We start from the raw sequence: 115343 nt of genomic DNA, 5'->3' as shown, positions 1-115343 counted from the left end.
CTAGCCCCTCGAGGTCAAAAGGTAAACGGTCATGAAGGCAAAATGCGCCTTCTTAGCCCATTCCCCTTTTGCTTGTCCGGGCTGAACGAGCCGCTTCCGCTTTTCAATAGTCTAGCTTTAGCGGCTAGCCCCCCGATGTCAAAAGTTATAGAGCCTTTTAGATAGATCTTTGGACTAATATTAATCCCTTCTCTTCCATTCGGGATAAGATAAAGACCATTAAAAGTCCTGCAAACGTTAGGACACCGAAAAACAAGTACGTGTAGAAGATGGAGTACTTATCAAAGATAGCTCCACCTACAAACGTACAAAACCATGAGCCAAGACCATTTCCGACAGCTGTGTACAAGGAGACTGCCGTTGCTCTCACTTCACTTGGTGTATATATTCTTACATATTCCATTGCTGCAGGGATAAATAACCCTACTGAGAACCCTTGTACAATGGTTGTTGCAAGTACAATGGAAAAAGATGGTTCAAAAAAGTAAAATGTCCAACGCACAGCAGAAACTGTCGCTGCAAACATCATAATCGGCATCATGCCCCATTTTTTTATGGTAATACCGGCAAACTTCATGAACGGAGCCTCACTCCCGGCTGCCAGTAAAAAAGCTAAGCCCACACCCGCTAAAGTGCCTCCCGTCTCCTGGATATAAAACCCAAAGTAAAAATTATTAGCAAAGATAGGACCAAACACTAAAAAAGTCGCTGCTAGAAATACCATAAAGGATGGCATTTTTATCAGTTTGTCAACGCCTTTCCTTAAATCCGTTTTTAAGGATTGATTCTCTTTCGGCATATTAAAAACAAATAATACACAGAGAATTAAAACAGCTGAAAACATATAAAATATCACTTGAATGCCATAGATCTCAGCAAGTCTTCCAGCAATATAAACTGCAATTGCAAAGCCGATAGCTCCAAAAAGTCTATAGTTGCCATACTGTTTATTTTCTTTTTGCACATAATTGAGAAGTATGCTGTCAGATACCGGAATCATTGCACTTTGCATAAAAGAAAATAAAATCAACAAAAACAATAGCCATATATATGAATTAAGAAGCAAAATACTGTATCCTAAAACGGCCGTTACTAATAAAGAAAGGCCTAACACCGACCTTGGTCTCCTAGTGAAATCTGTAATCAAGCCCCATAAAGGCTGAGCAAAAATCATGACAACTGGACTTATCGACATGAGAGTACCAATTTCGGTGCCACTTAAGCCCACTTCTTCTTTAAAATAAACACCTAGCAAAGGAAATAAACTTCCCAGACCGAAAAAACAAAGCAAATAAAAACCTTTTAAACTAAATGAGGTTTGATCGAAAGTTTTGTTCATGATGTTTCCCTCTTCTCTATTTGCCTATTTGGCAAGTTCGTAAATCGCTTGAGCATAAATAGCTGCAGCTTGTAGCAAGTCATCTACATGCATGTATTCATCCTTTTGATGAGCCACGTCTTCGCGTCCCGGGAACAATGCACCAAATGCCACACCCGTGGTCAGTGATCTTGCATATGTACCACCGCCGATGGCAATCAGCTCACCCTCTTCACCTGTTTGCTCCTTGTATACTTTTTGCAATGTCTTGATCATAGGATGGTTTTCATCCACGAAGTTTGGTGGATTGTTTTCGATAATCTTTATTTTCCATGTATCTGATTCTGCTTTTTTTGTAAGAACCGCCTCAATTTGTTCACTGTTATGAGTAACAGGATAACGAATATTCATCCCAACCTTGCCGCCTCCTTGACAGCTGTAGTTCATAACACCTACATTCACAGTTAAGCTACCGCTTTCCTTATCTTCAGCAGCAATGCCTAGCTTCTTGCCAGAAAACTCTCCGCTAGCCTGATCTAGCAATGTTAAAAATTTCTTTTCTTGACCTGTGAAAGAAAATCCTTTTAAAAACTCAGCAAGCATTAATCCAGCATTAATGCCAATCTCAGGAGTACTGCCGTGCGCAGACTTTCCTTCCGCTTGAATCGTAAGAACTTCCTCTTCAAGAATGGTACGGCAATCCATGTTTTTCGTCTTTGCAAAAAGCTTAAATTCCTTTTCTAATTCTGCTAAGGATCTGCCGCTTATTTTGGCAATTGCTCGATCAGGTACCATATTTAAGCGTTGACCAGATTGAAATGACACTAACTGGATTTCCCCAATGTCATGATTATTTGAATCAAGTGTAAATTGAACATCAAATATGCCTTTTTCTGCATTAATGATTGGGAAATCTGCATCTGGTGCAAATCCGTAGTCAGGCATTTCTTCTTTATTGAAATAGTGTCTTACACATTGCCAGTTGCTTTCTTCGTCACAACCGATTATCATGCGAACTCGCTTTGATAAAGGAAGTTTCAACTCCTGAATGATCTTCATCGCATAAAAAGCAGCCATCGTTGGCCCTTTATCATCGATCGCTCCTCTGGCGTAAATCTTTCCATCTTTTATCTCAGCTCCAAATGGGTCAAATGACCAGCCCTCACCTGGAGGAACAACATCCACATGACACAGGATGCCGATGAGCTCTTCACCGCTTCCCATTTCTAAGTGCCCAGCATATCCATCTACATTCTTTATGGTCATCCCACTCTTTTCACCAAGGGTGAGCATATAGGACAAGGCTTTTTCAATTTCCGGACCAAATGGCGCGCCTTCTTTTCCGTTTGACTCATCAAGTAAACTTGGAATGGTCAAAAGACCCTTTGTATCTTCTAAAAGCTGCTCTTTTCTTTTCTCTATTTCCTCTTTCCAATGAATAATTGTCAATGGTTACACCCTTTCAGTATTAAAAATCTTATCTTAGCGCTTCATACTCTTCTTTACCGCAAATGATATATAATCTTGCATTCTCTGGTATGGGTTCGTTTAATTTTTTATTAATGCTAAGGTCACTGCCATCAGATATTAAAGTGGCTCCTTCTTGTAATAGAGCTTCGAAAGCATCTTTGTACGTTTTCCAATCCTTTTTCTTTCTGATTTCAAACAGATTTTCTCCTGTTTTATGTGACAGAAGCTGTGTATAAATATCTGTTATTCCTTTTGAGAAAGCTGAACGGACTGCCATGCGTGAAACCGTCTCATGACTCAATACAAACTCATCTACTTTAGCATGCCTAAAATTTTTAATATGCTCTTCTTTTTTTATCTCAACCGTACTATGTATATGTGGATTTAATCTTTCGACAGAAGTTACAATCAACAACGTTTTTCCATCAGTAAGGGCTGCATCTTGTATTGTATCATCTGAAAAGACCAGAACAGAACGCGCCTCTTTTATGTTTCCCTGCAATAGCACAGTCTCACTTGAAGGATCTCCTTGAATGTAATGTACATTTTTATGGGAGATGGGTGTTACTGGTAACAGATCGATTAAAACGATGTTTAGTTCTGGGTGTGTTTCGATAATTTCTGATATCGCATACCTTACTTTTTCAGACCAGCCAATAATAATAAAATGATTTTTCCCTTTAAATTCCAACCTGCCTTCCTCCTTACGTTTTCGTTGAGCACCTAGAGCTTCTACTAGCTTACCGATGGCCAAACCTGCAATGCCAATCCCAATTAAAAAAATAAAAATTGCATACATTCTTCCTGCCAAACTTACTGGATAAAAATCTCCATAACCAACTGTCGTAACGGTAGTCATCACATACCATAATGCATCAAACCAGCCAGGAAAAGTCTGAGGTTCTAAAAAACGCATAACAATTGATGAGAAGATGACGATAAATAAAGTAACAGAGAAAATACCAAGCTTGTCCAAGACGAATATTGAATTGAATAGTTTCCGAAGTATATACACCAAACCACCCCTAATTCTTAACGAATTCTTTTCCGTTATCATTGTACCTTATCTTAAACGTTTTTGTTAACGTCGTTTACTAATGATTGGGAAATGTTAGGTGTTGACATTTTTTAACTTTCGTGTATAATGATGCGTAAATAGGAGGTGTGGTGTGTTTACCTGTACTGACAATATTCCTTATGTGAGGATTATATGTTCGTTACCTAGGTTTTGCTGCATAGCCGCACAGACATCTTTTTGAATGAGGTACAACAACAATGGCTTACGCAGCGAAGAGAACCGATTTGGTTTCTTCGCTTTTTTGTATCCAATGGACAAATTGAAAAAATATTTAAAATATTGCAATTGAACATTCATACTTCATTAACTTTTGATTGGTATCATATAGTATGTTAACAACTAATCTAAACAAGGAGTGGTTTTTTGAGTCCTTCAACTGACAGAATGTTGAATCGTGTAAAAGCACTGTATTTGTTTATTCGCAAGAAAGGTACTGTAACAACACGAGAATTAGTTGAAGAATTTGGAACTACACAGCGGACCATCCAGAGAGATTTGAATGTACTTTCTTATAACAACTTAGTCACAAGTCCTGCCCGCGGAATGTGGGAAACGACTGGAAAAAAAGTAAAAGTTTCTTGATCTAACATATAACGAACAACGGATAAGCTTACACTCAAAAAAATCCCGCCAGTATTTTTGGCGGGGTCTTTTTTTAGGCTTTTTTCGTTAACTATTAAACCAAAAGGATGACAGGGTCTCAGATACTTTGCTTTTAAGCTGTCTATCTGGTCCCCCCAGCCATATTAAACCTTTCACCCAATCAACTTCTTAATCAACGTGGTATCTTCTTTATAATTCTTCTGGGTTATTTCTTAAAAGTAACTCTGGTGTTTGCTGGATTCTCCACTCTCTAGAATTCCAGTTGGGTTCACCAGTTACGGGCATGAATTTTTCATCATGTCCTAACAAGCTTTTCCAAAAACCTTCTGAAAGAACAAAACCAACAACTTGCTGTCGGTTAGCATCCATAACAAGGTCTTTGATCTTACCAATTTTTTCACCGTTTTGATCGATTACATTCCAATCCTTTACAGCCATAAAAGAATAACATTCTGTCGGTTCTTCTTTTTGTCTTTCATTACCAGTAAAAACCAGCTTCTCTTCATCCACGTTCACAACTTGATGCCATGGAATGAAGTACGTTTCTTTTGTCGCGTTTTGATTTCTTTCAGAATAAGCTTTACCAGTCATAGGTGCGTGCTGCGTCCCTATTCCAGATGTTGCAGCGACAACGGTTTCCATATGTTTATCTTCAGGCATATCTTGACCTTTTGCACCATGGTCCTCAACAGAGAAAGTAAAATAGCATAAACGGTGATCATACTTATTAAAAAGAATATCGTTTACTTTATGATCATTAAGAGGAGCAGCATCATGTTCGGCTTTAGCACCAATTAACTTCTCAGCATATAACATCATTTTTTTTCCTCCTTTTTCTTGGAGGATACCCCTTATGTTTTATTCAAAAACATCCTCTGATACAGACAACAGAGAAAGCTCCTCTTCCGTTAATTCACGATATGAACCTAGTGGTAAAGACTCATCAAGTTTTAATCTTCCCATTTGTACTCTTTGAAGATATTCCACTTTCCGACCTACTGCTTCAAACATTCTCTTTACCTGATGAAATTTCCCTTCTGTTATGGTTAAAAGAATTTCGGATTTTTCCCTTTCATCTTTAATAACCTGTAGTTTTGCAGGCTGTGTTTTATATCCATCCTCTAAAATGATACCTTCTTTAAATTTTTCAAACGTGAGCTCTGGAACAGACCCATTTATTTTTGCGAAATAAGTTTTTGGCACATGTTTTTTTGGCGATAATAAGGAATGGGACAGCTGTCCATCGTTCGTTATAATGAGTAATCCTTCTGTATCTTTGTCTAATCTTCCTACAGGAAAGGGTTCAAATACTTGTTCTTCTAAATGTAATAGATCGATAACCGTTTCATGCCGAGAATCTTCTGTCGCTGAAATAACGCCTTGGGGTTTATTCATCATTAAATATACAAATTCCCTATATACAGCTTGTTCACCATGAACCAATACCATGTCTTTATCAGGATCAGCTTTTGTTTTGGGATCTTTTATTACATCTCCATTTACCGTTACCGCTCCAGATTTCAATAATTGTTTTACTTCTTTTCTGCTTCCAAACCCAGTATTTGAAAGCCATTTATCAATTCTCATATAAACTCCACCTTCATGATCTATTTTGCCTATATTATTGTAAAAAATTGATTGATTTTAGTTAAAACGGGGTAATTTAGTACTATGGGAGGAATTGGCATGAAAAGGAAAATAGGTCTTCTAGCTACTGCAAGAAAAAAAGGATCAACCCCATCTGCAGCGATAGATTTATACATAAGTCCATTATTCGTTAAGTCCGTTCAATATGCACAGGAAAATTATGATGATTTCTATTTTTATAGTGCAAAAGAAGGACTTTTAACGAAAGATCAATACATTGAACCGTATAATATTTCCATCAAGAATTTATCTACCTTAGCAAAACGGGAATGGGCAATAAAGGTTGTTTCTGAACTAGAGAAACATGTAAGACCCTCTCAATGTAAGATCTACATCCACGGTGGCTGGGTATATCGTGAATACCTTCAGCCAGCATTAGAACGGGCTGGATATCAATTTGACGTTCCACTTGAGGGCTTTAGTATCGGAAAACAGCTTAAATGGTATGATGAACAGCAAAAAATAAAAAATAAGTAGTCCATCATTGGAAAAGAAGGCTTATTACAGCCTTCTTTTTTCATGCGCATTTAATTCTTTCCTCTTAAAAAAGGGATTCTGTCTCCTAATATGATCTTTAATAATCCAGAACGGTAACTTAAATAAGCGTAAACCGCTCCACCCGTTACAATACCGATAGCTAATTTCATGATAGAGCCCATCCTAGTTTCGGTATCACCCAACAGCATCGTTACTACTGCTACAGCTATTCCCATTATTGCGATAAATACCGTCATTAGCACTGTTCTTCTATATACCCACTTAAATGAAAACCCGCTGTATTTTTTTATGATATACAGGTTAAACAGAATAGAGAGGGTATAACCGATATTTGTTGCAATAACAGACCCTGTTCCACCAAACCCTAATAAGAGGGGTTTATTTAGCAGAAATTTTGCAAGAAAACCAAGACCTAAACTGATAAATGCAAAACGCTGCTGGTTTAAGCCTTGTAATATAGCTGCTGTTACGGTAAACATCGCAAACCATAACCCTGTAGGTGCATACCATTGCAAGTAATAGCCCCCCGTTTTCATATTGTCTATTCCAAATAGTGCACCATAAGCTGGATAAGCCAATACCGTTAAGCCAATCGCTGCTGGAGCTGTTAAGAATAAAACAATCTGAAACGTTTGTGTGATTTGTTTATGCAATAACTCTCCATTATTCTGAGTAAAAGATTTCGTAATAACCGGAATTAATGTTAAAGCTAAAGCAGTTGCTAACGATACAGGAATCATAACAATCTTATGAGCAATCTGAGTAATGATTGCATAAACAGATTCAGCTTCTTTTTGAGTATATTCAATAGTCTTTAGTGTTTTTACAATGGTAAATTGATCGATTAGTTGGTAGAGCGGAATCGCTAAACCAACTGCAACAAAAGGAATGGCATATTTTATTGTTTCTTTATAAATTTCCATTAAGGAAATATCTGATGCAGGCTTACTATTATCGTAAAGTTTTTGCAAGTGCGGTTTCCGTTTTCGCCAATACCATAGAAGGACAATAAAGCCGGCAACAGCACCTAACGTGGCTGCAAAAGTAGCGAGTCCGACAGCAGTTGTAATACTGCCATTTAAAATTTCAACAATAATATAACTGCCTACTAGAATAAATACAATACGGACAATTTGCTCAATAACCTGTGAGACTGCTGTAGGCCCCATGGATTGGTATCCTTGAAAATAACCACGAATTAAGCTCATGGATGGCACGATAATGAGAGCAGTACTCACCATTCTGATTACAAAGGTTATATCTGATATACTATTTCCTTTTCCGCCATACTTTCCAATAATAGAATGAGCGAGAATAGGGGCAAGGTTATATAACAGCAGAAACGCCAAGAAGCCAGTTATGGTCATGATTAAAAGACCTGACCGTAACAACCTTCTGCCTGTAGCATAATCTCCTAGAGCATTATATTTTGATACGAACTTTGAAACGGCAAGTGGTACACCCATTGTGGAAATACTAAGCAATATGGTATACGGTATGTAGGCATATCCATATAGAGCCATGCCTTCTTCATCAACTAGATTTGTAAATGGAATTACATAGATCAGACCGATAAATTTAGAGAAAAATGTTGCGGCCGTTAAGATCAATGTTCCACGAAGTAATCGGGACAAACTTTTCAGCTCCTAGTAATCATCCTAAAACATTATTAGTATTGTATCACATAAAAAGTCCATGTAACCTCATTTAACTTTTTTGCAAATAAGTAAGGAATATGAAAATACATAGCCTTTTTTAGAAAGCTATGCTATTGTATGAAAAGATTTTTAACTGATCGTTAAGAAAGTTGGGATGTTATGAATTATGATTGCGTCGTTATTGGAGGAGGTCCATCAGGATTAATGGCTAGTGTTGGTGCTGCATCAAACGGAGCCAGAGTTCTATTAATTGATAAAGGTGAGAAGCTAGGACGGAAGCTTGCCATTTCAGGCGGAGGCCGCTGCAATGTAACCAATCGATTACCTGTTGAGGAAATTATTAAACACATTCCAGGTAATGGACGTTTTTTATACAGTGCTTTTTCTGTATTCAACAACGAGGACATTATTTCATTTTTTGAGAATCTAGGAATAGAGCTAAAAGAAGAAGATCATGGCCGAATGTTTCCTGTCTCGAATAAAGCAGCTGATGTCGTGACCGCTCTTTTGCAAAAAATTAAACAACTGGGTGTTGAAATTCGAACCAATACTCCTGTGAAAACGATACATTATCACGAAGATGGTCATGAGGTTGTTCTGCAAAACGGACAAATGATTAAAACGAAATCAATCGTTATCGCTGTAGGAGGAAAGTCTGTTCCACATACAGGATCAACTGGTGATGGTTATGCCTGGGCTAAAAAAGCAGGACATACGATAACAGAGTTGTACCCGACAGAAGTTCCCATCACGTCAAACGAACGATTTATTAATCAAAAAACTCTGCAAGGTATCTCTTTGCGTAATGTTGCGCTTTCTGTATGGAATCCTAAAGGCAAACAGATTAAGGCTCATCAAATGGATATGATTTTTACTCATTTTGGTGTTTCGGGGCCAGCGGCATTGCGGTGCAGTCAATATGTTGTAAAAGCGTTAAAACAATTCAATGTCCCAACCATCGAGATGAGGATCGATTCCTTTCCAGATAAAAGTGAAGAAGCCTTACTCTCATCGATTCAAAAAATGATTGAGGGAGAACCGAAAAAGGCGATTAAAAACGTGTTAAAAGGAATGCTGCCAGAAAAGTTTCTGCTGTTTTTAATGGAAAAAGCCGAAGTAGATGGTGATATTTCCGCGGATCAGCTTCAAAAATTAGCACTACGGCAGCTGATTCATCAGATGAAAAACTTTTCTTTCCACGTGAACGGTACTTTATCAATAGAAAAAGCATTTGTAACAGGTGGCGGTGTTTCTGTGAAAGAAATTGCCCCTCAAACGATGGCTTCAAAAAAACAAGAAGGACTTTTCTTTTGTGGTGAAATTTTAGATTTGCATGGCTACACAGGAGGCTACAACATTACCGTTGCTTTCGTTACTGGAAATATTGCAGGAACGAATGCTGCCTATCATGCATTAGGCTAATCATTTTTTATAAATGACCAGGGCTGAAAAAGAAAACATCGTTTCGTTCTCTTCATGAACGTTTTCACAAACGGCGATTTGATACTTTATATCCACAATTCGTTCTTGAGGAATCCCGCTTAAAAATTCATTTAAAGATTCTTCAAGGTCATCTTCGTGATCTTCATCAAATACTTTAACTTGTATCATAATAAACATCCCCTCCTGTTATTTTTCATTTCATCAGGAGAGGGTGTTTTTCCTTTGTAGGACTTTGACTAGTTTTGTCTTACAAATCTTCCAGTGCTGATTTAATCGGTATTTCACCTTCAATCAATTCAAACACTTCATGATATACCTTTTCGTTTCCAAGACATGCAGCAATCGTTCTTGCTACATCTGTTCTCGGGATAGAACCCCGTTCGTTTAATTTCCTCTTTGCCATAATCATACCCATTCCGTCTTCATCGGTTAAAGCACCCGGTCGTAAAATCGTGTAATTTAGTGAACTATCCATTAAGATTTTATCTGCTTTTCCTTTCACTTCAAGATAATGCTGCAAACTTTCAGGTCCTTTTTCAGGGGTATCAGCACCAAGGGAACTCACCATGATAAACTGCTCTATCTCATTTTTTTCGGAAAGCTTAATCGATTTAACAGCTCCTTCATAATCAACAGCCTCTGTCTGCTCAGGCCCAGTATGCCCACCAGACCCTGCTGTAAAAATGACAGCTTCTATCCCTTTAAATGCATGTTGAAAATCTTTTTCAAGATCGCCTAGAACCGCTTCGACGTTTTCATGTTGGAAGTGTTCTTGCTGCTCCTCTTTTCTTACCATCGCTTTTACTGAATGACCTTGCTCTGCCAGAATAGCGCACGTTAATTTTCCAATATTGCCATTTGCCCCGATTACGAGTACATTCACTTTTATCCACTCCTTAATTTGTCTACCTATGTAGTGTTTCACGAATGAGCTTTTATGAAACATACGTGTCTTTTTATTGATCATACACATCACTATTGGATGAGAAGAATGACATAGTCACATAAAAAAACTGACTAAAAAAATCGTTTGTAAACGACTTTTCCAGTCAGCCTGCTAATTGATTACCATATTCTCTTGAAGGATATTCTCTAATTCTTCTGGTTTAAGTGGCTTATAGAAATGATAGCCCTGGCCGAACAAGCATCCTTGTTCCAGTAAGAAATCAATTTGCTCGGAGCTTTCAATCCCCTCTGCAATAACATGAAAATTAAGGTTATGTCCCATATCGATAATCGTTTTAACGATCGCTCCGGCTTTTGTATCTGTAAGGATATCATCAATAAACATCTTATCAATTTTTAATGTATCTACTGGAAGCTTTCTCAAATAAGTTAAAGACGAATACCCTGTGCCAAAATCGTCAATAGAGATTCGTATTCCATTTAATCGTAATCGATGAAGTACTGGTAAAGTCTCATCCATACTTTGCATCGTAGTGCTCTCTGTAATTTCTAATTCTAGAGCTGATGGAGGGAAATGGGTTTCTGCTAATATACTTTCAACTTTCTCAACAAACGATTCTTCTAATAATTGTCTAACAGATATGTTAACAGAAATTAAAAGGTCACTGTATCCTTTTTTATACCATTCTACTCCTTGCAGGCATGCATTTTTTAGCACCCATTCTCCAATCGGTAAAATCATTCCGGTTTCCTCAGCGATTGGAATAAATTCAGCTGGGGAAATCATGCCTTCTTCTTCTTTGTCCCATCGAAGCAATGCTTCCACACCTAATATTTTTTTCGTATGGAATTGAACTTGAGGCTGAAACACAAGAAACAATTCATCATTCTTTAATGCTTTTCGAAGTCCGTGTTCCAGGTTTAACCTTCGTTCCATCTTACCGTCACGCTGCTCTGTAAAAAATTGATACGTGTTTCTTCCTCGTTCCTTAGCTAAATAAAGCGCTGAATCAGCTCTCTTTAATAACGTATCACTATCAGAGCCGTTGCCAGGATATAGACTTATCCCGATACTAGGCGTAGTGAAGACCTCTTGACCACTTAAAAGGAATGGCTTCGTAAACGAAAAGATTATGTCTTCAGCAATCGATTCAACTTCGCTTTCATCGAGAAAATCCAGTAATATGATAAACTCATCACCACTTCTTCGAAAGACTTTCCCTTTATCGCCAATTGTTAATTTTAATAAATTGGCTACTTTTTGTAATAACAAATCTCCAAAACTGTGACCAAGCGTATCATTCAGTACATTAAAACGATCTAAGTCTAAGTATAATAGAGCAATATTTCCTTGCTTAAGGTCCGCTTCTTTCATTTGTTGTTCAATCGTTTCCATAAAACCATTCCGATTTGGCAATCCTGTTAACTCATCGAAATAAGCCATATGTTCAATCGTCATTTCTGCTCGTTTACGTTCTGTGATGTCGATAAGAATGGAATTGAAATCGATCAATTCTTTCTTTTCGTTTAAAAATGGAATCCCACGGTCATGAATCCATCTAATTTCTCCATCCGGGCGCAAGATTCTGTATTCACTTGTTGCCACTACACCATTTTCGATTTCCAGTGCCCTCTTTTCGATAATGTTTAAGTCATCAGGATGAATGACTTTCTTCCAAAGATCCACATCGTCATAAAAAGCTTCCAGCGGATAACCGTAAAGTTTCTCGATTCCTGAAGTGATGAGTAGTTTGTTAGTCTGAAGATTATGAGACCAAATGGCAACATCAATGCTATCAAATACATTTTGGAGCTTTATTTTACTTGCTTCCAACTCTTCGAAAGTTTCCTTATGTTTTCTGATTTCTTGCTCAAGATTAACAGCATGACTATCTGTTTCTTTCAGCATTTTAAAAACAAATACTCCGAAAACGACAGCAACACTAATATTCATGATATATATCATCATATTTTGCACATATAGTAACCCTACAGCGCTCGCTATATGTATGGTAAACAATGTAGAAATTATGATGACCCATTTCTTCATTTTCGAATGTTTTGCTTCCATGAGAGCCTCCAGGGTATTAGATATACCCTTTTTATCGGTTAAATGTTAGCATTTTTCACACCATCTATGAAAATTTAAAATGAACCCTTTTTTTGATGACCTTTACCATAAAAAAACCCTATACTCGTAAGTGAGCATAGGGAAAGTTAATTAATCTTGATTGTACTCAAGCATTCCGCCAGTCATATTCTTTACCTTATATCCTTGATCTTGTAAAAAGAACGCTACATTCTCGCTGCGTCTGCCAGAACGGCAGATAATAATGTGCTCTTCGTTTTTATCAATCTCATTCAAACGGTCAGGAATCTCGCCCATCTTGATATGGGCAGCTTCAGGAATCTTTCCTTCTGCTATCTCCTCATCTTCACGAACATCTATTAAAGATACTTTCTTCCCCTCTTTTAAAAGTTGTTTTACTTCAGATGGGGAAATCTCTTTTAATTCAAATTCCATAAAATGACGGCCTCCTTTAATTAGCTACAATATTTACAAGTTTACCTGGTACAGTAATAACTTTTCGAATGGTTTTACCTTCGATGCTTTGTTGAACGGACTCTTCTTTTAATGCCACTTGTTCCATGTCTGGACCACTACTGTTTGCAGGAATTGTCATCTTCGCTTTTAGTTTGCCATTTACTTGAACAACAATTTCAACTTCATTTTCAACAAGTTGGGCTTCATCCCAAACCGGCCATGATGCATATGCGATGCTGCCTTCTCCACCTAGCATTTCCCAAAGCTCTTCACAAATATGCGGAGCGATTGGGGAAAGCATTTTAACGAATCCTTCCAGTAGATCTTTAGAAAGGACTTCTTGCTTATTTGCTTCATTAATAAACACCATAAGTTGTGAAATGGCTGTGTTAAAGCGCAGCCCTTCATAATCTTCTGTCACTTTTTTAACAGTCAGATGGTATAAACGGTTGAAGGATTCTGATGCCTTTACATCTTTAATCGCAGGGTTTACGCGCTGACCGTCTTCTGAAACAAGCAATCTCCAAACACGGTCCAGGAAGCGTCGAGCACCATCAAGCCCTGTCGTACTCCATGCGATTGAAGCGTCAAGTGGTCCCATAAACATCTCGTATAAACGAAGTGTATCAGCGCCATGACTTAGAACAATCTCATCTGGATTTACGACATTTCCTTTTGACTTACTCATTTTTTCATTGTTTTCACCAAGAATCATCCCTTGGTTGAAAAGTTTTTGGAAAGGCTCTTTTGTTGGAACAATTCCAAGGTCGTACAAGACTTTATGCCAGAAACGAGCGTATAGTAGATGCAACACAGCATGTTCAGCTCCACCAATATACATATCAACTGGAAGCCAGTGCTGTAATTTTTCTGGAGATGCCAATTGCTCGTTGTTTTTAGGGTCGATATATCTTAAGTAATACCAGCAGCTTCCTGCCCATTGAGGCATCGTATTTGTTTCACGACGGCCTTTCTTGCCTGTAACAGGATCAACTACATTTACCCACTCATCTACGTTTGCCAGCGGTGATTCTCCTGTACCTGAAGGTTTAATCTCTTTGACAACCGGCAGTAATAGAGGTAATTCGCCTTCTGAAACAGTTGTCATCGTTCCGTCTTCCCAATGAATGATCGGGATAGGTTCACCCCAATACCTCTGGCGAGAGAACAGCCAATCACGAAGGCGGTAAGTCGTCTTCTTCTCGCCTTTATCGTTTTCAGCTAACCATTCATTCATCTTTGCAATGGCTTCCGTTTTGTGCATGCCGTTTAAGAAGTCAGAGTTCACATGCACACCCTCGCCTGTATAAGCAGCTTCTGAAACATTTCCGCCCTCAACCACTTCAGCAATCGGAAGCTCGAATTTAACTGCAAACTCATGATCTCGTTCATCATGAGCTGGAACTGCCATAATAGCTCCAGTTCCATAGCTTGCTAGAACATAATCTGCGATCCAGATAGGAAGTTTTGCACCTGTTACAGGATGAATAGCGTAACTCCCCGTAAATACACCAGATTTTTCTTTGTTCAGCTCTGTACGCTCTAAGTCTGATTTTGTTTCGACTTGTTTTTGGTAGGAAGTTACTGCCTCAAATTGCTCATTCGTAACGATTTCTTTAACTAGCTTATTTTCAGGAGCAAGAACAAGGTAAGTTGCACCAAACAATGTATCCGGTCTTGTCGTGAAAACAGTAATTTTAGATGAGTGACCTTCTACGTCAAAATGAACCTCTGCACCCTCTGAACGCCCTATCCAGTTTCTCTGCATATCCTTCAAGCTTTCAGGCCAATCCAATTCGTTAAGATCTTCAAGAAGCCTATCTGCATATGCCGTAATTTTAAGCATCCATTGTTTCATAGGTTTGCGAACAACAGGGTGTCCTCCGCGTTCGCTCTTTCCATCGATTACTTCTTCGTTTGCCAGTACTGTTCCAAGTGCTTCACACCAGTTAACTGGTACTTCGTCTACGTATGCAAGACCTTTATTATACAGCTGGATAAAAATCCATTGTGTCCATTTGTAATACTCTGGATCTGTTGTATTTACTTCGCGATCCCAGTCATATGAGAAGCCCAGATCTTTTATTTGTCTTCGGAACGTATTAATGTTTTGTTCTGTAAACAAAGCAGGATCATTGCCCGTATCAAGTGCATATTGTTCGGCCGGAAGACCAAATGCATCCCATCCCATTGGATGAAGAACATTATATCCTTGCATGCGCTTCATCCGAGATAGAATATCTGTTGCTGTATATCCTTCCGGGTGACCAACATGAAGCCCTGCTCCTGATGGATAAGGAAACATATCTAGAGCATAAAACTTCTTTTTGTCATACTCTTCTTTTGTTTGGAACGTTTTGTTTTCCTCCCAAAAATGCTGCCACTTTTTCTCGATTGTTTTGTGGTTATAATACATAACCATTCCTCCTTCATAGACCCTTCTTTTCAAAAACATAAAAAAACCTTCCACCCCTAAAATTACATTAGGGACGAAAGGTTAGATCACATTATCATATGAACCTGCCGCGGTACCACCCTGATTAACGCAAATATCGCGTTCACTCAAAACTTACCATAACGCGGCGGGACGGCAAGTACTACTAGATTCACACTTGCAACTTAAGGGTGAGTTCAAAAAAGTCCGGGTTGACTTGCACCAGCCGTCAACTCTCTATAAACCATTCTTTTTTTACTACTCCCTCTCATCGTTGTTAACAAATAGAGATGTTAATTTGTATTTTATGAATTCTTTTTAAAAATGTCAAGGTTGTTTGAACGAATATAACCTATTTTTTCCTTCTCTAAACAGCCATCTCCTAATCTGTTATTTCACAACTTGACAAACCGTACGTGTCTGATTAAATTTATGTTAACCACAAAAATAAATATGTTAACAATTAAAGAAGGGGTGTATGGCATCGTGTATGCAACCAATGAAAAGTTAAAAATGTCTCTCTATGCCGCTTTAATGGCCGGAATCACTGCGATTCTAGCCCAGATGACGATTCCTTTGCCACTAGTCCCAATCACTGGGCAAACTCTAGCAATCGGATTATGTGCGACTATTTTAGGGAGTCGGTATGGTACTTTAGCCGTAGCCTTATATGTCGCAATGGGCGCAGTGGGACTTCCGGTATTCTCAGAAGCTAAAGGAGGCTTTTCTGTACTCGTTGGGCCTACTGGGGGATATATTTTTGGTTTTATTCTCACAGCTTATATTACAGGACTTATTTTAGAAAAGACACGCTTCACACTTGTCCCAGCAATTATAGCTAATATTATTGGAATGATCCTTACTTTAACACTCGGAGCTGTCCAACTAAAATTTGCAGCTGGACTGACATGGGAGCAAACTTTAGCAGCTGGTGTGACACCTTTTATTCTTGTTGGTGTTATTAAAGCGTTTTTAGCTTCTGTTCTAGGAATCACAATTCGGAAAAGATTATTGGCAGCAAGACTGCTTCCAAAAAACGAATCAAAGGCAGCATAATTTAAAAAAGGGCTGATACAACAGGCACTAAAATGTGCTCGGTGTGTATCAGCCTTTTTTAGTTACATCAAAACGTAAATTACAAAGCTGCTGGCTGCGGAGTTTCTTTTTTAATAGAATGTTTGTTTCGACTGTAAACAATAGTCAACATAAATGAGATAACAATCAACCCAATAATGGTTTGAAACAGCACATTAATATTGAAAAGATCAGCAATCATTCCTCCAAATAAAGGACCGAGCATCCTTCCTCCTGTTGCTGTACTGTTTACAATTCCTTGATAGAACCCAGCTCTTCCTTGCGGAGCCAGCTCAGCTGCAATGGAAGGAACGCCCGGCCATACGAGCATTTCACCAATTGTTAAAACGATCATTGCAATCATAAATCCGCTAAATTCTTTTGCATTTCCAACCACTACAAATGAAATGATAAAAATAACATACCCGACAAGGATTTGAGAGGTTGTAGAGTGCAGCCATTTTTTTAAGAAAAGGTTGACTAATGGCTGTCCGAGCACGATAAACAAACCGTTGACAGTCTATAATAAGCTGTACATCTTTAAGCTGACACCTAAATTTTGAGTGTAAGCTGCAATCGTGGATTGCCACTGAACATAGCCGATCCAAGCCAATAAATAGCCTCCGCACAAAATGAGTAAACCGACAAATGCCTGTTTATTTTGGATACGCTTTTTTTGAGAAAACACAGTCGGAACCGTTCCATCTTGTTTTTCATCTATCCCTTTAAACCCAAACATGACAATCATAAAAAAGATAAACGACAGTGAAGAACAACTAATGAATGAAATAGTAAAAGAATAAGACGCAGCTAACCCGCCTAACGCTGCACCTAATGCAACTCCTACATTTTGTGCGATATAAATTCTGTTGAACGCTTTTCTGCCGCCTTCTTTCCACATCGTTCCGGCAAGTGCATACATAGAAGGGAATACGATACCCATACCGAAGCCCATAAAGACGAGTAAGATGCTGTAAGACCAAAAATCATGAAACCAAATCAATAATAAAGAAGTAGTGAATGAAATAGACACACCTAGCAGGATGGTTACATATCCGCCGAGTCTGTCAAATAATATTCCACCCGTTAAATTTCCTACAATACCTGCACCAGAGTTTAGAAGCAAAACAATTCCGGCTACAGTTAAAGATTTACCTAAATGCTCGTGCATGAAAATTGTATTAATCGGCCAAAGAAAGCTCGAACCTGTTACATTTAACGCCATCCCAATTATAAGAAGCCAAACCTTCGCTGGCATGATGATTCCCCCGCTTACTGATGTTATCTTTCCATTTTCCCTAATGTATTTTAGTCTTTTTTCGAGCTATTTACAATGTACAAGAACTCTAATCCTTTTTTGGCGCTAAAGGCTTGAACATGCTACAATGCTTTATGGTGCTCATCACCGTATAGAAGGGAGTGAAAAGGATGACACACCTTTTAAATAAACCCGATTACTTTGGAGACAAACGATTTTTCTCTTGGAATCAGCATTTAAAATCCCACTTCGGTGAAAAAATAATAAAAATTCCACTCGACGGAGGTTTCGATTGTCCAAATCGGGATGGAAAAGCAGCTCATGGCGGCTGTACATTCTGTTCTCAGAGTGGTTCAGGAGATTTTGCAGGTAACCGTCGAGATGATATTATCACCCAATTTCATGCCGTGAAGAATCGGATGCACACAAAATGGAAAAAAGGGAAGTATATCGGATACTTCCAAGCTTTTACGAATACGTATGCGCCCGTGGAAAAATTAAAAGAACTGTATGAAACGGTCCTAGAACAAGAAGATGTCGTTGGACTGTCTATCGCAACTCGTCCTGATTGCCTTCCTGATGATGTAATTGAATATCTGGCTGACTTAAACAAACGCACCTATCTTTGGATCGAACTTGGTCTTCAGACCGTTCACGAACGAACTGCACTGTTAATTAATCGTGCACACGATTATCCGACTTATATAGAAGGTGTTAAAAAACTTCGTAAGCACAACATTCGAGTTTGTACACATATCATTAACGGGCTGCCGCTTGAAACTCCCGAGATGATGATGGAAACGGTACGTGAAGTCGCAAAACTCGACGTTCAGGGAATGAAGATTCATCTTTTGCACCTGTTGAAGAAAACCCCAATGGTAAAGCAATACGAACAGGGAATGCTAGAATTTCTAGATTTTGATACTTACGTGAAACTTGTATGTGATCAATTAGAAATCATACCACCTGATATGATGATTCACCGTTTAACAGGCGATGGACCTCCTGATTTATTAGTAGGACCTATGTGGAGTTTAAATAAGTGGAAAGTGCTAAACGCCATTGAAAGCGAACTTAAACAAAGAAACAGCTTTCAAGGGAAATTCTATCAGCCTAAGGAGGTACAATCTCTATGAAAATAGAAGGTGTTCTTCCTTTTGCCAGGACGTTGCTGCGTTCTTTTTGTGAGCCAGGTGATATTGTCATTGATGCAACGTGCGGTAACGGTAATGACACGTTGTTCTTATCAAAAATAGTAGGAGCAAATGGGCACGTGTATGCCTTTGATATTCAGAAACAAGCGATTGAGAGATCCAAACAGCGATTGACTGATCACCAATCGTATCCTAATGTAACCTTCATTCACGCTTCTCATGATAAGATGCTGGAACTGATTCCTGACTTTTCTGAAGGAAAAGTAGCAGCTGCCATTTTCAATCTAGGCTATCTGCCGGGCAGCGATAAATCCATCACAACGACAGGCACATCAACCGTCAATGCTATCGAACAGCTATTTCAGTTATTAAAAGTCGAAGGTATCATCGTCCTCGTCATTTACCACGGGCATGAGGAAGGCAAGCGGGAAAAAGAGATCGTCATGAACTATGTAAGTAATCTCGATCAGAAGCGCGCACATGTCTTAAAATATGATTTCATTAATCAAAAAAATGATCCCCCATTCATCGTGGCAATCGAAAAAAGAGGCTGATTCCAACATGTTTAACGTTAAATCAGCCTTTTCTTATGATAGAGACGGTTTCAGTTTTTGATAAACTTTTCGGTTCACATAAAAAAAGTAACTCGTAGCTCCCCCTACTTTAACAAGCTTAGAAGCCATCTTCTTAATAACCGGACAATCTGAGACTTTGCGATCTGCAAGATATATCCCGAGAAGTCCTCTTTGGATGAGCCGATGAAACTTTGAGTTCGGCAATTTTGCACAGCTTTTATCAGCTTTCTTTGCAAAATAGACCATTCGTTCAAGCATATGCTGTTCATTTTTGTAGTACGTACAGAAGTTTAGATCTCCTTCACGTTTATCTTCATTTTGATCAATAAAATAATCGAGCAAAATATGTAAGCCCTGCAACCAAGGAAAATAACCTTTTTTTATATTTATTGCAGATTCTTTTGTAAATTCACTTTCAAAAGCATAGCTCACTAAACAAAAGATTCCTAATGTAGATCCTGCACATGCTGAAAACTCATACCATGTGATATCAGGTAGGACAGATTGATATTCACCAAACCACTGAATAAGTCGAGGTTCCCTTTCCTGGATCACAACATGCTTGTGAACTTGTAGATCACAATAAATTTGGGCTAGTCCAATGAGTTCACTTGCGATATTTGGATAAGCGTTCATCTCTGATAAAACGTTCTGACAGGTCAGGACAAGACTCGCAAGATATCCTCCGTCATCATTTTCACTTCTGTATCTGTAATAATCGGTAGGCTTTGCTCCAGGACTTAAAGCATGAAACATACTTTCATGAAGAGCACGAAAATCCTTTTCATCTAAAGAAGTGCTGCGATCACAAAGGTTATCTAAATAATCACTTATCGTTTGATAAGCCACTACAAATTCCATTGCTTTAGTTTGATGTTTCCCGGCTAGCAATGTTAAGATCGCTCCACCTTCACAGTGAAACATCTTGTCAGAAATGCTGTTTAAAGCTTGTAACCTTAATTCAGGATTCGGTATTTTTTCAGCTTTATCTTTCCATTTTTTAAGCAGCTGGCTAACAGTAGGAAACACATTCGTGTAAACCGAGTACATTAATCCCCATGGGTGAACCGGAACTTTATTCATGTAAAGGCTCCTTTTGATTCAGTCTCTCTTTACCTTTTTCCTATATTGGATTCACTATGCAAAATTAAAAATCTTTTTACATATTCAAATACATTTTCCCGTTCAGGTTCGTTTAAAACTTCATGATAAAGGGAGGGAAATTCCTTATACCATTTTTCATCAAGGTTAACGCCGTTGAACCATTGCTTTACGGCCTCTTTATCTACGATCAAATCATCACCGGCTTGCAATAGCAATAAGGGGAGGTTCGGAAATTTTTTATATTGATCAAAAACATGTTTCATCGAAGCAGCCAATTCTCGATACCATCTAATAGATACTTTCTTTACAATCAATTTATCTTCTTTATCACGAATCCGAATCTCTTCGTTTCTCGTCGCACTGCCTTCTGGTAAGTTAGTTGCCAGCCTGATACCGGGTGCGATTTTATTTAACAAAAACGACATCGCATTTTTCCCTCGTGACGGATAATGAGCCAACCCAAGACAAGGTGAAGATAAAACGACTGCTTGAATGGCTAGCCGCTTTTCCATCAAAGTCCTGATTACAGCCAATCCACCCATACTATGACCTAAGATGTAAACGGGCAGCCTTAATTTTTGCGCCTCAGTGAACCAACTTTCTATCGAGAAAATATACTCATCAAAAGTATCAATGTGTCCTCTTCTTCTTGTTGTCGTACCTTGCCCGGGCAGATCTCCAGATACGCAATGAAAGCCTGAGTTATTAAGTTGTTTGATGACCCAATCATACCTTCCATGATGCTCGTTAGCTCCGTGTACGACTACAACTGTTCCAATGGCTTCTTTATCCGTTTTCCAAGTCCACATTCTAATCACCCTTTTCATATTTAAAAACTTGTTTTTTAACTCAATTACTACCTGAGTCTTCCTCATCTATTCATAAACGATGCGTTTTGCTAAACTATACGTAATGAAAATAAAAACAGGATGTGTATACCATGATTTATCCTTATTACGACAAAAAGCCAGCAATTTCAGAAACTGCATTTATTGCAGATTATGTTACGATCACAGGGGACGTTCAAATCGGTGAATACTCTTCTATTTGGTTCAACACTTCTATACGCGGTGATGTTTCCCCAACTATAATCGGAAATTATGTGAACGTTCAAGATAACTCCGTTTTGCATCAAAGTCCAAATCGTCCACTCCATATAAAAGATGGGGTAACAGTTGGTCATAGTGTTATTCTGCATAGCTGTATGATTGAAGAGAACGCTTTGATTGGCATGGGTTCACTTGTTCTCGATGGTGCACAAATTGGAAAGGGTGCATTCATAGGTGCAGGAAGCCTAGTACCTCCCGGGAAGATAATCCCCCCAAACACTCTTGCTTTTGGAAGACCTGCAAAGGTAATCAGAGAATTAACAGCAGAAGACATTCAAGATATGGATCGAATACGCCGTGAATACTATGAAAAGGGGCAATATTATAAATCACTGCAATCTAAGCGTTAAACTCAATCAGATTACCATCAGGATCACTTATAAAGACTTGGTGCCAATCTGTTTTATTTACTGGTTTATTTACGTATGTAATTCCATGATGGTCTAGTGTTTTTAACAACTCTTTCATATCCTCAACACGGACAGCAAAATGGCCGTCTCTACTATCGATATCAGTCGTGTTCCTTCTAGCCTTCCCTTTTGGATGAACAATTAAATGCAGTTGAGTGTTTCCAATATCATACCAGACGCCCGGAAAATCAAACTGGGGGCGTTTTTTATTTTGTTTAAAACCTAAAATTCCTTCATAAAAATCACTCGATTTCTCTAGATCAGTCACAAGAAGCGAGACATGATGTATGCCTTTATACATAAATTGTTCACCTCACCACAAAATTAGATTTGCACACTATTTTAACATAACTGCTGCCAAATTGATTAATTCGTGCTTAAACGTTTCTTATCTTACATTTCTTTAATAGTAACCATCAACTCCGATCTTTATCAGAAAGAAAATTCATGTACTCTTGGATATTTGTAGAGTTGCAGAAATCTACAAAGAGAAACCAGAACAAAACATTTCTGTTGTTGTAACTTGTCCACTAAAAATAGGTGGTTTGTTTCTTTATAAAAAATTTATATTTACTTCATTTCCCCCTAACAATTGGGATTTATTATTAACTTAACAAAAACAACATTTAGGGAAAAGGTGGTTATGATGACAAAAGTTATAGGCTGGCTATACGAAAAAGAGTGTTCTTATTTCCGTGTTATTAACGGCAGAATGCATCGCAGTTCTATGGACCGTTTTTTTCATGTGTGGACACACCTAGGAGGTGCAACTGCAACCATCACTACTGCAGTGCTTCTTTTACTACTTCTTCCTATGCATCTAAAATCTTGGGGCATCGTTTGTATGCTGTCGCTTATTGTTAGTCATATCCCTGTTGCCATTTCTAAAAAAATGTATCCTCGGCAACGGCCTTACGTAAGTTTGCCTGATACAAACATTGGAGAAAATCCATTAAAAGATCACTCATTTCCATCTGGGCATACAACTGCAATCTTCTCTATCGTAACGCCTTTAATTCTTTTGAACCCTTTTTTGGGTATGTTTTTAATCATTGTTGCACTTCTCGTAGCCATATCTCGTATGTATTTAGGTCTTCACTATCCTTCTGATGTTCTAGCGGGGATGATTTTAGGTATAAGTTCTAGCTTCTTTTCTTTATTTTTAGTGAATGCGTTTATCATGCCATTTTTCTTTTAAAAAAGGAGATGAAGAAGATGAAACTTGCCTTATTTACAGATACATTCGATCCACAGATCAATGGTGTTGCGCGAACTCTCAAAAGGTTAACTATGTATTTAGAAAACCATTCTGTTCCGTATAAAGTGATCATGCCTCATTTTGATGAGATATCTCCTGATTTAAACAACTACTATGCTATGAAGAGCCTGCCCCTTTTCCTTTATCCTGAGTGCAGGCTCGCTATACCTAAATGGCGTGCCCTTGATCAAGAACTAAATTCTTTTAAACCTGATTTACTCCACATAGCTACTCCTTTCAATATTGGTCTATGCGGCTTGCGATATGGCAAAAAAGAAAACATACCTATGGTTGCTTCTTATCACACACACTTTGACAGGTACCTGTCCTACTATCATCTTGATTTTCTTTCTCCCCTACTTTGGCGCTATATGACATGGTTTCATACCCCCTTTCAAAAAATATTTGTTCCTGCTGAGGAAACGAGGCAGACACTTATGAGACATAGTTTCACTAATGTTTCGATCTGGTCGAGAGGGGTGGACTGTGACCAATTCTCCCCACAAAAACGGAATCATCTCCTGCGTGAAAAATACAAAATCAAAGAGAAATATATACTATTATTCGTTGGAAGGTTAGCTCCTGAAAAAGACTTGGATGTACTTCATGAGATGATGCAGAAACTTCCCTCATTGCTTAAAGAGCATATACATCTACTGATCGTGGGAGATGGTCCGAGTCGACCTATAGTAAAGAAGTGGGAGGAAGAATCTCCGAATATAACCTCTGCAGGTTATTTATCTGGAGATGAACTTGCGGGTGTCTATGCTTCATGTGATTTATTTGTCTTTCCTTCTTCAACTGAAACGTTTGGAAATGTTGTATTAGAAGCTCATGCGTCCGGTTTGCCAGCCATCGTCTCAAATAAAGGAGGTGTAACAGAAATTGTGAGAGATGGTGAAACTGGAATGATTGCTGAAGCAGGAAATGCAGATTCATTTATCAAAAAGCTTACTTCTGTCATAGATGACCCTATCCTATTACAAAAAATGAAGCTTCAAGCTAGAAATTATGCCCTTTCTCAATCATGGTCTACCATCTTCGGAAATCTGTTGTTACAATACGAAGAGGAAGCATTTAAAAAAGATAAAAAGAAAACCATTATTGCTTAAAAGGGGGGGAATAGATGAAACTTGGTATTTTTGGCGTCGGTTATGTAGGATTGGTTACTGCAGTCTGTTTTGCAGACAAAGGACATGATGTATACATTCATGATACCGCAAAAGAAAAAATTGCTACTCTTCAATCTGGTGGTTTGCCTATTTTCGAAGAAGGATTAGAACCTTTACTTCAGCAAAATGAATCAAAATTGCATTACACACATAATGCTACAGCGGTCATACATGATTGTGATGTCATTTTCATCTGTGTAGGCACTCCCCAAGATACAGAAGGTAATGCGGATCTCTCACAAGTAGAGAGTGTTGTCGAAATAATTGGCAAAGAAAGCCGGAGAGATAAAGTAATCATCATTAAAAGTACTGTTCCCCCAGGTTCAACTGAAAATATGGAGAAGCTGGCACAGAAACAAAACAAATTCGGAAATCGTTTTACGCTCGTTCACAATCCCGAATTCTTGAGACAAGGAAAAGCGGTTTATGATTTTATGAATCCTTCAAAAATAGTAATAGGTACTTCGGATAGTGAGGCACAAAAACTACTCTGCAGCTTGTATAAAAAATGGAATGCACCCATACTTGTTACAGATACAAAAAGCGCTGAGCTGCTAAAATATGCGGCAAATTCCTTTTTGGCGATGAAAATATCGTACATTAATATGTTTTCACAGTTGAGCGATAAGCTTGGAACGAATATAGACGATGTCGCTTATGGTATGGGATTAGATCCTAGGATAGGCAGTGATTTTCTAAATACGGGGATTGGATTTGGAGGTTCCTGTTTTCCAAAAGACTTAAAAGCACTTGAAAATGTTGCTGCAGGCTTGAATATCGAACTTCCTTTCATCTCCCAGACAACCACGATTAATGAAAAACAAGGTGATCTTTTTTATAAAAAGATAAAGAATTTCTGCAAAAGTCTGCAGAATAGAAAAGTTACATTGTTAGGCCTTTCATTTAAGCCCTTTACCGAAGATACGCGTTCTGCTCCTTCACTTCTGTTATCACAAAAGTTGGTCCAAGAAGGAGCTATCGTAACGGCATATGATCCTTTAGTAAGAGATTTTCCAGTTGAAGGTGTTCACATCGTTTCTTCATTAGAAGCTGCAATAAAAGATTCAGAAATGGTTTGTTTAGTAACGGAATGGCCAGAGTTCAAAAAGCTTTTGCATGGCGATGTCTTGAAGCTAATGAATGAGCCTGTGATCTTCGACGGAAGAAATATGTTTACACTTGAAGAAATAAATCGAGCTAGCTGGTATACACCTCTTCATTATGAATCGATCGGACGGCCGACAGTTACAAGTTACACTGATAATAATCAAGCTGCTAATTTGTTAGTAAAGGAAAAAGACTGATCGTTACATTCAGTCTTTTTTTCTTTGTGCATATGAGTTTTTTCTCATTGATTGAGTTTTTGGTTATAATGAATTTACTTAGATTTTTTAGTCATTTTATTTCCTTTTCATTATTTCCCTCTTTATTGTGTATTCTAAGACATTATTGCAGTCAAATTATTTGAACATAGAAAACATTTAGTGCTAAATAGAAAAGTAAGTAAATGAAAATATTAGGTTAGATTCGTATGAAAATAGATAAAGCAAAGAAGAGGTTTTTTTCAATGGATGAAAAGGTAGATAAACGTAAAAAAAACACATCAGATGCGAAAAAATCTGGAACGGCCATTCTTGCACAAACCGTTAAGACAGGAATAATAAAATCAAATTTAGTTCCGATGTTTGCAGGATTGACATTGGCTTTATATACCTATCAGTTTAGTCTCTTCGAAAAACTTCCGGAAATGGTATATGCTTTAATCGGTTCAATTTTAGTAATGGGAGCTGCAGGTGCATTTAATAATCTGTATGACCGGGATATAGATTCTGTTATGGAGAGAACAAAGAACAGACCTACAGTAACAGGAGAAATAAAACCTAAAACTGTATTATGGCTAGCTATCGTTATGTCGATCAGCGGAATATTAATTCTTTCTTTAGCTACTCCTTTAGCTGCATTCTTAGGTTTTTTAGGTTTATTCTTTTATGTGGTCCCGTATACGATGTGGAGTAAAAGAAGAACTATCTATAATACTGAGATTGGAAGTATTTCCGGAGCTACGCCTCCACTTATTGGGTGGGCTGCTATTTATCCAGATATTACGCACCCTGCAATCCTAGGGCTTTTCGTAATCACAGTTATTTGGCAGATGCCGCATTTCTATGCGATCGCCATTCGTAAGCACGACGAATATAAAGCGGCCAAAGTACCTATGCTGCCTGTCGTTAAAGGAATTAGAAGAACGTATATCCAAACAAATATTTATTTAATTGTATTAATCATGATAAGCTTTCTGTTTATCTCTTTAAGTCTAGGTTTAGTATTAGTCGCACTCCTACTAAGTGTTGCATGGCTCTCTTTAAGTATCATTGGTTACAACAAAATGGACGATTCTGAGAAATGGGCAAAATCCATGTTTATATTCTCCCTATTTCACATGACCATCCTTTTTTCAACGGTGATTCTCTATTCCCTTGTAGGTATCATTTTTGATCTATAAAAGGAAAAGCGAATAAAAAAGCCTAGTGCTAAAACGGTTTGTGCCGTTAGCGCTAGGCTTTTTACTATATTAGATATTTGCTTGTTTTTTTAAGTCTTCTGCTTTATCCGTTTGCTCCCATGGCAGCTGAATATCAGTACGACCAAAGTGACCGTATGCAGCAGTTTGCTTATAAATAGGACGGCGAAGATCAAGCATCTTGATGATTCCAGCAGGTCGAAGATCGAAGTTTTCGCGAACAAGCTCTACAAGAACTTCTTCTGATACTTTTCCAGTTTCGAACGTATTTACTGCAATGGAAACAGGCTGTGCCACACCAATCGCATACGCAAGCTGAACTTCAACTTTATCTGCAAGACCAGATGCTACGATATTTTTTGCAACATAACGTGCAGCATATGCAGCGGAACGGTCAACTTTTGTAGCATCCTTACCAGAGAATGCTCCGCCACCGTGACGAGCATATCCACCGTAAGTATCAACGATAATCTTACGTCCAGTAAGACCTGCATCACCTTGAGGTCCACCGATAACAAAACGGCCTGTTGGATTGATAAAATATTTTGTATTCTCATCGATTAATTCAGCAGGTACAACTGGCTTAATCACTTTTTCTTTGACGTCTTTTTGAATTTCTTCAAGCGTGTTTTCCGGATGATGCTGAGTAGAAATGACAATTGTATCAATACGTACTGGCTTGTCGTTCTCGTCATACTCAACAGTTACTTGAGTTTTTCCATCTGGACGCAAGTAAGGGATTTCTTCACTCTTACGAACTTCAGTTAGACGGCGAGATAATTTATGAGCTAATGAGATCGGAAGAGGCATAAGCTCTTCTGTTTCATTACAAGCAAAACCGAACATTAAACCTTGGTCGCCTGCACCGATCGCTTCAATCTCAGCATCTGTCATAGAACCTTCTCTAGCTTCAAGCGCTTGGTCTACACCCATTGCAATATCAGCAGATTGCTCATCGATAGAAGTTAAGACTGCACAAGTTTCAGAATCGAAACCATATTTAGCACGGTCATAACCGATTTCTTTAATCGTTTCACGTACAACTTTAGGAATATCTACGTAAGTTGACGTTGTAATCTCACCTGCAACAAGAACAAGACCTGTTGTAACAGATGTTTCACAAGCGACACGTGCATTTGGATCATGTGTTAAGATCTCATCTAAGATGGCGTCAGAGATCTGGTCACAAATTTTATCTGGATGCCCTTCTGTAACAGACTCAGAAGTAAATAAACGACGACTAACTTTTTTGGACAAATTAATATCCTCCCTTTAACTACTTTCAGTAAGATACGGTACTTTATTCTTATCTCTATTCGCATAGTTTATGTTCTTAACCTGAAAAAGGCATAAAAAAAGCCCTTCCCTGTTAGCAATGAATCGAGGGAAAAGGTTTTGAAATAAAAATGCCTTCACCTCTTATTGTCCAAGGTCATTCACCTTGCAGGTTAGCACCTTTTCATCTAAGTAGATAATGAATATCCACTTTCATGTCGGTTGCTGGGTTTCATAGGGCCTGTCCCTCCACCTACTCAGAATAAGAGTAGCCGTTCTCGAAATATGATAGCGCAATGAACCAGTGATGTCAACAGAAAACATCGCAAACGTAAATATAAAGAAAGGAATCTATAACCTTTCATTAAAACGCTTTCAATGTGTTGTTGAATTACTCTCAAATATAGCCTATTTTTTTAGAATAAGAACTTTTTTGATACACCTTCATAAAATAGTATACATTATTTAATTTAATGTGTTATACTAATTTTCGAATATATCACTCTAGGATAAAGGATGGTACTGTCTGATATGAATACATTGGAATTTACGACAACCTTACATGAACTTGTAACCCGTGAAACGACTCACCTGAACTTGCCTGTTCCGGTTTTAGTGGAAAAATCATTAACACGTAAAGAAGGCATCCTTACATCTACAGGAGCATTAAGAGCCACTACGGGGAAATACACAGGTCGTTCCCCTGAGGATAAATTTATCGTTGAAGACACCTCCGTAAAAAAAGCAATCGACTGGGGAAAAGTGAACAAACCTTTTTCACCTGAAAATTTTGATAAATTATACAAAAAAGTACTTCAATACTTAGGAAACAAAGAAGAATTGTTCTTATTTAAAGGGTTTGCTGGAGCAGACCGAGAATATCGCCTTCCTATTCAAGTGATTAACGAGTACGCTTGGCATAACTTATTTGCTCATCAAATGTTTGTACGTCCAAATCAAGATGAAATAGCAGCACACCAGTCCCAATTTACAGTTGTTTCTGCACCTGGATTTCAAGCAAACCCAGCTGAGGATGGCACAAACTCAGAAACATTCATCATCATCTCGTTTGAAAAACGAATTGTATTAATCGGTGGAACAGAGTATGCAGGAGAGATAAAAAAATCAGTATTCTCTGTAATGAATTACTTGCTTCCTGAAAAAGGAATTCTCTCCATGCATTGTTCAGCGAACGTTGGCCATGAAGGTGATGTTGCTCTATTCTTCGGACTGTCTGGAACTGGCAAGACAACACTCTCCGCTGATCCGAACCGCCGTCTAATCGGAGACGACGAGCATGGCTGGGCAAACACAGGGGTCTTCAATATTGAAGGCGGTTGCTATGCAAAAACAATCGATCTATCACAGGAAAAAGAGCCTCAGATTTGGAATGCGATTCGTTTTGGCAGTGTTTTAGAAAACGTCATGATTGATGAAGATACGAGGGTGGCAGATTACAAAGATTCCACTCTAACAGAAAACACACGTGCTGCTTACTCTGTTGATGCCATTCCTAATGTTATTCAACCTAGTGTCGCTGGTCATCCTAATACAATTATTTTCTTAACAGCAGATGCATTTGGCGTGTTGCCTCCTATCAGTAGATTAACAAAAGAACAAGCGATGTACCATTTCTTATCAGGATATACGAGTAAGCTTGCTGGAACAGAAAGAGGAGTTACTTCACCGCAAGCAACTTTCTCCACATGCTTTGGAGCTCCGTTCCTGCCATTACCAGCAACCGTATATGCTGAAATGCTAGGTAAAAAGATCGACCAGCATAATGTTCAAGTTTTCCTAGTAAACACTGGCTGGTCAGGCGGTGAGTACGGTATAGGAAGCCGCATGAATTTAAGTTTCACACGTGCTATGGTGCAAGCTGCACTAGAGGGTGAGCTTAATTCTGTAGAAACTGTTGTTGATCCTATTTTCGGTCTTCACATTCCAACTCATTGTCCTGGTGTACCCGATAGCGTGCTTCAACCAAAGAAAACGTGGGAAAATCCAGAACAATACGATATGAAAGCAAAAGAACTGGCATCAAAATTCAAAATAAACTTTGAAAAATTCAAATCAGTTTCACCTGAAATCATGCAGGCTGGACCACTTTCATAAAAAGCTTTAAGGATGACTCATTAATAGAGTTGTCCTTTTTCTTTGTATTTGAATGAAGTTGTTTTCCGTTCTGGGTGAATCTTTTAAACTCAAAAAAGAAGCTGCTGTCAATCAGCTCCTTATCCACGTTCTTTCATCCACTCACATAGTGCATATGTAATCTTTCTGTTTTCTTTTGGCGGAAAATAATGCGTGTATTCGGGATAGACCCATGTTTCACAAGGCTTCTCTAACTCCTGTAATCTTTTCTCGATTTTCAATGTATGCCCTACACTCACATTTTCATCTTTCATTCCGTGTATACATAAAAGCGGAACATTTAACTCACTGCAATAAAATAAAGGGGATCTCCATTCATATTCTTCTGGATATTTATCTGGTGTGCCACCGATAACTCTCTTCATCATTCTCCGCAAATCTTCTCTTTCCTCATACGTAACAGCCATATTCGTTACACCACCCCACGTAACGACCGACCGAATCTCAGGGTATTGGATCGCAGTAAATAATGCCATCGGACCTCCTCGAGAGAAACCGAATACATGAATCTCGTCTTTATTCACTTTCGGAAACTGTTTTAATACCTCAAAAGCGGCAAAGGCATCTGTTCGGTCCTTTCCAGCAAAATCTTCGTTACCCTCTCCTCCTTGGTTTCCTCTGTAATAGGGAGCAAACACAGCAAATCCTTGAGAGGCAAATTGAATAATTCGTGCGATTCTTACCATTCCTACAGACTTTATACCGCCCCTAAGGTAAAGGAACCCTGGGAATGGACCTTCCCCCTCTGGGAGAGCCGCTAGTCCTTTTATTCTCAATCCATCATTTAAATAAGTAACAACATACAACCTTATTGTAGGATGAGGTGATGGAAATCGCTGCCACTCTATCATTTTTGCTCTTATCACTGCCGTCCCTCCTCATCATTTAATAGGCAAACACACATTTACATCAATCACATACATTATTACATAAAAGTCATGACTTCATCCCTATTTTGCAGGAGGATTAAAATGAACCATTTAAAAAGAAAATTAACAGTGCTGTTTGCTTGTCTCCTTGCTTTTTCAACGTTGCTCATCGCGTGTAACAGCTCTAGTTCCAAACAAGAAACCATTCGTATTGCAGAGGTTACTCGCTCCATCTTTTATGCGCCCCAATATGTAGCTATTGAAAAAGGATTTTTTGAAGAAGAAGGCCTGAAGGTAGAATTAACGACCACATGGGGCGGCGACAAAACAATGACTGCACTCCTTTCAGACGGTGCTGATGTCGCTCTTGTAGGTTCTGAGACGACGATCTACGTTCATGCTCAAGAAACGACAGACCCTGTAATTAACTTTGCTCAACTTACCCAGACAGATGGAACGTTTTTAGTGGCGCGGAAAAAACCCGATTTCTTTTCATGGGAACAATTAAAAGGAAGTACTTTCCTTGGTCAGCGTAAAGGGGGGATGCCTCAGATGGCTGGTGAATTTGGCCTAAAAAAACATGGCATCGATCCTAAGAATGATCTAACGATGATTCAAAATATTGATTTTGCAAATATCGCCAACGCCTTTGCATCCGGAACTGGTGATTATGTTCAGTTGTTTGAACCGCAAGCAAGTCTCTTTGAACAAGAAGGAATCGGTCATATTGTTGCTTCATTTGGAGCTGAATCAGGTAAAATTCCTTACACTACGTTTATGTCAAAAGAAAGCTATATAAAAGAAAATAAGGATACATTAGAAAAATTCACAAAGGGCTTATATAAAGCTCAGCTATGGGTAGAAAACCACTCAGCAGCTGAAACTGCAAAAGTGATTGCACCTTATTTTGAGGATACCCCTGTTGAGTTGATTGAAACAGTTGTAGAGCGGTATAAAAGCCAACATAGTTATGCATTGAATCCTATTTTAGATGAAGAAGAGTGGAACAATTTACAAACGATTATGGATGAGGCTGGAGAATTGCCGAAAAAAGTGGATTATAAAGTGCTCGTCGATACAACGTTAGCAAAGCAAGCGATAAAGTAGCATAAGGAGGGATCGTCGTGGCCTTATTACAACTTAAATCAGTCGGTCAAACGTACTTTTCAAAAACATCAGCCACAACGGCCTTGGAAGATATTACGCTTTCCGTAAATGAAGGGGAGTTTGTTTCCATTCTAGGACCGAGCGGATGTGGTAAATCAACTCTTTTATCTATCATTGCGGGTCTTTTGATTCCAACTTCGGGAACGGTGATGGTTAACAATCAACAGGTCAATCATCCTCACCCAAAGATCGGTTATATGCTGCAGCAAGACTATTTGTTTCCTTGGAAAACGATTCATGACAATATCACGCTTGGTCTAAAACTTAGAAATCAACTTTCTCATCAACATGTTCAAACGGCATTCCAGCTTTTAAAAGAAATAGGACTTGAGCATACAATAGGAAAGTATCCGTCTGAGCTATCTGGCGGGATGAGGCAAAGAGTGGCACTTGTTCGTACATTAGCCACACAGCCTAAGATGCTTTTACTTGATGAACCCTTTTCTGCACTCGATTATCAAACCAAATTAAAACTGGAAGATTTGGTATCTTCTACGTTGAAGGAACATGGCAAAACGGCTATTCTTGTTACCCATGATATCGGTGAAGCCATTGCGATGAGTGATCATGTCATTTTGTTATCGAGTAATCCTGGCCGCATTTTTCGAACGTTTAAAATTCCAGAAAGCATAAGAAATCTTCTCCCCTTTGAAGCCAGACAGCATCCTGATTTTTCTTCCACCTTTCAGAAAATATGGGAGGAGTTGGAGCACATTGAACAAAATGATCACGAATAAGAAGCATCTAGAATTTCTTTTAGCGATTAAAAAAGAAAAACGAAACATCCGGATTGTCCAGTTGCTCATTTTTCTAAGTTTCTTCTTATTATGGGAAATTTCTTCACAGTATGGCTGGATCAATCCGTTACTCTTTAGTTCACCTTCTAAAATTTCGCAGCTTTTTCTAGAAAAAATAAGTGATGGTTCTCTTTATATTCATGTTGTTATTACTCTCGGAGAAACCATTCTTGGATTTATTCTTGGAACACTTTTTGGCACCTTATTAGCTGCATTGCTATGGTGGTCTCCTTTTTTATCAAAAGTATTGGATCCTTACCTCGTCGTACTTAATGCAATGCCTAAAGTTGCCCTTGGCCCAATCTTAATTGTTGCGATAGGACCTAATTTCGGTTCTATAATTGCAATGGGTATCCTCATCTCGATTATTATTACAACGCTTGTCGTATACACAGCATTTCAAAATGTTGATGACAACTATATAAAGGTAGTCCGTTCATTTGGAGGAAGTAAAAAACAGTGCTTCAAAGAGGTGATCCTCCCAGCCTGTTTCCCCAGCATCATCTCTTCGTTAAAAGTTAATGTGGGACTGTCGTGGGTAGGTGTCATTGTAGGCGAGTTTTTGGTTTCTAAACAAGGGCTTGGCTATATGATTATTTATGGATTCCAAGTATTCAATTTTACACTTGTATTAATGAGCCTCTTAATTATTGCTGTTATGGCCACCATTATGTATCAAGGAGTAGAATACTTAGAGAGTAAACTGATTAAACACCATATGTAACCCTCTATTAGACCAGAGAGTGCTGGATGGCATATTTCATGCTTTCCCGCAAGACCTGGTCTTTCATCATGAAACTAAACGTCTTGTTCGTTGACACGTCTTCTGGAAGTTCAGTCATCAAAACAGGACCATTCGTTTCAAAGTAGCGATGCTTTAATAATATTTTATCAACAATCACTACATAAATATTTTTTATGATTTTTCCGCCTTTACCATCCACATAATACTGACCAATATATTTAAGGTCAGATACATTCCCGCCAGTTTCCTCAAACACCTCACGAACTGCTGCTTCATCGGCAGTCTCTCCTGGCTCTACTTTTCCTCCAGGAAATTCTATCCCCCGTCTAGGGTGTTCCGTTAGAAGCCACTGATCTTTAAATTTACAAATACACCACACATGTTTGGGGGATTCCGAAAATGGGTGGTCAGCAAACGACAATTGTACGGTGTTGTTATAAAAATCTTTAAATGTAATAATATCCATCGCACTACTCCATCTCGACTATTTCCTCTATTGTAAAGTTCACAAGATTTAAAGTCCAATTTGTTTAATCGTGAAAAAACATGGGTGTCCCCATGTTTAGTCCACAGAAGCAAATGTAATGATCCATTCCTCTTCGATATATTCATAACCTAATGTAATTTCATACGTTCCATATAGATCAGACGTGTTCTTTTGATACACTCTATAAGAAGTATCTGAGAGTTGTTTTACATCAACAGGTTGTTCCTCTTCTAACCAAGGAGGAAGTTCAGTTGGAATAATATAAAGTGAACTTTCCCTCTCCTCAAATAGTCCATCTGTGTAATACACGGCAATATCTTCTGAAACATAGTTTTTTAAATGAGAAATCAATTCCTCTTTTGTGGAATATTTAATCACCTTATAGTTAGCATCTATTTCTTGCTTAAGCGCGTCCATGAAAAGCTTTGCCTTTTCTTTAGCGATGTTTTCATTGAACTGCGGAATCTTTTGTTTTGTATTTTGGCGTTCTTCAGCAGTAACAGGTTGATTTACCATGTTATCCGTCGTTGCTGACGTCTCTTGAATTTTTTCTGAAAGATTTGGAACTAATAAAAATGATAGCATTACAGTAAAACAAAGTGCTACAAACGCTTTCACGTGATTCACCACCTGACATTTGTTTTCTTACTATAATCTATTCACTCAAATCCAAATTCTAAACCCCTTCTTCATAAAACATCAAAGGATTAATGATATTCTTGGAAAAGAATTAACACGCTCTTTTTGATTTTTTACCTTTTTTACCGATTTCATACAGCCCAGTTGCCGCTAAGCCTGCTATGCCTCCAGACCATAACCTCAATTCAGCATTCATCTCCGTAAACGGAGAAGCAATAAAACCAATCAATAATCCAACAAAAAAACTGCTTATTGGGATATATTTCTTTGAAATCGGGAATGTACGTTTTAAAAGCTCCATAATCGCTGTAACTAAAGGAGCCAGAAGTGATGAAAACATGAGTACCTGCTCCACAGGACCACCTCCACTTTCATAGCACGTTCTTCCTTTTATGTATGTTAAAGATTCAAGCTGCATAACTTAAATCCTGCCTATCTAAAAAATTACTTTTTGTCCTAAACAGAATACCACTTCTTGCATAAACTAACTTGCCATGATTTTTTCGGTTATTTTATTTAAATCGGTCCATACTATTGGTAATGAAGGGCAAGACAGGAGTGAGCTTTATGGTAAAAGGTGACGATCTTTTTCTTATACGTCTAGAAGCAAATGAAATCTCATGGTGGGAATATGCTAGGAATGTTTCCCCTGTTTCAAGACCATCTCAATATTTAACCTATTGGTCTTTTTTAAAAAATAGAGGGAAACTGCCTAAAAGATTAGTAAAAGAAGCAGAATGGCGAATGGAAGCCAGAAGAAAAGGTTTGTTAGATACTTAAATAAACAAAAAGCAAAAGACCCCCAATTCCGGGCCTTTTGCTTTATTTTTTAACTATGTAATTTTTTTAATAATACGTTCAATTTTCTCATTTTTGACTCATAACCTGGTTTTAACTCGTATTCTAGATCCGATAATTCTGAATCTACAACCTCGTATGCATATCCCTGACTTAAAAGTGCCTCGATAAGCAATTCTTTTTCTTCGTCAGAGAGGTTATTTATTTTCATTTGAAAGCCCCCTCTCATGTATGTCTACATTATACCGTGGGCTTTCTAGTAGATTCCTTATTAAAAATTTGGAAATTTAAAATTCACTCGCTAACTCGTAATAACAACCCAAGCTATAGCACCAATAATAATAAGGACATTTGCAAAATAATCTATGAAACGATTATCTTTCCCCATCATCACCGTTGCATAATATAGAAAGAGGCCAAAACAAATAATGATTACTAAATAAGAACGAATGACTGACCAGGATAAAAACAATACGTAATTTTCCATATATACCCTCCTCGTTTGTTTCATAAATCGAAGGATAATGATTCGTAAGGTAGCTGGCTGGCATATTGCATGAATGAAGCCCCTATAGCTTTGCGTCCTCACTTTTCAGAGAGTTTGCCTTTATCAAACGATTTATGGCGTATCTTTAGTTATTTTGTCGGAAAAATGAAACTAACTCCCTACCCATAGGGATATTATACCAAACTAGACGACGAGTTGTAATTAATTTTTAAATATTTGCACATTCATTAACTAATATGATCTTCATGTTTGATCATTTGCGCATTCTTCCATTCACTTTCTAATTCCGATAATGTAAACTCAGTCAAGTGTCTATGATCCTCATAACCATATAATCCATTATGGATAAGATGCTGAATTAAACGTTGTTTTCTTCCTTCAACAGCTCTGCGTAACTGTCCTTTATTATGATTCATCTTGGTCTTTTTCTCCTTTTTGTTACCATTTTAACCATATGAAAGAAGATTCAAGCATAAAAAGTAAAAATAAAAAGCTCCTTCCAAAGGAAAGGAACTCATTATATGCACTCGTTTAATGTAAGACAGATTTACTCCATTGTTCATAAACAGCATTAGGCGCATTCCAGCAAAGCCAGGAAACCATCGTTTTAATACCATGTTGGCTTACTTCCCAGTACTCCCAGCGTCGTTTGGAGAGATTCTCGTAAATCCCAGTTTCATTAACCCAACCATCCACATTAAACGCCTCCTATTTATTTTCTTCTTAAAAACTTCTTGTTAACTTTCTTATTTCCTTTATTTTACGTTTGTGAAACTCCGACAAAAGGTAACATAAAACTACAAACCTGTATTATTATTTTCTAGAAACCACTAATGTCATACATGTTAGGAGAAAATAATGGAGCTTTGGAATTTGCCAACATTAATACTTGCTAGAACACTATTAGGCAAGGAACTTATTCATGAGAGTAAAGACGGTACCACCTCAGGATACATCGTTGAAACTGAGGCCTATTTAGGTCCTGAAGACAGGGCTGCACATTCTTTTGGTAATCGAAGAACAGCAAGAACGGAGGTTATGTTTCAAGAAGCTGGAACGATCTATACATATTTTATTTATGGAATGCACACTTGTTTTAACATCGTATCAGGCCCTATCAATAAACCTGAAGCTATTTTAATTAGGGCCATTGAACCTGTACAAGGAATAGAGCGAATGAAAGAAAGAAGAGGCGCGTTGAAAAAAGAGATCATGTTAACAAATGGTCCCGGCAAACTTTCTAAAAGTATGGGATTTTCGCTTAAGCATAGTGGTCAAAAGATGAACAGCAGTTCGATATTGTTACAGGATGGAATCGTTATTTCGGATGATGAGATTTCTGTAGGACCTCGTATAAACATTAATTATGCAGAAGAGGCTGTGCACTATCCTTATCGTTTTTGGATAAAAAACAACCCTTACGTATCTCGTTAATACGAAGGGTTGCTTTCATTCTCCAAGGATACTGTAGCATTTTCATGTATGAGATCCATCGGTAGAGTTCTGTTTGTTTCCTGCATCCAGACAAGATGGTAAAATGTCTGCTTTTTAATAGCCATGTACTTAGTTTGCATGATCAAAAGCCAAACGACTAAAAACAGTGTAGTTTTCACAGTACTTTCTGCTGTAAAGCTTACTTCATTTAACGGTAATACACCTGAAAATATGCTGGAAATCAAACCAACAAAAAGAGCTCCTAGTAAAAATAAAGACTGATTGTTTCGTAAAAATTTTAAGCGATGCTGCAAATAATTTTGAATGAAAAGACGTTCCTGTGAATTAAACTGTAAATAACGGCTTTTAGCTGATTTTGCATTCGCTATTAACCCCTTTGAACGTTCAGATTGCCAAAGAGTTTGCAAAAAAAGAGTAAATTCTATATCTCGAGAAGGCTCTATACTCATTTTGCGATGAATGAAGTTATGTGCCTGATAAAAAGCAATCCCCTTATTTAAAGCACCGAGCAATAGATATCCGCTAAACACAGTTAATGCAAAAACAAACCAAAACGAATTCATTCCTCTTTCAAACAATTCAAGTACCGGTAAAACGACCGTCTGAATTTGAACCCAGATTATTTTACCTGCAAGCAGTAATATTTCTAGCCATTTTTCCAAAGAAATCACTCCGAGACATCATTATGTATCTTCTTATTTTAACACGAAGTTTTAACTCTGCTTACATTTATTTACTCATTTTTTGTAAAACTGAGAATATAAACATACAAAAAGCCGCAGAACATTTCTGCGGCTTCTTTGATTTATCTCTTATGCACTAGCTTCTTGCTCTCTAGTACCAATATGTTTATCTTCACCTTTATCAACGATTACTGCACAAGCAGCATCTCCAGTAATGTTAACAGCCGTTCTTAACATATCAAGAATACGGTCAACACCTAGGATTAAGGCAATACCTTCTACAGGTAATCCAACAGAGTTTAATACCATGGCTAACATGATCAGTCCAACTCCAGGAACACCCGCTGTACCAATACTTGCTAATACCGCTGTTAAGATAACAGTGATCATAGCGCCAATACTTAAGTTAATATCATACACTTGAGCAATGAAAATCGTCGCAACCCCTTGCATAATAGCTGTTCCATCCATGTTGATGGTAGCACCAAGCGGCTGAACAAATCCACTTACCGATTTACGCACGCCAAGGTTTTCTTGAGCCGTTTTCATTGAAATTGGAAGTGTTGCGTTAGAACTAGAAGTACTGAATGCTACCGACATTGCTGGTGAGAAGCCTTTAAAGAACCAAATAGGGTTCTTTTTAGCTAGTAACGCAACGGAACCACCATATGTCACTACAGAGTGAATAGCTAGTGCTAGTATGACGATTGACATATAAAGCCCCATCGCTTTAATGGCTTCAGTTCCTTGACTCCCAATAGCTGAAGCAATCAATGCGAATGCACCATATGGAGCAAACTTCATAACAAGATTTACAAGGTACATCATAATTTCATTACCTTGTTCAATTAAGCTCAACATTCCTTTTGTCTTGCTTCCTAACATCGTTAAGGCGAATCCAACAAAGACTGAAAATGCAATGATTTGAAGCATGTTTCCATCTGCCATTGCTGAAACAGGATTTGTAGGAATAATTCCTAATAATGTATCGGTTACAGCAGGAGCCTCTGTTGCTTCAAATTTAGCTCCTTCGGTTTCAAAGTCACCCACGCCTGGTTTAAAAATAAGTGCTAAAGACATAGCAATAACAATGGCGATAGTAGTAGTGGCTAAGAAGAAACCGATTGTTTTCGCACCAATACGTCCTAATTTTTTAGGATCACCCAGTCCGGCTGTACCAAGTACGATCGAGAAGAACACAATTGGCACTACAAGCATTTTAATTAAGTTTAAGAACAATGTCCCCACTGGTTTTAACACATACTTATCCAGTGTTGTAAATGCATCTGGCATAGCTAAATTTAATATAAGTCCTGCAACTACCCCTAGTGCCAGAGCAATCAAAATTTTCGTTGACAATTTCATAAAACGCATCCCCCTTTTTTAGAAAATTCTTACTATTGTTACTATAGTATGAGGAGTGTGTCCTAATACATGCCTAAATTTTTTGTTTGCATATAAAAACCCACGAAAAAAGAGAGAATTTTTCCGTGAGTGTAATAGCGCAACACATAGACATAGACTTAGACCATGTATAAAGCTCTCTCTCCAAGAACGCTTACGAGGTTAGCTGTCGGATTAGGGAATTGAGAGTTATCCCTTTTGCTTTCACAAATTCATCCCGAGGCTTAATGCCAAAGTTGTGGTTCCCCCGCTTCTGTTATTCAGAATAGAACAATAGAATTCAGCGAATCATATTAATATACTCTAATCTTATCAATATACATAAAAAATTGTCAAGATTTCTGACGTGTATATTTATTCCATTATCGAGATTCTTTATGTATGTTTTGCCATATTCACGCACTTACCCCACAAGCATGAAGAAAACAGCGAATTATTTAGAAGGTTCTATACTTCAGGGAGGTATTAATAATGAAAATTGTATTTTATGAAAAGGGAGAATTAAGCATCATTGTCGGTGCTTCGAAACTAAAAGGGGAATTAACGATCGAACAAATAAAGAACGAGAGTGAAAAAAAAGCTAAAGAACTTGGTGAATTATTAGGCAGAGAAATTGGATTCTTAATTGATATGAACGGTAAACTAGATACTCAATTCAAAAAATAAGTAAAGAGGGTGTCAATACAACTTTTGACACCCCCTTTTTATGGCTTCCATTGACTATATACCCAGTTTCCCATCTTGTAATATCCTCTTCTGTTAGGATGCAGAGTATCTGCAAAGTACATATCTTTTTCTATATTTTCGTACAGCTCAAAGGTAGAAACATATTTAGTTAATGTGCTTTCTTTACTTACTTCTAAAATCACATCATTCCAAGTACGAATGCTTTCTGATGCTGCTGGATCGTACTCTTTCCCAAAATATGGATTATACAAACCTAATACATATAGTTCGGCAAAGGAGTTATTTTCCCTGACTATGTTTAATGTCTTGGTTAGATTGTTCCTTAACTTTTCTTTTCCTAGCATAAGCGGCTGCTGTGGAAGCTGACGGAAGTTCCATCCTGCAGCATGTCTAAAATCGTTCGTACCGATAAAGACAAATACATAATCAGCTTGTTTCAGTGATTTGATAACAACTCCGTTATCCAATTGCCGTAAAAGCTGGTCCGATCTTTGACCACTAATACCAAAATTATTTAGAATGACATTTCTTCCCGTTTGTTGTTGAATATTTTTTCGTACTACTCCAATATATCCAGTTTTTGACGGATCTCCTACACCATACGTTAATGAATCGCCAAGAGCAACAATTCTTATAGGCTGAGTTTCTTTTGTATCTTCTGTTTTCCCAAAAAACTGAAATACTGTGAATAGAAGAAGAGCAAGTCCTATTCCTCCTATTAACCATTTTTTTGAAACATTCCGCACATTATGCCCTCGATTCTAGTTATTGTTTTATTACTTTTTACCATAACGAGGGAAAATATCAAGTAGTGAATGTGCTATTTAATATGATAATCTTCCGACCTGTAAGGGTAATCCTCCCATAAATGCTCTTTGTCGTATTGATACGTATCCTTTTTCACAAAAGAATGTATGAGTAAAGCCACGCCGCCGCATAAAAGGCCTGCCGGTAATAGGGTAACAATAAATCCAATCATAATAAATCCCCTCCTGTACAAAACTATATGAGGAAGAGAAAATTTTTATGAAGCGTGAAAAAGTTAAAGATTTATTTTAATGGGTATAGAAAAGATAGAAAAATAAGTCGGAGGTGCCTTTGTGGGTTTTGTGTTTACCATGCTCTACTTTGCTATTATTGCTGTCGTAATCGAAATTAACGTATTGCTTTTTACATATACAGGACTAAAAAAGGAAATTGCCCGTTTTCAAGTGATTTCAATGTTCACAGCTACAGGCTTTACAACTGGAGAGTCTGAACTAATTCTAGGACATCCTATTAGACGAAGACTCAGTACATTTCTGATCCTATTTGGTGTTTTCTCATTAGCAGTCGTGATTTCTGCAATAAGCAATATTTTGTCTGATGAGTTTCGATCTATTGAACTCGGTGTAACTATTTTGTTTCTAATCGGAACCTATGTCATTTTGAGTACTTCAAGGTTTAAGAGTTATCTGCAGGAATCATTTGAAATGCATCTTCATAAAAAATACAATCTATGTGATTTGCCACTAAGGGATGTCATGTATTTTCATGAAGATGATATTGTAGTAGAACTTCCTATACATGAAAATTCTAAAGTGGTTGGTAAAACGTTACAGGAAGTAATAAAAGCCGAAGACGACTTATTAGTCTTATTTATTAAGCGGGGAGACGTCACATTAAGAAAAGATAGTTATACAACAGAAATCCAAGAAGGAGATATGCTTTTCCTTTATGGAAACAAAGACTCCCTCACTACCGTTTTTAAGGAAGAAATGAAGGAATTAAAGGAAAATAAAGAAGTCAGTGACTAAATAAAAAAGGAGCATGATCGCTCCTTTTTCGTTAAACAGACGTAATTCGTTTCTGAAATTCTTCCATTTGACTAAACAATAATGTTTCCAATTTTTCGGATTCCAATGGCCGACATGTGAAGAATCCTTGGATTTCGTCACATTTATTATGTACTAAATAATTGTATTGTTCTTCCGTCTCGACCCCTTCTGCGACTACATTCATTTTTAAAGCATGAGCTAATGTAATAATGGCTGTTGCTATCGCAGAATCATCTGTTTCAGTCCCAATCCCTCGTATAAACGATTGGTCGATCTTTAATGTATCAATATGGAATTTATTTAAATACCCCATCGAGGAATAACCTGTTCCAAAGTCATCAAGTGCAAATTGAACACCCATTCCCTTCAATTGTTCTATGGAAAATAAAATCGTGTCCTCATACTTCATCAACATACTTTCAGTTATCTCGAGTTCTAACAATTCTGGCGGTAATCCCGTTTTTCTTAATATCCCTTGAATCGAGGAAACAAGATCTCTCTTTAAAAATTGCCGGGCTGACAAGTTCACTGCTATCTTAATTGGAAAAAAACCTTTATTCATCCACTCTCTCATTTGTGTACATGCTGTTTCAATGACCCATGCACCAATTTTAGTGATGAGACCCGTTTCCTCTGCCAACGGAATAAATTCACCGGGAGATACCATCCCCCAGCGAGGATGATTCCAGCGAATCAGTGCTTCTACGGCTAAAATCGTGCTCTGATCAATTGAAAATCTTGGTTGATAGTGAAGTACAAACTCTTTATTTTTGATCGCGTCATGCAGTTCATTTTCCATTAATAGCCGTTCATAGCTGTTGTTTTCAAAAGCACTCTGATAAAAATGATACGTATTTTTGCCATCTTCTTTGGCCCTATACATAGCAAGGTCGGCATTCTTTAATAGAATCTTCGGGTCGTGCCCATCTGATGGGAAAAGAGAAACTCCAATACTCGCTGTAATTCTAATCATTTCATCTTCAATATAGATGGGTTGTTCAAAAAGATCTAACAGCTTGGACATTTTTTGTTTCAGTTTGTTAGCCGTTATATTTTCAAGGATGATTGTAAACTCATCACCACTCATTCTATAAACCCTGCCGTAGCCTGTCGTGAATTGTTTTAACCTCATCGAGACTTCCTTCAGGACAAGATCTCCAAACGTATGGCCTAGGGAGTCGTTAATAAATTTAAAACGATCCATATCCAAAAACAAAACACCAAGCTGTTGATTCTTATTTTCAGCATTTCTTAAATGGCCATCAAATTCTTCTGTAAATGAGCGTCTATTAGGCAGACCGGTTAATTGGTCATGATAGGCCATTTTTTTTACAAGTTCCTCATGTTTGTTACGCTCTGTAATATCTCTTGCTACTACTACTATATTTTCAATCTCGCCAGACTCTTTTAACACAGGCATAGCCCTTGCTTCGATGGTGATATAGTGTCCGTCAGCATGCAGATATCGGAATTGAACTTCATGAGGCTTTTTGTCTTTCAAAAGGTTCATAAATTTTTGAGAAACGACCGTAATGTCATCTGGATGGGTATACGTTAGAAACGAGTTTCCAAGGTTTGCTTTAGCCCCAAAAATAAGCTGGTAAGAAGGTGAAGTATATTTAACCTTTCCAGTTTTATCTAATGTAACGATTAAATCTGTTATGTTTTCAGTCATTGCTCTGAATTTAGCCTCACTTTTTCGGATGGCTTCTTCTTTTTGTTTTTGTTCAATCGCTAAACCTGCTAGATGCGTAAACGCTTCCATTGTTCCCCATTCTTTTTCATCAGGCGCTGAGGGATGGTTAAAGTATACCGCTAATATACCAAGAAGTTGATTGGATGAAGAAAGGATCGGATGACTCCAGCAAGCCCTTACTCCATGGCTAAGAGCTATCTTTTTCTTTTTATTGTTTTTCAAATCCCTCGCTATATCAGAGAGAATAACCGGTCTATAAGTATATGCCGCCCTGCCGCAGCTCTCTTCTTCAGAACTGATCTCTATTTTATGGATGTCCTGGATAAAGGACTGTGGTAATTTGCTTGAAAAAGCATACTCAAGCTTTCTGTCTTTTTCATTAGCCAGATGGATGCACACTTGGGATTGTGATATAGCTGCCTCGAAATTAATAGAAATCGCCTGGAACACATCTCTTAAATTACTGCCTTTTGCAATCATCTCTAGAATTAATTTTTGACCGATAAGGAGTGATTCTGCAATTTTTTGTTCTGCATAAAGAATCTGATATTCTTCTTCAGATTTTTCCAATTTTGCTGCAATTGTTTTTGCCTCGGTAATATCTTTTACAGAAGCTAGTAGATGAGTACACTTCCCATTTTTATTATGTATAGGAGTTACTGTTGTTTGGCTAACTTGTAGCTCTCCATTATTCATCGTTTCAGTATGAAATTGAATAGGCTTTTGCAAAGAAACAGTCTTTTCATAATCCGCCTGCAGTTTTGCTGCTAGTTCTTTAGACAGGACTTCATCCATATGCTTGCCCATTACGTCTCGAGTAAGATTGGCGTAATTTAGGGCAGAGTCATTTGCGGCTACGTATTGAAATTTATTTCCTTCTTTTACTTTCATTAAAAACATCATATCGAGAAATCCATTAAATAGTGTATTCATTTCTATTTGATCTTCTATACGAAACATATCTTAGTCTCCTCGATTTAAAAACTATCAAAAAATTCACACATCTATCTCAAGTATAGTAAACAATCACATTTTTTTCCATAATAAAATCTAAACCCCCATATACACACCCATGTTAACGAAAGCTAAAAAGGATATAAAAAAAGAACCTCTTCTAATAGAGGTCCAATCTGTGGTTACCGTCTTAAGCTTACCCAACTTCCTTAACAGTCATAGGAACGAAAGATAATAATAAAGAGATAATATTATTGATCTGTTCCGGGGTAATATGTATGCCATCATTAGCTAACAATTCTTCTTTAAGACGAATAATCGTATCAACTTCATCAATTTTTGAGTCCATTAAGCAATAATCAATCGTGTTCAACAACTCCAGCAACTGATTATTTTTATTGGTAATGTAATATGTAGTGTTCACCAATAAACACCCCCTACTAACATTATTATCGAAACTGAGGTCATTTTCCTACAAAAACAATTCGTCAAATGACGACATATCTTACTTTTTATGGATTTTAACCCATTATACCTAACGACTTATGTCGAACCTGGTCGATTTAACAGGAACAAAGTCCTATTATGGGTATTTGTGTTATAAGTTATTTTTAACAAACTTAAAAATTTTTATAACAATACTTTAGTTAAATAACTTTGATAAAGAAGCAAATGGGGAAACGTCTTCCTCTGTCTTTGTTTTATAGACTAATTTTTCAGGCTCAAAAAGCTTTGACTCCAAGTACGAGACAGGATTCTTAGTCAGTTCTATCTGATTAAATATTTTTGTTAAAATTCGGGCTGTATTTATCGCATCATCCAATGCACGATGTTTAGAGCCCTCATACGTAAGATCTACAGCTTCTAGAGCACGTGATAATCCATATCTGAATCCTTTTTCACTATCATGAAGGATGCTAAAATGAAATTGTAAATCGTTATGATTAATGATCCACTCAATATCGGTTTGATGATAAGTGGAGTCAGTAATGAGCGCCCATTTATCTTCTGGTCCCCATGAACATAAGCAATACTCTTCCAAACCAATCCAGGACCGAAAGTTTTCAATGGCTTCTGTGTAAGTAGGAGCGGAGATTAAGTCCCTTTTGGTTATACCCGTCAAGTTGGTGATTCGTGTATTTAATTTATCCATTTTTGGTTGTACAAAGGATTGAAATGTATCCAATAGCTTGATTTCTCCATTTACTGCACTCAACCGAATAGCACCAATCTCAATAATTTCAGACAACCTGTTTGTCATTTCTAAATCGTAGACAATATATTGCATCCTCATCACACCTGCCTTTCATCCTTTATGTCTCAATGATGAATGAATGTCTATCCCTTATTGTAGGGTATATGTTAATAAATTGAAATATTTCCATGCGTTTTACCTTTCTAGACCTGTTATACTAGCCTTAAGTCGGTTTAAATGATGCTATGACCATTTTATGTTTATGATCTACTGAGATTCCTTAAATTCAATAACCTAGTTGTTTTTTAATCTGTTAAACTTTGCATTTTCTATTTGTTGTTCATTTGCTAGTATTGTTGTTATCTGTTTTAAAAAATGATTTACATAAAGAGGGATATTACTATGAAAAAACACTTAATTATCATCTTTTCTGCTGCTTCGCTTATCTTATCAGCATGTTCGAAAGAAGACATACAAGAGGAACAAGCCACAGCTCAAGCCGAAGTTAACTCAAGCGACCAAACTACTGAACCCGCAGATGATTCGAAAAAGGATACGCAAGAAACAGCTACGCCCTCAGAAGAGAACACTACTTCTGAACCCCAAACAAATAGCGAAGACCCTCCAGAAGGAGAAGATAAAGAATACATAACAAGTAATCACCAGTTTGTTGCAAGTGAAGTGACAAATCTTAGTGAAAAAGAAGTAAGTACTTTCTGGGGAGAACCCCAGAGATCAGAAGAGATCAAATTTCGTTATTCTGGAACTACTAAATTTGTCCCTGCCGTTGTTCATTATTATATGGATGAGAAATATGCCGTCACGTTTGTAGAGGGTAAAGCGGCTCGCCTCGTTTATTCAGTGATTGATGAAGAAATTTTATTTGATGAAGAGAAAATTCGAGCATTAGAACTTGCTGGACTTCCAATTGATGTCGAAGAAACTACGGATACTGACACTGCTTTTGTATGGACTGAGCTAGGTGACGTTCATCAAGTTACCATGTTTTCAAAAGGTGAATTCGTAGACTATCTGTATATCATTCTTGATGAAGCTTATAAATAAAAACTGGTTTTTTTACAGGACATGTGTCTCTATAATTCCGCGTTCATCACCGTTTCTATGCTTATCCTACTTGCATAAACTGTTTTTGAGGAGAGATATCGGCTTCTCATATGCAAGAAGAGGAGTGAAACCATGTCGTCAGGAAAGTACTGTTCTGATAGCTTCACGCTAATAGTTGTACTATTCGTGCTGCTCATTATTGTCGGAGCCGTTTCCTTTGGCGGAAATTGCTGTGTTTATCCAAACCCATACCCTTATCCGTGCGGTTATGCAGCAAACGTACCAGTTAGTGGTTATTGGAACGCTTAATATAGACAAAAACACCATTCCTATCGGAACGGTGTTTTTTCTACTATTTAAAGCTTTTCTCTCATACTCTCAGCAATCGGTTCAACCTCTGACCCTACGACTACTTGGATATTTTGATTATTAAGTTTAATAAGCCCTTTTGAACCGGCTTTTCTAAGAGCTTCTTCATCTACTAAACCGATATCCTTAATCTGCAGTCTTAATCGGGTGATACAGTTTTCAAGCAAAACAATATTTTCTTTTCCGCCTAACGCTGCCAAGTATGCATTTGCTGCTGTCTCATACTTTTCATTCGTAACTGAACCTGTCGCCGCAGCTTCAGCGATCATCATATCTTCATCTTCTCGACCAGGAGTTTTCAAATCTAATTTAACGATTAGATAGCGGAAGATTACATAATACAAGGCAAAGTAAACGGCGCCAATCGGTAGTAACAGCCAACCGTTCTGAGCAATCCCAATGTTAAGGAAATAATCGATGGCACCTGCTGAGAATGTAAAGCCGTGATGGATATCAAACAAAACGGCAACTGACATAGAAACGGCTGTCAAAAGTGCATGCACAACATAAAGCAGTGGAGATAAGAACATAAAAGCAAACTCGATTGGTTCTGTGATTCCAGTTACGAGCGAAGTGAGTGCCATACCACCCATCATTCCGGCTACTGCTTTTTTACGGTGTTTTTTTGCGGTATGAATCATTGCAAAACATGCTGCTGGCAATCCAAACATCATCACTGGGAAGAATCCAGCCATATAAAATCCTGCTTTTGGATCATTAGCAAAAAACCTTGCTAAATCTCCTGTAACCACTTTACCATTTTCACCAGTAAACTCACCAAAAACGAACCAAAGGAAACTGTTTAACACGTGATGAAGACCTAGTGGTATTAATAAACGGTTAAAGAAACCAAAGATCCCTGCACCAATTGCTCCAGCGCTCGTAATCCATGTTCCTACATTTTCTAACCCCATCTGTATCGTCGGCCAAATCAGTCCAAAAAGCAAACCAAGAACAACCATAGCACCTGCTGTTACAATTGGAACAAACCGCTTTCCGCCAAAGAAAGATAACCACTCTGGAAGTTTAACATCATGATATCGATTATATAAGAGTCCTGCTACTACACCCGCTAATATCCCTCCCAGAACAGACATATCAAACTTACCTTCAAACTCTAAGGCACTTTCTGCAAATGATTTTGCACCTTCAGTTAATACAAAATAACCGATAGCCCCAGCAAGACCTGCTGCACCGCTTCCATCTTTCGCTAACCCAACGGCTACCCCTATTGCAAAAATCAACGCTAGATGGCCAAAAATGGCACCACCTGCTGCGGCTAAAAAAGGAATTCCTAATAAGTCATCCTGACCAAAACGCAGAATTAATCCTGCGGCTGGAAGAACTGCGATAGGCAGCATGAGCGCACGGCCGATTCGTTGTAAAAATCCTAACATACCAATCTACCCCTCTCCATTTAGAGTAAACTTTTTAATGGCTTCTTTTAATCTTCCATTTTGCAGTTCTAGATGCATTTTTGCTTCGTTCACAGAAACACCTGTTACTAGTTGAAAGATGGCTGCTTTCGTGTTTCCATTCTGCTCCTGTAACGCTTGGGCAGCTTCCTTTTCACTTACTCCAGCCGCCTCCATGATAATATTCTTTGCACGCTGTTTCAGCTTGGCGTTTGTTGGTTGAACATCCACCATAAGGTTGCTGTATATTTTCCCCCATTTGATCATACTCGCTGTACTGATCATGTTCAGAACCAGCTTCTGTGCTGTTCCGGCTTTCATTCGCGTTGATCCGGTAACAACTTCAGGACCTGTGACAACGGTTATTCCTAAATCTGAAGCTTTTTCCATGGGAGAATGTTGTGAACATACAAGAGCAGCTGTGAATGCGCCTTGCTTTCTTGCATGCTCCATTGCACCTAAACAATAAGGTGTACGGCCGGATGCGGCAATTGCTAAAACAACATCCTTTTCGGATACATTCACGTTTTCCAGATCGGTCTTTCCAAGGTCAAAATCATCTTCTGCACCTTCGATTGCGTGTTGAAGCGCATATTCCCCGCCTGCGATTAGACCAACAACCAAATTAGGATTCGTTCCATATGTCGGAGGACACTCTGAAGCATCCAGCACCCCTAGCCTGCCACTTGTCCCTGCTCCGATATAGATCAAACGGCCGCCGTTTTCAAATGCACCTACCACTTTTTCTACTACCGTGCTTATTTCCGATAAAACAGGTGTAATACAGCTGGCTACTCTAAGATCCGCTTCGTGAATTTTTTTGACCACTTGTAACGTTGAGAGTTCATCGATGTTTATCGTGTCTGGATTTCTTTTTTCCGTAGCCCATTTTGTTAAGTCCATGGCGTTCCCCTTCCTATGTTTTTCGGATTCCGTTGTTTCGCTCTAAAAATCAAATTCTTTTCTCAAAAATACAAATTTTTGACCGCCTCCAATAAATTTCAGAAGTGGTTTGCTTTCTTCCTGAATAAAACCTGCCACATTTACTTTTTCATTAGCAGGCAAATCATGCAGGCAGATTTGAAGTTCACCTGCATATCTTCCATAAAGCTTATTGTCAACCGTAATCGTACCCATATGATAGCTTGCTTCACTATAACGTACCTGTTCAAGTGGAAAATCTGTTCCTCTCGATTCAACTGACCGTATCACATACTGTGCGGCATCCATTCTATTCGTATGGACCGTATTGTAATAATTTGAATACTCATTTCCAAACTGTGCATAAAGAGGAATTTCCTGTTGTATAAGAGATTTAATCTCTTTAAGGGATTGATCTGATAATCGGATATCACCTACACAAATTTTATCTGTTCCCAATTGTTTTAATTCAAGAGCTGAAAAAAGAGGAGATTTGTTACGATGATCCTCAATTGTTGGAAGTCGTTCCATCAGCGGTCCTCTTAAAACGGCATCACCTGGTATAAAAGCCATCGTTTTTATACCGTACCGATGAAACAGCGCATTTCGTTCTTCTAGTTGTACACTTGAAATTCCGGTAAAAGGTTTTGGGTAAAAATTATGCCAGGCTTCTGCTTGATTTGGTACGAGACCTTCGTTTAATAATTCTTGAAGCTGCTCTTCATTCACTGTACTGGCATTCAGTCCAATTTTTAAAAAAGAGGACAGCCAAGCAATCTGCTTAGCTGTAAACCCATAATCCATCCTTACTCCAGAGATCCCCCATTCTTTTAACTGAGGCAATTCTTTGTAATGAAGTCCTAACCGTTCAAGAGAAGCTGGTGAAATGTCAGCCATCACGTCCATATGTGAAAGTTGAGCGATTTCACCAAGCATCTTTACTTTTTTGAAAAACGAAATACCTTTTTCTTCAGGAATGTGAAGAGAGGTAAAAATATATTGAAATCCATTTTCTGCAGCTTTCTCAATCCAACTTTTAATGAAAGAATCTGACTCACTTAAATAAATGGAAATACCATAACACAAAAGTCTTTCACTCCTAGTTAAATATCTTTTGCCATGCTTTCTTTAAATCCAAACGTCCATGTGAACAAGAAGCCGAAGATGTAAGCGATCACTAATCCTAGTAAGTATAGAACCATCTGATTAGCGTGAACTAAGAAGACGAGTGGAATTCCAGACACACCTATTGCAATCGTCGCGATTTTAAAGAACGCTTGGAATGCACCACCCACTGCTGCACCTAAACAAGCCGTTAAGAATGGGCGTCCAAGTGGCAAGGTAACTCCGAAGATTAAAGGTTCTCCAATCCCTAGCATCCCTACTGGCAGTCCGCCTTTAATAACTTTACGTAAACGTTCGTTACGCGTTTTGAAGTAGATGGCGAATGCAGCACCAACCTGACCTGCTCCACCCATTGCGAGGATAGGCAATAACGGATCATCACCTATCGAATTTATTAGTTCCATGTGAACGGGTGTTAGTCCTTGATGTAGTCCTGTTACAACAAGTGGCAAGAATGTACCTGCTAAAATAAGTCCAGAGAAAATACCGCCAATATCAATTAAGTTCAATAATCCTTTTGTAATAACGTCGGACAAAAATCCGCCAACTGGCTGAAGTATATACAACGTCGCAAATCCTGTTATTAATAATGCAAGAGTAGGTGTAACGATAATGTCAATTGCAGCCGGAACAAACTTTCTAATACGTTTTTCAAGCCATGCGATTAAAACAGCTGCCAGCATAACACCGATAAGTCCACCACGGCCTACAACTAGCGGATCACCAAAAACCGTTATATTAGCTAAGCCTGGGTTAATAATTAAGATCCCTGCCGCTCCACCTAAAGCGGGCGTTCCCCCAAATTCTTTTGCGGTGTTAATCCCTACAAACACAGCAAGATAGCCAAAAACACCCCACCCTATTAAACTCAGCATCTGCATGAATGATGTTTCGGGATCTGCACCCATTCGAATCGCAACGTTTGTAATCCCTGCGATTAAACCTGATGCTACGATTGCTGGAATTAAAGGGATGAAAATACTAGCAATCTTGCGTAAAAACTGTTTAAAAGGAGTAGCGTTCTTTTTGTTAATGGCATCCTTATTCATACGCGCCATCTGTTCAAGATCCATATGATCTGTTTCGTCCACAGAATGAATATTCATCCCCGTTTCTTCACTGATCGCTAAGGTGACACGGTTAACAATTCCTGGTCCAACGATAATTTGCAGTGTATCATCTTCAACAACACCTAACACACCATCCACATCTTTTAAGCCTTTTAGATCCGCTTTTGAAGGGTCGTGCAGATCTACTCGAATTCTCGTCATACAATGCATCAACGTTTGAATGTTGGATGCACCACCAAGCTTCTCAATAATACTGTGAGCCATTTGCTGCTCTTTGCCCATTTTCATTCCCCCTTTTAGTAAACGCTTTCATTTTTATATAAAACGCTTATCGGTTAGCGTTTCATATCAATCATAAATTTATATCTGTCTCCTCTATAGACGGAGTGAACAATCTCGAGGGGTTTACCTGTTGTTAAATACGTTTGTCTTTGAATCAGCAAGACTGGTGCACCTTTAGCGATCTCCAAAATCTCGCTTTCAGCTTCTCTTGCAATGGAAGCTTCTAAACTTTGTGTTGCATAATCGATGTAAAATCCAGCATTCTCTACGTGTGAATATAAAGAACCTTTTTTTAAATGAATCTCTTGTAAATCCAGAAGTTGGACAGGAACAAACGTCGTTTCGATCGCCATCGGTACATCATCGGCTAAGCGCACTCGCTTAATCTCATAAACTTCTTCGCTTGGTTGTATTTCTAGGCTCTTAGCTAATTTATGATTGGCTTGTATTTTTTGGAAGGATACTAACTTTGAAGCAGGTTCCAAACCTCTGGATTTCATATCTTCCGTAAAACTCGTTAAACCCAACAGTTTTTGCTCTATTTTCTTACTAGAAACAAAAGTGCCTTTTCCTTTACTTCTTGTTAAATAGCCATCATTCACAAGGTTGTTGATTGCTTGACGAACTGTCATTCGGCTTACTTCATAGTTTTCAGCAAATTCTCTTTCAGAAGAGATCATGCTGCCAGGTTCCCAATCGCCTTTTTCGATTTTTTGCTTAATTGCCTCTTCTATTTGATAATAAAGTGGCAGAGGTGATGTTTTATCAATCATAAAAATGGGTCAACTCTCCTTATCTAAAAGCGATCTTGCACCCTTGTCAGCAAGTACTGTGACATTCGGGTGAACTTTAAGCGCTGTAGCTGGAATATCTTTATTTATTGATCCTTTAAAAAGCTCTTTAACAGCATTGGCTTTCCTTTCACCAACAGCGAGCAGAAGGATTTCTTTACTCTCTAAAATGGTTCCAATTCCCATTGTTATTGCCTTTTTGGGCTGATTCGTGTCAATAAAATATTTTGCATTAGCCGAAAGAGTGGATTCTGTAAGCTGTACAACATGTGTCCTTGAGTCGAAATTTGTCCCTGGTTCGTTAAAACCGATGTGACCATTCTCCCCGATCCCTAATACTTGCAGATCAATACCACCAAGATTTGAAATGATATCTTCATAGCTCTTGCACTCTACAGTCAAGCTATCGGCTTCACCGTTTGGAAGATGTGTTTGTTCACTAGGTATATCCACATACTGAAAAAAGTGCTCTTTCATATAGGTGTGGTAAGCTTGTGATCCAACATATTCGTCTAAGTTAACAGTGTGTACGTGATCATAAGATTGTTTACTTTCTATACTATATTTCGAAAGATAACGGTACATGCCAAGCGGCGTTTTACCGGTTGCAAGGCCAAGAACCAATCTGTCAGAAGTTTTTATTTTGGAAATTAAAATCTCAGCTGCTATTCTGCTAAGTTCTTCTTCATCTGAAACAGCTATAAGTTTCAAATTTAACCCTCCTTCCGATGATACGCTAATGTCCCTCGGCAAAAAGTCATGAAGACATCGAAGTCTCTTGTGAATACGGTGATATCCGCATCTTTTCCTTTTGAAAGACTTCCTTTTCTATCAAAAATATTAAGTTCTTTTGCTGCGTTAATACTCGTCATTTTTACGATATCTGTTATTGAGCAGTTCGTGTAGTTCATCATGTTTTTCACAGAATCACTCATAGTAAGAATACTACCCGCAAGCGTCCCGTCTTCAAGTTCGGCTTTGTATTGTTTCACTGTTACTTGCTGGCCGCCTAGCGCATACGTACCATCACCTAATCCTTTTGCACGCATTGAATCTGTAATGAGTACAGTTCTGTCAGGTCCTGTAGAATGATAGGCAAGCTGAATCATTTCAGGACATGCATGGACACCATCTACAATCATCTCAACCATCAGTTCATTTTGTATGAGTGCAGCACCTGCCACACCGGGATCTCTATGGTGCATTCCCCTCATTCCATTAAATAAATGGGTGACATGGGAAATGCCTGCTTCAATCCCTTCTTTCACCTCCTTGAACGTGCAGTCACTATGACCAATCGATGCGATAACATTATTTTCTGCTAAATACCGTACAAGTTCATGTCCATCTACCATCTCAGGCGCAAGTGTTACGAGCTTGATATGGTGCTTAGCTTTTTCTTGCCACATTTTAAAAAGTTCAACATTTGGTGTCTGAATAAATTCTCTAGGCTGAGCTCCAGCCCGCTTTGGAGAAATAAAAGGTCCTTCTAAGTGAATTCCAAGCATTTCAGCTGACCCAGGTTTTTGCTTATCTATAAAAGAAGCAGCTTGTGAAAGAGCACTCTCTATCTGCTCCTTACTCTGAGTCATAGTTGTTGCTAAAAATGACGTTGTTCCTTCACCAGGAATTGCTCTTGCTATTTTAAATAGAGCCTCTATATTTTCATCCATCACATCCGCACCAACGCTCCCATGAATATGGACATCAATCATGCCAGGAATCATTATGGAACCACGGGGCATGCCATATGTCTCAATTTCTTCTCCGTTAGTTAGCGGATTTTCTAAACCTGCGTATGCTATTTTTTCATTTCTAATTAAAAGATAGCCGTTTTCTAAAAGAAATCCATTTTCGTCAATAAAATCCCCATGCAAGAGTACACCCGGCTTCATGTCCACTCCCCTTTATCATTTTATGCCAAGCGTATCATGGTTATGACTAGTTGTCTATACCAGTCAGAAAATTCACACAAAAAAGCTAAGGCATGTGATTAGCCTTAGCTTTCTCACCTTAATAAAGCAAATAATTTTTTCTTAATTTTTTAAATTCACTTAATTTCTCATCATACCTGGACACGATCTCTTCTACCGAACTACCAGATTCAATAGCATCCCTTACCCATCCATTTCCAATCAATAGATCAAAAAATGATCGGCCTGCACTATCTTCTGCTCTAAATGCAAAATCTGCTGGATACATATCATGGATCATTTTCACCAGTGTAATACCTGATAGAACAGGTTGAAATAATTTCTTGTCAGTTACGTGAATCTCAACACCATGTGATAGTTTCCCAGCATGCTTTGAAAAGGTAGGTGTAAAGGAAGCAGGACGGAACTTAACTCCCGGAAGTCCTTGTTCATTTAATGCTTTTGCCAAATCATCTCCATTGATGAACGGTGCCCCGATTAATTCAAATGGTTTTGTAGTTCCTCTTCCTTCAGAAACATTCGTTCCTTCAATTAAAGCAGCTCCCGGATACGTGATCGCAGTATCTACTGTTGGCATATTTGGAGAAGGTAGAACCCATTCTAGACGATTGTCTTCATACGTCCACGATCTTTTCCAGCCTTTCATTTTCACCACTTCTAAATCCGCATCAATGTCAAATTCTTGATTGAATAATTGGGCTAATTCACCAACTGTCATACCGTGTCTTAACGGAATTGGATATAGGCCCACAAAAGATGAGTAGGCGGGATCTAATACTGGACCTTCCACTTGCTCCCCTCCAAGAGGATTTGGTCGATCAAGCACAACAAAAGGTATATTATTCTCTTTAGCAGCTTCCATTGCGTATGCCATTGTATAAATGTACGTATAGAAACGTGTTCCAACATCCTGTATGTCAAACACTAATACATCAATACCTTCTAACATTGCAGCTGTAGGTTTTTTCGTTGGACCATACAAGCTATAGACAGGCAGTCCTGTTTTTGGATCGGTATAAGACTCAATATATTGCCCAGCCTGTGCACTTCCTCGTACACCATGTTCAGGTCCATAAAGTGCTTTTAATCCAATATCCGGATGGTTGTACAACACATCTACAATACTGATAAGATTCCGGTCAATCCCTGTAGGATTAGTGATTAACCCTACATTTTTCCCTTTAAGAAGCGAGATTTGATCATGCATAAGCATCTCAAGTCCTGTCTTGAATTTTTGCCTGTGATGATCTTCATCCTTCGAAGCATTTAACATTTGTGCACCTGGAAGTATACTTGTTAACATGAAAAATACCGCTATAAACAATCCCCATTTCTTCATCTTGTTTCTTCCTCCTCTTTATTAGTAGCTCAAACCGTGTCCGAATAGATAAAGAACCGTTTCTGCGTCTTTATATATGGTTACAGGCAGCTTTCCTGATGGGTTATTCGTCCCGAAAATGGTATCAGCAGCTGCTTTAAAACTAGCATCCCTGAAACCGTATTGTGCAAGGTAAGCAGACACCTCAGGAAAAGCCATGATATCGTAAGGATTACGAATTCCGACGGCAACAGTTTTAGCAGGTGCTGTTTCAATCACTTGATTCACCATCTGCATTTGCGAACTTGAAGGAGAACGGCCAGATACATTAAACGTGTATGTCCCTAAAACCACTAAATCTGCCTGTTTAACTTTTAATAACTGTTCTTCATTTAAAGGTTTAGTCGTTTGAATCAACTCAACTGACGAATGGTGTGCTGATAGGGCGTTTTGGAGGGATCCACTAAATGAACTGCCAATTACAACAACGGAATTTACATTATTCTTATCTACCGGTAATAGCCCATTATTTTTTACTAATGTGATGGATTTTTGTGCGACCTCTTTTTCCACTTCTTTATGCGCATTATTTCCGACGACCTTCTCTGCATATGCAATTTTTTCTGCAACTGGTGTTTCTGTTGCTTGTTTATAAATGCCACGCTTCGCTTTTAATGTTAGGAGGCGTTCTACTGATTCGTTTAATCTTTGTTCTTTGATCTCTCCATTTTCAACCGCGGTATATAGACCGTTAGCAACTTCTTCTAATCCTACAGGCATTAATACAATATCAGTGCCAGCATTAACAGCTCTAATAACGGCATCAACCGCTCCAAAATGATCTGCTATAGCTTTCATGTTTAACGCATCTGTTGATATAACACCTTCAAAGCCCATTTCATTTCTCATCAAGTTTGTCAAAACCTCGTGAGATAATGTAGCAGGCAATGCAATCTCTGTTCCGTCCTTTTTAGATATGACTGTAGTCGGATCAATTTTAGGGAAAGTAACATGTGCAGTCATGATTGCATCAATGCCTTGATTCATCGCTTGTTGGAAGGGATAAAGTTCTACTTCCAGTAACCGTTCTTTTTCATGAGGAACGGAAGGTAATCCTAAGTGAGAATCTACTGCCGTATCTCCATGTCCAGGAAAATGTTTCGCTGTAGCTGCCATTCCTGCATTCTGCAACCCTTTTGTATACGCTGTTCCTAATTCGGCAACAAGTTTAGGGTCTTCCCCGAATGACCTTACTCCGATAACAGGATTGTCTGGGTTGTTATTCACATCTAAAACAGGAGCTAAATTCATGTTAATTCCTAACGATTCTAGCTCTGATCCGATTGCATGTCCGACAGATTCCGCCAGTTCTGCTGACCTTGTTGCACCAAGCGCCATATTTCCTGGGAAATCGGTACCACTCTGCAAACGTGTCACAATTCCACCTTCTTGGTCGATTGAAAGAAGCAAACCGTAGTCTTCATTCGCTTTTTTATATTCATCTACCAGTCTTACGGTCTGTTCAGTCGTTACTACATTTTCTCTAAACAAAATGACACCACCAAGGTGGTATTTTTTCACTAATTCTCTTATTTCGTCATTCATTTCTGTCACTGGCTGTCCGTTCCAGTTCCGGAAGTCCGGCATTAACATCTGTCCGATTTTTTCTTTTACTGACATGGATTGAATGGCATTGGATATCAAGTCATATTTTTTCTCTTTTTGCTTTTCAAATGAAGCCTTTCCGTTCTTTACATGAATCGCAATTCTGTCGAAAGAAGTTCCATTTGTGACAAAAATCATTGTTCTTCCATTTTGCCCGCTTAATGTAACGATTCCTTCATCTGACACAGAAGCCACGTTCTTATTTGCCGATTTCCATTTCAGATTTTCTGTTACTTCAACATATTTGCCGTTTTCTATCGGCAATAAAGCTGAAAGTGAAAACGTCTTCCCTTTAATCTCTTCGCTTAGTTGGGGCATGTTTTGAGCAATAATTAAGCTGTTGTTGTCATTTCGGTCTGCATGGACAGCCTTTAGTTGTCCCATTCCTGCAAACATAGGGATGATCAACAAAGCAACTAATGTAAAGGATCGAATCCATTTAAAAACTTTCAATTGATAAACCTCCTCTTTTTTTGTAGCGCTTTCTTTCTTTGACACTTTTCGGTAAAAAGAAGAGGCTTCCTGTCGGATGATGATAAAACAGAACTTAAGTCCTTCATGTGACTAGGACTAGTTGTCTATACCAGATTAAATCGTTTATCAATCTCAGTAAGAAAGCCTTATTTATGTAAAAAAGCTTCATCCTTTTTTGGACAAAGCTTTTATGATTATTGCTGCTGTTCTTCATCTTTTTGCTCTTCTTCCATTTCATTCTCTTTATCGTCTTTGTTAGGTTCGTCATTTTCTTCAGACGGTTCTTCTGTTGGATCTGGCTCTTGCTCGTCTTGTGGTGTTCCACAACCAAACAATAAACCAAGGGAAAGAAACGCAGAAAGTGAACCAAGTACAACTTTTTTGAATTTCAAAGGATTTTCCTCCTTTCTAATATTGCATGAATAACTTTATTTTTCGGAGAAGAGCATTGGATTATACAGAATAAGTAAAAAAAGCTTGCGGCAAGTTCTGTAAACCGATATAATTCTTTTTGTCAGTAACGTAATTGGGGGCTTAGCTCAGCTGGGAGAGCGTTTGGCTGGCAGCCAAAAGGTCAGCGGTTCGATCCCGCTAGTCTCCACCATACATAACAGTTGAAAACCCTTGAGGAATCAAGGGTTTTGTTTTTTTTATAAATCACATTATTTTTAATTAATATTGGACTTTATTTATTTAGTTCACATACGGTTTACCTATTTTCCACTTCACTTCTTAACATCTTGCATAATTAGTCCCCATATATAAATAATATTAGTGGATATTTTTGTTTTCCCAATGGTGAACTTGAGTGCGGAACATATACTACGTGTTTTAAAAAAAGAAAAAAGCCTTAAAAATCAATACTTTTAAAAAACAATAAAACATACTAAAGTTTATTCTTTCGTGGGTAAAATGTGGGTGGTTTTTAGGTGGAATTTTTCCTGAATCACCTGTCTTACTTATTCCACAATCGCACCCGATTCGTAATATAAGGTTAGCCCTTTTGTTCCTTCCCTTCACTATCCTATTTACTCTCTAAATGATAATCCATCTTTACACCACGGTAGGATGATAACGTATATTGTGTTTGATAGATAAAACGGTCTGTATCCGTACTATGCGTGAGAGGATGATAACTTAATGTCCATTTTTTCCGCTTTACATTCCACAACGAAAAGTGGTTTCTTTTCATTTTTCTCATTTTCATAGTTTACAATAATATCTGCACGGTCACTCGTTTTATTACTATATCTACTTAGAGGCACTTCTATTTCGATTATAGAAATAGGGACTTTCATTACTTCAATTAGAAACATTATCATTCTTTGACGGATTTCTTCTTCAGGTTGCTGCATAATAAACTTATTACGAATATAATCCAGAAAATAAGGTGTTTCGTCTAATACAAAGATATCCGATAAAGAATATAAACTATGATCAACTTTCATTTACTACTCCTTAGCTGCAAAATTGCAATAACCTTAAATTTTTATTTATTATTACGTGAAAATCATACCTAGTAATTGAGTGTTAATTCCTGCTTTGGAATATCAATAACATCCCATGTTGTAATAATCCCTAATAAATTTTCGGTTGGCTTTCCATTATGTGTTATAAGTAAGGCATCCAATCTAATTCCTTTTTTGAAGGATTCTTTAAATTTTTCTTCTGCTATATATATTGACTCATTCCTACCAATAAATTGATAATTACCTTCTTCACCTATATGGGGCAAGATCTCACTTAATTTGGTTTGCGAAAATTAAATTAAATCTTCTTCAACATTTTTAGCCATCCAACTAGTGATTCCATTTTCAGTAATTAAGCCTAAATAATTAGCACCATCATATATGGGAAACTGTGAGTTATCTGTTAATAAATTTGAATATGCTAAAGCTATTCTGTCCTTATGACCCCAACTTGCAATTCGCTCAAATTTTTCCGGAATTAACAAGTGAAGTAGTATATGTTGCATTTGTACCCTTTTACCTATATGTTTCCTAATATTTTCTGCCACCCTTTTTAATTCTGTCGATTGATTTAACGTGTTTATACGTTTTTCTAAAGGCTGATTTTTAACACTCTCCGCTACTAAAAACAAGAAAGAAACTTCAAAATATTTACTAGTATTATAAAAAGTACCTGTAGCTCCTAACCCTTGCTTCAATCCCTCAAAAATAGGTAATGTAGAATTAAAATTAATTCCCTTCCATGAAGCAATTGTTTCTAACTTTTTCATTTTAGTATTAAAGCTGATGGAACCTTTATAAGGGAAGAGATAATATATAAACATTAATTCGATAGCTAATTTATATACACCTTCCGCTTCATTTTCTAGCTGTTTTTTTAATTTGTTATCAAAGTTATCACCAACTGCATCATCCGGGCTTTCCACAAAAATTGATCTAAATCTATTAATATTGGTTTGAGTCCATACAGACTCTCCTTCCCAAATCAATGATTTATCATTTAATAAACATTCATTTTTCCATTTTTCCGCGGCATCATAAATTGTTACTCTGTCATATTTTTCTTTTTCATAATAAATAGCCATTTCGCTTCACCCACTTATTAAATCATTAGTTAATAAATTTGTGTTTTGTAAAGAATTTCGACAAAAATTGTTAATTACCTCCAAACTACTCCTTGGCTATGTTTTTTAAGAATATTTAGAAATCCATAATAAAATAAATTGGTATCCAACTAATAAGTCTATTTACATTTTGAAATATTAATTGCATTTGCTCCTGAAAGACAAGAAAACATTTGTTTTTCAGCTAATAATTTTTCGATTAGTAAATTATTAAACAAGTTTAAATCATTACTTTTTAATGTTTGTGATCTTTTTTAATGACAATAGCTTCATTTGTTAAAAGCATAAATTTTCTCCTTAGTAACGGGGTATAGTCTGGTGTATCTGAAAGCACCAATTATCAAGGGTTTAAGTGGTTAATCTGAGATTAACTACTTAAGATTAGCTGGAAAAAATTTTACTATCCACTCATATAAAGGGTCTCTTTCCGTAAAAAAGAAAAATACCCAAACTAACGGCTTATATAAAGGCGTAGCTCGGGTCTTTCCCATCAGATCCATATTTCTTACATTTAACATATATAATAAATGGATTACCCATAACTTCATGTTTGACAATTATATCTCTACTACCATCTCTTGTTGCAGGTGTTAGTTTAACATCATATCCTTTTGCTTTAAAAAATTCAGCTACAACTTCTTCAAATTCTCTTGGTAATATTTGATAGACATAAAGAGGATTCTTTTTTTATTCAAATAATATTTGAATAACTTTCGGTAACTCCTCTTCAACTATTTCATAATCGAAATAGTATTCAAAGTCAACAGAAACAGAAGGTTTTTGGAGATATGTACCTCCTGAAATTTCAAAATCGCTATAATTTAATGCACCGATTGGATATTCCCAGCTATTAATTTTTAAATCAATTTCATTAAAGCATTCTGGACATTTAATGGTTGCATAAAATAAATAACTAATCTCAGATCCCATATTTCTTTCATAAGAATCAGTTTCACAATCAAAATTATCATTAGCTATTTTTAAATTTATTTTTACAATTTTCACAACAGTATGAAAATCATAATTTTAAAAAAGCAAAAGCGTTGGAGGTACCAGTGGAACAGTTATTAAGCTAACTAATCTGATAGAAAGGTAGAGAGTATTACAATATCCAAAAAAGAGAAGCGTTTTATTCTTGTGTAAAGAAGAATGAGACAAAAGTAGGGTTTTACTTTCATAACATGACTTTCGGCTTGTTTATACCAATAATTAGATATTTTAATGGCATATTTTGTATTTATGTGTAACAATTGTAAATAGAAGGAGGTGATATATATGAAGAAAATGAAATCTGTAGTGGCGGCGTGTGTTCTTGCAATGTCGTTTGGTACATCAGCACATGCAACAACTGAATCAACGAACTCATCTACATTAGGAAAAAGTTTCAGTTCTGCATGGTCTAAAACGGTTACCAATACATCAACAAAGACTTTTAAAGTTGGCTATAATACATCTTGGATTAATGAGGATTATACACATACGTACCATAAGAACAACTCTCATACAGCTTATGTTAAAAATACCGGTTCTGCACAGACTCTAAAAGGTAGTTCTGGTAGTTATGCAAAAGCTGAAATTCAGCATCACTCTGGTACAGTTTACTATAGCTTTACGTACTAAGTTTTATTAGACGTAGAGTGGTTACATACCAAGTGTTATCTAACCCGCATCTAAATTCCGGGGTAGAAATTAAGTCAAAAAAACCAAGTTCTAATCGAACTTGGTTTTTTTAGTTTAATAGTTTACTATAACTTTAATCCTTGAAATAACTTTTGGAGCTGTTATATAGTTGCAGCTATGTATATCTACACTAACTCCGCTTATAATTCCGTATTCCATTCTTTTTTTACAACAGATTTTAGTACATCAATAGCATCTTGATTCTGTTTAAGAATTTCTTGATACTCTTTATCAGCTGTTTCAAAATTACCATCTACTTCAATTTCATACGATCTTTCAGCTTCATCATCTGTTACTATTATTCCAGATTTTATATTTCCCCCATAGAGAGGTACCCAAATAATTAAGTCTACCTTATCTTTCGTGTTAGTGACAGAAAGATTGGTGTATGATTGGAATAATGGAGCCTCATATACACACAGAATCATATTAGTATCATTTTTGCAATAATCACCCAATGCATTCTTTTCAAAACCCTCAGCATAATTTTTCTTTATTTTGCCATTGGCATACGTATGAATAGTAAAATAAGAACCAAATACAACTACAAATACAGCGATTATGCCAAGAATAACTCTTTTATAATTCAATCTTATTTCCTCCCAGCTTTTTTAGCTTTTCATCATGTGTGACCATTAATATGGTCTTTCCTGATTCATTTAACTCTTTGATATGCTTCATAATAATGCTAGCGTTATAGCTGTCTAAACTTCCTGTTGGTTCATCCGCCAAAATTATGCTGCATTTTTTCATTAAAAGTCTCGCGATGGCAATTCTCTGTTGTTCACCACCGGACAAGGTGAATACCTTTCTTTTCTCGTAACCGCTTAAACCAACTTTGTCCAAAACCGATGCAACCGTTACATCATTACGATATTTTTTATCGATCATAAGTATATTTTCTTCAACAGTCTTGTATTCTACTAAAGCGAAGTTTTGAAAAAGAAACCCCATTTTTTCTCTGTATAATTTAATAATGTCATTATTAACAGATAAATCTAGGTTATCTACCATTATTTTTCCAGAGTCAACCGGTTCTATTCCACCTATCATATTTAATAGTGTTGTTTTACCACTTCCACTCTTACCGCTAAATACTACAAAATCACCCTGCTTTATAGAACAGGAGAAATTGTTGAATATGGCATGCTCATCAAAACTTTTAGAAATATTATCAATTTGTATCAATTTAAATACCGCCTTTTAATACACGTGGTATACTAATTTTTTCGTATCTGTTTATGAACAATAATAGAATGACACAGATATTGATAAACACAATTAGACTAGCAATAGCTACATATAATAAAGAAAAATTATAAAATAATAATTTTCCTGCCAGAGCAGTAGAAACACCTATAATAAAAGCACTAATTAACAATCTAAATAACCCTTTGTATCTTCTTAACAGAGTTTTCCCGAATATCTTATCAATCGCTATCTCAACTGCTCTTGAATTAAAGTCCATCTTTAAAATTGCAGACAAGGAAATATTAAACAATATCATGATGGTTACACTTAAAATAATATTGATTATTAGTACTAAGATTTTTTCAGCTTGTTTTTCCTTGTACAGATTTTTAATATTATTTTTATAAAACACTTCGTTCTGATATCCGATACTTTCTATAAAGTTATTAAAGTCACTTTCTTTATTAAATTTAACTAATGAATTAAATACATAACCGCTTAATTTTTCACTGGGCAACACACTATGAGTATCCAAGATAATGATCGGGTTTTTCTTGTAATTATCCGCTAAATTTGCCATATTGATATCATGTACCAATAATGTATAAGACTCTTGAATTGTAATTGTTTCAAACATTTCATTGTCTTTATTTAGGAGGAAATCCACTTCATCACTACTTGTTTCATCGTAAATACCATTCTTTTTCAATTCATCCTTTGAATATCTAGAAATTATATAAAATGTGTCCTTTTTGAGATTATCAACCTTAACACCTAATTCATCAAGATCCTTTTTTGCATGTTTATTTAAATACACGATTGATTCTTCGGTGTTCACCATACTTGATGCGATCCCACCATTGTTAGAAAAATCAAAAGATAGGTAAATATGAAATCTATTGAGATTCTCATTGTAAAATTTAACTGCATACTCTTCATCTGTATCCATATTTGTTTCTTTAGTATGTTCTTTAAAAAAGAATAAAACATTATCGTAATTATAAAACTTTTCCCAACTATCTTTTTGATTAATAGTTAGTATTGAATCGTGCATGGTTTTAAAATTGAATGTCAAAATCAGGATTGACATTATGGAAATAATCAATAATACAAAAAAAGCGAATAATTTGTAGCCTGCGGTGTAATAGCTTCTAACGAATGTTTTTTTTACATCTAATTTGAAAAGTAGAAGATAAAGGCTATTTGAGCAAAGTATGATTAATAGGATTGTTAAAACCGAAATGTTTATGAATTTATAGGATTCTGTTATTGTCATTCCAACTATTAATCCTATAATTGCTGCCCATAAAATGGTAATTGAATTTATAACTATTAATGGCATAACTACATTTTTTTTATCAGTGCCATTTAGGTATCTAATTAAAGCTTCTTTTTTATAGTTACTAACTTCAAAAAATGTAAAAATTAATATGATTAAAAAAATGAATATCCAAGCTGCAGCAATCATAAATGGAGCGTCGTTTGAATAGCCATTGTCGAAAGGTTTGCTCATTCCATATTTGTCATTGGTGACAGACCGTAATTTTTCTACATTTGCATTGGTACCAAAGACATAATAGCTTTTTTCGTTTATATCAATAATTTCTTGAAGGGGCTTAAATACAATTTTCCTTTTACCACTTACTAATGAACTGAATTTGGAGTTATCTTTTTTCGTTAGTATTCTGTTTTTAAAAAAATCTTTGTTATTGGGTGAAGCATAGACGGTATATGTAGCAGAGTTCTTTGAAGTAACATCAGAAGAAATAACATAAATTTTCAAATCAAAATCCTTACTGTATTTCTCCAAGTCACGAACATACTCTTGTTTTAATTTCTTATTCTTTACATCTGTTTGATATTTAAAATCACTTTCAAAAACCTTTCCATCTATATAATAAATATATGCGTCCCCAATAATTGTGAAAACAATTAAAAAAAGGAAAGAAAAAAAGGTAAGCTTCTTTTTGTTAATCATATTTACTCCTTGAACTCGAATAGTAATCTGTTACGGAAAAAGCGGTAAAATAGTATATAACTTGTTATTAAAAATGATTTTCATATTATCAACAGTTACTTTATTTTTTTATTGCCCATAGGTTCCTTTTCTTAATAACAGATCACATAATGGGAAACCAATGGAAAGAATATTTTTATTTCTAAGTAACAAATACTTAAACTGACAATGACACCTTATGAAAGATTACGGATATAAGAGAACCCTGGAATTGATATTTTAATCATGCACCCCTTTTCCACTTCCACATTTTCCATTATATTACTTTCACCTATTCCTTGATATGCTTTTTTACAAAAAACAACAAAATTTGAGCAAATAGACCTTCTCAAAAACCCATGCTAGGCATAAGTAACTACAGATTCTTCATCCATCCCTCTTCGATAGAATAATTTTTCTTCAAACTTATACCATCCATTATATTTTTTCCTTCTGTAAAACGAACTTTATATCTTTTCTTAACCCCACAATTCTGAGACCAGCTTCTCTTAGATGCTCAGGTATTGTTATGGTACAAAAAATGTCCATTGTTTCTCACTTGTACAATAATTATCCCCTGAATTCGCAACTCTCTTTGATACTCATTTCTATCATAATTTCTTTCATGTTAATCCATACTATCTTGTAGATTTACAATTTTGTTATACAAATTTACAAAATCTAAATTTCTTATTTATTTTGCTTTTACGTTTGTTTTATAGAATAAAAACAAGAAAAGAAAGGCAAAACAAATACAAAAACAACATGGAGGGTTTCAATTGAAACTAAACTACTTTGTAAAAACATCGATAGCCGGTTTGCTATCCATCTCATTATTAGCTGGATGCGGTCAAGATAATAACCAAGAGAACAATGAAGGAAATAATCAGAATTTAAGTCTTGAACAGATTACAGAAAACGCGAAAAAAGAAGGTCAAGTAGACAGTTTAGGGATGCCTGATTCATGGGCTAACTGGATAGAAACATGGAAAGACATCAAAACAAAGTATGGCATTAACCATAAGGATACGGACATGTCCAGCGCTGAGGAATTGGCAAAATTCCAGTCTGCCGGTGAGGACGGACCAGATATTGGTGATGTAGGATTATCCTTTGGTCCACTCGCAAAAGAAAAAGGACTTACACAACCATACAAAACAACAACATGGGATGATATACCGAATTGGGCGAAAGATAAAGATGGCCATTGGGCTGCAAGCTACCAAGGTTCGATTTCGTTTATTACGGATAAAAATCGTGTAAAAAACCCTCCAAAATCTTGGGCAGATATTGAAAAAGGCAATTACAAGGTAGCTGTTGGAGACGTCATGAAGGCAAATCAGGCACAATTTGCTGTTCTTGCCGCTGCAATGGCAAATGGAGGAGACGAAAACGATATCAATCCAGGAATAAAATATTTTGCTAAGCTCGCGAAAGATAACCGACTTTCTGTTTCTGATGTTACAGTTGCAAACTTAGAAAAAGGAGAAGTTGATGTTGCTATACTTTGGGATTTCAACTCACTTGGTTATCGTGATCAAATCAATAAAGAACGTTTTGAAGTAACGATTCCACAAGATGCATCCGTTGTAAGTGGATACACTTCAATCATCAATAAAAACGCAAAACACCCTAATGCAGCAAAATTAACAAGAGAGTTTATTTTATCAGATGAAGGACAAGCAAACCTTGCGCGAGGATATGCACGTCCAATTCGTGAAAATGTTGAAATCCCTGCAGATGCTAAGAGTAAACTGCTTCCAGAAGACATGTACAAAAATGCAAAGCCTGTAAAAGACATGAAAAAATGGGATGAAACGATGAAATCTCTACCACAGATGTGGCAAGAAGAGGTTTTGATTAATGTCAAATAAATTAGCTTTTATTATGTTAGATGGACTTCAATACAAAACGTCTGTCGAGCAAATGGGCTATTTAGGACATCTTGCAGAAGAAAAAATTGCAGCTCGTTATCTTGTGAAATCTGAAGTGCCCAGTATGTCAAGACCTCTCTATGAGGTCTTGCTTACGGGTACACTGCCTCATAAAAATGGCATCCTATCGAATCAAACTGTTCGTTTATCAAAAGAAGAAAGTCTTTTTCATTTAACGAAGAAGCACGGATTGACCAATGCAACAGCATCTTATTATTGGGTAAGTGAACTTTATAACAAAGCACCTTTTGAGCATTTTATCGATCGTTATCAGCATGATCCTACAAAACCTATTCAACATGGCATTTTTTATTCAGAAGATCATTATCCAGACTCTCACTTGTTTGCGGACGCACATTATCTAATGGAAGCTTATCAACCTGATTTTTTATACGTCCACTCAATGAATATCGATGATATCGGTCATAAGTACACAGCCAATTCTAAAGAGTATAGAGGTTCAGCCATTCGAGCGGACATCATTTTAGCAAATATTTTACCTTTATGGATGGAAAAAGGGTATCAAATTATTATTACTGCCGATCATGGCATGAATGATGACGGTGATCATGGTGGTACGTTAGATGACGTTAGAGATGTTCCTCTCTTCGTTATTTCCGATAAAGTTATCCCTAATAACTACGATACTGTGGTGAGACAGTTACATTTGGCACCACTAGCTTGTCACTTGTTAGGGATTCCCCCATCCAAAGAGATGATTAGCCTAAGCCTTCCTGGTTTAGTGAATAAGTAAGCTAATAAAGGTGGTTAAGACAGATGAAGAAAAAAACAAATGGATTCTTATGGCTATCAGCAACACCTTTTTTTGTTTTAATAATAGGCTTTTTATTCCTTCCGTTCATAGCGATGATCACCTCAAGCTTTAGAAAAACTGGTGAAACCAGTTTTTCTATAGCAAATTATACTGAAGTTTTTTCTAATAAATTTTATTTACAAGCGATAGGAAACTCCTTGTTAATCTCATTTTTAGCTAGTTTAATCGGTATTCTTGTTGCCGTTTTTGTAGCTTATTCGATTACAAAATTTTCGTCAAAAGGGCAAGAGCGACTATTACTGCTTGCCAATATGACTTCAAACTTTGCAGGTGTACCTTTAGCTTTTGCCTATATTGTCCTTTTAGGGACAAGCGGATTATTTACGATTTTGTTTAACGAGCTAAACATAGGCATCTTTCAAGGATTTAATCTGTATTCCTGGTTTGGACTAGTCATCATCTATATTTATTTTCAAATTCCACTTGCGATTATGCTTCTTTATCCTATTTATCTTGGCATCGAAAAAAAATGGAAAGAAGCAGCGACACTATTAGGAGCTTCCCCCATGCAATTTTGGATGAAAATCGGCATTCCATTCATCATGCCTGGAATTGCCGGGACCTTCAGTATCCTTTTTGCAAATGCCATGGGAGCTTATGCGACTGCATACGCCCTTGTAGGAAGTAACTTTAACCTCCTTCCTATACGTATTGGTGCCTTAATATCAGGTGATATATTTGCCCAACCTGAGCTTGGGAGTGCTTTGGCAGTATTCTTAGGTGTATCAATGACTGTTGCTCTTTTGATTAATGAATGGTTAATGCGTCTGGTCAGGAGGGATCTTGCATGAGAGAAAATAAACGTGTGCATCAAATAATCGTTACTATTACGTTGTTGTACTTATTTATTCCATTAGCTGCGACGTTTCTTTATTCCCTTTCAACTACGTGGAACAAGACTATCCTTCCAGAAGGATTAACTCTGAAATGGTTTTCAGAATTATTTCAAGACCCTCGTTTTATAGACGCGCTGATGCGAACTATTCAGCTTACAGTAGGAACTATGGTAGTATCCATTTTAATTATGGTACCTGCTATATTTGCCATTACCGTATATGCACCAAGGTTTGAAAAATGGCTTCAGACCATCGTCCTTTTTCCTTATGCTATGCCAGGGGTTGTAGCAGCAGTTGGTCTATTAAGTATCTATTCAAAAAGTGGCTTGTCTATGGTTCTTGTACTTGGTGGCTCTTACTTCGTTCTTATTCTTCCCTTTATGTATCAAGGTGTACGCAACAGTTTAAGAACAGTAAATGCGAAAACGCTCGTAGAAGCAGCTGAATTGTTAGGTGCATCTCGAAGTACAGCATTTTGGAAAGTTATTGTCCCAAATATCACACCTGGAATCATCGTTAGTTCCCTCTTATCCTTTTCTGTATTGTTTGGTGAATTTGTTCTAGCCAACATCTTAGTCGGAGGGAACTTTGAAACGATACAGATCTATTTATACCGACGTCTAAGAGAATCCGGACATTTATCGAGCGCAATCGTCGTCTCGTACTTCTTATTGCTGCTCGTATTAAGCTGGATTATGGTTAGTTTAAGTCGTAGAGGAACCTTGAAATTGAAGAAAAAGGAGCCAACTGTATGAGCTTTTTAACAATTGATAATCTATCGCTGTCATTTGGTGATGTAAAAGTTTTGAATGAACTCTCCTTATCGATTAAAAAAGGAGAACTCGTTACCTTACTCGGTCCAAGTGGGTGTGGAAAATCTACTCTCCTACGTTCAATTGCAGGTTTAGTTGAAGCTGATAACGGGACAATTGTCATTGATGAAAAAGAGGTGACACATATTAACCCAAAAGACCGGGAAGTAGGAATGGTTTTTCAATCATATGCTCTTTTTCCAAACATGACAGTTGAAGAAAACATTAGCTTTGGTTTAAAAATGAAAAAAATGAGCAATTCCGAGATTCAACAAAAAGTTCAATCCATGATTCAACTTGTAGGCTTAAACGGAAAAGAGCGTTCTTATCCGCGCGAATTATCAGGTGGGCAACAGCAGAGAGCAGCATTAGGAAGAGCACTTGTCGTTGAACCCAAAGTGCTGCTATTAGATGAACCCCTAAGTGCACTGGATGCACAAATTCGTGCCCGACTTCAGACTCAAATTAGAGAAATTCAACAAAAATTAGGGATAACGATGGTTTTTGTAACTCATGACCAAGAAGAAGCTATGGCCATTTCTGATCGCATTTTTCTAATGAATAATGGTGAGATTGCGCAGAGCGGTTCGCCTGTAGAAATCTACACACGTCCAAACAGCGAGTTCGTAGCAAGGTTTATGGGACATTATAACGTACTAAATACAGAAGAACTTCAACAAATTTTGGGATTAGACCACGGTTTAGAAGGCGATTTATTTGGAATTCGCCCGGAAGCTTTTTCAGAAGTAAGTACACATGATGATGAACTCAAGGTAACCGGTGAAGTACAACAAGTCTCATTACTTGGTAACATCGTACGCTATCAGTTAAAGACGGGTACTCAATACTTTTTCGCTGAACACCTGCATAGAAGCCACGAATACACAAAAAGTGGAGATATAAAAACACTCTACCTTTCGAAAAAGGATGTGATTCCACTCACATGAATTTGGTTTCTGAGAATAGACGGATGCAGATTATGAGCCAACTTGAGACAAACGGAAAAATCTTTGTTACACAACTAGCAGAAAGCTTTCACGTAACACCTGAAACAATCAGAAGAGACCTTGATGAATTAGAGCAACAGGGATCTTTAAAACGGGTACATGGTGGCGCGATTAAAATATCAAGCAAACATTTTGAACCACCTTTTGTAAAAAGGCAGAGTACGAATGCTATTGCAAAGAAAAAAATTGGGCAAAAAGCTGCTTCCACTATAGATGATGGCGACACCATTGTACTTGATGCAGGTACGACAACTTTAGAACTTGCAAAAGCCATTGAGGGACGAAAACAACTTACCGTATTAACAAACTCGATCGCTGCGGCGAATGTCCTTAATGACTCTCTTTATACCAGACGATTTGAAGGAAGTGTGATCTTAATCGGTGGAACCTTAAATTTCTCTCAGCAATCCATTTCAGGTTCCATGGCGTTAGCGTTTTTAGGACAATATCGGGTTGATAAGGCTTATATCTCATGTGGAGGAGTATCAACAGATGTTGTCACAGACTACGACGTTGAAGAAGCACAAATATCAAAAAAAATGGTCGAAAGCGCTCAAACCAATTATTTATTAGCAGATCACTCGAAGTTTGACAAACATTCCTTTTCTGTCATAGCTCCTTTAGAAAAGTTTCAGCATATCATTTCAGATGTTCCATACATGGATAAATGGAATACGAGCATCGACGATAAAAAGATCAACTGGATTTTTGCAAAGGAGATGGTAACCATTGAAGGTTGATTATCATTTACATCTCGAAGAAGGACCATACTCATTTCGATGGTTAGATCGTACCAATCAAGCATTAAATCATTTTCATCCACTAGATGAAAAACCTCATACGATTGAATGGATAAAAAAGTCTGAGATCAGGATTAGCAACAGACTGAATAAGGGTTGTTATTCAGAAGAATGGCTAGATCTCTACCTACAAGAATCCCTCACGAAAGGGATTAAAGAGGTCGGAATCGTAGATCACCTTTACCGGTTCCATGAGACAAGATCCTATTACGAAAAATATATGGATGTCACTTCGTCTGACTTAGGTGCCCTTCAACAAAAATGGCTTGATCAAGTGATGACTGAATCCATTTTTGATTTTGTAGAGACAATCAATAAAGCAAAAGAACGATGGCAAAAAAAAGGTGTTGTACTTCGTCTAGGGATTGAGAGTGATTATTTTCCCGGTTGTGAAGAAGATCTTAAGAAACTGTTATCAATGGTTGAATGGGATTATATTATCGGTTCGGTCCATTTCTTAAAGGGATGGGGTTTTGATAATCCTGAAACACAAGATCGCTTTGAATCCATGGATCTTCTTAAAACGTATGAAGATTTTTTTGAGGTAGTAGAGATGGCGATCAGGAGTGAACTCTTCGACTTTGTTGCACATTTAGATAATTTAAAGGTCTTCAACCATCGACCAGACGAGAAAGAATTATTCCCTCTCTATCAAAAGATTGCAAAAGCTTTAGTACAAACAGATACTGCGACAGAAATCAACGCTGGTCTCTTTTACAGATACCCTGTTCAAGAAATGTGTCCAAGTCCCATGTTTTTATCTGTCCTAGCCGATCATGGTGTGGTTTTCACGTTGTCCTCTGATTCACATTTTCCAGATGATTTAGGAAAACATGTTTCAGACAACTTGCTAACATTAAAAAAACTTGGCTATACAGAGCTTGTTACATTTAATAAAAGAAAAAGAGTCATGAAACCCATTCAGTAACATAAAAAACCTGGACAACGTTAAACACATATGTCTGCTTTAGTGACCTATTTACCAACTTTAATCACTTCATTGTAAGAAATATGGTAAGTAATGACGCCAACCCCTATTTTCGTATAATTAGAAGGAAAAACCCTACAATTGCTCTGTAGGGTTTTTTCTTGTAAGATTTATTTCATTTTTGTAAGATTTATTATTACGTGTTTCCTCTGAGGATCAAGGTTTTTTATTTCTTCTTTCTCCCTTTAAATTCATGTTCTTCAGCAATTTCTGTTGCATATCGTAGGCTAGGTCTAAACCTTCTATGTTGTCTTCTTTCTTTTTTCAGGGCAGGCATCTTTTTCAATAGGTATTCATGCACAAAGACTTCTGTTGCTGTAATAATTCCAGCAGAAATGACACTTCCCCATGCGATTTGAAGATAACCATTCAAAAGAATTGACCCAAAAATCCACACGATCAGGTACGCTATAATAAACTCTGCAATCAATGTATTTCTTTTGCCGATTCGTGATAAAAGAATACGGTCTGCAACGAAATAGGTGATAAGAGTGGTTGTGACACCAAATGAGAGGATATCACTGATGGTTGCATCAAAAAATAAATCCAATCCGATCCAAAAAGCGATTAAACTTATTATTAATTTTAAGGCGATTACTTTTACTTGATTAAAAATTTTAAAAACCTCCTTTATCTGTTCATAGTTTGTAACAAATAAAGAGGGTTCATACTTCAGAAGAACAAAACAATCTCCCACATTCAGCGGGAGATCGTTCTTTAATCTGAAACAGCTGGCACGATATCTATATTCTTATTCTGTTTTTGGATCGTGCTACTTTTGTCAAAAAGACTAACGACTATGAATACCGCTGTAGAAAGTGGTAGAGCATAAAAGAGCGGATCAATATGTGTCCATGGGAATGGAAGTAAAGTGATCTTCCCAAATAACGTTTCTGAAAGACCGATGGCAGCTGCTTCTTTTAGATGAAAAAACAAAAAACCAATAATACTCGCTGAAAATCCGACAATCATACTTGATTTTGCAGCTGTTTTCGTTGCTCTCTTCCAATACAGAGCTCCGATTAATGCTGGCAAAAATCCTGCTGCACAAATACCAAACCAAAAAGCGGTGGCTTGCGCAATAATTCCGGCTGGTAGAAGATACGCCAAAATTACAGCAGCAATAACTCCAATCAGGACCCCGATTCGAGAAGGGCTTAATTTTGATCCTAACAATGTGTTTACACCTAGTGTTTTTAAAATATCCTGTCCAAAAGCAGTAGCCTGAACATGAATTAATGAACTGATCGTTGAAATCGTTGCAGAAAGGAGCGTTAAAGTAAATAAATAGATAAACCATTCAGGCATTATCCTGTTAATGAAAATCGGTATGATCAAATCAATATTTCCTTTTGCTACACTTAATGAAATTTCACCCGTGCTGTTATAGAAATATAAGTTACTAAGAGGACCGATTACAAATGCAGCACCTGTCATGAAAAAAATGAAAATTCCTCCTACAAGAACTGAACGATATAGTGCCCTGTCATCCTTAACTGTCATACATCTCATAGCTAGCTGTGGCTGTGCCAGTACTCCGACACCCACTCCCATAATGATCGTACTGACGATTGTCCACCATAGCGGTGAACCAAACGAAGGCATACTCGTCCACCCTTGATGTCCTTGGTCAACAAGCGCTTGGGGAACAAGTGCTTTCATCGCACTTAATCCACTGTGCCCTTCCGTAATACCTCCAACCGCTTGATAAGTAACAAATAAGAAAATAGCCATGCCAATTAGCATAATGACTGCACCAAATGCATCCGTGTACATGACCGCTTTGATGCCGCCCGTTATGACATATATGGCGATAATGGCTGCCAAAATGACAAGGGCAAGATTAAAGTTCATGGACATGGACTCTTGTAAAAATCTCCCTCCGCCAATAAGGACAATGCTTGTATAAGCTGGCATTAGTATAAATATCATTGCGCCGGAAAACACCGTAATGAATTTCGAGTCGTACCTTTTGCCTAAAAGAGTTGGAAATGTAGTGGCATTTAAGTCCAAAGACAGCTTTCTAATTTTTGTACCAAATATCGCAAATGCTACAAAAATACCTAGTACAATATTTAAAAAGGCAAGCCATAGCAAACTTAAGCCATGTACAGCAGACACTCCTCCAAAACCTACGATTGCTGACGTACTGATAAAAGTTGCTCCGTACGAAAGAGCCATAATAGCAGGATGAATATTACGTCCTCCTACTAAATAATCCGATTCTGTTACCGTTTTTTTGTAGCCGTAATAGGCCAGCCAAGACATGATACCCATATAAACGATTAGGACTGGAATCAAAATTGAAAAATTCACTTCGGATCATTGCCTCCTTTATTCCACATAACCCCACCGAACACAACACATCCTACTGCTGAAATCACGGTTGCAATCCATACAAAAGTAATGACACCATCTTCCATTCCAAGCATAACGTTCCCCTCCTATAATACCGACTTAATAACATTGGCAGATTATGTACACAACATCGGAGATAATTGTTAACGCTTACATAAAGTTGTTTTTCACTCTCCGTCTTTATTATTCACCCCTCTTCTTTTGTTTATCTGAATTCTTAATGTGTAGATTTCTGCTTTTGAAGGAATATCCCTTTTAAATTTTTTTCACTTCTTCAGATCGTCTTGTAATAGTATGGAAATATTTCTGTAATATTTGAAACCTTGTTCCGTTCTTTTCCGTCTAATGAGTAACAAAAACTTTAGGGGGATTTACTTTGAAGATAAGAAAACGAGCCATACTTTTTGTTGTATCATCTATCGTAACAATCGGTTTTTTAACTGGTAATGCATTTAATCATAAAACAAATGCCATCGAAGAAAATAAAAAATACAAGCCAAAAACACAATCTTCTGTTCTTGTCGTTAATTCAACGAGTGAGAAAGATCTAAAGACGATGAAGCAAAGTCACATGATTTCAGAATCAAAAAAAATACCGGTAAACCATAAAATATCCCCAGCTAAAATCGAAGAGCATACTCAGAGCAAAGTTGAAAATAAAACAGTGACGAATAGAGTTGAATCAGAAACTAAAATGCCTGATGAAAAGATGATCTATGGCTCTCGATACGTTAATATAATGAGTGATAAGGAAGGAAATCTTTCGGAATTAATCAAAATCTCACAAAAACACGGAGCGACGTTATATGCTATTGATTTTAGTGATTGCTTTGCTATGTTTAAAGGCGTAGAGGAAGAACCTATTATGCTGTTTAGTACGGGTTTTATATCGGTTTCAATTGATCATGTGGGCATACTTTATGACATGCACCCTTTTATTGAAGAACAAATCAAAAGTGTGCTTGATACAGGTAAAGAAATGACAGTAGAGGTTGGGGAATTTGAAAGCTATCACATTTCAAAAAACGATGAAACCTTATTTCTATCTTATTAATGATAACGGTTAGTATCTCTATTAAAAAAAGCCCATAGGAAGGGCTTTTTTTATTACTTCTTCTTCTTAATCTCTTTTAATGCAACAACTTTCAACGCGAGCAATTCTTCATCAGAGAATTTTTCTTGTAATTCTTTATACACCTCTTCTTTTTGCTCGTCGTCTAATCCACTGCTTACTTTTTCTCTTATGTTTGCCAATTCACGAATCGTGTACCTTTCTGAAATTAGCTTCACCGCTTCTTTTTTGGTTGTGAAAATGAGGCTTTCTGAGGGCATATCTCCCGTTTCAATATACTTTCTTATTTCCGGATCTTCCAATAGTTTGTTAATTTCCTCTTCGTTTGAAGACAATTGCTCGGATATTTCTTTCATCGCTGTCTCCGAGGCATAGTCCTGTACAAATATATAGCTGACTACACCAATAAATATGAAAAACATACATACAACACCCAACCACCATTTAATCATGTAAGCACCAACTCATTACATATTTTATCTAATAGATAGCACACTTTCCAAACTTTGGAAAGTGTTATTATGTTTCCTACACACTTTTTTACAACCTTGAACTTTTTTTATTATGCTATTATTTACCTTAAGAGTAACTGTTCCAATCTCATCATTAATCGGAGGTCACTATGTCTCGTCTTACAGATCACTTAATTGTTATTTCGTTTGATTGTCTGTCTTCATTAGATTTTTCTAGACTGGAGGACCTCCCTCATTTTCAAGAAGTTTTGGAGAGAGGTTCTTATTGCAATAATGTTAAAACGATTTATCCTTCTGTCACATATCCATGTCATACATCGATCGTAACGGGTAAATACCCAAAACATCACGGTATCGTGAATAATACGTTCCTTCAGCCTAATAGAAGTTCTCCTGACTGGTATTGGCATCGTAAACATGTAAAAGGGACTACTTTATATGATGAGGCCAAAAAAGCTGGAATGAAAACGGCAGCATTGCTTTGGCCAGTAACGGCTAAAGCAAACATTGACTTCAACATGCCCGAAATTTTTGCGAATCGGCCATGGCATCACCAGATTCCTGTATCACTTTTTAATGGGAGCATTTGTTATCAGTTGGACATGAACCGCCGATTTGGGCATATCCGAAACGGGCTGCACCAGCCTGAACTTGATGATTTCGTCCTAGAATCAGCTGTACATACGATAAAAACGAAAAAGCCTGACCTCTTGCTTGTCCATTTTGTTGATTTAGACACACAGCGTCATTATCATGGTTTTTCTTCTGATGAAGCCATGCAAGCCATTCAACGTCATGATGTCCGTCTTGGACGAATAATGGATGCATTAAAAGAAAGCGGCATATACGAAAACTCAACACTTGTTGCCCTTGGGGACCATAGTGCCCTTGATGAATCGAAGGCCATCAAGCTGAATGTGTTTCTTCACAAACATGGCTTGATAGAAGTAAATAAAAGCGGAAGAATCCTAAGCTGGAAAGCCTATTGCAAAAGTTGTGATGGATCAGCATATATTTACGTAAACGATCATTCAGACATGAATACAAAGAAGGTGGTTGCAGAACTTTTGAAGAATCTAGTAATGAACGAAAACAATGGCATAGAAAAAGTATTGAACCAAGAGGAAGCTGGAGCTATGGGGGCAGATGAAAACTGTGCCTTTATGGTAGAAGCTCGTAAAGGCTACTATATTAAGGAACAGATAGACGATACTTTTATCGATCACATTACAGAAAGAGATGTAGAAGCTAAACGCTATACACTTGCATCTCATGGCTATTCTCCTGAAAAAGAAGAGTACACAACAATGATCATGATGGCAGGTAAAGGTGTTCGTCAACATGTTGGTGTACCTTTGATGCATCTTGTGGATGAAGGACCGACATTTGCAAGATTATTAGGTCTAGAGTTAGGTCACACAGACGGTCAAGTAATAGAGGAACTATTATTGATTTAGGCAATTTTCGTAAACTTTGTTGTTTTTGAAAGTAGTTTTTTTCCGTTTCAGGATGCTCGCTTTCCACGTGGCTTGCAGTGGCTTGAAAAATAATCGTTATAGAGAGGAAAAGGCCAATGAAACAGTTTACGAAAGAAGAGAATAGCTGGATGTTTTATGATTGGGCAAACTCTGCGTATTCCATCATCATTACGACAGCCGTGTTTCCTCTGTTCTATAAAGCAGCAGCAATGAAAGCTGGGGTAAGTGCATCAGACTCTACTGCTTACTTAGGATATACGATTGCTATAGCTACCTTTATTTTAGCCATATTAAGCCCTATTCTAGGGACCATAGCTGATTATAAAGGTCTAAAAAAACGGTTTTTTACTTTCTTTTTCGTTTTAGGTTTGATATCTACCGTTTCACTGGCTTTTATACCAAGTGAACAGTGGCTGCTCTTATTACTATTTTATACTTTAACGGCAATAGGCTCTAGCGGTTCAAACGTATTTTACGACGCTTTTATTACAGATGTCACAACAGAAGAAAGAATGAACCGTGTATCTGCCAGAGGATTTGGTTTAGGCTATATCGGCAGTACCATCCCTTTTATTATCAGCATCGCAATCATTGTATTAGCTCAAAACGAAGTACTTCCGATTTCTACTGTGATAGCAAGTAAGATTGCATTTCTTATTACGGCGGTATGGTGGGGAGTTTTCACCATTCCTATGCTAAAAAATGTTTACCAGCGTTATGGGATTGAACGTGAGCCAAAACCGATTATCAATAGTTTTAAACGTCTTGGCAACACCATGAAGGAAATTCGAAAATATCGTGCTTTATTTTTGTTTCTGCTAGCGTATTTCTTTTATATTGACGGAGTTGGCACGATCATTACGATGTCAACCGCATATGGAACTGACCTTGGAATCAGTTCTACGAATCTTTTAATCATTCTGTTTGTAACCCAAGTCGTTGCAGCTCCTTTTGCCATCCTCTATGGAAGATTAGCAGAAAGATTCACAGGGAAAACTATGCTTTATGTTGGAATCTTTGTTTATATCATCGTTTGTATTTATGCCTATTTTTTAAAAACAACAATGGACTTTTGGATTTTAGCCATGCTTGTCGCTACTTCACAAGGTGGGATCCAAGCATTGAGCCGTGCCTACTTTGCTAAACTTGTTCCGAAACAAAATGCAAACGAATTCTTCGGTTTTTATACGATTTTCGGAAAATTCGCTTCCATCATGGGACCATTACTTGTAGGAATAACAGCACAGATTACGGGCAACTCAGCGAGTGCTGTATTCAGCCTTGTTATCCTTTTCATCATCGGGATAACCATATTAAAATTTGTACCAGAGCCAAAAGTGGATGCTTCCCACACATTTAGTGCGTAGAGAACTACAAAACTGCCTAAGAAAGTTTAGGCAGTTTTTTTATCTATATGTTTTTACACCGTCATTTCCACTTTTTGCTCAGGTGCTCTGCTTTTTTTGATAGTAAAAAAAACGAGTGTCATCAATGTACATACTCCTAAAAAGAGTAAGAGAATCGCCATGTTTGATAGTGCTTCTCCAAAATCATTAAGAGATATGACTGATTTAAAACCTGCTATAGAATAGGTAAACGGCAAGTATTCACTTATATTCCTTAAGTTCTCAGGTAACATCTCAATAGGCAGGTTAGCACCTGTAATAGAGAGCTGCATGATTACTAATGCTAATGCCAAAAAGCGACCAATGTTCCCTCCAACAGCTGCTAAAAAGAGTACGATTGAGGAGAAGACCACACTTGCTGCTAGTGCAAATAAAACGAGACCTAGAGGATTACTCACATTGATCTTGAGACCGAAAAAAACGACCGTTAAAAGCAGAATGGCCTGTATCAAACTAAGCGTAGAGAGTTTTATAAATTTTACCGCAAACCAGTGAAAACTTGAGACTAATGGTGGTCTTTTAAAATCGATAAATAATGACATGATTAGTATCCCTGCAAATAGACCAAGTGTTAGGACATAGGGAGCGGTAGAATCTCGATAATGCTCATATTCATTCACAGACTTACTTTTTAGTTGTACGGGGGAGGCGAACATATTGATATTATCCTTCTCTGTGTTTAGTCCTCCCGTCTTCTCAGCACCCGTTTTAAGACCGGTTGTTAATTTTTCACTTCCAGCATTTATTTTTCCTGCGCCATCATTTAACTTAGCTGCACCTTCAGAAAGTTTTTTCCAACCTTCATCCACCTTCGTATTGCCTTCTGATATTTGTGCCGCTCCAGAATCCAATCTAGCTACCCCTGAAATTAATTCATTCCATCCTTTATTTACTTTATCGTTACCATCAGCAATCTGAGCTGCTCCTCCTTCAAGTTTACTTGCTCCTTGATCCACTTTAATTTGTCCGGCTACAAGCTGATTAAGTCCTTTGTTTAAAGCGTCTGTCCCTGGAGCTACGCTGTTAGCAACTCCATCAGCTACCTTAAGGGCTCCTTCATTTAATGATACGGATTTTACTGACAGATTATCTAATCCACTTGAGATTTCTTTTGCACCATCTATAATTTGTTGGTAGTATGGTCCAACATTAACAGTTGGGTTTGCTTTTTTGTATTCCTCTAATCCTTCTACTAACCTTTGTGCTCCTGCAGCAAGTTTAGCTGATCCATCTTTAAGACGCCCCGTTCCATCCGCTACTTTTCTGCTTCCTGATACCAGCCTTGACTGGACACCTTCATTAAGTGCTTGGCTGCCTTGCTCGGCTTTTTTAAGGCCTGCAAGTATCTGTGAGGTTCCCTCTTTAAGACTTACTGTTCCACCATGCAACTGTTGTGAACCATCCGCTAGCTTTTCAATGTCACCAGATTTTTCATTAAGTTTGTTTAATAATGTTCCCGTTCCATTTTTTAATTCTTTCGTTCCATTGGCGAGCTTTGTAATATCGGTTTGTTTTGACGTTACGGAGTTTGCAAGGTCGCTCGTTCCTTGATGTAACTGAACTGTACCTTCAGACAGCTGTGCTGATCCGTCTGCCGCTTTTCCAAATCCGTCCGAGACTTCACCTAAGCTAGCAAACATGTTTGTCACATATTTTTCAGTTATCGTGTCCGCAAGTTTTTCACGCATTCTTTGTATAGCTGTTTCTGTTACTTTTGAAGCTAAAAAGTTAAGTCCTTCGTTTTGAATGTATTCTAATTCAAGCTTTTCCGGATGAGGTTCCATGACAGTTGTAACCTTTTTTGAGAAGTCTTCTGGAATGATAATTGCCATGTAATAGTTATTTTTCTGAAGCCCTCGCATGGCTTCTGTTGAGTCAACGAATTTCCAGCCTAAATCTCTCCCCTTTTCCATATTGGCTACTAAATCATTTCCGACATTGATTGGCTGGTCTCCTGCAATGGCTCCTTTGTCATTATTGACAACAGCAACGGGTAAGTTTGATAAGTTATCATATGGACCCCACGTTGCAGACAAGAGGATTCCACCATAAACAACAGGAACAAGTAATGCTGTGATAACAGAAAGAAGCACTGCTTTGTTTGCTGCTAATTTCGAAAATTCGGTTGATAGCAGAGTGAAAATTCTCACAGATTCCTCCCAAGTATATGTAAGACATAAAAATGAATGAGTCGCCATTCATTAATTATCATAATATTCAAATAATAAAAGAAAATCCAGTACATTCATAAAAACACATATTTTATACTAGCTGCCCTACCCTTAAAGTAGTATCCCAAAATAGTGAACACTAGGTCTTTATATAGAAAAAGATGACCTCTAAAAGGCCATCTCTATAACGTTATTGGGTTTGTCCATTGTGAGGAAATTGAGTCATATAATTAGAGAACTGTTGGTAGGTTTGCTGTATTTTTTGTGTGTCTGCAGCTTCAAGAGCGTACCATCCTTTTTTAAACATCATGTTGTAAAGTTCTCTTTGCATGTTTTGTGTATCATTATATACGGTAAGCAAGTCTTGATAAAGCGCGTCATGGCTAGCTTCGTTTAACGCAACAGAATAAGAATCTGTCATATATTTTTCATAAGCAAGAACATCATTTATTAAGTCTCTATCATTCATCTGCGGTGTTTTAGGAACAGCAGATTCCGGATTTTGTATTTTATTTGACTCCATTGTTTGAATAGCCCCTTTTAGTTTTGTAAATTTGTTTGTGTCTGATTAATAGTTGATTGATGAGAGGATATATGACGTATGATTTGTTTATAATGGTTTTCATGCATTTGGCAAGCTTTCTCAAGTGTAGCTTTTACTTCTGGATCCTGACATTGAGTAGCCATAAAATGAGCTTTTTTCATTCCAAGCAGATTCCAAGATAACATATCCTTAATATAATTAAGATCCTTACCTGTCACCACTTGAGGCGGTGTTTGAAAAACGGCCTGTTGGTTTTGCAAATTACTTTGATTTTGTTGTTGCATGTACTGTGACCTCCTTCATATTTTTCCCATATTAGCTTGCCTACTCCGCTCGTATTTATTCAAGATTTATGATTTTACAGGTTTTAAATAACAAGAAAAAAGGACAAGAGACGAAAAGGGTAGAAGTATATCAAAGTATTTTGTATGTAAAGTTTTTATTTTTATACTAAGGAGACTTTAATATGCCTGAGTTATTCAAACTAGGTCAGTTACTAATTGATGACAGTTTAACGATTTCAAAAAACATTAATAAGAAGTTAGATACGAGGTATTCAAATTTTATCAAGGAAAGTGATTTGGAGGATGATGAAGTTACAAATTGGAGACGTCAATTAATTATATTAGTAGGTGAAGCTGTATTAGAAGGATCAGATGAGATAATCAAAGATCGGCTTAACGAATGGGCCTATAAAACGGGGGAAGGAGCAGTAGCATACGGCATTGCCATAGATGAACTATTGAAGACCAATAAAGTGTATCGAGAAGTATTTTGGGAATATATCGAAACACATTTAGAAAGTGAAGTTTCCGTTAAGAAATTGTTGTCTATGAACAGAATAATTGATTCCATTTTAGCTCAAACCGCATATATATTTAGTGTTTCTTTTGTGAAATTTCATCAAAAAACATTACAACAAGCTCGAGATGCTCTTCTGGATATATCCACTCCCGTTGTATCCATAACAGAAGATGTTGCGATTTTACCTTTAGTAGGAGATCTAGATACTTATCGAGCCAAATTATTGATGGAAAATTCGTTAAAGCAGTGCATGAAGTTGAATAATCGTTATCTTGTTATTGATTTATCTGGAGTACCAATTGTAGATACATTGGTAGCAAACGAATTGTTTCAAATCAACAAAGCTCTAAACTTAATTGGAGTTAAAACGATATTTACAGGAATACGCCCTGATATTGCACAAACAGTGGTAAGTTTAGGAATCGATTTTAATGATATTGCAGTGTCTAGTAATCTTAAGAATGCACTTTCAACAATATTAAAATGGACAAGCAACATTCATGAGAGTACGGTTTAGCTTGTTTATGTGTTGTATCCATCACCCGCAACGAAACACAGCACTTGTTTTGCATTATAATTAAATTAGTAGATTTTTCTTGAATGGAAAAAAGCACTCTATTTGTGGAGTGCTCTTTTTTATATAAATTTTAAACAAGCAAATGTATTAACGCTTTTTGCCGTTTACAAATTCCTCTTCAAAGAAAAAAGTACTTGGATGTTCACTAACTTTATAGCAATATTTCTTCATGTGTTTGACGTACTGACATTTTGAGATTGTCACACATTCACCCGTTTTTAAAACTGTTACCGTATCTCCACTATTAAATAGGTTACCTGAGCCTTTCAAGCGACCACTTCCCTTCATCTTCTATTTTACCACAAAAGAAGACTAGTTATTTAAATTACATTTTTTTTCCGTTCTTCTCTTAATGGTTTTGCAAGGTCTTGGTTTAGGGAAGAGTATTAAAATAAGAATGACAAAAACTTGAGGGAATGTGAATGAAAAAAAATAGAAAAGCAGATGTTCCAGACCGGCAATATTTCTTCCCAGCACAAATCATCGAATATTTTATCGAAGAAGGAAAAGCTGCCCTTCAGATTACAAACCTGGCACAGTTTATTTTATCTTTTATGGCTGGTTCATTTATCGCCTTTGGTGCTCTAGGTTCTGTCCTTTTATCTATGGAGGTGGATACACCAGGGCCCTTCAATTTACTCTCAGGAGTAGGATTCGCAATAGGTTATGCGATGATCTTTTTATCAGGGTCGATACTCTTTACTGAGATCAACGTACTTCTGCCAAGCTACATCTTGCAGAGCAAATATTGGATCAGTAAAAAGGTATTGCGCTTTTGGGGAATTTGTTATATTGGTAATTTTTTAGGTGCCTTATTTGTAGGCCTTCTTCTAAATTTATCAGGCTCTTTAGATAAAGAATTCTATGAAGGGCTTTTAAAATTCATGGAAAAGAAAATGGCGTTTACCGATCGAGGAACTTGGGGATGGTTTCAGGTTCTTTTTTCAGGAATACTCGCAAACTGGCTGATTGGCATTGCAGCAGTTTTAGCTACAGCGGCAAGAGATGTAATGGGGAAAATTTTTGGCATTCTACTTCCTGTTATTATATTCGAAGCAGGAAATTTCCAGCATGCCGTTGCCAACATGGGGTATTTCAGCATTACGGTATTAGAAGGGTTTAAGTACAGCTGGTGGGAATTTATTTTGCTTAACCTTATTCCTGCTTCTATAGGAAACTTAATTGGCGGAGGGATTTTAGTCTCACTTCTACTTTCTTTTGCTTTTAAAGAAGACATTGATGAGGATGTCTTATTAGAGGAAGAAGATGAGAATCTTATAAAAGAGAACAAATAGTACTTATTTCTCATTATAAATAGGAATGATTTAACCCAATTTTTTTGTAGTCTTTTCGGTCTAGTTGGTGGATATGGTTCTATATTTTACACGGGTAAAAAGACCCGATTAAATCCCACAAATAAATCTGTCTATCGTCCAACATAAGTCTGTTTATTTCATCATAATTGTAGTAGCGTTTGTGTTTTCTCCCGGTCCGGACGGGATTTTCGCAGACGCTACTTTTTTAATTGGAGGGATTTTATTTGAAGAAAGCAAAATGGATTAGTGTACCTTTGATTGCCGCATTACTCGCAGTACCGGTGTATGCAGATGGAAAAGAGAACGCTCCCAGCAAGAAATATGACCCACAAAGACAAACCGAGATTTCCCTAACTGATCAAAATAAGAATAAGCTTTTTGATAACTTGGAAGAAAAAATGAAAGGGATGAAAGATGAAGATAAGGTGGATGTAATCATCCAGTTTGATTCCAAAAAACTATCAGAAAAAGGGAGTAAAGCATTAGATAAAGCTGTCGGCTCCTTTAAAATAAATCATGAATACACCATTTTTGACGGAATTGCCGCCTCTCTTTCAAAAAAACAACTTGCTAAATTAGAGAAGATTCCTTTTATTAAAACAGCTGAACTGGATGTCGAAGTAAAGACAACCATGAGTACGGCGAATCAGTGGTTCGGAACAGACAAAGCAAGGAATGATTTTGGACTAAACGGTGACAGAGACGGAAATTCCAGTGTTTATTCCAAGAACGATATTACCGTAGCTGTCATTGATACTGGAATTGATGCTGCACACAAAGATTTGGATAATGGGAAGGTTATCGGATTTAAAGACTTTGTTAACAATCGAACGACTGCTTATGACGACCAAGGACACGGAACTCACGTCGCTGGCATCATCGCTGGCGAGGGAGAGGTGACTTCAGCCAATAAAGGCGTTGCACCTGGCTCTTCACTTGTTGGAATAAAAGTCTTAGACGCAAATGGCAGCGGAAGCATGAGCAATGTAACAGCTGGAATCGATTGGGCAGTACAAAACAAAGATGTGTACGGTATTCGAATTTTAAATTTAAGTCTCGGTACTAGCCAAAGTTCGGATGGAACAGACTCCACTTCTGTTGCAGTTAATAATGCTGTAAACGCAGGCTTAGTCGTTGCAGTTGCGGCCGGAAACTCTGGACCTGCCAGATATACAATCGGATCCCCAGGTGCAGCTGATAAAGCTATTACAGTTGGAGCCGCCGCTGATCTTGGTGAGAATGGATTCTTCCTTGCAGAGTTCTCAAGCCGCGGTTATACAGCTGACAACCGCATTAAACCAGATATTGTAGCCCCTGGGTACAACATTACAGCACCACAAGCCAATACATCAACAGGCTATGTTACTTACAGCGGTACGAGTATGGCTACTCCATTTACAGCCGGTACGATCGCATTGATGTTAGATGCTAATCCAAACCTTACTCCTTCCCAAATTGCGAGTAAGCTCTATAGTACTGCCATTGATTTTGGGACATCAGGAAAAGACATCGATTACGGTAATGGACGATTAGATGGATATGAAGCAATAAAAAGTGCAGGTGGTTTCACCGGAACAAACATCACGGTGCCAAATCACTTATTTACCTCTGACTCCCTTGCTGGATCAGGGAAAGCTGATGAGTTCTCATTAAATGTGAACACAACCACATATCCGATCGCACTTACAACGATCATGCCAAACTGGACGTCTAGCTGGTTCTCGTCCAGTCCTGATTTTGATGTGTATGTATACAATCCTTCTGGAACACTTGTTGCAAAAGCGGAAGGCACGAAAAGACAAGAGACCATCAGCTTTAAACCTACTGTAACAGGTACGTATAAAATTCGAGTTTCATCGTATAGTGGGTCTGGTAATTACTTCTTTGATGTAAGTGCAGGAGCAACTTCATTAACAAGAACACTCAATCAATAATAAATAGAAAGAATGTTGTGCCTTCCCAGCGCTAGCTGGGGAGGTATTTTTTAGCCATCTCTTTACAATTCATATAAAATAAATGATGATGGATAGAAACATAAAAAAAGGAAGTAGGAATATGTCTTATTATACAAAAATCGCTTTTCTATACATCGCTATCGGAGCATCACTTTGGGGGATCATCGGGTATTTTGTAAAAGAACTTTCTTTACTTGGGTTCACACCCTTACAAATTGTTTTTTTAAGAGCGAGCAGTGCTTTTATCTTTTTTTTCATTTGGATCCTGGCATATCGTCCACATTTGTTAAGAATACATATGAAGGACAGTTGGTATTTTTTCGGTACTGGAGTATTGAGTGTTTCCTTTTTTAACTGGTGTTACTTTACGACCATCCAGCATTCCTCACTGGCTATCGCAGCCATATTATTATACACAGCACCGGCTTTTGTTTTAGTGATTTCAATCTTTGTATTCAAAGAATCTCTGACTCGGCAAAAAATGATAGCGTTATTTCTCACAATTATAGGCTGCACACTCGTTTCAGGTTTGCTTTCTGATAGATCTGCAGAGCTTTCTTGGATTGGTTTGTTGACAGGTCTTGGGGCTGGTTTTGGTTATTCTCTTTATAGCATTTTTGGGAAACTCGCTGGTAAAAAGTATGAAACGTTAACGATTAGTTTTTATACTTTTTTGTTTGCTATGATCGTCCTATTTCCTCTGAGTGGGATCTATGGCTCAGAGATCGTAATTATGGACGTAAACGTTTTACGTTACACAGCTGGTCTTGGCCTATTTCCAACTGTTCTTGCTTACTGGTTTTATACGAATGGTTTGAAGCATCTTGAAGCAAGTAAAGCTTCTATTATTTCTACGGTTGAACCTGTAGTCGCCGTGCTGATGGGTGTATTCCTCTACAATGAATCTGTTTCAGCCCTCCAAACGGTTGGCATACTGTTCGTGTTAGGAGCGGTTTTGATCATACAAGAACGAAAGAAAAACAATATGTTTCTTAATGAAACAGTTAAACGGGGTCATTAAAAAAAGGTGCAGCAAATGCTGCACCTTTCGCTTTTCCTATAAAATCGAACTTAAAAAATTCTTAGTTCGTTCTTCTTTTGGGTGATTAAACAACTCATCTGGTTTTCCTTTTTCCCTGATCTGTCCATCATGCATGTATACAACTTCATCAGCTACTTCTTTCGCAAATCCCATCTCATGCGTAACAACAACCATCGTCATTCCTTCTTGAGCAAGTTCTTTCATAGTAGCTAAAACTTCTCCGACAAGCTCTGGATCAAGTGCAGAGGTAGGCTCATCGAAAAGCATGATATCCGGTTTCATCGCTAATGCTCTTGCAATGGCAACACGTTGTTTCTGGCCGCCTGAGAGCTTTGCTGGATAAACGTTTGCTTTATCTGCTAAACCAACTTTATCAAGCAGAGCCTGTGCTTCTTTTTGGGCTTCTGCTTTGTTTTGGTTTTTTACTCTAACTGGTGCTTCCATCACATTTTCAAGAACGGTCTTATGTGGAAACAAATTAAAGTGCTGAAACACCATCCCCACCTTTTGGCGAACCTCGTTCAAGTTATGGGTTTTTGGGTCAACCTCTTCACCCTCGATAAAGATTTTTCCGCCATTTTTAATTTCAAGGAAATTGATACAGCGCAATAATGTACTTTTTCCTGATCCGCTCGCACCTATTAAAACGACTACATCGCTTTCATGAACTTCTAAATGAACTTCTTTTAATACTTCCAATTCACCAAAACTTTTTTTTAGATTCTCTAGTCGAATCATTTCTTTTTTCATATGTGTCTCCTCCTATTCTCCAGCGGAAAGTTTCTTTTCCAACAAATTGACGAGTAGCGTGAAGAGAAGGACGAGAACTAGATAGTATAATCCTACAATGATTAAATATGTCATCTCATCAAATGTTCGCGATCCTTGTGTGGTGGCAATGCTGAACAGTTCAGATAAGGCAATGAATGATGCCAATGAGGAGTCCTTAAGACCGATAATAAATTGGTTGCCTAGCGGCGGAAGTGCTCTTCTAAACGCTTGAGGCAAGATGATTCTTCGCATCGTTAATCCATATGTCATACCTAATGAACGTCCAGCTTCCGTTTGACCCTTATCAACAGATTGAATTGAACCTCTAAAGATCTCAGCGATATAGGCACCGTTGTGCATGGCAAGACCGAAAGCGGCAGACCAAAAAGCAGAAATACCAAGTTCAGCTAGTCCAAAATAAAAAATGAATATTTGCACGATCAAAGGCGTTCCACGAATGAGTGCTATATAAATATTTGCGATCCAGTTTAGAATCTTTATTCCAGAAATTTTAAATAAGGCGAAAATTAAGCCAATTCCTGTTCCAATCAGTATAGAGACAATCGTTAACTTTAATGTAATCCATAACCCTTTCATGAAGAGCGGATAACTTTCGATCAGAACTTCTAATATATGTGCGATATCAAACATGCTGTTTCTCTCCCCTATTCTTCTTTTTTATTAGAAAAAGAAAGCCACCCTGCACTCTCAACATGCGGGCGGCTCACATAGTGTTATTCAGGCTTTTGTGTGATATCAGCACCGACGTATTCTTCACTCAACTCAGCAAGCTTACCGCTATCTTTCAGTTTCTTTAATGCTTTGTTGATTGCTTTAAGTAATTCTTTATCTTCTTTTTTTACAGCAATCGCTTGTTCACTTGTACCTAATTGCTCTTGCTCTACAATTTTAAACCCTTTTTCGATTGCCTGTTTACCCGTGATAGCATCTGTAATAACTGCATCATGTTTCCCTTCGCTCAGCGCACGTAATGCAGTTGCATCACTGTCATAGTTTTTAATTTGATCTGTAAAATCCTGAGCAGATTTTTCATAGGTAGAACCTTTTGAAACAGCAACTTCTTTTCCTTTTAAATCTTCCTTCGTTTTAATATCACTGTCTGGTCTAGTAAAAATAACTGGACCTGAGTAATAATAGGGCTCACTAAAATTTACTGCCTGTTTACGGTCCTCAGTAATTGTGTGGCTTGCCACTGCTGCGTCAAAACGATCTGCCTTTATTGCAGATACTGCTCCGTGGAATTTAAATTTTTCTGGAACAGCTTTTAATCCAAGTTCATCTGCAATTGCTTTTCCTACTGCAACATCGTAGCCTGTCAGTTCACCATTGCTGTCTACTGAGCTGAATGGGGGAAACTCACCTGATACGATAAAATTAAATTCACCTTCTTTTTTAAGCTCTACTCCACCATCACTCGATTCACTGCTGCTACATGCAGCCAGTACAAACATTGAAAACACTACCGCTAAAATACTAATCTTCTTTTTGAAATCCTTCATTCTTATCCTCCTTGAAATTCCATTTAATAGATTACACGTACATGACAAGGGTAACATGGATTGTAATATTTCTCAATTTTCCGCTAATTCACACTAGAAAAAAACCCTAGTTTCCCTTATGCTCCTTTAGATTGTTACCCTTATCGAAAAGGATATAAACACTGAGTTACCAAGCATAAACGCCTCCCAGCTCTAAAGGCTGAAAGGCGTTTATTGAAATATATTTTTTAAGGAAGAAGTTTAGTAGGTAGCAATATGGTGACAGTCGTTCCAACGTCTACAATACTTTCAAACGTAATATTACCGTGATGATTTTCAATAATTTTCAAACTTACCATTAATCCAAGACCGATTCCTTTTTCCTTGTTCGAGTAAAACGGTTCTCCTAGTCTTGCAAGTCGTTCTTCACTGATTCCAGAGCCTTGATCTGTTACTTTAATATACACATAGCCTTCATCATACGTGCCTGTTTCCACCGAAATCGTACCACCGTTCATCATGGATTCTATGGCGTTTTTAATAACATTGATAATGACTTGTTTAATTTGATTTCCTTCACACAGGATCTGGGGTACATCACGCAAATAGGTATCAAACTGTACATTATTTAAGTTAGCTTCAGAATCTAATAGAGTAATAGTCTGACCAATAAAATCGTTTACGTTTCTTTGTTGGAAAACCGTGTCTTGGTGAGGTTTTGCTAAGACTAGAAATTCAGTGATGATGGATTCAATTCTATCCATCTCAGAAAGAATAATCTCACTGTGCAGATCATCCATATCATTTTTCATTAACTGAACAAATCCTTTAATACTAGTAAGCGGATTGCGGATTTCATGGGCGATGCCCGCAGCAAGTTCTCCAACAACAGTAAGCTTGTCAGATTTTCTTAGCAATTCTTCTTTTTCTTTAAGCTCTGTGATGTCTTCTGTAATACCTGCAATTCGATAAATATCTCCATGGTCATTTGTTATAGGAAAAGCACGTGTTCTAATCCACCGCACTTTTTTATTATTTGTTTGGATGCGGTATTCAATCTGTGACTCTTTGCACGTAATGGAATGAATAAACTCTTTAACATTCATACAATCTTCCGGATGAACATTTGAAAAAACAGATGTAAATACACTCGGTTGAACACCCCATATTTTTTCATAGGCTTTGGATACATAAAGAAGCTTACGTGTCTCAAAGTCTTTCATCCAGAACACATCTTTTGCATTTTCTGCAAACTGCCGGAACCTTTCTTCACTTTCACGAAGGCCGATCTCCATTTTTTTGTTTTGTGTGATATCTCTTGAAACTCCCACTATGCCTTCTACTTGACCTTGTTCGTTTTTAATCGGAGAAAGAATGGCTTGATAATACAAACGTTCACCATTTCTCATATTACTCCATTCATACAGTTGTGATTTCCCTTGAAAGACAATTTCACATGCTTTTTCTTGTCCTTCAGCAATTTGATCACCAAATACTTCACGAACTGTTTTACCAAGAAAGTGTTCTGGCTTCACATTATGTTTTTCCATCCATTTTCCATAGATGCCTGTATGAGCTAACTGATGATCAAGGGTAAAAACGGTGTCTTCCATAGAGTCAACGAGTGATCGAAAGCGTTCTTGACTGCGGCTTAACGCTTGCTCTGTTTCTTTTCTGTTTGTTATATCAACTAACGTAATAACCACCTGATTTATTACATTACCGGAATGAAAGATAGGTTTTGTGCTTGCTAAGATCCAGCGTAATTCTTTATCCTTTGGGTGAATAATGCTGAGTTCACATCCTATTACTTCGTTACCCGTTTGAAAAGTAATCTGAGAGGGCAGCTGATCAAAAGGAAGCTCATCTCTTTTCTGATTAATCACTTCAAACGGCATGTCATATAAAAAGTGATCTTCTAATTCCGCTTTAGACAACCCTAAAATCTCACACGCTTTTTTGTTGGCATGTAATATTTGATTAGACCGTTGAAGTACAATGACACCACTGGAAACGGCTTCGTAAAACATATCCATTATTTCTTTATTTTCTTTTATTTCAAACGAAGTTTCTTCCATAAGCTTCATCCCTATGTATTTTTTTATATTCTTACAAGATTTGTCTTTTCTCTATTTTTCTATTAAATACAATAAATTACAAGACTTTATTTCAACTGTTCATAAATTATATATAAAAAGTACTCAGAATGACTTGTCGAGGTCATTCATACTATATATTTGTAACCGATAATGTTTCCAGAATTTGATAATCAAAAAATTATAGGGTTGACTTTAAGGTTTTCGAGGTAAGAAATAAGTATATTCCATGCGAATGGCGTTTGGCGTTAATCGTTTAAAAAAGATTTGGAGGGATTATGATGCTTCTTTTTGCTCTTATTTGCGCTGTAGGTTTCTATCTATTGACCAAAAGGGATACACTCAAATTTAAACAGATCGCCTGGTCCATCTATGGGGCAATCGTATTAACATGTATCATAGGCTTACTTATACTAAAACCAGACACAACGACATACGTGTTTTGGGGACAGGTTTTCTTTCTCCTTTTAGTTATACCCGTTTTCGGACTTGTTCTCCGTAAATTATGGCATTTAAGCAGGAGTACTCCTAGCTGGGTACAATATGTCATAACCATTCCCGTATCTTTGCTCTTTGTCTTAACAATCTGGGTTTGCTGGAACATGTTCCCGATCGTGATGTATATCTTTTAAGTACTAAAGCAATGAAATATGTACACCTTAAAAAGACAATTTTTTTTATTTGTCTTTTTTTGGGGTCTGTCCCCCCTCCATTAATGAGAGAACTTCTTTGACGATGGTATTGATTTTTTGATCGATAAATTCGTCTCCGAATGTTTCTTTCGCTTTTTTTATTGCATGTATCACTTCTTCTTCATACGCGATCAGGACTACATCATCTTCTGCTTCATTATACAGATCAATCATGCTATCAAGTCCTTCTTGCATACGATCTATTGCTTCACTATACTTTTCACGGTCTTCTTTATTATATTTCACCTTTATCACCCACCTCTTAGTTTTTCCATCTCTCTTTACTATCAAACTCCCTTATCTCTTGAAGCTGTGACTTTTTTCTCTATTTTTTCAAAGAAAAGTGTACTATACTTATTTGGTTATTATTATCTTGAAATATATTATTTTACAAATGTGTAGGAAGGAGGGGGAAATTGTGATTCGCCGGTGGTTTACAAGTAAAAACAAGCCCCCGCAGCCTGTACTTGATACAAGATCTACAGATTCAACGATGAAGGTTTGCCGAAACGATGTGGAAGATCAAGATCCGATAAAAGAAATCTTGCATTTTAAAAGCCGATTACAGGAATTCGGTATCGACTTTAACCACTTAGTATCGAGCACGCCAAAAGAATTTGAAAATCGATTACATGCGATTCAAGTTGCAGAAGAAATTGCGGCAGATTCTGAAATGAGGAACTACTTTTTAACATGGAAACGATTACCCCTTCTTCATGATCAAAAAACTCAGCAACAAAAACTCACCATGAAAAGGCAGCGTGAATACATAACCGCACTCACCCTGATTTTTATTGAAAATTATCAGGTGTTGCTTCAATATTTGCCGGGCACGGGAGGAAAACACTAATGAAGAAAGCGATTATTGTAGAAGTTAGCAACCGTCACCTCATCGTTCTGGCTGAGGGAGGCGAATTTAAGAAGATCAAGAATACAAATACAAAACATACAGTTGGTCAAGAGATTACGATACCAGCATTACAAGATAAGAAAAACTCACTCTTTTCCGTTCTGATTAACTGGAAGACTGGAACGGCAGCAGCTTTAGCTATTTTATTATTGTTCTTTCAAGTACTTTCCCCAATGTCAGGACAAGGTGCATATGCTTTCGTTGGAATGGATATGGATCCCAGCTTAGAATTAAAAATCAATGAAGATATGCAGGTATTAGATATTTATGCATTTAACGATCAAGGACATAAGGTTCTTGAGCATATGGATGAGTGGAAGGAAAAAGACATAGCATATGTGACAAATCTGATATTTGAAACATGTGAAGATCTTGGATATTTAACAACAAAAGAAGAGGTCTTGATTACCACTACCTTGTCTGAAGAAATTCCTGAAGATAAAAAAAATGAAATGAAGGAACGAGTAAATAAGGTCATGAAGAAGACCGCTCAAAAGAAATCTGTTGAAATGACAACCATTGTAATGAGTTCTAAAGAGCGTGATAAAGCAAAGAAGATGAAGATTTCACCTGGTCATTATGCCATATATACTGCAGCAAGAAATTCTGGAATCAAGATATCGAAAAAAGATATTTCAGGTCATACAATAGAAGAAATCTCTGAAAAGGTAGGTCCGATAAAAGAGCTGTTAGAAGAAAATGAAACAGCCATTCTATCTAAGAACGAGAACGAAAAAACTCAAGTATTTGAGCCTCCTCTTCCGATACTAGACAAAAAAACAGAAGAAAAAGCAGCAAAAGAAAAGACAAACTTACCTATTCAAGAAGTGGTAAAGGCTGTCCCTAAGATCAAGATGCAAGAACGAAACGATTCTATTCGTGGGAACGCAACAAAAAAAGAAGAGAAGGTATCGAAACCAGCAAAAAAGGAACAACAAAAAGAAATAAAGGAACCACTGATTGCTGAGGTGCCTGAAAAAGAGGTAAGAGCTACTCCTCCACCAAATGATGTTCCAGCTGTTACCCTTACAAAAGTAGAGCAGCCAAAGGAAGAAAAGCCAAAAGAAATTAAAATGCCTAAAGTTGAGCCTGATATTCCTGTTCAAAGTAAACCCGTACCTTTACCTGAACCAAAAGAAGAAAGTTGGATTTATATTGATATCTTAATTGACGGAATGATCATTACGGTTAAAATCGAAGCAAACACCCAATTATTAAAAGAAGATCTAACAAAAAAAGCTTTAGCACTTATTGATCAAAATCTTATTATAAAACATCAAAAACAAACGATAAACGTCTTGTCTGAAGATATAAAGCAGGAAAAAATAAGTAACTCCTTTATAAATGACCAGACCGAACCACAAATAGAACAAAAGGCTTCATAAAATGATCAACTCCGGAAATTACTCCGGAGTTTTTTTATTTCCTACCAATTCGTATATTTCCCTATCTGATATGGCAATAGTGTTAATAGGAGGAGAATGCAGATGCGTGGAATGTATCATTTCTATTTAAGGTTGCCTATGCTAATCAGACTAGGCCTCATACTTTTATTCATCCTCTCTTTCAGCGCTTATCTTGCACATCTCTTAGAACAAGAGACATTCCCTACTTTTTTTGAAAGCTTTTATTGGGCTGTTATTACAGCAGGCACTGTGGGATATGGAGATTATGCTCCATACTCATTGGAAGTCCGTATTCTTGCTATATTTCTTGTCTTTTTAGGTGGATCGTTTTTAGCCTTTACGACCGTTCATTTTGCAAGTGCTGTAATAAAAACAGAAAACCGTTATTTTGAAGGGAAGAATATGTATAAAAATCAGGATCACATTATTATTGTTGGGTGGAATGAACGATCTCGCAACACGATTCATAGCATTAAGAATCGGGTTCAACCGTACCGCATCGTCCTTATTGATAATTCATTAGAAGCCAATCCCTTATACAAGCAAGGCGTTCATTTTATCCATGGAAAAGCGAGTGAAGATCAGATTTGGCTTAAAGCTCATATACAAAAAGCGAGTTCAATCCTCATTACATCTGATGCGAGCCTGACAGAATCTGATGCGGATATGAATACGATTATATCAATCCTTACAGCACGGGGATTAAACGATAACATTCCCATTCATGCTGAGATCTTAACTTTAGAACAAGCTACAAACGCTAAGCGAGCTGGTGCTGACTTTATAATCCAAACTTCTAATCTGGCTGCTCAAGAAATGGTAAAAAGCTTTAATGGCAGTCTAATACAAGAATAGATAGGCAGTTTTTTGCCTATCTATTCTTATTTTAATAATGCATGTTCAACCTTATTCACAAGTTCTTTTCCAATGTTGATCCATTTTTTATCTACAGACGCATCCGGGTCTTGTGGCTCTGAAAATTGATTGACACTTCCAGATAGATTTCCTGTACTCGCATAGTCATCTAAGCCTACCTGGTATTTATGAGCCAATAAAAAAGGCTCACCAAATTTTATAACCGTGTCTTTTTTATCGAGCTCTCCCTCAACAGCTTCAAAGGGAACTCTTAAGAAGGTATAACCTACTTCATCATCTAATTTGTAGTCAAAATAACCATGGTCATAGTCCCAGTTGCCTCCATAGGAAAAACCCATGCTTTTTAAAACATCTTCTGCTTCGTTCAATGCGATTAATTCGTTCTCCAATTTACTCTTAATGGCTTTCATACTCTGTTCATCCTCCTTTTCTATCCTTTTGATTAGCGTATCCAATTCACAATTAGTTTATTTGGATTCGTTTTTTATGTAGACATATAAAAAAACTGGCTTCACCTGTCTAATTAAGACGATGAGGCCAGTTTCTTCATTTATTTTATAAGCGTTTCTCGAGCTCTTCTTTTTCTTTTTCAAATCCAGGCTTACCAAGAAGGGCAAACATATTCTTCTTATATGCTTCTACTCCAGGCTGATCAAACGGATTTACCCCTAAAAGGTAACCGCTGACTGCACATGCCTTTTCAAAGAAGTACACCATGTAACCGAAATGATAAGCAGTCAACTCGGGAATATTTACGATTAAGTTCGGAACCCCTCCGTCTGTATGTGCAAGCAATGTTCCTTGAAACGCTTTTTTATTCACGAAATCCATCGTTTGACCTGCAAGGAAATTTAGTTTATCCAAGTTAAGGTCATCTTCTTCAATCGTTAATTCTTCACGAGCTTGATCCACATACAAGACGGTTTCAAAAAGATCTCTGCGCCCTTCTTGTACATACTGTCCCATTGAATGAAGGTCTGTCGTGAAATCAACGGATGCAGGGTAAATTCCTTTATAATCTTTTCCTTCACTTTCACCATACAGCTGTTTCCACCATTCAGAAACATAGTGAAGCCCTGGCTCATAATTCACCATGAGCTCAATTGTTTTCCCTTTATTGTATAGCGCATTCCTTACAGCTGCATATTGATACGCATGATTTTCCGAAAGGTTAGGATTGTTAAAATCAACAGAGGCATCCTTTGCACCGCTCATCATTTCTTCAATGTTCACACCACTTACGGCGATCGGCAAGAGACCTACTGCGGTTAGAACAGAATAACGCCCGCCGACATCATCAGGAATAATAAACGACTCATAGCCTTCTTCATCTGCTAAAGTTTTCAAAGCCCCTTGTGCTTTGTCTGTCGTCGCATAGATTCGTTGACGTGCTTCTTCTTTTCCGTACTTTTCTTCTAAAAACTTTCTAAATATCCGAAACGCAATAGCAGGCTCAGTCGTTGTTCCAGACTTTGAAATGACATTCACCGATACGTCTTTGCCCTCTAGTACATCAAAAAGTTCTTTTACATACGTGGATGAAATATTTTGTCCTGCAAAGAAAACTTGAGGAGTTTTTCTATCCTCTTTTGAAAGCAAATTGTAAAAAGAGTGATTTAACATCTCGATTGCAGCACGAGCACCTAAATAAGAACCGCCAATCCCGACAACGATAAGCACATCAGAATCATTTTTAATCTTGTCGGCACTTTTCACGATACGGCTAAACTCTTCACGGTCATAGTTTTGAGGAAGATCCACCCAGCCTAAAAAGTCATTTCCTGCCCCTGTCTTTTCATGAATGGCTTCATGTGCTGTTTTTACAGCTCCAGTAAGGTAATCTACTTCATGTTGCCCGATAAAAGTAAGGGTCTTGCTGTAATCAAAACTCAGCTTTTTCGTCATATGTAAGCCTCCTAACAATCATTATTCTTTCACTTTATACAATGGAACGAAGCAAAGCAAGAATCGCTAAAAATGAAAACGGTTTCCTGCTAATAGACGAAATATTTAAAAAAGAAGGGGCTCCCCTTCTCTTATAATGACATCTCTAAGATTGTTAGAACATCTTCTTTATTTTGTTTGCTAAAATTGCCAAACTCTCCTCTTGCCATCGCTTTTTCAGCTATTACATCAAGCTTAGAGTTATCAATTTTATAGTGAGCTAATGTGTTAGGGGCACCAAGTGAAGTCCAGAATGCCGATAATCGATCGATGCCTTCCAATCCAATTTGTTTATCGGATTTTCCTTCTGTTTCTACATCAAAAACACGAGTCGCAAGCTGTTTAAAACGTTCAACATTTGTATCGATATTATGTCTCATCCAGTTTGGAAAGAGTATAGCTAAACCACCTGCATGAGGAATGTCGTATACAGCAGAAACGGCGTGTTCAATATTGTGACTTCCCCAATCTCCACGAACGCCCATTTGCAGTGTACCGTTTAATGCCATTGTACCGCTATAAAGGATGGTTTCACGCAGTTCGTAGTTCTCAAGGTCTTCTAAAAGCTTTGGCGCTGCATCCATCACTGTCAACAAGATTGATTCAGCAAAACGGTCTTGTAAAGGTGTGTTTTGTGCATTATGAAAGTATTGTTCGAGAACATGAGACATCATGTCTACGATGCCGTAAATCGTCTGATCTTTCGGAACAGAAAACGTATAGGTAGGATCTAATATAGAGAACTTTGGAAAATTAAGCGGACTTCCCCATCCATATTTTTCTTGAGTTTCCCAGTTCGTAATGACAGATCCTGCGTTCATTTCAGATCCTGTCGCTGCTAACGTAAGTATCGCCCCGAAAGGAAGAGCCTCTTCAGGCTGAGCCTTTAACGTGATCAAATCCCAAACGTCACCATCGTATTTTGCCCCAGCTGCAATTGCTTTTGTACAATCGATTACACTGCCTCCTCCTACAGCAAGTAAACATTCGATACCTTCTTCTTTGCAGATGTCAATTCCTCTTTTTACAGTAGAAAGTCTTGGATTAGGTTCTACTCCTGATAGCTCACTGACTTCAGCACCTAAACCCTTTAATTCATTCATCACTTTATCGTATAAACCGTTTCGTTTAATGCTTCCTCCACCATAAACGAGAAGAACTTTTTTACCAAGTGCTCCTAGTTCGTCTTTTAGAGCAGTGATTTGGTCTTTACCAAACACTAATCGAGTTGGATTATAATAGGTATATGCATCCATTCATATCTCTCCTTCTTTTATCAGTTAATCCGTATTATGTGTGACTCGTTAACTGAAGTAAAGCAATACGCTTATTCGTATACTAGCTTTTGTTTTCGTACTTTGTTTCATCCTTAAATATACGGGAATGTATAAATATAGAAAAAAATAGACACCCTAATACGGCATTCTATTCATCAAAAATAAGGAGGGAATACACATGAGTGGATTACAACGATTCGCTTTAGCATTAGTTATTATCGGAGCAATTAATTGGGGTCTGATCGGATTCTTCCAGTTTGACCTTGTAGCAGCCATTTTTGGTGGACAAGATTCGGCACTTGCTCGTATTGTCTACGGTCTTGTTGGGCTTTCAGGTTTGTATTGTCTGACATTATTGTTCAAGCCATCTGAAGAATTGAGCCGCGAAGGGCATACAGAGCATAACAAAGCTTAAAAGCATATAACAACAGCAGAACAGACAAAAAAACCTCTCGATTTAAAAATCGAGAGGTTTTCTTATTATTATTTTTTAAGGCGCTTGTTAAGTTGAGCCTGACGATCTGTAGACTCTTTCAACCAATCTTTAAGCTTAGCTTCAAGTGTGTTGAACCCTTTGTTAGCGTCTTGAGCATTGTTGTTGCTGCTCTTTTTGTTGTTGTTATTGAATCCACCAGGACGGCGTTCCTTTTTTGGTGCTGGTGCTGGAGCTTCTTGTGTTTGTCGGATGGAAAGAGAAATCTTCTTGCTGTCTTCGTCAACAGAAAGAATTTTCACTGACACAACGTCACCAACACTTAATGCGTCATTAATATCTTTAACGAAGCCATGAGAAACTTCAGAAATATGCACAAGACCTTGTACATTATCATTTAATGCAACGAACGCACCAAAAGGCTTAATGCCTGTAACTTTACCTTCAACAATGCTACCTACTTCAAAATTCATGAAAACACTCCTAACTATTTTTTAACCTGTTAAGTATAACATAACAACACAACACAAGCAAAACCAAATAAAAGGAGTGTTATAGGCTTGTAACGGTCATTTTCTCTAGGCTATCCGCATCATCCATCAAGTCTTTACCAAAGTTGTATGTTTTTTCAATATTTATCTGATGCCAAAGCATAAACATGAGCACAGTCCATATTTTTCTACTGTAATCCCCTTTACCTGCTCTATGGTTCTCTAATAGCTGAATGACAACATCTTTGTTCAAATATTGATCTGTATCACTTATTAGAATAAGCTGTTTTGCCCAATCATACATCTCATTCTTCAGCCAATGACGAATCGGAACAGGGAATCCTAATTTTCTGCGATAAAGAACAGATTCAGGCACTATTCCTTTCATCGCCTCTCTTAACGCATACTTTGTAGTACCGTTCGTTACGGTCAGTTCAGGATGCAAACTTGCTGCAACCTTAAAAACTTCTTTGTCCAAGAAAGGAACCCGAAGTTCTAATGAGTGAGCCATCGTCATTTTATCAGCTTTTACAAGAATATCTCCTCGCATCCAAGTATGTAGATCGATGTACTGCATCTTATGGATGTCATGAAAATCTTTTGCTGTCTCGTACAATGGTTTTGTTACATTCTTATAATTAAAAGCAGAACGATAGTCCTTCAATAGATGGCTTTTTTCGAATTCGGTAAACATTTTTGCGTTCCCAATGTAGCGCTCTTCGATCGTCATGCTGCCGCGTTCTAAGAAACTTTTGCCTTTTATGCCTTCAGGAAGCATCTTCGCTATAGCTGCAAGACCTTTTGTAACTCCTTTAGGAAGTGAAGACAGATGTCGCAATGAATGGGGCTCATGGTAGATATTATATCCTCCAAATAGTTCATCCGCACCTTCACCTGAAAGTACTACGGTGACGTGCTTAGCAGCCTCACGAGCAACAAAATATAGAGGTACAGCAGCAGGGTCAGCTACCGGATCGTCCATGTGCCAAATAATCTTAGGAAGTTCTCTCATAAATTCATCCGGCTTAACAAGGTAATGGATATTTTCCACATTTAATGCAGCTGCTGTTTGAACCGCAACGTCTATCTCGCTAAACCCTTCTCTTTCAAAACCGACTGTAAACGTTTTTAAAGAAGGATGAAGTTCACTGGCCAGTGCAACGATCGTGCTTGAATCAATACCACCGGATAGGAAAGCTCCAACAGGTACATCAGAGCGCATATGAACTTTTACTGAATCTCTCATTACAGATCTGATCTCATCTTTTGCTTTTTCAAGTGTCATCTTTTCAGGTGCAAAGCTCGGTTTCCAAAATGGTTTGATTTGGAGAGGTCTTCCTGCTTTTTTAATGAAATAATGGCCGGGTTCAAGTTTTTTAATGTTTTTTGTAAGCGTCATTGGCTCTGGTACGAACTGATACGTCAAATAGTGATGGAGAGCCTCTACGTCTACTTGCTGAGCTTCTTTTGCGAGTGTAATACTCTTCTTTTCTGAGGCACAGTATAACCCTTCTTCATCTTCTAAATAGAAAAAAGGTTTAATTCCAAACGCATCACGAGCACCAAAAAGCTCTTTCGTTTCCTTATCCCAGATTAAGAAACCAAACATCCCACGAAGTTCTTTCATTGCTTCTTCGCGTCTTTCACTGAAAAGAGCTAAGATGACTTCTGTATCCGAATGTGTTTTAAATTCAAATCCCTTTTCTTCTAGCTCTTTTCTTATTTCTACATAGTTATATATTTCACCATTAAAGATGATCCAATAACGATCATCCTCATAGGAAAGAGGTTGTTTACCGCTTTCAATATCTATGATGCTTAAGCGGCGAAAACCAAAACGAACATATTGATCAACAAAATGACCACTATCATCTGGACCTCGATGAGTAATGACATTTGTCATATTTATTAATTTTTGTGTTTCTTGCTGTTCAACCGTTTCAGGCGTGTTTAAAATATATCCAATAAAGCCACACATATATGGTTCCTCCCATAAATCAGTTCAAATTTAACCGTTGTTCCATTTTATTTTATTGATAGCGAGAAAATTAATTTTCCAGAATATTAATTCATTCCCTTTATATGTGAATCAACCTCTCTATTATAACGTGGAATATTAACGTTCACTACATTTTTGTTAAAAAAATGAAAAACAAGGAATCTGTACTATATTTGTCGAGAAAAACAATAAAAAAAGTTACGTAAAACGATTGTTAAATCATCGAATGCGGATCTAAAATGTTATTAGCTTCCTCTATTGAAAATAAACCTTTTTCAACTAAAAGAGCTTTTAACGTTTTCCCTGTTTCAAAGCTTTCCTTTGCCAAAGCTGCTGCTTTTTCATACCCAATATGTGGATTTAATGCCGTTACTAATGAGAGACTCTGATCGAGCCACTCCTGAATTTTTTCTGTATTCGCACGAATGTCTTTTAAACATTTTTCTGTGAAAACATTTATGCCATTGCTTATGATGGTAATAGATTGCAGAACATTATAACCAATGACCGGCATCATCGGATTAATCTCTAGCTGACTCCCTATTGCAGCTGTAGTTACACAGGAATCATTTCCTATTACTTGTGAACAGATCATATAAAGATTCTCTAGGATAACCGGGTTGATTTTCCCTGGCATTATTGAAGAACCCGGCTGAACTGGAGGTAATGTAATTTCAGCAAGGCCTGTTCTTGGTCCGCTGCTCAAAAGTCTAAGATCACTCGATATTTTTATAAGATGAACAGCTAATTCTTTTAAGTGACCGCTAATCCGAATTGCAGCGTTGGTGTTCTGCATAAAACTATACGTATTGTCACTTTGGAAAAAGGGAAGGCCCGTACGGTTTGCTATCTCTTTTATGGCAAGTGCCGCAAAATCTTTATGGGCATTGATTCCCGTACCTACCGCATTTCCACCTAATCCTAACTCATATAACGATTTTTCCGTTTGGGTTATAGCATTTATTACAGACGTAACAGCTCCTTTATATCCTTTAAATTCACTGCCAAGCCTTATTGGAACGGCATCCTGCAGGTGTGTTCTTCCCGCTTTAATGACCGAATGAAATTCCTTTTCTTTTTCTTCAAGTACCTTTATCAAATTATGTAACGCTGGATATAAGGTTTCAAAGAGTTGCGTCGCAATGGATAGCTGTATGGCTGTGGGGATGGTATCGTTTGTAGATTGAGACATGTTCACATCATCGTTGGGGTGAACGAGTGAATAGTCCCCTTTTTTCCCTTGGAGAATTTCAGCTGCTCTTGATGCAAGTACTTCGTTTACATTCATATTTTGCGAAGTTCCGGCACCTGCCTGGTACACATCTACTACAAATTGTTCATTCCACTTTCCACTTATAACTTCTTCTGCAGCTTGAATAATACTTTCTGCTTTTTTTTCATCAAGAACACCGCACTGTTTATTTGCAGATGCAGCACTTGCTTTAATGATGGCCTGAGCTTTTATAAAGGCAAAAGGCAGCCGCATTCCACTAATAGGAAAATTATTTACTGCCCGTTGAGTTTGCGCTCCATAATAAGCATGCTCTGGAACATGCACCTCTCCTAACGTATCTTTTGCAATTCTATAATGCTCCATTATTCTCTCTCTCCTTCCATACACATCCTTATGATTTATATTCCCATACTTAAATTAGATGTAATCCCCTTTTTAGAGAATCGTTCAGCTTCTTAAAACAAAAACCGCCTCTATAGAGACGATTTTAGATTTGAGGCAACGTAATGACTTTAGCCGGTTCTTTCTTTATGAACCTATGCTCAGTCTTATATCCTGCTTTTTTCTGTTTTAAAAAGGTTTTCTTTGATATTGGACGGGGCCTTGACCAGGAAAGGGAGTCAAGATTTTTCCAATTGTCGTGTGTAATGATTTCACTTTTGTAATAATAACAGTTGCCGCTCATGTATTCTTCGCAAATATAGCGGACTGTTTGACGACTATGCATAACATCTCTCCATTTTTTCTTTCATTATCCCCGCATAACCATTCATACATACACAAGTAAAAAAGGCCTGAAGACCCTACCTCCAAGCCTTTTGTTACTAAATTCTGTTGTTGAACCACCACCAGCCACCAAAAATTAATATGAGAATAAACAAGATTATTAATACAGCCCAGATCCAACCGTAACCAAAGCCACCATAACCGTATCCATACCCTCCATAAGGATAAGCATACGGGTAATAGTAAGGATAATATGGGTAAGACATCCTGCTACCTCCTTCTTCTTTATGCGTTCTTACTCCTTATTAAAATATGTACGTAGTGGGTAAAGAGGAATAGAGACAAACGCACAAATTTGTACTGAAATGCTGAAATGACCGGTTTAGCCACGACCAGCACATACTCTTCGGACAACGGATACGCACTTTGTATCCTTGGAGGAAGAGTATGTAACCTCGAGTGGCTGGTCATTGAAGCTGGACAATGAAATGCTGAAGCGGCTCGCTAAAAAGCGAAAGCACAAAAGTTTTTGAGTGCAAACACGCTTTTGGTGTTTCCCGAAAAAACGTTGTGCCTCGAGCTTTTAGCCGCTGAAGCTGGACAATGAAATGCTGAAATGACCGGTTAGATAATCTCTTTTGGACAACAACGTCCTAGTTATTAAAGGAAATAATTGCACCTTGTATCTTTACGGTGTGTTGGAGAAACTACACCTATGAATTTTCGGACGGAGGATGAAATTTCATGGCTATGAATGAGCAGCATACATTTGTACCTGGATATCGGATCAATGTAAGCAATGTAGACATTTTTTATGAGTTTTATGATCATGAGAACTCGGATGCCAAAGTCATCGTTCTCGTACATGGATTTTTATCATCTACTATTAGTTTTAGACAGTTGCTGCCCTTTTTAACAAAAAACTATAAAGTGATTGCTCTTGATTTGCCAGGGTTTGGACAGAGCGAAAAATCCACTAGCTTTATTTATCGGCTATGTAATTATGGGCAGCTAATCATAGATTTTCTAGACAAATTGAACATACAAGACGCTATATTAATTGGCCATTCAATGGGTGGACAAGTGTGCATGCATGCAGCAAAAAAAGCACCTAATCGAATTAATAAACTGATTTTACTCGGTTGCTGTTCTTATGTAAAAAGAGCAAGTCGTTCTCTTATCGCCTGCTCGTATTTGCCTTTATTTACGTGGGGAGTGAGAAGCTGGATCCAAAAAAAAGACATAAAGAAAAATTTATTGGATGTTTTGCATGATTCAAAGCTTGTTACACAAGAACTTATAGATGGCTATAGTAAACCAATCAGTGAGGCTGCTTTTATCAACTCATTAATCAGGTTATTAAGGCACAGGGAGGGAGATATGAGTTCAGAAGAGCTAGAAGACATAAAGCAGCCGATTCTTATGCTCTGGGGGAAGGAAGACAAAGTGATGCCTGTTAAGACCGGATATCGGCTTAAGCATGATCTTCCTCATGCAGAACTAATCGTCTACGAAAAATGCGGCCATCTACTAATGGAGGAAAAACCTCAGGAAATTTCGGCTGAAATTATTTCTTTTATTGAAAAGTCAGAAGGGATAAACCATGAATTTTCTTAAAAGCATACTAACCGCTAAATCCGCTCAAAAAGGAAGCAAGGAAACATCACTTGATACGAACATCCTTTGGGAAGAAACAGGTATTTCCGATTGGAAGACAGGTTATATTCAAACACTAATAAACTTGGAACGCTTTGATCAAGAAGTACTCCCTTTTTTGCAAAAAAATCAATCACTTTCCATTTCTGAAATGTTTCAGCAGCTGCCTATTACAAACAAAAAATGGTGTAAAAATCCGGATAATCAAACCATTAACGAGTTGATCCTGCAAGGAAACATTGCCTTAGTTAAGCGTTCTTCAAAAGACATGATCTTTGTTCCGATTCGAAAAGAGCAAAGCCTCCGTCAGATCTCTGTTCCTGAAGTTGAATTCAGTGTGATCGGACCAAAAGAAGGTTTCATTGAGGATATTGATACCAATCTATTATTGATTCAAAAAAGATTACCTACTTCTTCTCTTCAGATTGACTTTCTGGAAATCGGTACTCGAACAAAATCAAAAGTAGCCATATTGTATCTAAAAGATGTAGCGGATGAAGAAAACGTAAATACGATGAAACAGCGCTTATCTGAAATCGAGTATGACCATATTTTAGACAGTTCATATCTCGTTCAGATGATCGAGGATAATAAGATGTCTATTTTTCCTCAATTCATTGATACGGAACGGCCTGATCGAGTAGTCGCTGCATTAGTGGAAGGAAAAGTAGCCTTCTTAACCAATGGATCTCCACATGGTACATATGGACCTGTTTCATTAGTAGAGTTTTTTGCCGCATTTGATGACTATTTCCTATCGTGGCACATTGCTTCCCTTTTTCGTATCATGCGCATTTTTGCCGTAATCTTTTCGATATTCGCTACACCGCTTTATGTGGCAGTCATCACATATCATCCAGAACTAATACCAGATGATTTAATGTCTACCTTAACGACTTCACGAACCGATATTCCGTTTCCCCCTGTACTAGAAGCTCTGTTCTTAGAGTTGACCATAGAATTGTTACGGGAAGCTGGAGCACGATTACCGACAAAGGTTGGCCAGACGATCGGTATCGTTGGAGGGATCGTAATTGGGACGGCATCGGTTGATGCTGGACTTACGAGTAACGTACTATTAATACTTGTCGCACTGTCTGCTCTCGCTTCTTTTACAACACCTGTGTATCGAATGAGCAATTCCATTCGAATTGTTCGTTTTCCGATGATTATTCTATCCGGAATATGGGGACTCCTAAGTGTAGCTCTTGGTTTAATGACGATTCTTACACACTTACTGGCCTTAACATCATTGGGAAGACCGTATTTAGCTCCGATCTATCCTCCAAGAATAAAAGATTGGAAAGATTCCTTTATCCGCCTTCCCTTTTTCACTCAAAAAGAACGGCCGAAACAATTAAGAGTAAAAGAGAAAGAAAAAATAAACTGGTGGAAGAAGAGGGATATTGATGAATTTGACTAACAGTAAATATCCGCCCAGCGTTCATAAAAATGCACGAATATCACCACAGTTAGTTTTTTTCTTAATTGTTGGTTCACAAGTCGGTGTTGGGATTCTAGGATTTGTAAGGTACATTGCTGAGTTTGTGAACCAGGACAGCTGGATAATTGTGATTGCGGGTGGATTAGGTGTACATCTTATCCTTTGGATGATGTTTTCCATGTTGAATAAACACGGCGGCGATCTATTTTACCTTCACCATAAATTTTTTGGCAAATGGTTAGCGCTTGTTCCAAGTCTCCTATTCATTGTTTATATACTAGTAACGGGGATAGTTGTTTTACGCACTTATATTGAAGCCGTTCAAAATTGGATGTTTCCTGGACTTCCGACGTGGGCAATTTCATTATTTTTTGTAGCACTTACCTACTATATCGTTTCTAAAGGATTTCGTGTGGTAACAGGAATCGCCTATTTTAGTTTTGTATTGTCTGTTTGGCTTATATTTTCTCATTACTTTCCAATAAAATTTGGACACAGCATTAATTTACTTCCTGTATTAAGCTACAGCTTCAAGGATTATTTTGAAGCTTTTAAAATCATGGTATTGAGCTATGTGGGAATAGAATATTTATTTGCTTATTATCCGTTCTTGCATGATCCAAAAAAAGCTCAAAAATGGGCACATATCGGTGCTGCAACTACGACTTTTTTTTATCTCCTCACAACCATATCGACGTTAATGTATTTTAGTCCTAAGCAACTGCAAAGATTAACTTGGCCTACTCTAATGGAATGGAAAATTGTAACCTTGCCATTTATTGAAAGATTTGAATATATCGGGATTACGGTATTCGCTATTGTTATCCTTATCAACTTGGCTCTCTCCTTATGGTCATCAAGCAGGGGGATTCACCGAATGTTTGATATTAAACAACGAACAGCTCTCGTTCTACTATCAATCATTCTTTTTGTAATTCCTGTCCTGTTTACAAATCGAGTTGAAGTTGATGAACTTAACAATATGGTCGGTAAAGTCGGTACTTACTTACTATATGGTTACATCCCCCTTCTCTTTTTAATCAGCTTAGTAAAAAAAGGAGAACAAAAATGAAGAAATCCCTTGTCCTTCTGTTAGCAGTCGTTTTATCGTCTTGTGCCCCAAAAGAAGTGTTAGATGATATTACAATCGTAAAGTCTATTGGATTTGATCTACATCCTAAAAAAGACCATATTACGGGGACCATTTTATTTCCTATTTTTATTAATGAGGAAACCTTTAAAATAAATCATCTAACCGCTACTGGGGAAACAGCACGGGAAGTAGCCTTAGAACTTAACGAAATGACAGCAAAACCCATTTTTGCCGGTAAGGTAAATACCATCATGTTTAGTCAGAAGCTTGCAGAAAAGGGAATCTTGGAAACAATAGACACACTCCAAAGAGATCCGGGCATAGGAAGAGCGATCTTTCTTGCTGTAACGAAAGAAGACGCAAAAAAAATAATGACTCATAATTTTGAGCTTACAAATACAGATGGTAATTACTTTAGCCACATGATTGAACAAAACGAACATTTTAGTAACTTACCTCGGTTAAACTTTCATACATTTTTGTATGCTTATTACCATAATAACATGGATGCAGTTCTTCCCTATTTAACTCTAAAAAAGAACGCGGTTAAAATAAAAGGGCTTGCTCTCTTTAAAGGAGACAAAATGGTCGGCACTGTACACGAGCAACAACTCCTTACCTTTAAAACCTTAATCGAACCAACAAAAGAAGGCAGCTATCAATTTGCAACAAGATCGTACAGAGGAAACCTGGAAGTATTAAAAAGTAAAATCCATTATAAACTTTTCCAAAAGCCTCACCATCATGTTTTGTTAGAAGTAAACGTGAAAGGACGATTAAATGAATATACAAAAATGGACGCAGGTGATCCAAAAGTTATTAAAAGCATCGAAAAAAACATTGAAGCAGATTTAGAAAAAGAAAGTATGAAGCTCATCCGCAAATTCCAACGATTAAATATTGATCCCCTCGGCATAGGAGAAAATGTTCGTGCGAGAACCAGGGCTTTCAATCAAAAAGAATGGAAACGCGACTATAAAGACTTGAAAATCAGTGTGGATTATTCTGTAGAAATTACAGAAGCAGGGATTGCACAGTAAAAAAACCAACAAAAAAAGCCGTTATTTACGGCTTTTTGTCATTTGTTGCCACACGGTTCCTGCAGCTTCTTCTCCGCTTTGAATACGTTCAAGAGCGATCTTGGCTTGTAAAGAGACTTCAAACTCTGAATCATCTTGTGCGGCTTTTAAAGCTGGTATAGCAGAATCATCACCCACTTCAAAAAGAAAACGGGCAGCACGCCAGCGTACGAGCTTATTTTTATCAGATAGCGCATCACACATGACAGGAATCGCTTTAGGATTTCCGATATCCGACAATGCATCACCAGCGGTTCGTCTTACCGACACGTTTTTATCTTGCAGTGCCACGTACAACAGTGGGAGAACCGCTTCGTCTTCAATCATTCCTAAATAAACTACTGCTAACCTTCTGATGGATGGCTTCTCATCTTTCATAGCCTGCTTTAAGACCATAATGTCAGCCACTGTAGGTTTCATACGTTCTAGTGCTGCATATCGAGTCTGCCAATCATCATTTCTAAGTTTTTCGGCCACTTCTGACGTTGAAACGGTTTCCTCTTCACGATTTCCTTCTTTACTGTTAAAGGCTTGTTCTACTAATTGATCAAGGCGTTCTTGAGGATAAACGGCTGAAAGTTCTTCGGCAACCTCATTTCCAACCTGTTCAAATGTTCCATAACGAACACCTTGCTCAACCCATTGACGCTCCATGACAAGATTATCTGAAGCATCTTGAGCTTTTAATGCCGCTTTTGCAAACCGATCAGGTAATCCGACTCTTCTTTCTTCCTTTTCTGTTTTAAGCTTAATTTGCATCGGCAGACCACGGAACATTTGGACAAGGACCATTATTTCGGTAATTTCTTCTTCTTCCGTATTATGCTCGAGAGATGGAGAAGCTTCTTCTTGGCCAAACACTTTTCTAACTCCAGCTAAAACATCTTCCCATTTTGCCCGCGGGTTTCGCTCGAGAGCAATGAAGTCTGCAACATGATAGATACTTTTTACCCCTTCAACTCTCAATATTTCCTTAATAAATTCAGGTGCTGCCTGATCTTTGTCTTTCGTGTAATTGTGCCTCTCTGTGCCTGGGAGCGTTTCATCGAGATTTATTTTCATCGAATTCGGACTTGGAGTTGGTTCTATACCCGTAATTTTCATTTTCACCTTCACTCCTTTTCAAGAATTTGTTTTACATCTACTCCTGATAAATATTTTGTAATTTGTTCTTTTTCTTTATCCGTAAATTTATATTCACAATCCACGCCTTCATCATGAGCAATGATTTCCTGCAGCTCTCCCTCTTGATCAAACACCGCTAGTGCACTCGGCTCAGTTAAACCTTCAGGTAAAATCTCAACATTCTCAATCTGAAATGAAATATACACGTTTATCCATGGACCAACTTGTATAACATCATAGCTTGTAATATTCAGTTTTCCTTCAAAGTAATTTTCAAATCCATACTTATACATGTTAATCCTCCAATAGGTATCTCCTTTTATTATAAGGAACAACGAACAAAATCTCAAAAAATGCTGTTTCACCTAAAAAAACAAACACAGTCATTGTGCTTGTTTTCAAGGTTTTATATGGTTAATTCACGCAAAACGGCACGAACAGGACTTCCATCTCCATCTTTTAAAGGAAGAGGCAAAGCAATTAGTTCATACTCCCCTTCTTGAACATCATCCAATACTAATCCTTCTAAAATATGAATGTTATGATCATGCAAAGCGTGATGTGCGAACAGTCCTTTGCTGTCTAATGGATCCACGGAAGGCATATCGACGCCAATCAATCCTACACCACATTTTTTTAGAAATGGGACAGCTTCAGGGAGAACTGGAACGATACTTTCTGGAAAAGTGGATCGATCTGTCCAGCAGCCCGTCTTGAATAGAACACGTTTTGTATTCGCCTTCACTTTTCCCATAATACTTTCTGGTGTGATTTCTTTAAGACCCGATACATCGATTACACAAACAGGACCGGCATAAAGATCCAATGGAAGATCGATAACACGTTTCCCTTCATTATCAAAATGAAAAGGTGCATCTATATGTGTTCCAGTATGAGTGCTCATTTCTAGTTTTCCAACATTCACTGATCCTGATTGTTCCTTCGTCCATGAAAGCCCAAATTGGTAGGAAGTATCTCCTGGCCAATTCGGAACTCCGTTATAAAGAGGCATAGAAATATCGATTAACTTCAAGTATTCCACTCCTTACGCAATAACTTCCCGCTTGTTTTCATATTTTTCATATTCACGAGTTTTCATAATCTTGGTTAAAATTTCTACTGCATCGTACACATCACGGAATGAATTATAAAGAGCTGCCGGAGCGAGACGAATAACGTTTGGTGCCCGGAAGTCTGGGACGATGCCATTATCTTTAAGAGCCTTGCAAATGCGTGCAGCGTCGTTATGCTTTAAGGCGATATGGCCGCCTCTTCTTCTATCTTCAAGAGGGTTCACAATTTGAAACTCACCATTTAACTCTTGATTCAATAAATCCATTAATAAAGCAGTAAGGTTTAATGATTTCCGGCGTACTTTCTCAATTGTTGCTTCTTCAAATATAGAAAGACTTCCAATCAACGGTGCTGTACTTAACATATGCGGCGTACCGATTTGGAAACCGCCTGCAGATTCTTCTGCATCAAACGTATGATCCATATCAAACTGTGACTCTTTTTTGCTCCCAAACCAGCCTGATAGGCCTGGTGTTTTTTGAAAATGCTTTTTATTTACGTAAATCCCGCCTACTCCACCAGGTCCAGCATTCACATATTTGTAGTTGCACCAAAACGCAAAATCCACACCCCAATGGCTTAAATCGTGAGGTACAGCTCCTATTGAATGACAGAGATCTAAACCAATAGGTATATTTCGCTTATGTGCTTCCTTTGTTAACCTTTCCATATCCAGCAGCTGACCGCTGCGGTAAAGAACGGAAGGCAATACGATCAAAGCAACATCATCTGTCATCGCTTCGATAATATCATCTTCTTCTAACGTCATGCCATCTTTACTCTTTACTTGAATTAAATCTGTTGCAGGGTCTAATCCTCTAAGCTTCAGTTGGCTTTGCAAAGCATAGATATCAGAAGGAAAAGTCAGCTCGTCTGCTAAGATCTTCGTTTTACCAGGCTGTGGCTCGAAAAAGGTTGCCACGAGCTGATGAAGATTAGTTGTCGTTGAACCTGTAACAATTACTTCCTTTGATTCAGCGCCTACTAATGGTGATAATTTTTCCGCCAGCTGTTCACTTAATGTGAACCATGGATATTTTCCACCCATCCATCCGTCGATCCCTTGTTCTTTCCAATCATTCAATACATCTAATAAGGATTGTTCCGCTCTTTTCGATAACAGTCCAAGTGAATTACCGTCTAAATAAATAGAATCATTCTTTACATAAAACTCATTCTTAAAAGAAGCTAATTCATCATTTTGATCTAAAAGTTCTATTGTTTTTTCTGTGATTTGTTTCATAATCATCCATTCCTCCTGCGGCTTACTTTGTAACCGTTTCCACGTCAGGGTAATTAGCCATGTACTTTTCCCCACTTTTTCCATTATGATAGGAAACAGGGGGGTGTTGCGAGTGAAACGCTTATTATGGTTTATTGGAATTGTTGCTGTTTTCTTTATTACCTTTATTCTTGTATATACGTATCATAACGCAGATTTACAAACGGTTGAAGAAAAAAAGAAACCGGACCTGCAAAATCAAGGAGTAAAAGAGCAGAATCAACCTGAACCCGCGGTTAAAAAGCCAATCGAAAAAACAACAAGTCTCACACTAGCAGCCGTTGGTGATATTCTCATTCATGACACCGTTTATAATAAAGCGAGACAGCCATCGGGCCTATATCATTTCAATCCTAATTTTGCTCCAGTCAAATCGTATTTAACCTATCCAGACATTACAATGGCGAATCAGGAAACGATGATTGGCGGTACTAAACACGGCTTATCCTCTTATCCTTCATTTAATTCTCCGCACGAAGTTGGTGATGCTTTAAAAGAAAATGGTATCGATCTCGTAACATTGGCGAACAACCATACACTAGACCGTGGAGAAAAAATAATTTTAAGTGCCTTAAGTTATTGGAATGAGATAGATATGAAGTACACGGGGGCTTATGCTTCAGAGGAAGACCGTCAAGAGATTCGTTTTATCAAAAAAAATGACATTACCGTTTCATTTTTAAGCTATACATATGGGACAAACGGAATTCCTGTGCCGGCAGGTAAAAAACACCTTGTTAATGTCATTGAAGCAGAAAAAATAAAACGTGAGATCACGCAAGCAAAACATCTTTCAGATATTGTCACCGTCTCCCTTCATTTTGGAAATGAATATGAAAGAATGCCGAATGATTTTCAAAAAGAAATGGTACAGCTCGTAACAGAAGCAGGAGGAGATATTATCATCGGCCATCATCCACACGTGCTGCAACCCGTTAAATGGGAAACAGCAAGTGATGGGTCAAAAACATTTGTTGCATATTCTTTAGGCAACTTCTTGTCTGGACAGAGAAGGGATTACAAAGATATTGGCGGAATCGTTCAATTGACCATAGTTAAACACATAAAAGGGGATGAAACAACGATTCATCTCAAAGAACCTAAATTTTTGCCAACATATGTAGACCAATCGTTTATCATACATCCAATGAAAGACCTTCCAGAAATGAAACAATCGTATGAAGGAATCAAAACTCATATGAAACAATGGGTTCCAGAATTAAATTTTTTCGAATAAAAAAGCTGCCTCCTCATTTGATATGCTCCCCTTTAGGTAGACAGATGAAATAAAAAATCTGTTTTACCTTAAGGGGAGTTTTATTTATGGGGTATTCTAAAGAGTTTAAGTATAATGTGTTGCTCACTTATGAACAT

118 protein-coding genes, 1 tRNA gene, 1 pseudogene, 3 riboswitches and 1 other annotated feature are annotated in these 115343 nt (G+C 37.5%); of the genes and pseudogenes, 47 read left to right on the top strand and 73 right to left on the bottom strand.

The window, feature by feature from the left end:
• Positions 1-157: 157 nt before the first annotated feature.
• From KUV80_RS00595 to KUV80_RS00585, 3 genes are read right to left on the bottom strand one after another with little or no spacing between them, the layout of a single operon-like run.
• Positions 158-1339, bottom strand: a complete 1182-nt coding sequence (locus KUV80_RS00595; protein ID WP_222460755.1) for an MFS transporter — start codon at positions 1337-1339, stop codon at positions 158-160.
• 24 nt (positions 1340-1363) lie between these two features.
• Positions 1364-2767, bottom strand: coding sequence for a dipeptidase PepV (gene pepV / locus KUV80_RS00590; RefSeq protein WP_222460754.1), 1404 nt, complete (start codon positions 2765-2767; stop codon positions 1364-1366).
• A gap of 28 nt (positions 2768-2795) precedes the next feature.
• Positions 2796-3803: a potassium channel family protein gene (locus KUV80_RS00585; RefSeq protein WP_222460753.1), complete on the bottom strand. Its 1008-nt coding sequence runs from the start codon at positions 3801-3803 to the stop codon at positions 2796-2798.
• A gap of 426 nt (positions 3804-4229) precedes the next feature.
• Here KUV80_RS00585 and KUV80_RS00580 point away from each other — a divergent pair, with 426 nt between their 5' ends.
• Entirely contained in the window at positions 4230-4448 is a 219-nt protein-coding gene (locus tag KUV80_RS00580; protein ID WP_066243921.1) for a DeoR family transcriptional regulator, read from the top strand.
• Between the two features lie 210 nt (positions 4449-4658).
• Here the strand turns inward: KUV80_RS00580 and KUV80_RS00575 are convergent, their stop codons facing one another.
• Together KUV80_RS00575 and KUV80_RS00570 are read right to left on the bottom strand one after the other, a co-directional pair.
• Positions 4659-5288 (bottom strand): PRC-barrel domain-containing protein, encoded by a 630-nt coding sequence (locus tag KUV80_RS00575; RefSeq protein WP_222460752.1) that lies wholly within the window; start codon positions 5286-5288, stop codon positions 4659-4661.
• Positions 5289-5327: 39 nt separating this feature from the next.
• On the bottom strand, positions 5328-6056 hold the full coding sequence (locus KUV80_RS00570) for a pseudouridine synthase (protein WP_222460751.1): 729 nt from the start codon (positions 6054-6056) through the stop codon (positions 5328-5330).
• Between the two features lie 99 nt (positions 6057-6155).
• Here KUV80_RS00570 and KUV80_RS00565 point away from each other — a divergent pair, with 99 nt between their 5' ends.
• A complete protein-coding gene (locus KUV80_RS00565; protein WP_222460750.1) occupies positions 6156-6593 on the top strand; it encodes a DUF6884 domain-containing protein in 438 nt (145 codons plus the stop codon).
• Between the two features lie 50 nt (positions 6594-6643).
• Here KUV80_RS00565 and KUV80_RS00560 read toward each other — a convergent pair whose 3' ends face one another.
• The gene (locus tag KUV80_RS00560; protein ID WP_222460749.1) at positions 6644-8248 is read right to left on the bottom strand and encodes a putative polysaccharide biosynthesis protein; all 1605 of its coding nucleotides are present in this window, start codon (positions 8246-8248) and stop codon (positions 6644-6646) included.
• 183 nt (positions 8249-8431) lie between these two features.
• Between KUV80_RS00560 and KUV80_RS00555 the strand changes: the two genes are divergently transcribed.
• Positions 8432-9694, top strand: a complete 1263-nt coding sequence (locus KUV80_RS00555) for an NAD(P)/FAD-dependent oxidoreductase (RefSeq protein ID WP_222460748.1) — start codon at positions 8432-8434, stop codon at positions 9692-9694.
• Here KUV80_RS00555 and KUV80_RS00550 read toward each other — a convergent pair whose 3' ends face one another.
• The 5 genes from KUV80_RS00550 to leuS all read right to left on the bottom strand — a co-directional run bounded on the left by KUV80_RS00550 (position 9695) and on the right by leuS (position 15582).
• Complete coding sequence (locus tag KUV80_RS00550) at positions 9695-9883, bottom strand: sporulation protein Cse60 (RefSeq protein WP_222460747.1); 189 nt, start codon at positions 9881-9883, stop codon at positions 9695-9697.
• Positions 9884-9962: 79 nt separating this feature from the next.
• On the bottom strand, positions 9963-10598 hold the full coding sequence (locus tag KUV80_RS00545; protein ID WP_222460746.1) for an SDR family oxidoreductase: 636 nt from the start codon (positions 10596-10598) through the stop codon (positions 9963-9965).
• A gap of 174 nt (positions 10599-10772) precedes the next feature.
• Positions 10773-12692: a putative bifunctional diguanylate cyclase/phosphodiesterase gene (locus KUV80_RS00540; protein ID WP_222460745.1), complete on the bottom strand. Its 1920-nt coding sequence runs from the start codon at positions 12690-12692 to the stop codon at positions 10773-10775.
• A 150-nt stretch (positions 12693-12842) separates the two neighbouring features.
• Entirely contained in the window at positions 12843-13145 is a 303-nt protein-coding gene (locus KUV80_RS00535; RefSeq protein ID WP_222460744.1) for a rhodanese-like domain-containing protein, read from the bottom strand.
• A 16-nt stretch (positions 13146-13161) separates the two neighbouring features.
• Complete coding sequence (gene leuS / locus KUV80_RS00530) at positions 13162-15582, bottom strand: leucine--tRNA ligase (protein WP_222460743.1); 2421 nt, start codon at positions 15580-15582, stop codon at positions 13162-13164.
• A gap of 66 nt (positions 15583-15648) precedes the next feature.
• Positions 15649-15881, bottom strand: a binding site (T-box leader).
• 232 nt (positions 15882-16113) lie between these two features.
• Here leuS and KUV80_RS00525 point away from each other — a divergent pair.
• Entirely contained in the window at positions 16114-16656 is a 543-nt protein-coding gene (locus KUV80_RS00525) for a biotin transporter BioY (RefSeq protein WP_246625061.1), read from the top strand.
• Between the two features lie 79 nt (positions 16657-16735).
• Here KUV80_RS00525 and KUV80_RS00520 read toward each other — a convergent pair.
• Positions 16736-17932, bottom strand: a pseudogene (locus KUV80_RS00520) (MDR family MFS transporter).
• Positions 17933-18102: 170 nt separating this feature from the next.
• On the opposite strand from KUV80_RS00520, the gene KUV80_RS00515 reads away from it, so the two are divergent.
• Both KUV80_RS00515 and KUV80_RS00510 read left to right on the top strand, forming a co-directional pair.
• A complete protein-coding gene (locus tag KUV80_RS00515; RefSeq protein WP_222460742.1) occupies positions 18103-19068 on the top strand; it encodes a TIGR01212 family radical SAM protein in 966 nt (321 codons plus the stop codon).
• Positions 19065-19640 carry a class I SAM-dependent methyltransferase gene (locus tag KUV80_RS00510; RefSeq protein ID WP_222460741.1) on the top strand — a complete coding sequence of 192 codons (576 nt, stop codon included), beginning with the start codon at positions 19065-19067 and terminating at the stop codon, positions 19638-19640. Before KUV80_RS00515 ends, KUV80_RS00510 begins: the two co-directional genes overlap by 4 nt.
• A gap of 33 nt (positions 19641-19673) precedes the next feature.
• Here the strand turns inward: KUV80_RS00510 and KUV80_RS00505 are convergent, their stop codons facing one another.
• Together KUV80_RS00505 and KUV80_RS00500 are read right to left on the bottom strand one after the other, a co-directional pair.
• Positions 19674-20744, bottom strand: a complete 1071-nt coding sequence (locus KUV80_RS00505; RefSeq protein ID WP_222460740.1) for a tetraprenyl-beta-curcumene synthase family protein — start codon at positions 20742-20744, stop codon at positions 19674-19676.
• 29 nt (positions 20745-20773) lie between these two features.
• Positions 20774-21574, bottom strand: a complete 801-nt coding sequence (locus tag KUV80_RS00500; protein ID WP_222460739.1) for an alpha/beta hydrolase — start codon at positions 21572-21574, stop codon at positions 20774-20776.
• A 131-nt stretch (positions 21575-21705) separates the two neighbouring features.
• On the opposite strand from KUV80_RS00500, the gene KUV80_RS00495 reads away from it, so the two are divergent.
• On the top strand, positions 21706-22224 hold the full coding sequence (locus KUV80_RS00495) for a gamma carbonic anhydrase family protein (RefSeq protein ID WP_222460738.1): 519 nt from the start codon (positions 21706-21708) through the stop codon (positions 22222-22224).
• Here the strand turns inward: KUV80_RS00495 and KUV80_RS00490 are convergent.
• On the bottom strand, positions 22214-22585 hold the full coding sequence (locus KUV80_RS00490; RefSeq protein WP_222460737.1) for a VOC family protein: 372 nt from the start codon (positions 22583-22585) through the stop codon (positions 22214-22216). The two genes, KUV80_RS00495 and KUV80_RS00490, sit on opposite strands and share 11 nt — an antisense overlap.
• Before the next feature lie 345 nt (positions 22586-22930).
• Between KUV80_RS00490 and KUV80_RS00485 the strand changes: the two genes are divergently transcribed.
• The 4 genes from KUV80_RS00485 (at position 22931) to cyoE (ending at position 27217) form a co-directional block, all read left to right on the top strand.
• Complete coding sequence (locus KUV80_RS00485) at positions 22931-23482, top strand: phosphatase PAP2 family protein (RefSeq protein ID WP_425307919.1); 552 nt, start codon at positions 22931-22933, stop codon at positions 23480-23482.
• Positions 23483-23499: 17 nt separating this feature from the next.
• Positions 23500-24654: a glycosyltransferase family 4 protein gene (locus tag KUV80_RS00480; protein ID WP_222460735.1), complete on the top strand. Its 1155-nt coding sequence runs from the start codon at positions 23500-23502 to the stop codon at positions 24652-24654.
• A 14-nt stretch (positions 24655-24668) separates the two neighbouring features.
• Positions 24669-26018, top strand: coding sequence for a UDP-glucose dehydrogenase family protein (locus KUV80_RS00475; RefSeq protein WP_222460734.1), 1350 nt, complete (start codon positions 24669-24671; stop codon positions 26016-26018).
• 263 nt (positions 26019-26281) lie between these two features.
• Positions 26282-27217, top strand: a complete 936-nt coding sequence (gene cyoE / locus KUV80_RS00470) for a heme o synthase (RefSeq protein WP_222460733.1) — start codon at positions 26282-26284, stop codon at positions 27215-27217.
• A gap of 69 nt (positions 27218-27286) precedes the next feature.
• Here cyoE and metK read toward each other — a convergent pair whose 3' ends face one another.
• On the bottom strand, positions 27287-28492 hold the full coding sequence (metK, locus tag KUV80_RS00465; protein WP_222460732.1) for a methionine adenosyltransferase: 1206 nt from the start codon (positions 28490-28492) through the stop codon (positions 27287-27289).
• A gap of 159 nt (positions 28493-28651) precedes the next feature.
• Positions 28652-28779, bottom strand: a riboswitch (SAM riboswitch).
• A 262-nt stretch (positions 28780-29041) separates the two neighbouring features.
• Here metK and pckA point away from each other — a divergent pair.
• A complete protein-coding gene (gene pckA / locus KUV80_RS00460) occupies positions 29042-30625 on the top strand; it encodes a phosphoenolpyruvate carboxykinase (ATP) (RefSeq protein ID WP_222460731.1) in 1584 nt (527 codons plus the stop codon).
• 119 nt (positions 30626-30744) lie between these two features.
• On the opposite strand, the gene KUV80_RS00455 is transcribed toward pckA, so the two are convergent.
• Entirely contained in the window at positions 30745-31515 is a 771-nt protein-coding gene (locus KUV80_RS00455; RefSeq protein WP_222462214.1) for an alpha/beta hydrolase family protein, read from the bottom strand.
• A gap of 120 nt (positions 31516-31635) precedes the next feature.
• On the opposite strand from KUV80_RS00455, the gene KUV80_RS00450 reads away from it, so the two are divergent.
• The 3 genes from KUV80_RS00450 to KUV80_RS00440 are packed head-to-tail and all read left to right on the top strand — an operon-like array spanning position 31636 to position 34221.
• A complete protein-coding gene (locus KUV80_RS00450; RefSeq protein ID WP_222460730.1) occupies positions 31636-32640 on the top strand; it encodes an ABC transporter substrate-binding protein in 1005 nt (334 codons plus the stop codon).
• A gap of 17 nt (positions 32641-32657) precedes the next feature.
• Positions 32658-33437: an ABC transporter ATP-binding protein gene (locus KUV80_RS00445; RefSeq protein ID WP_222460729.1), complete on the top strand. Its 780-nt coding sequence runs from the start codon at positions 32658-32660 to the stop codon at positions 33435-33437.
• Positions 33424-34221: an ABC transporter permease gene (locus KUV80_RS00440; RefSeq protein WP_222462213.1), complete on the top strand. Its 798-nt coding sequence runs from the start codon at positions 33424-33426 to the stop codon at positions 34219-34221. The genes KUV80_RS00445 and KUV80_RS00440 overlap by 14 nt, the downstream gene beginning before the upstream one ends.
• Positions 34222-34228: 7 nt before the next feature.
• Here KUV80_RS00440 and ytkD read toward each other — a convergent pair whose 3' ends face one another.
• From ytkD to KUV80_RS00425, 3 genes are all read right to left on the bottom strand, one after another.
• Entirely contained in the window at positions 34229-34708 is a 480-nt protein-coding gene (gene ytkD / locus KUV80_RS00435; RefSeq protein ID WP_246624991.1) for an RNA deprotection pyrophosphohydrolase, read from the bottom strand.
• A 96-nt stretch (positions 34709-34804) separates the two neighbouring features.
• The gene (locus KUV80_RS00430; RefSeq protein ID WP_222460728.1) at positions 34805-35347 is read right to left on the bottom strand and encodes a hypothetical protein; all 543 of its coding nucleotides are present in this window, start codon (positions 35345-35347) and stop codon (positions 34805-34807) included.
• A gap of 112 nt (positions 35348-35459) precedes the next feature.
• Complete coding sequence (locus KUV80_RS00425) at positions 35460-35723, bottom strand: holin (RefSeq protein WP_222460727.1); 264 nt, start codon at positions 35721-35723, stop codon at positions 35460-35462.
• Between the two features lie 212 nt (positions 35724-35935).
• Here KUV80_RS00425 and KUV80_RS00420 point away from each other — a divergent pair, with 212 nt between their 5' ends.
• Positions 35936-36148 (top strand): hypothetical protein, encoded by a 213-nt coding sequence (locus tag KUV80_RS00420; protein ID WP_222460726.1) that lies wholly within the window; start codon positions 35936-35938, stop codon positions 36146-36148.
• 49 nt (positions 36149-36197) lie between these two features.
• Here KUV80_RS00420 and abbA read toward each other — a convergent pair whose 3' ends face one another.
• The 4 genes from abbA to KUV80_RS00400 form a co-directional block, all read right to left on the bottom strand.
• Entirely contained in the window at positions 36198-36377 is a 180-nt protein-coding gene (gene abbA, locus KUV80_RS00415) for an antirepressor AbbA (protein WP_222460725.1), read from the bottom strand.
• A 90-nt stretch (positions 36378-36467) separates the two neighbouring features.
• Positions 36468-36653, bottom strand: coding sequence for a DUF2670 domain-containing protein (locus KUV80_RS00410; protein WP_222460724.1), 186 nt, complete (start codon positions 36651-36653; stop codon positions 36468-36470).
• A 45-nt stretch (positions 36654-36698) separates the two neighbouring features.
• A riboswitch (cyclic di-GMP riboswitch) is annotated at positions 36699-36782 on the bottom strand.
• Between the two features lie 119 nt (positions 36783-36901).
• A complete protein-coding gene (locus KUV80_RS00405; protein ID WP_222460723.1) occupies positions 36902-37090 on the bottom strand; it encodes a Fur-regulated basic protein FbpA in 189 nt (62 codons plus the stop codon).
• A 115-nt stretch (positions 37091-37205) separates the two neighbouring features.
• Entirely contained in the window at positions 37206-37370 is a 165-nt protein-coding gene (locus tag KUV80_RS00400) for a hypothetical protein (RefSeq protein ID WP_222460722.1), read from the bottom strand.
• A 162-nt stretch (positions 37371-37532) separates the two neighbouring features.
• Here KUV80_RS00400 and KUV80_RS00395 point away from each other — a divergent pair, with 162 nt between their 5' ends.
• Positions 37533-38108 carry a DNA-3-methyladenine glycosylase gene (locus KUV80_RS00395; RefSeq protein ID WP_222460721.1) on the top strand — a complete coding sequence of 192 codons (576 nt, stop codon included), beginning with the start codon at positions 37533-37535 and terminating at the stop codon, positions 38106-38108.
• Here the strand turns inward: KUV80_RS00395 and KUV80_RS00390 are convergent.
• Both KUV80_RS00390 and KUV80_RS00385 read right to left on the bottom strand, forming a co-directional pair.
• Positions 38105-38791 carry a hypothetical protein gene (locus KUV80_RS00390; RefSeq protein ID WP_222460720.1) on the bottom strand — a complete coding sequence of 229 codons (687 nt, stop codon included), beginning with the start codon at positions 38789-38791 and terminating at the stop codon, positions 38105-38107. The genes KUV80_RS00395 and KUV80_RS00390 overlap by 4 nt on opposite strands.
• A 150-nt stretch (positions 38792-38941) precedes the next feature.
• A complete protein-coding gene (locus KUV80_RS00385; protein ID WP_222460719.1) occupies positions 38942-40177 on the bottom strand; it encodes a dicarboxylate/amino acid:cation symporter in 1236 nt (411 codons plus the stop codon).
• A 175-nt stretch (positions 40178-40352) separates the two neighbouring features.
• Positions 40353-40512: riboswitch (cyclic di-AMP (ydaO/yuaA leader) on the bottom strand.
• 175 nt (positions 40513-40687) lie between these two features.
• Here KUV80_RS00385 and KUV80_RS00380 point away from each other — a divergent pair.
• A complete protein-coding gene (locus tag KUV80_RS00380; protein WP_144698448.1) occupies positions 40688-40882 on the top strand; it encodes a hypothetical protein in 195 nt (64 codons plus the stop codon).
• A gap of 38 nt (positions 40883-40920) precedes the next feature.
• Here the strand turns inward: KUV80_RS00380 and KUV80_RS00375 are convergent, their stop codons facing one another.
• Both KUV80_RS00375 and KUV80_RS00370 read right to left on the bottom strand, forming a co-directional pair.
• Positions 40921-41649, bottom strand: coding sequence for a GDSL-type esterase/lipase family protein (locus KUV80_RS00375; protein WP_222460718.1), 729 nt, complete (start codon positions 41647-41649; stop codon positions 40921-40923).
• A 74-nt stretch (positions 41650-41723) separates the two neighbouring features.
• Positions 41724-41882 carry a hypothetical protein gene (locus KUV80_RS00370; RefSeq protein WP_222460717.1) on the bottom strand — a complete coding sequence of 53 codons (159 nt, stop codon included), beginning with the start codon at positions 41880-41882 and terminating at the stop codon, positions 41724-41726.
• A 121-nt stretch (positions 41883-42003) separates the two neighbouring features.
• Here KUV80_RS00370 and KUV80_RS18815 point away from each other — a divergent pair, with 121 nt between their 5' ends.
• Complete coding sequence (locus KUV80_RS18815) at positions 42004-42699, top strand: TrkA C-terminal domain-containing protein (RefSeq protein ID WP_222460716.1); 696 nt, start codon at positions 42004-42006, stop codon at positions 42697-42699.
• A 31-nt stretch (positions 42700-42730) separates the two neighbouring features.
• Here KUV80_RS18815 and KUV80_RS00360 read toward each other — a convergent pair whose 3' ends face one another.
• The 3 genes from KUV80_RS00360 to KUV80_RS00350 all read right to left on the bottom strand — a co-directional run bounded on the left by KUV80_RS00360 (position 42731) and on the right by KUV80_RS00350 (position 46658).
• The gene (locus KUV80_RS00360) at positions 42731-45376 is read right to left on the bottom strand and encodes an EAL domain-containing protein (RefSeq protein WP_222460715.1); all 2646 of its coding nucleotides are present in this window, start codon (positions 45374-45376) and stop codon (positions 42731-42733) included.
• A gap of 190 nt (positions 45377-45566) precedes the next feature.
• A complete protein-coding gene (locus KUV80_RS00355; RefSeq protein ID WP_222460714.1) occupies positions 45567-45794 on the bottom strand; it encodes a hypothetical protein in 228 nt (75 codons plus the stop codon).
• A 219-nt stretch (positions 45795-46013) separates the two neighbouring features.
• Entirely contained in the window at positions 46014-46658 is a 645-nt protein-coding gene (locus KUV80_RS00350; protein ID WP_222460713.1) for a 3'-5' exonuclease, read from the bottom strand.
• A 309-nt stretch (positions 46659-46967) separates the two neighbouring features.
• On the opposite strand from KUV80_RS00350, the gene KUV80_RS00345 reads away from it, so the two are divergent.
• Both KUV80_RS00345 and KUV80_RS00340 read left to right on the top strand, forming a co-directional pair.
• Entirely contained in the window at positions 46968-47630 is a 663-nt protein-coding gene (locus tag KUV80_RS00345) for a hypothetical protein (protein WP_222460712.1), read from the top strand.
• Between the two features lie 132 nt (positions 47631-47762).
• Complete coding sequence (locus KUV80_RS00340; RefSeq protein ID WP_222460711.1) at positions 47763-47939, top strand: YjcZ family sporulation protein; 177 nt, start codon at positions 47763-47765, stop codon at positions 47937-47939.
• Between the two features lie 47 nt (positions 47940-47986).
• On the opposite strand, the gene nagE is transcribed toward KUV80_RS00340, so the two are convergent.
• From nagE to KUV80_RS00290, 10 genes are all read right to left on the bottom strand, one after another.
• The gene (nagE, locus tag KUV80_RS00335; RefSeq protein WP_222460710.1) at positions 47987-49396 is read right to left on the bottom strand and encodes an N-acetylglucosamine-specific PTS transporter subunit IIBC; all 1410 of its coding nucleotides are present in this window, start codon (positions 49394-49396) and stop codon (positions 47987-47989) included.
• Between the two features lie 6 nt (positions 49397-49402).
• Positions 49403-50317 (bottom strand): N-acetylmuramic acid 6-phosphate etherase, encoded by a 915-nt coding sequence (gene murQ / locus KUV80_RS00330; RefSeq protein ID WP_222460709.1) that lies wholly within the window; start codon positions 50315-50317, stop codon positions 49403-49405.
• 42 nt (positions 50318-50359) lie between these two features.
• Positions 50360-51421, bottom strand: coding sequence for a DUF871 domain-containing protein (locus KUV80_RS00325; protein ID WP_222460708.1), 1062 nt, complete (start codon positions 51419-51421; stop codon positions 50360-50362).
• 17 nt (positions 51422-51438) lie between these two features.
• Positions 51439-52812, bottom strand: a complete 1374-nt coding sequence (locus KUV80_RS00320) for a PTS transporter subunit EIIC (RefSeq protein WP_222460707.1) — start codon at positions 52810-52812, stop codon at positions 51439-51441.
• 53 nt (positions 52813-52865) lie between these two features.
• A complete protein-coding gene (locus tag KUV80_RS00315; protein WP_222460706.1) occupies positions 52866-53585 on the bottom strand; it encodes a GntR family transcriptional regulator in 720 nt (239 codons plus the stop codon).
• A gap of 9 nt (positions 53586-53594) precedes the next feature.
• The gene (nagB, locus tag KUV80_RS00310) at positions 53595-54314 is read right to left on the bottom strand and encodes a glucosamine-6-phosphate deaminase (RefSeq protein ID WP_222460705.1); all 720 of its coding nucleotides are present in this window, start codon (positions 54312-54314) and stop codon (positions 53595-53597) included.
• A 2-nt stretch (positions 54315-54316) separates the two neighbouring features.
• Complete coding sequence (gene nagA, locus KUV80_RS00305) at positions 54317-55498, bottom strand: N-acetylglucosamine-6-phosphate deacetylase (RefSeq protein ID WP_222460704.1); 1182 nt, start codon at positions 55496-55498, stop codon at positions 54317-54319.
• Between the two features lie 118 nt (positions 55499-55616).
• Positions 55617-56876, bottom strand: coding sequence for an exo-beta-N-acetylmuramidase NamZ family protein (locus KUV80_RS00300; protein WP_222460703.1), 1260 nt, complete (start codon positions 56874-56876; stop codon positions 55617-55619).
• Positions 56877-56897: 21 nt separating this feature from the next.
• On the bottom strand, positions 56898-58916 hold the full coding sequence (gene nagZ / locus KUV80_RS00295) for a beta-N-acetylhexosaminidase (RefSeq protein WP_222462211.1): 2019 nt from the start codon (positions 58914-58916) through the stop codon (positions 56898-56900).
• A gap of 272 nt (positions 58917-59188) precedes the next feature.
• Complete coding sequence (locus tag KUV80_RS00290) at positions 59189-59386, bottom strand: hypothetical protein (protein ID WP_222460702.1); 198 nt, start codon at positions 59384-59386, stop codon at positions 59189-59191.
• A gap of 136 nt (positions 59387-59522) precedes the next feature.
• On the opposite strand from KUV80_RS00290, the gene KUV80_RS00285 reads away from it, so the two are divergent.
• Positions 59523-59598 (top strand) — tRNA-Ala (locus KUV80_RS00285).
• 511 nt (positions 59599-60109) lie between these two features.
• On the opposite strand, the gene KUV80_RS00280 is transcribed toward KUV80_RS00285, so the two are convergent.
• The 5 genes from KUV80_RS00280 to KUV80_RS00260 all read right to left on the bottom strand — a co-directional run bounded on the left by KUV80_RS00280 (position 60110) and on the right by KUV80_RS00260 (position 62592).
• Positions 60110-60442, bottom strand: a complete 333-nt coding sequence (locus KUV80_RS00280; RefSeq protein ID WP_222460701.1) for a type I restriction enzyme HsdR N-terminal domain-containing protein — start codon at positions 60440-60442, stop codon at positions 60110-60112.
• A gap of 68 nt (positions 60443-60510) precedes the next feature.
• A complete protein-coding gene (locus KUV80_RS00275) occupies positions 60511-60729 on the bottom strand; it encodes a hypothetical protein (protein ID WP_222460700.1) in 219 nt (72 codons plus the stop codon).
• A gap of 27 nt (positions 60730-60756) precedes the next feature.
• A complete protein-coding gene (locus KUV80_RS00270; RefSeq protein ID WP_222460699.1) occupies positions 60757-61548 on the bottom strand; it encodes a hypothetical protein in 792 nt (263 codons plus the stop codon).
• Between the two features lie 498 nt (positions 61549-62046).
• Complete coding sequence (locus KUV80_RS18870; RefSeq protein ID WP_222462210.1) at positions 62047-62247, bottom strand: restriction endonuclease; 201 nt, start codon at positions 62245-62247, stop codon at positions 62047-62049.
• A 27-nt stretch (positions 62248-62274) separates the two neighbouring features.
• Positions 62275-62592 (bottom strand): hypothetical protein, encoded by a 318-nt coding sequence (locus KUV80_RS00260; RefSeq protein ID WP_222460698.1) that lies wholly within the window; start codon positions 62590-62592, stop codon positions 62275-62277.
• A gap of 270 nt (positions 62593-62862) precedes the next feature.
• On the opposite strand from KUV80_RS00260, the gene KUV80_RS00255 reads away from it, so the two are divergent.
• A complete protein-coding gene (locus KUV80_RS00255; protein WP_222460697.1) occupies positions 62863-63207 on the top strand; it encodes a hypothetical protein in 345 nt (114 codons plus the stop codon).
• Between the two features lie 200 nt (positions 63208-63407).
• Here the strand turns inward: KUV80_RS00255 and KUV80_RS00250 are convergent, their stop codons facing one another.
• The 3 genes from KUV80_RS00250 to KUV80_RS00240 are packed head-to-tail and all read right to left on the bottom strand — an operon-like array spanning position 63408 to position 66436.
• The gene (locus KUV80_RS00250; RefSeq protein ID WP_222460696.1) at positions 63408-63857 is read right to left on the bottom strand and encodes a hypothetical protein; all 450 of its coding nucleotides are present in this window, start codon (positions 63855-63857) and stop codon (positions 63408-63410) included.
• Positions 63847-64455 (bottom strand): ABC transporter ATP-binding protein, encoded by a 609-nt coding sequence (locus KUV80_RS00245; RefSeq protein ID WP_222460695.1) that lies wholly within the window; start codon positions 64453-64455, stop codon positions 63847-63849. Before KUV80_RS00245 ends, KUV80_RS00250 begins: the two co-directional genes overlap by 11 nt.
• Before the next feature lies 1 nt (position 64456).
• Positions 64457-66436, bottom strand: coding sequence for a hypothetical protein (locus KUV80_RS00240; protein ID WP_222460694.1), 1980 nt, complete (start codon positions 66434-66436; stop codon positions 64457-64459).
• Positions 66437-67233: 797 nt separating this feature from the next.
• Between KUV80_RS00240 and KUV80_RS00235 the strand changes: the two genes are divergently transcribed.
• The 7 genes from KUV80_RS00235 to KUV80_RS00205 are packed head-to-tail and all read left to right on the top strand — an operon-like array spanning position 67234 to position 73606.
• Complete coding sequence (locus KUV80_RS00235) at positions 67234-68328, top strand: ABC transporter substrate-binding protein (protein WP_222460693.1); 1095 nt, start codon at positions 67234-67236, stop codon at positions 68326-68328.
• Positions 68318-69142, top strand: a complete 825-nt coding sequence (locus KUV80_RS00230; RefSeq protein ID WP_222460692.1) for an alkaline phosphatase family protein — start codon at positions 68318-68320, stop codon at positions 69140-69142. The genes KUV80_RS00235 and KUV80_RS00230 overlap by 11 nt, the downstream gene beginning before the upstream one ends.
• 23 nt (positions 69143-69165) lie before the next feature.
• The gene (locus KUV80_RS00225) at positions 69166-70014 is read left to right on the top strand and encodes an ABC transporter permease (protein ID WP_222460691.1); all 849 of its coding nucleotides are present in this window, start codon (positions 69166-69168) and stop codon (positions 70012-70014) included.
• The gene (locus tag KUV80_RS00220) at positions 70011-70814 is read left to right on the top strand and encodes an ABC transporter permease (protein ID WP_222460690.1); all 804 of its coding nucleotides are present in this window, start codon (positions 70011-70013) and stop codon (positions 70812-70814) included. The genes KUV80_RS00225 and KUV80_RS00220 overlap by 4 nt, the downstream gene beginning before the upstream one ends.
• On the top strand, positions 70811-71818 hold the full coding sequence (locus KUV80_RS00215) for an ABC transporter ATP-binding protein (protein WP_222460689.1): 1008 nt from the start codon (positions 70811-70813) through the stop codon (positions 71816-71818). The genes KUV80_RS00220 and KUV80_RS00215 overlap by 4 nt, the downstream gene beginning before the upstream one ends.
• The gene (locus KUV80_RS00210; RefSeq protein ID WP_222460688.1) at positions 71815-72618 is read left to right on the top strand and encodes a DeoR/GlpR family DNA-binding transcription regulator; all 804 of its coding nucleotides are present in this window, start codon (positions 71815-71817) and stop codon (positions 72616-72618) included. Before KUV80_RS00215 ends, KUV80_RS00210 begins: the two co-directional genes overlap by 4 nt.
• The gene (locus KUV80_RS00205) at positions 72608-73606 is read left to right on the top strand and encodes a histidinol phosphate phosphatase domain-containing protein (protein WP_222460687.1); all 999 of its coding nucleotides are present in this window, start codon (positions 72608-72610) and stop codon (positions 73604-73606) included. Before KUV80_RS00210 ends, KUV80_RS00205 begins: the two co-directional genes overlap by 11 nt.
• 226 nt (positions 73607-73832) lie before the next feature.
• On the opposite strand, the gene KUV80_RS00200 is transcribed toward KUV80_RS00205, so the two are convergent.
• The 3 genes from KUV80_RS00200 to KUV80_RS18810 are packed head-to-tail and all read right to left on the bottom strand — an operon-like array spanning position 73833 to position 76098.
• Positions 73833-74363 carry a YndM family protein gene (locus tag KUV80_RS00200; protein WP_338083455.1) on the bottom strand — a complete coding sequence of 177 codons (531 nt, stop codon included), beginning with the start codon at positions 74361-74363 and terminating at the stop codon, positions 73833-73835.
• A gap of 20 nt (positions 74364-74383) precedes the next feature.
• Entirely contained in the window at positions 74384-75982 is a 1599-nt protein-coding gene (locus KUV80_RS00195; protein ID WP_222460686.1) for a sodium:solute symporter family protein, read from the bottom strand.
• Positions 75979-76098: a symporter small accessory protein gene (locus KUV80_RS18810; protein WP_338083454.1), complete on the bottom strand. Its 120-nt coding sequence runs from the start codon at positions 76096-76098 to the stop codon at positions 75979-75981. The genes KUV80_RS00195 and KUV80_RS18810 overlap by 4 nt, the downstream gene beginning before the upstream one ends.
• Before the next feature lie 302 nt (positions 76099-76400).
• On the opposite strand from KUV80_RS18810, the gene KUV80_RS00190 reads away from it, so the two are divergent.
• On the top strand, positions 76401-77078 hold the full coding sequence (locus KUV80_RS00190; protein ID WP_222460685.1) for a hypothetical protein: 678 nt from the start codon (positions 76401-76403) through the stop codon (positions 77076-77078).
• 53 nt (positions 77079-77131) lie between these two features.
• Here KUV80_RS00190 and KUV80_RS00185 read toward each other — a convergent pair whose 3' ends face one another.
• Entirely contained in the window at positions 77132-77548 is a 417-nt protein-coding gene (locus KUV80_RS00185) for a hypothetical protein (RefSeq protein ID WP_222460684.1), read from the bottom strand.
• Positions 77549-77718: 170 nt separating this feature from the next.
• On the opposite strand from KUV80_RS00185, the gene KUV80_RS00180 reads away from it, so the two are divergent.
• Together KUV80_RS00180 and KUV80_RS00175 are read left to right on the top strand one after the other, a co-directional pair.
• Positions 77719-79026, top strand: a complete 1308-nt coding sequence (locus KUV80_RS00180) for an alkaline phosphatase family protein (RefSeq protein ID WP_222460683.1) — start codon at positions 77719-77721, stop codon at positions 79024-79026.
• Positions 79027-79142: 116 nt separating this feature from the next.
• On the top strand, positions 79143-80414 hold the full coding sequence (locus KUV80_RS00175) for an MFS transporter (protein ID WP_222460682.1): 1272 nt from the start codon (positions 79143-79145) through the stop codon (positions 80412-80414).
• A gap of 53 nt (positions 80415-80467) precedes the next feature.
• Here KUV80_RS00175 and KUV80_RS00170 read toward each other — a convergent pair whose 3' ends face one another.
• The 3 genes from KUV80_RS00170 to KUV80_RS00160 all read right to left on the bottom strand — a co-directional run bounded on the left by KUV80_RS00170 (position 80468) and on the right by KUV80_RS00160 (position 83452).
• Positions 80468-82603, bottom strand: a complete 2136-nt coding sequence (locus tag KUV80_RS00170; protein ID WP_222460681.1) for a YhgE/Pip domain-containing protein — start codon at positions 82601-82603, stop codon at positions 80468-80470.
• Positions 82604-82814: 211 nt separating this feature from the next.
• The gene (locus tag KUV80_RS00165; RefSeq protein WP_222460680.1) at positions 82815-83147 is read right to left on the bottom strand and encodes a spore coat protein; all 333 of its coding nucleotides are present in this window, start codon (positions 83145-83147) and stop codon (positions 82815-82817) included.
• A 17-nt stretch (positions 83148-83164) separates the two neighbouring features.
• Positions 83165-83452, bottom strand: coding sequence for a hypothetical protein (locus KUV80_RS00160; protein WP_222460679.1), 288 nt, complete (start codon positions 83450-83452; stop codon positions 83165-83167).
• Between the two features lie 182 nt (positions 83453-83634).
• On the opposite strand from KUV80_RS00160, the gene KUV80_RS00155 reads away from it, so the two are divergent.
• The 4 genes from KUV80_RS00155 to KUV80_RS00140 all read left to right on the top strand — a co-directional run bounded on the left by KUV80_RS00155 (position 83635) and on the right by KUV80_RS00140 (position 88841).
• On the top strand, positions 83635-84489 hold the full coding sequence (locus tag KUV80_RS00155; RefSeq protein ID WP_222460678.1) for an STAS domain-containing protein: 855 nt from the start codon (positions 83635-83637) through the stop codon (positions 84487-84489).
• A gap of 482 nt (positions 84490-84971) precedes the next feature.
• Positions 84972-85844 carry a formate/nitrite transporter family protein gene (locus tag KUV80_RS00150; RefSeq protein WP_222460677.1) on the top strand — a complete coding sequence of 291 codons (873 nt, stop codon included), beginning with the start codon at positions 84972-84974 and terminating at the stop codon, positions 85842-85844.
• A gap of 245 nt (positions 85845-86089) precedes the next feature.
• The gene (locus KUV80_RS00145) at positions 86090-87799 is read left to right on the top strand and encodes a S8 family serine peptidase (protein WP_222460676.1); all 1710 of its coding nucleotides are present in this window, start codon (positions 86090-86092) and stop codon (positions 87797-87799) included.
• A gap of 121 nt (positions 87800-87920) precedes the next feature.
• The gene (locus tag KUV80_RS00140) at positions 87921-88841 is read left to right on the top strand and encodes a DMT family transporter (protein ID WP_222460675.1); all 921 of its coding nucleotides are present in this window, start codon (positions 87921-87923) and stop codon (positions 88839-88841) included.
• Between the two features lie 36 nt (positions 88842-88877).
• On the opposite strand, the gene KUV80_RS00135 is transcribed toward KUV80_RS00140, so the two are convergent.
• The 4 genes from KUV80_RS00135 to KUV80_RS00120 all read right to left on the bottom strand — a co-directional run bounded on the left by KUV80_RS00135 (position 88878) and on the right by KUV80_RS00120 (position 93210).
• Entirely contained in the window at positions 88878-89612 is a 735-nt protein-coding gene (locus KUV80_RS00135; protein WP_276516569.1) for an amino acid ABC transporter ATP-binding protein, read from the bottom strand.
• A gap of 12 nt (positions 89613-89624) precedes the next feature.
• Positions 89625-90284: an amino acid ABC transporter permease gene (locus KUV80_RS00130; RefSeq protein ID WP_222460674.1), complete on the bottom strand. Its 660-nt coding sequence runs from the start codon at positions 90282-90284 to the stop codon at positions 89625-89627.
• Positions 90285-90367: 83 nt separating this feature from the next.
• The gene (locus KUV80_RS00125) at positions 90368-91153 is read right to left on the bottom strand and encodes a transporter substrate-binding domain-containing protein (RefSeq protein ID WP_222460673.1); all 786 of its coding nucleotides are present in this window, start codon (positions 91151-91153) and stop codon (positions 90368-90370) included.
• Positions 91154-91380: 227 nt separating this feature from the next.
• Positions 91381-93210, bottom strand: a complete 1830-nt coding sequence (locus KUV80_RS00120) for a PAS domain S-box protein (protein WP_222460672.1) — start codon at positions 93208-93210, stop codon at positions 91381-91383.
• 299 nt (positions 93211-93509) lie between these two features.
• On the opposite strand from KUV80_RS00120, the gene KUV80_RS00115 reads away from it, so the two are divergent.
• Positions 93510-93860, top strand: a complete 351-nt coding sequence (locus KUV80_RS00115; RefSeq protein WP_222460671.1) for a hypothetical protein — start codon at positions 93510-93512, stop codon at positions 93858-93860.
• Between the two features lie 45 nt (positions 93861-93905).
• Here KUV80_RS00115 and KUV80_RS00110 read toward each other — a convergent pair whose 3' ends face one another.
• Entirely contained in the window at positions 93906-94166 is a 261-nt protein-coding gene (locus KUV80_RS00110; protein WP_222460670.1) for an atypical membrane-integrating protein (Mistic protein), read from the bottom strand.
• A 172-nt stretch (positions 94167-94338) separates the two neighbouring features.
• Here KUV80_RS00110 and KUV80_RS00105 point away from each other — a divergent pair, with 172 nt between their 5' ends.
• The 3 genes from KUV80_RS00105 to KUV80_RS00095 all read left to right on the top strand — a co-directional run bounded on the left by KUV80_RS00105 (position 94339) and on the right by KUV80_RS00095 (position 97091).
• Positions 94339-94770, top strand: a complete 432-nt coding sequence (locus KUV80_RS00105; protein ID WP_222460669.1) for a hypothetical protein — start codon at positions 94339-94341, stop codon at positions 94768-94770.
• A complete protein-coding gene (locus KUV80_RS00100) occupies positions 94770-96215 on the top strand; it encodes an anti-sigma-I factor RsgI family protein (RefSeq protein ID WP_222460668.1) in 1446 nt (481 codons plus the stop codon). The genes KUV80_RS00105 and KUV80_RS00100 overlap by 1 nt, the downstream gene beginning before the upstream one ends.
• A gap of 102 nt (positions 96216-96317) precedes the next feature.
• Entirely contained in the window at positions 96318-97091 is a 774-nt protein-coding gene (locus KUV80_RS00095) for a potassium channel family protein (protein WP_222460667.1), read from the top strand.
• A 26-nt stretch (positions 97092-97117) separates the two neighbouring features.
• Here KUV80_RS00095 and KUV80_RS00090 read toward each other — a convergent pair whose 3' ends face one another.
• From KUV80_RS00090 to KUV80_RS00080, 3 genes are all read right to left on the bottom strand, one after another.
• Positions 97118-97522: a YugN-like family protein gene (locus tag KUV80_RS00090; protein WP_222460666.1), complete on the bottom strand. Its 405-nt coding sequence runs from the start codon at positions 97520-97522 to the stop codon at positions 97118-97120.
• 145 nt (positions 97523-97667) lie between these two features.
• Complete coding sequence (locus KUV80_RS00085) at positions 97668-99017, bottom strand: glucose-6-phosphate isomerase (protein ID WP_222460665.1); 1350 nt, start codon at positions 99015-99017, stop codon at positions 97668-97670.
• Positions 99018-99148: 131 nt separating this feature from the next.
• The gene (locus KUV80_RS00080) at positions 99149-100312 is read right to left on the bottom strand and encodes an iron-containing alcohol dehydrogenase (RefSeq protein WP_222460664.1); all 1164 of its coding nucleotides are present in this window, start codon (positions 100310-100312) and stop codon (positions 99149-99151) included.
• Positions 100313-100511: 199 nt separating this feature from the next.
• Here KUV80_RS00080 and KUV80_RS00075 point away from each other — a divergent pair, with 199 nt between their 5' ends.
• Positions 100512-100748: a DUF378 domain-containing protein gene (locus KUV80_RS00075; protein ID WP_222460663.1), complete on the top strand. Its 237-nt coding sequence runs from the start codon at positions 100512-100514 to the stop codon at positions 100746-100748.
• Between the two features lie 68 nt (positions 100749-100816).
• Here the strand turns inward: KUV80_RS00075 and yugI are convergent, their stop codons facing one another.
• From yugI to KUV80_RS00050, 5 genes are all read right to left on the bottom strand, one after another.
• A complete protein-coding gene (yugI, locus tag KUV80_RS00070; protein ID WP_222460662.1) occupies positions 100817-101239 on the bottom strand; it encodes a S1 domain-containing post-transcriptional regulator GSP13 in 423 nt (140 codons plus the stop codon).
• A gap of 79 nt (positions 101240-101318) precedes the next feature.
• Positions 101319-103235: an asparagine synthase (glutamine-hydrolyzing) gene (gene asnB, locus KUV80_RS00065; RefSeq protein ID WP_222460661.1), complete on the bottom strand. Its 1917-nt coding sequence runs from the start codon at positions 103233-103235 to the stop codon at positions 101319-101321.
• A 235-nt stretch (positions 103236-103470) separates the two neighbouring features.
• On the bottom strand, positions 103471-104853 hold the full coding sequence (locus tag KUV80_RS00060) for a class II fumarate hydratase (RefSeq protein WP_222460660.1): 1383 nt from the start codon (positions 104851-104853) through the stop codon (positions 103471-103473).
• 124 nt (positions 104854-104977) lie between these two features.
• Positions 104978-105217, bottom strand: a complete 240-nt coding sequence (locus tag KUV80_RS00055; protein WP_222460659.1) for a hypothetical protein — start codon at positions 105215-105217, stop codon at positions 104978-104980.
• A gap of 97 nt (positions 105218-105314) precedes the next feature.
• Positions 105315-105482, bottom strand: coding sequence for a sporulation protein YjcZ (locus KUV80_RS00050; RefSeq protein ID WP_222460658.1), 168 nt, complete (start codon positions 105480-105482; stop codon positions 105315-105317).
• A 478-nt stretch (positions 105483-105960) separates the two neighbouring features.
• Between KUV80_RS00050 and KUV80_RS00045 the strand changes: the two genes are divergently transcribed.
• From KUV80_RS00045 to KUV80_RS00030, 4 genes are read left to right on the top strand one after another with little or no spacing between them, the layout of a single operon-like run.
• On the top strand, positions 105961-106833 hold the full coding sequence (locus KUV80_RS00045) for an alpha/beta fold hydrolase (protein WP_222460657.1): 873 nt from the start codon (positions 105961-105963) through the stop codon (positions 106831-106833).
• The gene (locus tag KUV80_RS00040) at positions 106820-108295 is read left to right on the top strand and encodes a spore germination protein (protein WP_222460656.1); all 1476 of its coding nucleotides are present in this window, start codon (positions 106820-106822) and stop codon (positions 108293-108295) included. Before KUV80_RS00045 ends, KUV80_RS00040 begins: the two co-directional genes overlap by 14 nt.
• The gene (locus KUV80_RS00035) at positions 108282-109388 is read left to right on the top strand and encodes a GerAB/ArcD/ProY family transporter (RefSeq protein WP_222460655.1); all 1107 of its coding nucleotides are present in this window, start codon (positions 108282-108284) and stop codon (positions 109386-109388) included. Before KUV80_RS00040 ends, KUV80_RS00035 begins: the two co-directional genes overlap by 14 nt.
• Positions 109385-110449, top strand: coding sequence for a Ger(x)C family spore germination protein (locus tag KUV80_RS00030; RefSeq protein WP_222460654.1), 1065 nt, complete (start codon positions 109385-109387; stop codon positions 110447-110449). The genes KUV80_RS00035 and KUV80_RS00030 overlap by 4 nt, the downstream gene beginning before the upstream one ends.
• Before the next feature lie 21 nt (positions 110450-110470).
• Here the strand turns inward: KUV80_RS00030 and KUV80_RS00025 are convergent, their stop codons facing one another.
• The 4 genes from KUV80_RS00025 to kynU form a co-directional block, all read right to left on the bottom strand.
• The gene (locus tag KUV80_RS00025; protein WP_222460653.1) at positions 110471-111592 is read right to left on the bottom strand and encodes a conserved virulence factor C family protein; all 1122 of its coding nucleotides are present in this window, start codon (positions 111590-111592) and stop codon (positions 110471-110473) included.
• Positions 111593-111600: 8 nt separating this feature from the next.
• On the bottom strand, positions 111601-111906 hold the full coding sequence (locus KUV80_RS00020; RefSeq protein WP_222460652.1) for a hypothetical protein: 306 nt from the start codon (positions 111904-111906) through the stop codon (positions 111601-111603).
• Positions 111907-112019: 113 nt separating this feature from the next.
• A complete protein-coding gene (kynB, locus tag KUV80_RS00015) occupies positions 112020-112646 on the bottom strand; it encodes an arylformamidase (protein WP_222460651.1) in 627 nt (208 codons plus the stop codon).
• 12 nt (positions 112647-112658) lie between these two features.
• Positions 112659-113930, bottom strand: coding sequence for a kynureninase (gene kynU, locus KUV80_RS00010; protein WP_222460650.1), 1272 nt, complete (start codon positions 113928-113930; stop codon positions 112659-112661).
• A 112-nt stretch (positions 113931-114042) separates the two neighbouring features.
• On the opposite strand from kynU, the gene KUV80_RS00005 reads away from it, so the two are divergent.
• Positions 114043-115206 (top strand): CapA family protein, encoded by a 1164-nt coding sequence (locus tag KUV80_RS00005; protein WP_222460649.1) that lies wholly within the window; start codon positions 114043-114045, stop codon positions 115204-115206.
• Positions 115207-115343 lie beyond the last annotated feature (137 nt).

Source organism: Fictibacillus nanhaiensis (assembly GCF_019801215.1).
Taxonomy (GTDB): domain Bacteria; phylum Bacillota; class Bacilli; order Bacillales; family Fictibacillaceae; genus Fictibacillus; species Fictibacillus nanhaiensis_C.
This window is presented reverse-complemented; position numbering and strand designations above follow the sequence as displayed.

Excerpts from the sequence above, each read along its gene's own strand:
- KUV80_RS00595 (WP_222460755.1), bottom strand. The coding sequence starts at position 1,339 with ATGAACAAAACTTTCGATCAAACCTCATTTAGTTTAAAAGGTTTTTAT.
- KUV80_RS00575 (WP_222460752.1), bottom strand. The coding sequence starts at position 5,288 with ATGATGTTATATGCTGAGAAGTTAATTGGTGCTAAAGCCGAACATGAT.
- KUV80_RS00570 (WP_222460751.1), bottom strand. The coding sequence starts at position 6,056 with ATGAGAATTGATAAATGGCTTTCAAATACTGGGTTTGGAAGCAGAAAA.
- KUV80_RS00565 (WP_222460750.1), top strand. The coding sequence starts at position 6,156 with ATGAAAAGGAAAATAGGTCTTCTAGCTACTGCAAGAAAAAAAGGATCA.
- KUV80_RS00555 (WP_222460748.1), top strand. The coding sequence starts at position 8,432 with ATGAATTATGATTGCGTCGTTATTGGAGGAGGTCCATCAGGATTAATG.
- KUV80_RS00550 (WP_222460747.1), bottom strand. The coding sequence starts at position 9,883 with ATGATACAAGTTAAAGTATTTGATGAAGATCACGAAGATGACCTTGAA.
- KUV80_RS00540 (WP_222460745.1), bottom strand. The coding sequence starts at position 12,692 with ATGGAAGCAAAACATTCGAAAATGAAGAAATGGGTCATCATAATTTCT.
- KUV80_RS00535 (WP_222460744.1), bottom strand. The coding sequence starts at position 13,145 with ATGGAATTTGAATTAAAAGAGATTTCCCCATCTGAAGTAAAACAACTT.
- leuS (WP_222460743.1), bottom strand. The coding sequence starts at position 15,582 with ATGTATTATAACCACAAAACAATCGAGAAAAAGTGGCAGCATTTTTGG.
- KUV80_RS00525 (WP_246625061.1), top strand. The coding sequence starts at position 16,114 with ATGTCTCTCTATGCCGCTTTAATGGCCGGAATCACTGCGATTCTAGCC.
- KUV80_RS00515 (WP_222460742.1), top strand. The coding sequence starts at position 18,103 with ATGACACACCTTTTAAATAAACCCGATTACTTTGGAGACAAACGATTT.
- KUV80_RS00510 (WP_222460741.1), top strand. The coding sequence starts at position 19,065 with ATGAAAATAGAAGGTGTTCTTCCTTTTGCCAGGACGTTGCTGCGTTCT.
- KUV80_RS00505 (WP_222460740.1), bottom strand. The coding sequence starts at position 20,744 with ATGAATAAAGTTCCGGTTCACCCATGGGGATTAATGTACTCGGTTTAC.
- KUV80_RS00500 (WP_222460739.1), bottom strand. The coding sequence starts at position 21,574 with ATGTGGACTTGGAAAACGGATAAAGAAGCCATTGGAACAGTTGTAGTC.
- KUV80_RS00495 (WP_222460738.1), top strand. The coding sequence starts at position 21,706 with ATGATTTATCCTTATTACGACAAAAAGCCAGCAATTTCAGAAACTGCA.
- KUV80_RS00490 (WP_222460737.1), bottom strand. The coding sequence starts at position 22,585 with ATGTATAAAGGCATACATCATGTCTCGCTTCTTGTGACTGATCTAGAG.
- KUV80_RS00485 (WP_425307919.1), top strand. The coding sequence starts at position 22,931 with ATGACAAAAGTTATAGGCTGGCTATACGAAAAAGAGTGTTCTTATTTC.
- KUV80_RS00480 (WP_222460735.1), top strand. The coding sequence starts at position 23,500 with ATGAAACTTGCCTTATTTACAGATACATTCGATCCACAGATCAATGGT.
- KUV80_RS00475 (WP_222460734.1), top strand. The coding sequence starts at position 24,669 with ATGAAACTTGGTATTTTTGGCGTCGGTTATGTAGGATTGGTTACTGCA.
- cyoE (WP_222460733.1), top strand. The coding sequence starts at position 26,282 with ATGGATGAAAAGGTAGATAAACGTAAAAAAAACACATCAGATGCGAAA.
- pckA (WP_222460731.1), top strand. The coding sequence starts at position 29,042 with ATGAATACATTGGAATTTACGACAACCTTACATGAACTTGTAACCCGT.
- KUV80_RS00455 (WP_222462214.1), bottom strand. The coding sequence starts at position 31,515 with ATGATAGAGTGGCAGCGATTTCCATCACCTCATCCTACAATAAGGTTG.
- KUV80_RS00450 (WP_222460730.1), top strand. The coding sequence starts at position 31,636 with ATGAACCATTTAAAAAGAAAATTAACAGTGCTGTTTGCTTGTCTCCTT.
- KUV80_RS00440 (WP_222462213.1), top strand. The coding sequence starts at position 33,424 with ATGATCACGAATAAGAAGCATCTAGAATTTCTTTTAGCGATTAAAAAA.
- ytkD (WP_246624991.1), bottom strand. The coding sequence starts at position 34,708 with ATGGATATTATTACATTTAAAGATTTTTATAACAACACCGTACAATTG.
- KUV80_RS00420 (WP_222460726.1), top strand. The coding sequence starts at position 35,936 with ATGGTAAAAGGTGACGATCTTTTTCTTATACGTCTAGAAGCAAATGAA.
- abbA (WP_222460725.1), bottom strand. The coding sequence starts at position 36,377 with ATGAAAATAAATAACCTCTCTGACGAAGAAAAAGAATTGCTTATCGAG.
- KUV80_RS00410 (WP_222460724.1), bottom strand. The coding sequence starts at position 36,653 with ATGGAAAATTACGTATTGTTTTTATCCTGGTCAGTCATTCGTTCTTAT.
- KUV80_RS00405 (WP_222460723.1), bottom strand. The coding sequence starts at position 37,090 with ATGAATCATAATAAAGGACAGTTACGCAGAGCTGTTGAAGGAAGAAAA.
- KUV80_RS00395 (WP_222460721.1), top strand. The coding sequence starts at position 37,533 with ATGGAGCTTTGGAATTTGCCAACATTAATACTTGCTAGAACACTATTA.
- KUV80_RS00385 (WP_222460719.1), bottom strand. The coding sequence starts at position 40,177 with ATGAAATTGTCAACGAAAATTTTGATTGCTCTGGCACTAGGGGTAGTT.
- KUV80_RS00380 (WP_144698448.1), top strand. The coding sequence starts at position 40,688 with ATGAAAATTGTATTTTATGAAAAGGGAGAATTAAGCATCATTGTCGGT.
- KUV80_RS00370 (WP_222460717.1), bottom strand. The coding sequence starts at position 41,882 with ATGATTGGATTTATTGTTACCCTATTACCGGCAGGCCTTTTATGCGGC.
- KUV80_RS00360 (WP_222460715.1), bottom strand. The coding sequence starts at position 45,376 with ATGTTTCGTATAGAAGATCAAATAGAAATGAATACACTATTTAATGGA.
- KUV80_RS00350 (WP_222460713.1), bottom strand. The coding sequence starts at position 46,658 with ATGCAATATATTGTCTACGATTTAGAAATGACAAACAGGTTGTCTGAA.
- KUV80_RS00345 (WP_222460712.1), top strand. The coding sequence starts at position 46,968 with ATGAAAAAACACTTAATTATCATCTTTTCTGCTGCTTCGCTTATCTTA.
- KUV80_RS00340 (WP_222460711.1), top strand. The coding sequence starts at position 47,763 with ATGTCGTCAGGAAAGTACTGTTCTGATAGCTTCACGCTAATAGTTGTA.
- nagE (WP_222460710.1), bottom strand. The coding sequence starts at position 49,396 with ATGTTAGGATTTTTACAACGAATCGGCCGTGCGCTCATGCTGCCTATC.
- murQ (WP_222460709.1), bottom strand. The coding sequence starts at position 50,317 with ATGGACTTAACAAAATGGGCTACGGAAAAAAGAAATCCAGACACGATA.
- KUV80_RS00320 (WP_222460707.1), bottom strand. The coding sequence starts at position 52,812 with ATGGGCAAAGAGCAGCAAATGGCTCACAGTATTATTGAGAAGCTTGGT.
- KUV80_RS00315 (WP_222460706.1), bottom strand. The coding sequence starts at position 53,585 with ATGATTGATAAAACATCACCTCTGCCACTTTATTATCAAATAGAAGAG.
- nagA (WP_222460704.1), bottom strand. The coding sequence starts at position 55,498 with ATGAAGCCGGGTGTACTCTTGCATGGGGATTTTATTGACGAAAATGGA.
- KUV80_RS00300 (WP_222460703.1), bottom strand. The coding sequence starts at position 56,876 with ATGAAGAAATGGGGATTGTTTATAGCGGTATTTTTCATGTTAACAAGT.
- nagZ (WP_222462211.1), bottom strand. The coding sequence starts at position 58,916 with ATGTTTGCAGGAATGGGACAACTAAAGGCTGTCCATGCAGACCGAAAT.
- KUV80_RS00280 (WP_222460701.1), bottom strand. The coding sequence starts at position 60,442 with ATGAAAGTTGATCATAGTTTATATTCTTTATCGGATATCTTTGTATTA.
- KUV80_RS00270 (WP_222460699.1), bottom strand. The coding sequence starts at position 61,548 with ATGGCTATTTATTATGAAAAAGAAAAATATGACAGAGTAACAATTTAT.
- KUV80_RS00255 (WP_222460697.1), top strand. The coding sequence starts at position 62,863 with ATGAAGAAAATGAAATCTGTAGTGGCGGCGTGTGTTCTTGCAATGTCG.
- KUV80_RS00240 (WP_222460694.1), bottom strand. The coding sequence starts at position 66,436 with ATGATTAACAAAAAGAAGCTTACCTTTTTTTCTTTCCTTTTTTTAATT.
- KUV80_RS00230 (WP_222460692.1), top strand. The coding sequence starts at position 68,318 with ATGTCAAATAAATTAGCTTTTATTATGTTAGATGGACTTCAATACAAA.
- KUV80_RS00225 (WP_222460691.1), top strand. The coding sequence starts at position 69,166 with ATGAAGAAAAAAACAAATGGATTCTTATGGCTATCAGCAACACCTTTT.
- KUV80_RS00220 (WP_222460690.1), top strand. The coding sequence starts at position 70,011 with ATGAGAGAAAATAAACGTGTGCATCAAATAATCGTTACTATTACGTTG.
- KUV80_RS00215 (WP_222460689.1), top strand. The coding sequence starts at position 70,811 with ATGAGCTTTTTAACAATTGATAATCTATCGCTGTCATTTGGTGATGTA.
- KUV80_RS00210 (WP_222460688.1), top strand. The coding sequence starts at position 71,815 with ATGAATTTGGTTTCTGAGAATAGACGGATGCAGATTATGAGCCAACTT.
- KUV80_RS18810 (WP_338083454.1), bottom strand. The coding sequence starts at position 76,098 with ATGCTTGGAATGGAAGATGGTGTCATTACTTTTGTATGGATTGCAACC.
- KUV80_RS00185 (WP_222460684.1), bottom strand. The coding sequence starts at position 77,548 with ATGATTAAATGGTGGTTGGGTGTTGTATGTATGTTTTTCATATTTATT.
- KUV80_RS00180 (WP_222460683.1), top strand. The coding sequence starts at position 77,719 with ATGTCTCGTCTTACAGATCACTTAATTGTTATTTCGTTTGATTGTCTG.
- KUV80_RS00175 (WP_222460682.1), top strand. The coding sequence starts at position 79,143 with ATGAAACAGTTTACGAAAGAAGAGAATAGCTGGATGTTTTATGATTGG.
- KUV80_RS00165 (WP_222460680.1), bottom strand. The coding sequence starts at position 83,147 with ATGGAGTCAAATAAAATACAAAATCCGGAATCTGCTGTTCCTAAAACA.
- KUV80_RS00160 (WP_222460679.1), bottom strand. The coding sequence starts at position 83,452 with ATGCAACAACAAAATCAAAGTAATTTGCAAAACCAACAGGCCGTTTTT.
- KUV80_RS00155 (WP_222460678.1), top strand. The coding sequence starts at position 83,635 with ATGCCTGAGTTATTCAAACTAGGTCAGTTACTAATTGATGACAGTTTA.
- KUV80_RS00150 (WP_222460677.1), top strand. The coding sequence starts at position 84,972 with ATGAAAAAAAATAGAAAAGCAGATGTTCCAGACCGGCAATATTTCTTC.
- KUV80_RS00140 (WP_222460675.1), top strand. The coding sequence starts at position 87,921 with ATGTCTTATTATACAAAAATCGCTTTTCTATACATCGCTATCGGAGCA.
- KUV80_RS00135 (WP_276516569.1), bottom strand. The coding sequence starts at position 89,612 with ATGAAAAAAGAAATGATTCGACTAGAGAATCTAAAAAAAAGTTTTGGT.
- KUV80_RS00130 (WP_222460674.1), bottom strand. The coding sequence starts at position 90,284 with ATGTTTGATATCGCACATATATTAGAAGTTCTGATCGAAAGTTATCCG.
- KUV80_RS00125 (WP_222460673.1), bottom strand. The coding sequence starts at position 91,153 with ATGAAGGATTTCAAAAAGAAGATTAGTATTTTAGCGGTAGTGTTTTCA.
- KUV80_RS00120 (WP_222460672.1), bottom strand. The coding sequence starts at position 93,210 with ATGGAAGAAACTTCGTTTGAAATAAAAGAAAATAAAGAAATAATGGAT.
- KUV80_RS00115 (WP_222460671.1), top strand. The coding sequence starts at position 93,510 with ATGCTTCTTTTTGCTCTTATTTGCGCTGTAGGTTTCTATCTATTGACC.
- KUV80_RS00100 (WP_222460668.1), top strand. The coding sequence starts at position 94,770 with ATGAAGAAAGCGATTATTGTAGAAGTTAGCAACCGTCACCTCATCGTT.
- KUV80_RS00095 (WP_222460667.1), top strand. The coding sequence starts at position 96,318 with ATGCGTGGAATGTATCATTTCTATTTAAGGTTGCCTATGCTAATCAGA.
- KUV80_RS00090 (WP_222460666.1), bottom strand. The coding sequence starts at position 97,522 with ATGAAAGCCATTAAGAGTAAATTGGAGAACGAATTAATCGCATTGAAC.
- KUV80_RS00085 (WP_222460665.1), bottom strand. The coding sequence starts at position 99,017 with ATGACGAAAAAGCTGAGTTTTGATTACAGCAAGACCCTTACTTTTATC.
- KUV80_RS00080 (WP_222460664.1), bottom strand. The coding sequence starts at position 100,312 with ATGGATGCATATACCTATTATAATCCAACTCGATTAGTGTTTGGTAAA.
- KUV80_RS00075 (WP_222460663.1), top strand. The coding sequence starts at position 100,512 with ATGAGTGGATTACAACGATTCGCTTTAGCATTAGTTATTATCGGAGCA.
- yugI (WP_222460662.1), bottom strand. The coding sequence starts at position 101,239 with ATGAATTTTGAAGTAGGTAGCATTGTTGAAGGTAAAGTTACAGGCATT.
- asnB (WP_222460661.1), bottom strand. The coding sequence starts at position 103,235 with ATGTGTGGCTTTATTGGATATATTTTAAACACGCCTGAAACGGTTGAA.
- KUV80_RS00060 (WP_222460660.1), bottom strand. The coding sequence starts at position 104,853 with ATGGAGCATTATAGAATTGCAAAAGATACGTTAGGAGAGGTGCATGTT.
- KUV80_RS00055 (WP_222460659.1), bottom strand. The coding sequence starts at position 105,217 with ATGCATAGTCGTCAAACAGTCCGCTATATTTGCGAAGAATACATGAGC.
- KUV80_RS00050 (WP_222460658.1), bottom strand. The coding sequence starts at position 105,482 with ATGTCTTACCCATATTATCCTTACTATTACCCGTATGCTTATCCTTAT.
- KUV80_RS00045 (WP_222460657.1), top strand. The coding sequence starts at position 105,961 with ATGGCTATGAATGAGCAGCATACATTTGTACCTGGATATCGGATCAAT.
- KUV80_RS00040 (WP_222460656.1), top strand. The coding sequence starts at position 106,820 with ATGAATTTTCTTAAAAGCATACTAACCGCTAAATCCGCTCAAAAAGGA.
- KUV80_RS00035 (WP_222460655.1), top strand. The coding sequence starts at position 108,282 with ATGAATTTGACTAACAGTAAATATCCGCCCAGCGTTCATAAAAATGCA.
- KUV80_RS00030 (WP_222460654.1), top strand. The coding sequence starts at position 109,385 with ATGAAGAAATCCCTTGTCCTTCTGTTAGCAGTCGTTTTATCGTCTTGT.
- KUV80_RS00025 (WP_222460653.1), bottom strand. The coding sequence starts at position 111,592 with ATGAAAATTACGGGTATAGAACCAACTCCAAGTCCGAATTCGATGAAA.
- KUV80_RS00020 (WP_222460652.1), bottom strand. The coding sequence starts at position 111,906 with ATGTATAAGTATGGATTTGAAAATTACTTTGAAGGAAAACTGAATATT.
- kynU (WP_222460650.1), bottom strand. The coding sequence starts at position 113,930 with ATGAAACAAATCACAGAAAAAACAATAGAACTTTTAGATCAAAATGAT.